A 115,343-nucleotide genomic window follows, 5' to 3' on the forward strand; every position below is an offset into this window, starting at 1 on the left:
TTGTATCTCATCCAGCACACTTCGCACCCCTTCGACCTGCCCTTTGAAGGCCGTCCCTCTTACCTTGTTCCGATGAACCGGAGAACGCCCAAATCCGGCAAGATCGACAAGCCATATCGGGTTTCCCGTCATACTCCATACCGCATCTCCCAGCGGGATCATATCGTCAGCACTGCTCATCAAACCATGAACAATCACCCAAGGCTCCCCCTTGCCCTCATGGACCAGCACCGCAAGACTTCCCTTACGTGTTCGAGTCCAACCCTGAGGTAAATCCTCCTGTGCAGGATAGCTGAAACGATAATCCAAATCAGCTGTTACGTAAGGTAATAACTCACTAACTTCAGGCAATTTTAGTCCCATTCGCTGAAACAACCCTTCCGTTTGCTGCACTTCAAACTCCTGTTTGGTAATAAACGCGATTGATTCGGGCGGTATTCCGCTAATCTTTGTGCCACCAGCCTTCATCGCTGCATGGATCATGGGCAGGGGTACTGACCATCGAGGTGCAGATACATCCAACTCCGCCGCTAGTAACCGAATCATTTCCTTCATATCCGGACTGTCCGCTTTTCTGGACAACAGGGGATATGTGCCGCCGGATGGATTGCTGTCCTGAGTCAGGAAAACAAGGGTCTGTGCAACCACGTCATTGGATACGAGGGGCAACCAGTGCTGTAGACCACCGGGAATCACCGGCATTCTACGCCTTCTCATCGCCTGTATCATCATGCCAATTCCGCCCGTTTGTTCGGTTGCTCCAGTGGGATATGGACCCACGATTGTACTCGGGTTTACAACAGATAAGACATACGAATATTGTTCTGCATGCTGTCGAATATAACGATCGGCTTCGAATTTCATATGTTCATAAGCACTTTCCGAATGGAAGGCTTTGCTAATCAATGACTTCTGCCCGCTCGACTTATCCCCAACATCTTCATTCGTTGAAGATATGGGCGGAGAATCCTTCCTTCCATAGGGACTCATAAAACCAACCACGTGGATAAAGTGCCTCAATCCGTGTGTACGCTGGATTTCTTCGGCCAGTTCGGCCATGCCTCTTGCTCCATTCATAAAAATCTGTTCTGCCACCTTCGGTGGCAATGTGACATCCATCGTCCCACCTGCATGAATTATGATATTGGCCTGATGAGCACGCTCACGATCAGCTTCGGTCAGACCGAGGCCTGGAGCTGACAAATCCCCCTGAATATACGTTATTCGGCTGAAATCCGTTACTCCATATGCATTCAGAACCATCCTCGCTTTGGATTCAGAGCGTACAAGCAGTAATAACTGCGCTTCACTGTCTCCAAGTTGTTTCACTGCCTCCTTGCCTATAAATCCGGTACTGCCCGTCATCAAAATAGTCGTTGATTCAGTCGCCATGTTGTTCATAGCTGGATTGAGGTCAGTCTTACGTTCTGCATTTGATAATGATGAATTATGTATACTCATTTCTAATCTCTCTCCCTTTTACCCCTATTTATTTTAGTACTATATAGTACTAGTTGTATTCAAAAAAAGAGCTTCGTTTACCGAAGCATCTGACAAAATGTACGTGCTGATTGTTCAATAATCCCTATATCACGCGCAGTCTCCGCGAGTACAAGTGAACCCTCGAATGCAGCGATAAATAATGCAGCCGCGGGTCCCGGCTCAATCCCTTTACGAAATTCGCCACGATCCACCCCTTGCTGCAACAGCTTTTCCATCATCGGCTGCAGCTCACGGAAGAAACGGGCTATGCTTTCTTTCACTTCGGGTGCGCTGGCTGGTGTCTGCATATACAATGTAATAAACGGACAACTTCCTTTATAATCGCGCCCTTCCATGCCTGCGGACAGTAACGCCATGAACGAATAGATCCGTTCTGTAACCTCTCGTTCACGCTGACTGAGCAGCAGGTAGAGCTCCGATTCATACTGGGCAATCCAGTACTGCACCACGGCCTGGAGCAATTCCTCCTTGTTTTTGAAATGGTAATAGATATTCGATTTGGATACCCCGCTTGCCCGCACGACCTCATCCATGCTGACATAGCTGTATCCCTGACGCAAAAATAACTGAGCAGCCACTTCGACTGCCTTGGTCCGATTAACCGGATTGGAACTTTTGGATTTCACAGAACCTGAGATCGATTTTTGATTTGTCATAAATAGAACTATATAGTACTAATTAAACAAACGCAAGTTATGTAGTTAACAAAAGTGATCTTTGCCCCAATTTTCTCATACTTGTCCACATTTAGAACATTTTACACACAGGATATCCACATATAGTATTAACTCTGTGTTAAATAGGTTATTGGGCCACTACATATGATGGAGTTATCCACATTTCAGGGGCAGTATCTCATGCTATTCTTCCGATCTGCGCTAGCGGAGTCCAAAAACTAAAAAATAGGTCAACCAGAATATAATTCTGGTTGACCTATTTAAGTTGACTACTTATTCATATCATTTGCGAATGGCTCCAATAGCCTGTGGATATTAGTATGTGGATAACCATTCAAGGATGAGACAGCACTATTTTACTTATACGGATTGCTAATCCGAGTGATTATTTTTTCAGACTATCCCAGTTTTGCTGCAATGCATCAAGCAGGGCTTTTTTGTCCGATTTACCTGCTACATAAGCCTGAATCGTACTACCGAATTCTTGTGGAACGCCTTCAGGGAAACGGTTAAAGTTCCAGCTTAATGTTTTGTTTTCCTGGCTGTACTTCATGATATCGGTTGCGAGATCACCCAGATCCTCTTCAGATGCCTGAATGGAACTGAACGCCGGGATAAACTTGAATTCTTTGGTCATATACTGTTTCCCGATGTCAGATGTCACGAGCCATTCCAGAAACTCTTTCGCTTCCGGTTTCACTTGCGAATTCTTGTTCACAACCCAGTAGTTCGGTACGCCAACAAACAATTTGTCGTTCGGTTCATTCGTAATTGGCATCGGCAGAATGCCGAGATTCAGATTAGGATCGATGCCATCAATTTGTACCTGTGTCCAGTTCCCTTGCTGCATCATCGCTGCTTCTCCAGTGGCAAAAAGGGTTACCTGTGTGTTGTAGTCGGTTGTAAGCGGGTTTTTGTTGCTGTATTTCAGCGTCAAGTCGAGCAAGTTCATCCAGTCCGTGAACACCTGATTGCCAGGGATTTTCTCCGTACCTTCGTTAAGACCTTGAATAAATTTCACCGGATCTGCCTGATTCGCAAATGCCACGTTTACGTTATGATTGCCGAGTACCCACCATTCCTGATATCCATTGGAGAACGGGGTAATGCCTGCGGCTTGAAGTTTCTGTGCAGCCTGATCCAATTGTTCCAGTGTCGTTGGAATTTCAGTGATGCCTGCTTTTTGGAAGAGATCTTTGTTATAAATGAAGCCATAGCCTTCCAATGCCAGCGGCTGTCCATACAGTTTGCCGTCTTTGGTCATTGGCTCTTTGGCAACATCAAGCACATCTTTTACCCATGCTTCACCTGACAGATCTTCCAGGTATTCGAGCCATGTGTCCAGTTCACGATAACCACCAACGTTGAAGATGTCCGGTTGTTCGCCAGCAGCGAACTTGGCTTTCAATGCAGCGCCGTAGTCACTGCCGCCACCCACGGTCTGAATGTCCAACTTGATGCCTGGATGAGAGGATTCATACTCCGCTTTGAGACGGTTAAGCGCTTCCGCAATTTCGACTTTGAATTGAAAGATTTTAATGGTTTTGTCTCCTGCAGCAGCCTCTCCGCCACCTTGGCCGTCTGTTTTGACAGGACTTCCACTCTTATCTCCGTTGCCACAACCCGCAAGCATTACAGAAAAAGCAATCAGCATAAGCAACGTCAACTTGGTCATTCTTTTCATACATACACTCTCCCTATAGTAGTTTCAGTATAACAGCTTCGTTGCATTTTTTATTCAGGATACCGGGGAGCAACAGCGACCGTAAGCGCACATGATCACGGAGCGGTCCGCCCTCGCACTTACCCTTTAACGGATCCAGCAGTAATCCCCTGAATGATGTATTTCTGCATCAGCAGGAAGAAGATGATAATTGGCATGATACCAAGCACCAGTGCAGGCAGGGCAAGATCCCATTGCTTCGTATATTGTCCGAAGAGCGCAAAGGTCGCAATAGGAATTGTACGCAAATTGGAGCTTTGCAGAATCAGGGATGGCAGCAGATAGTCATTCCAGATCCAGAGTGTATTCAGGATGATGACAGTTACATACATCGGCTTCATCAGCGGGAATACAATCCGGAAGAACACGCCGTAGGCGGAGCTTCCATCCACCCGAGCTGCCTCTTCAATTTCGAGCGGAACCGATTTGACGAATCCGTGGAACAGGAAGATGGACATCGGTGCGCCAAAACCGAGATAACAGATGATGAGTCCGAAGAGGCTGTCGATCAGTCCAAGATTACTGGTTACGGTAACGAGTGGAATCATGATAGACTGAAACGGAATCACCATGGCGGCAATGAACATGCCGAACAAAATCCGGTTGAAGCGTGTATCGCTGCGTACCATTCGGTAGGCCGCCATGGAGCTGATCAACACCAGCAGCAGATTGCTGACTACAGTGACGATGAGCGAGTTCATCAGCGCTGATGGGAACTTGATTTTCTCCCAGGCGTTCGCATAGTTGCCCCATTGGAATACCTCTGGCCATGCTGCCGAATTGGTAAGCAGGTCACCGAATGTTTTGACCGAATTGACAAACAGGAAGTAAAACGGAACCAGGAACAATAATCCAATGAGCACCATAACAATCTCGGTTACAATGGTACTGAAGCGGTAATTTTTTGACGTTTCCATCTATGCCTCCACCTCCTTGCTCTTCGTCACACGCACCTGAATCATCGTGATAATGGCAACGATTACGAAGAACACAAGTGCTTTGGCTGTACCGATGCCGTACCGATTATTCACAAAAGCCTCATTGTAAATATTCAGTGCTACCGATTCTGTTGATCCAAACGGTCCGCCTTTGGTCAGCGACAGATTGAGATCGAACATTTTGAATGACCAGGAGATGGCAAGGAAAAGACAGATTGTGACTCCCGGCATAATGAGCGGGAAAATAATGCTGCGCAGTACCTGCCAGCGGCTGGCACCATCAATTTCGGCAGCTTCCAGCAGATCAGGTGATACGTTGGTCAAGGACGAGATGTAGATGACCATCAGATACCCTGCGGTCTGCCAAACAAATACAATGACGATACCCCAGAAGGCCGTTGGCTCGTCTCCTAACCAAGGGAGGTTGAAGAAGGACCAACCTGTTACGTCGCCTACTGCTGAAAACCCTTTCACAAATATGAACTGCCAGATAAAGCCGAGCAACAATCCACCGATCACGTTAGGCATAAAAAAGATCGTGCGCAGAAAGTTTCTCGTCTTGAGCGGCTTGGTCAGGAAATACGCCAGGAAAAAACCGATAACATTGGTCAAAATTACACCAACCACGGTGAAGCGCACCGTAAACCAAAACGCAGATAGAAACTTGGGATCATTCGCAAAAATTTGCTTGAAATTATCGAATCCTACCCAATGAATGTTCGCCGACACCCCGTTCCAGTCGGTAAAGGAATATACCATACCAAGCAGGAAAGGGACCACGATAATGAGAATAAAAAAGACGATGGAGGGACCCACGAACACAAGCTGCTGTAACAGCTGTGAAGATTTGCGATGCTTCATATCGTTCTCCCCTTCTATAGATGGATGAAATTGGTCTCTTGTTCTATTAAACCCCATTCTCGCACAGGGAAACACCGACCCTGGTGAACAGTTGGGTGTAAAATATTGTCCTCTCTTAACCTGCAACCAGAAGGGGTGTCACGATGTCAAAATACTACAGCATTCGCACCAAGCTAATCGCTTTTATGCTCATCGCCACGACGATCCCGCTGCTGGCATCCATCAGCATGACGTTTATCCAGACTAAGACCGCCCTGCGTGAGCAGGCCGTCGCAGAGAACAAACGCCTAATCTTTCAGGCGTCCACCAATCTCAACAATTACGTGGATAACGTGGCAAGAGCTTCGCTTGCTGTGTACAACGATCCGAATTTTCTGCGAAATCTGGCGAAAATCCCCGGCGACTATCGCGCAGTTGCCGAGGTATACACCACTCTGCAGACGATACGTTCGGCTGTGCCCGATGTATTCCAGCTGTATCTGCACTCTTTTGCTGCCAATCAATCGACATTAATTGCCAATCCTTTCCCGAAGCGGGAAGAACGCAAACAGGCCTACTCCGACTCGCTTCATGGAAAATCGAACGATAAAAGCCCGGATATCTGGGTCGAATCGGCTCACCTTAGTCATTCTTACGGCTTCAAGGCAGCGTCAGCGGATGATCCTCCAAGAACAGTGATTACCCTTCACCGTGTGATCAAGGATGTACCTTCGACAGAACGATTGGGTGTGCTTGCCATCGATTTGAACATGGATACCATTGCCGAAATCTGCAGCAGACTGTATGATCCGACAAAGGAACAGATCTATGTCATCGACAATAAGAACCAGATCATTTTCGAAGGAAAGTCGGAAGTCAGCGGAACGGATGCATTACGGCAGGAAGCAGCGACTGAGCTGAATTCAGCACGTTCCGGTGAAGGGACAGTACAGACCGCTTCAGGGCATTTTGAACAAGATCATTCAATGTATGTGTATCAGCAATTAGGAAGCCAATTTGCAGACTGGACCATTGTAAAACAGATTCCGAATGAAACGCTGTACGCGAGTGCCACCACTCTAACGTGGAATAATGCCATGATCGCTATTGCTGCGCTGTTATTGGTCATTGTGGCAACCTTGTTCATCTCGATCCGGATCACCGGACCGCTCAAGCAATTAATGCGTTATATGAACCAGATTCAGGCAGGACGCCTGCATGTGGATATCCGTTTAACGAGTCGGGACGAGATCGGTGTGCTGGCCCGTCATTTCCGGGATATGATGGATACTGTGAACAATTTGATTTTGCGGGAATATCGCCTTGAAATTGCGAATAAAACGAATCAGCTTAAAGCGCTGCAAGCCCAGATTCATCCCCATTTTCTGTATAATACGTTGCAATCCATCGGTACACTTGCGCTTCAACATCAAGGACAACGGGTGTATGTGCTGCTATCTTCCCTATCCAAAATGCTGCGCTACAGCATGCGTGACCAGACCCGGGTCACTTTGAACGAAGAAGCCGAGCATGCACGACTCTATCTGGAACTGCAAAAAGAGCGGTTCGGTGACCGCCTGGAGGTTGAACTGGATTTTGCCGAAGATACCCTGCGGGCCGAAATGCCGAGGATGACCTTGCAGCCTTTAATTGAGAATTACTTCAAGCATGGAGCGGATGTTCAGCCTGGCAAAGGCAGGATACGCATATCCAGTCAGCGAACGCCTGACGATTGGATTCGGATTCGGCTGGAAAATAACGGACCCCGCATTCCGGAAGACAAGTTGTCCGAAATTCAGCGTTGGTTGCATCCGGCATCTATATCTTCCGATTCCTCACAGGAACCGGAAGAAACCGAGTCAATTGGACTGCGTAATGTGATGCGCAGACTCCAACTGAACTCACCTCCGGGATACAATGCAACGCTTACGATTAGCAATCTGGAACCGAATGGCGTGCAGATCATAGTCAAAATATACGCGGGAGAGTGAACAACATGAAAGCCTTGATTGTCGATGATGAAAAACACGTCCGCGATGCGATTAAGCTGCTTGGTCAATGGGAAGCCGCAGGAATTGATACCTTATATGAAGCGGCAGATGGTCACGAAGCGGTCGCTGCCATTACGGCTCATCAACCGCAAATTGTACTCAGCGATATGCGAATGCCTGGCAAGGATGGTATGGCTCTGCTCGAATGGATATCTGTTCATGCCCCGCACAGTAAGGTACTGGTCATCAGCGGATATGATGATTTTGAACTGGTCAGGCATGCAATTCGCTATGGAGGTACGGACTACCTGCTCAAACCAGTCGAAGCAGACGAACTGAATTCATCCTTATTTAGAGCAGTCGACGCCTGGAAAGAAGACGATGCTGTTCGTGTGCAGTCCACAAGACAATCCATGGTGGTCAATCAGATGCGTCCGCATTATCATGACAGACTGCTCACAGAGCTTGTCGTTGGACGCGGAAGCAATAACACCCAATTCCAGCGGCTGCGGGATGAATTAAATCTGCCCAAGCAGATCGACAGTTGCAGTGTGGCAGTCACCAGCCTTTCCCATCTCGATGCTCAATGCTTGGCAAAATATCGTAGTCAGCCTGATTTGCTCGTATTCTCCGTGCTGAATATCTGTGCGGAGATGTTATCCCCGCCTGCTGAAGGTGTCGTGTTCCGCCAGCTTGATCAGCCGGATGAAGTCGTTCTCCTATACTGGGGTCAATGCTCGACACTTCAAACCATTCTCGAAAAAGTGAACGATGGTCTGGAGCAGACCATTCAACGCCGTCTTCATTTTGGTATATCCAGCTGTGAGTTTTATCCTACGGGGACCTCGGGAGCCTATCAGGAAGCTAGTTTGCGGTTGTGGCGACGCAATGCCTTGCAAACGAAGCAGTGTATTCACGATGCAATGGAGTCCTCCAACGGAAACAAAGGGCTGCGGTTATCTACCTTTGAGGAGTCCTTACGGCTGGCATCTATGAGCGGGCGCGCTTCCAGCGTGTCCAATGCCGTTGCAGAATGGATTGATCCCATTACCCGGCTCGATGTCGTAACAGCGGAGCAGGTACAGCAATGGATGGATGAAATGGAATGGATGATTGGCCGTTGGCTCGACGATGCCGCAGGCGCCCCACCGAAGGAGGAAGATGAAGCGATAGAGGAACAATCCATTCCATTCGCCGAATTGCCTTTGGACCGTGACGGACTGTTATCGCTGCCCTTGCTCCGCTCCCTGCTGGAACAGCGGTTGCTCGCAGCCGGAAAAGCCCTCACTGCACATCATCATGCAACACCGGACCCAATGAGTGAGATTGCACGTTATATGGATGCTCATTATCAAGAGGACCTGTCTCTGCAGCAGATTGCTGCACGGTTCTACCTGAGTCGCGAATATATATCTCGCAAATTCAAACAGCAGTTCGGATTGAATTGGTCGGAGTATTTGGGCAAACTGCGAATCAATAACGCCAAGCTGCTGTTACAGAACCCTTCACTACGAATTGCAAAAATCTCGGAGATGGTCGGCTATCAGGACGAGAAGTATTTCAGTAAAGTGTTCAAAAAAATGGAGGGCATCACACCGGGGGAATACCGTAAAACGTTATCTGGCGGAAATGCTTAATTGAGCCGCCGAATCTGTGGAAATTCGTCTACTAGAACGTGCTCGATTCGTTAAACGATAAAAGGGGCATCCCGTCATGTTCATGACTCAGGGAATTGCCCCTTTCCTTTTTACATATATGGATGCATCTTAATGGATACACCCTGATCTTCTTTTCTAAAGGAATCAGCGATCCCGTAGTATGACAGCAGGAACAATACGAATATAGATTAACTCTCCCGCAAGCTCGACGATCGTCTGGGTTACTATCACTGCGGCAGCAATTGTGGCCCACTCTTGCGGCAATGCAAGTGCCAATGGCAGAACGACAAGTGAATTTCGGGTCCCTGCACTGAAAATAACGGCCCTGCCTTCGCCTGTATTCAATCGAAATAGAGCCACTACGATTCGTGATATGAAGGGCATAGCAACTAGAAAAATAATATAAATGGGCAGAACATCCACAATTACAGCAAAATCATTGTAGACCTTCCCGACCTGCGATGCGACAACCACAATCAAGGCCAGAGCCATCATGGGTACAGGCAGCCAAGCGGTTGCGTTTATCACCCGTTCTCCTCCGGCTTTGCCTTTGGTCACGACTTGCGTAAGAATAGCCAACAGCAACGGAATAACGATCAGGAACAGAAAAGCCTCCACGAAAGGCCCCACCTGCATGACCTGTGCCGCTTCCTTCCCTATGAACAGCCACAAATATACTGGTAATAAGACCATTTGTATAACAAACAGGATTGGCGTTGCAGCAAGCATCAATTTCTCATTGCCCCGACCCAACTGTGTAAAAACAATGACGTAATCAATGCAGGGCGTTAACAGTACCAGATAAACGCCAATGAGCACGGCAGGAGGTTGCGGAAACGCCAGGGTTAACAACCACACGACCACAGGCACTACGATAAAATTAGCCACCAGCAAAGCTCCAATAAATCGCAGGTTGGATAATGATTCTTTAAGCAGTAAAAAAGGAATCTGTGCAAACATGCTATATAGCAAAATCGCAAGCACAGGTGAAACCGTATAATGCAGCGCTGACCCCCATTCAGGGGTGCCCAGCCCAATCGCTGCTCCCACGAATAGGGCAACGACATAAAACCACGTTTGTTGCTTCTCCATCGTTTCTCTCGTAAACAACCTTCTTCCTCTCCCTCTGAGAATTAGCATTTTATCACAATATCAAAATGATAATTGTACGTTTGTAGTGAGTTGTAGTGAATTGAAGTATATGTTATTGTCATATTAGAAAGCAGTTCTGGGTAATATGAAAATATCCGCAATGCGCTAACATTGCGGATATCCAGACAAAAGACCGATGGGTGACCACGGCGCGAATTTCAAATGCATGAAAAACCACCGAATTAAGGGGCCAACCTATCGTCGGTGGTTTTTCTTGTTCTTACGTGTCTTCTTAACGCTGAATAAAGTTCTTAGGCCAGTACAAATACTGACGATCTTTAATAAAGCGTCCAGAATCTTCACGATCAAATCAAGAGACACGGCTCCACCTCCTTTCGGAGCAGCTTCGCCGTGTCTTCCCACCGATTACATTTGTCCTAAATTTGAGTATAGCAGAACGTTGTGAACGAATATAGATAAACTTACCAGCCAAATGAATAAGAAAGAAGTCCATGCCATTAACATATTTCTGCTTCAACCAGCGTACATTGAGACGTAGCACAGCGAATAAGAGCGCGGCAAACCGCAGGGTATCCAGACAACGATCCTGTGAATTTTTTGCGGCTTCTTATTAGAATGCGAAAGAACTGGGTATATTCATTGTAGACTGACCCGTGGTTCATTCATTTTTGTAAAACCAAGGAGGAAACACAATGTCACGTAACAATCCGTACAAGTGGTTAAACGCGATTGGATTCATCGCTGTTATCGTAGTAAATTATCTTTCCAACGCGCTGCCTATCGGAGGTAGAACCAACAAGGAAGTATCGGATATGTACCCTGTATTGCTCACCCCTTCGGGCTATGCTTTCTCTATATGGGGGCTGATCTATCTGCTGCTCGCTGGCTTTGTCATCTATCAGTTCGTTCCCTCTTCTTGGAAAAGAAACTCCATTACCCGCCTCGGTTACTGGTTTCTAGCAAGCTGTGCCTTTAATGTAGCATGGATCTTTGCTTTTCAAAATCTCAAAATCGGTCTCGCCTTAGTCGTCATCGTTCTGCTTCTGTTGTCCCTGATCATGCTATATGTAAAAACGCGTGCAATCACCCTCCCCACAACGGCCGAAATCTGGCTCGTGAAGCTGCCGTTCAGTATATATCTTGGATGGGTTAGCGTGGCAACCATTATCAATGCGGCTGTATTATTATATAAAATCGGCTGGGATGGCTTCGGACTCAGTGAACCTACCTGGACCATCATCATGTTAATTGTAGGCCTTGTGCTGGCTGTACTGGTTAGCTTCCCTTACCGGGATAGCGTATACCCACTTGTCTTTACTTGGGCATATATTGCCATCGCACTCAAACAAAAAGACGTTACCTCCGTATATTATACGGCAATTATCATTGCGATCGTACTAGCCATTTATGCGGTATGGCTATTCTTCGCCCGTAACCAGGATCGGGATTAATCCGGATCTGTTCATATAAATTCAAAAAGCCGATTTCGGTCATCTGACCAGAAATCGGCTTTTTATGTAACTTTCCTTGCTTGGCAAATATCAGTCTCCCCTATTTGAGGGCAATGACTTCAATCTCCACAAGAGCATCCTTCGGCAGACGAGCAACTTCAACTGCGCTGCGTGCCGGATAAGGCTGTTCGAAGAACGTGCTGTACACTTCGTTTACCGGAACAAAATCATTCATGTCTTTCAGGAAAACAGTCGTTTTCACAACTTTGTCCATACTTGTGCCTGCTGCTTCAAGAATGGCCTTCACGTTGCTCAGGGACAAACGAGTCTGCTCCTGTACATCGGCTCCGAATTCTCCTGTTTGCGGGTTCAGGCCAAGCTGACCGGAAGTATAGATGAAACCGCCTGCTTCAACGGCCTGGCTGTATGGACCAATGGCACCTGGCGCCTGATCGGTAGAGATTGGTTTTTTCATGGATGAGTTCTCCTTCATGTTCGCTGTCCTGCCACCGCGAGGAGACAAGCCTCGAACTCATTTTTGAAGCTTATTATACCACGATCCTACCCAGGCAAGAAACGTCTACCCTTAGCTCTCATTCCATTATCGGATAACCATGAATATCTCAGGACTCATCCAAACCAAGCACATGAATAACATCATTGGAATACACGTGGTTTCCATTGGTTTGAACAAGTGCAATGTTCATCATGGCCCGAGCTATGGTTGAAGCCTGGATTGCCCGATATTTATCCACTCTGCCTTTCATCCAGCGATCCAGAAACGTCATGGCATGAGCTGCCAACTGCTCACCCAACCGTTTTTCTTTGCGATCTCCAAGAATTAACGACGGACGGAATATATGCAGTGAACGGAAACCGATATCCGTTAATGCCTCTTCCATCTCTCCCTTGGTCCGACTATAAAACACACGTGACCCGGCATCGGCTCCCATGGAAGAGATGACGAGCATCTGGGATAATCCATGTTCCTTGGCCAGTTTGGCGGCTTTTACGGGGTAGTGAAAATCCACTTGGCGGAAGTTTTCCTGACTGCCGGCTTTTTTAATCGTTGTACCCAAGCAACAGTACAAGTCATCAACATCGCGAAATAGATCTTTCTGCTCTTCAAGTTGTTCCCAATCCACGACATGCTGCTCCAGCTTTGGATGTTCCATTTCAAGCGGTCGTCTGACCAATACACGAATCCGGCCATAAGCCGGATTCTGAAGCAAGCTGCGTACCAGTAGTCCACCCACAAGCCCGGTGGCTCCAATCACAAGAGCTTGCCGTTCGTGATTTTCCAAGTACATCCCTCCACATATCTCTATTTCAGAAGCACACGACGTCCAAGCGTAAACGTAAGAACCAGCATCGCTGCACCAACACCCACTTGGAAGCCATAGGTGGAAACCCAATTCATCGCGTCCGGCCAGGTTTCCATTCTCTCATACAACCAGCCACCAATCAGCGGTCCAAGAAACGAGGTCACTCCAGTCATAGCCGAATACACGGCGACAAACATTGGTCTTTCGCTTTTGGGTGTATCTCCGATTGTGAAGTTGAAAGCAAGCTGGTTGAATCCACCCACACCAATACCGAGAAAAATATGAGATAAAAAAAGCGCTATCAAAACAGGCATAAACGACATCAATCCCCATGACAGACAGGAGAGTGCGATGATCGGTAATGTCCAAAATAATAAGGTTTTATTGCTGAATCTTGCGTTCAGATTGCCCCAGATATAGAATCCGGCCATCATAACGAGCGTCTGCACCACGGTGATTATAGATACCGTCTGATAATTAATGTTAAGCAGGTCAAGCATCACGTAGGAAAATAGCGGAACGATCAACGTCTGGATCAGTAACCAGGCCGCGAGGAACATTGCAGCCCTCAAAAAGGAAGGATCCTGAAACGGCTTCTTGAACATCCCCCAAAAAACCTTTTCAGTTGAACGTTCAAACGGCACATCTGGATAAAAGCAATAAATAACTGTATTGGCTATGGCGCAAATCCACACCGGAATGAACAGGATTAAGAAACCCATTTCCCCGGGGAAACGATCCAAAACGATGCCTCCAGCAAATAAGCATACGCTTCCAAGTGCGTTCAGAATCGTGTTTCGAATTCCGAAATAACGCCCTCTCACCTTGGCAGGAACGATATCTCCAATCAATGAGGTCCAGATCATACCGCCAATCGTATTGGCTATAAATGCAACCGTATACACACCAATATAAATGCCTACCCACCACTCCTTGGGAAACAGGAACGGGATGAGGCCCGTCGAACTCCACAGGATGCGATGCACCCCTACAAACAATATAAGCATGCGTTTGCGGCTGCGAATGCGCTGCATCCAGTAAGCCGCTCCAATCTGGGCGATATTGACAAACGTCGTAATGGCGAGCACAAAGCCAATATGTCTTGACCCGGCCCCAAGGTACAGCAGAAATCCGGTTAAAAATGGGCCTCCCAGCAACGTCTGCAAAATAATTGCCGGTACACCCTCCCATGTTGCAATGGATAAATTCGTGCGTTGTGTCGAACCCTTGCGCCGTGGTTTGCCTGCAAACGGAGGAGGGTTAACGTTGACCGTCTTCTGTATGGGGATACACTCCTTAGACCGGGTTTCAAGAGCCGGTCGATGCTAGTTGTCACCCCAAATTCTACTCACAGCGTGATGGTTGTCAACTCATTTTTTCACGGTTCAACGGGAGATAGAGATAGAAGGTACTTCCCTTGCCCTCAGCGCTTTTAAGTTCGATCGATCCGTCCAGTAATCTTGCCAAATCCCGACTGATTGACAGGCCAAGTCCTGTTCCCCCAAATTTGCGGCTAATAGACCCGTCAGCCTGTTGAAATGCTTCAAAAATGGATTGATGTTTGTCTTCAGCAATGCCAATTCCCGTATCTTGTACCGAGAAAACAATCCATTGACTTAGAATGCCTGACTTCTTCATTTGCTTGGTGCTCACGGTCAATGTGACCTTCCCCTGATGCGTAAACTTGATGGCGTTGGACATGAGATTACGCAAAATCTGCTGGACTCGTTGGGGATCAGACCAGAGGGTTTCTGGTAGTCCTGGCTTCTTGTCCAGTTGCAGCTGGACTCCCTTTTTCTCGGCAACCAACTGGAAGTGATTCATGGCATCTTCCGTGAGTTGGGCAACACTGATATCCTCCAAGACGATATCCAGTCTGCCCGCTTCCACTTTGGACAGATCGAGAATGTCATTGATTAACGTTAGCAACTCCTGACCAGAATGCTCAATCATTGTGGCAAAACGTACGACATCCTCCTGCTCCAGCGTATCACCGTTCTCGCTGATCATCTGGGCAAAGTTAATGACACTGTTCAACGGTGTTCGCAGTTCATGCGACATATTCGCCAAAAATTCCGATTTGTACTGCGAAGTAATCATCAACTGCTTGGCACGGTCTTCCAGCACGATCTGAGCTTTCTGCAATTCTTCCTTTTGCACAGACAATAAACGATTGGTGCTCTGGATGAGCAAAATCCGATTCTGTTCATTCTGGAAATCTCGTAAAATAAAAGCAAAAATAAGACTAAGTAAAATACCAACAGGAAGGGTATACGGCATAATATGTGAGAAAAAATATGTAGCCGGGATAACGCCGACGATAGCTATGTTCACACTATTGACCACATTTACAATCAATATGACGATGACACCTTTAACAATTAGCCTGTACTCACTGCGTCTCATCCATATATTCAACCCTGCACACAGCACACCCAAGATTGACATGTTGATCAGTGCAGCCACCGTAGCATCATTGATACCGAAAGTTAACCGGGTCAGTCCAATCCCAACACCCACGATAATCACGCTATAGGGTTGTCTATACGTCAAAACGGCAACAATTAAAGGAACAAAACGAAGATCGAAGACAACTTCATCATTAAGCTGAAATCCAAATACCGTGCTGATCCAGCCTGCAAAAATAAGTACAAACAACGAACATATCTGTTTTACTCGTGATGAAGCTCTTATTACGACGTATTTATAGAACACACTAGCAAGGTAAGCAATGGTAATGAGCATCCCCATGTTTAATACGAACATTTTTGAAAATTGCATTCACTCACTCCTGTTGTCGTGTATTCATTGACAGAAAACCTTTAGTCCGTATACATCTCTATCATATCATGCCCATTCAACCTTCGACATTCCTTCGTCGTCAAAAAAATGCACAAAAATACACAAATCAGGATTCAATTTGTGCGCTGAACGTAGTAGAATATATTGTTGTTCGATTTTATTTGCTGTGATCCAGTTCCTTGCGAACCTGGATGAAAGGAGAAACGGTGTTGTGCACGTATTAAAAAGCAAATCCTACTGGCTGTCGTTAAGCTTGATGCTTTCCTTGGCTGTCATGGGGATGTTCTATGATATTCTCAATAGTCCGGAGCGCGGGTTCTCTGTTCTTAATTCCCCGTTGGACCGGATCATCCCTTATGTACCTTCCATGTCCATACCCTATCTGGGTTGGTATCCGTTTGTCTTCGGCGTGTTGGCTTATTTATGTGCAAAAGATCGGCTCACTTATTATCGCGTCCTGTTATCCATGAACATCTGTGTCTGGATCTGTTACCTGATCTATTTTAATTTTCAGACTATGGTGCCGCGTCCCGAGTTAACAGGTACAGGTCTAGGCGCATCTCTCCTTGGATGGCTCTACGGCCAGGACCGTCCATATAATTGTTTTCCAAGTATTCATGCCCTTCATTCTTATCTGGTTATGCGTGCTGTTCTCTCCGTTCAGAGTATTCGCAAACATGTTAAGGTGTTAGTTGCTGCTGGTGCAGCACTGATTATATTGTCCACCTTAATGATTAAACAACATGTAATCTATGACGCCCTGGGTGCGGTCGTACTCGGCGAATGCGTTTTTACAATTATCACTGGGCTCTCGCTGCTCCGTCGTCGCAGAAAAGAATCGAAGTGGACTGAGGGGATCAGCTGACCCCTCGCTCCGACGATTTCTGGAGATGCTGTTGCCGCCTCCACTCATCAATAAACAAACTTGCAAAATAGGGATCCCACTGGGTCCCTTTTCCTTCTTCCAAAATAGATAGCGCTTTCTCATGGCTCATCCCATTCCGATATGGACGATCAGACGTCATGGCATCAAAAGCATCAGCCACGGCAATGATACGGCCAAACAGCGGAATCTCTTGGCCTGCTATGCCATCAGGATATCCTTTGCCATCATATCTTTCATGATGAGACCTTACACCCGGCAGGAAATCTGCCATGGCATCAATCGGTTCAATCTGTAACAAAATGCCCTCTCCAAGAACGGGATGTGTGCGAATGATGGCGAATTCGTCATCAGTGAGTTTCCCATCTTTCAATAACACTTCGTCGGGTATGCCGATTTTCCCAATATCATGCAACAATGCTGATTTGTATAATAGATCTGCTTGTTCCTCATTCATGCCACTCAGCTTGCCAATCATAATGGAGTACTCTGCCACCCGCATGGAATGACCTGCCGTATATTTGTCCCGTGCGTCCAATGCAGCCGCCAAGGTGGAAAAATAACTTTGCAGCAACTGCCGATTACGTTCTTGTCTCATCTCAAGCCGATTAATCATCATATTGAATCCGGAGATGAGCGCAGAAAATTCATCCGCGTACAGATCAGGGGTTCTTCTGCCCAGGTCTCCCTCTTGAATTCGGTTCATCTCCTCCGTTAGCTCTGCAACCGGACCACGAACATCCCGAATCAGCAGCCAGCTTCCCACAAGGGCGAAGCCCCCGCCCAGCACAACGATAAGAACTGCCCACAGAATATACTCTTTCGCAAACTCGCTATCCATATACTGAAGACGGATCGATGTAGCCAGGAAGAACAGAAATAATGGAAATAAACCGATCAGCGCCGTACTCAGCTGAAATTTACGCTGAATGGACACCAGAACACGTCCTCCGAGAGATGGCTCCATGCCATGCTGTTCTTTGCCTCTGCGGCGAACTTCCAGCAGCAGCGGTCTCACGGTCCGAACCGTCAGAAAATATTCAATTAAGGCATGCATCACGGCGATCAATAAGGCACACGCAGCTGCAACTGCGACATATTCATACGGAAATTCCAGCCATCCTGTAGAAATCATCCATATCGTCAATGCGGCAGCAGGCAGGGAAAATCCAAGCATATGCGGACCCAAAATACGATAGATCGTTTGTCCCGGAAAACGGTGAATGCTCTCATACATTTTTGTCAATTCGGCCTTTTCATGATGCTCAGCGGCAAAAAACTGCCGGATGGGGCCAAGTTGTGCCCATAACGTAATCAGTTCTGCAACAAGCATGAACAATAGTGATATCAACACAATGATAATAAGTCGTACAAATTGAATGTTTGGTATTTGTAAGGTAGACACCATAACGACTGTACCTACCACAAAAACTGCTCCCATTGAACCGATAATATAATTTCGCATCAGACGAAAGATAAATGAACGGTATACTTCCACCCTAACCCCTCACTCTCTAGGTGTAAACCCGTTCTCCCCATTGATGATGACAGAGGGGAATTAAGGGTACAGCCTCCTATTTGTTATCGGTTGCTCGGACTGAAAAAATTAATTCATTTCACGGACGGGAAACCTCCATCCTGGAATTAACTATGAATCGCTCATTTAACTTATATGTACGCGTACAACCATACAAAAAAGACTGTTCCCCGTAGGAAACAGCCTGTTATGGCAAGACATTTCTTATCCTTTAATCTTGGCAGCGAGAATCATTGTACCACGCGGCTCATCACCCATCGCATCCGGTTCAAGTGTGATCGCGACCGTGTCGTAGTCGTTGGCAGAGTCTAACGTATAATATACCGCTCCCGTTCCATTATGGCTCAGGAAGGTCCCCGCATTCTGAGGTGTATCGCCCTTGATCAGCCAAACCTGGAACGCCTCATTTCCTTCCAGAGTAGGCAAGTTCTCCGCCTGTACGACCAGGTGAGTACCTTTGTTGTCAATAACGATGGTAGCCAGTCCTTGGGCCACAATGTCCTGTGTCGCAGGACTAAGCTTGACGGCTTCGCCTGTCTGCATTCCCTGTGCAGGTTGCAGGGATGAAGCAAGCTGCTCTTGCAGCTGCGCATTCTGTGCCTGCGCCTGAGCAAGCTGCTCTTGCACCGTCGATGAGCCCGCAGCTTGCTGCTTCAGTGAATCGACCTGGCCTTGCAGCTGCCCGGCGTAGATGCCGAGCACGAGCGCCGCTGCCGCGAGGGCTACGCTCGCTATGCGCCAGGCGCGGCTGCTGCGCGCACGCGCGCGCCCTTGAGGCTGCCATGGCTGTGCCTGTGCAGCCTCTTCAGCCCGGGCTGCAGGCACCGCCGTCTCCGGCGGCAAGCCTTGCCCGGGCTGCGCCGCTTCATGCTGCGGCGCAAGATCCGCCTGAAGCACCGCGGGTGCTTCAGGCTTCGCAGGAGCAGCCGCCGGCTTCGTTCCGGCGCTCTCCTGCGCGTGTCCTAGCACGTTGCTCAGCACACGTGCTCGCATGCCAGGCGGCGGTGCAACAGGTTCCGCCGCGAGTGGCAGGAAGCCTGTTACTTCCTGCAATTCCCTCACCTCCTGGCGACAAGACTCACATTGGGCCAAATGTGCTTCAAATGCTGCCACTTCCTCCGCTTCGAGTCCTCCCAGCACATACACCGGTGCCAGATCAGACCATTCCTCATGTCGTTCTATCATGGATGTATGCCCTCCCTTCCCGCGTCCGGATGCAATTCAGCATCGGCGAGCAGCTTCTGAAGCTGCCGCATCGCAAGCCTGACACGGCTCTTTACCGTACCCAGCGGAATCCCGAATCTGCTGGATACCTCCTGTTGCGTTAAGCCTGCATAATAGATCGATTCAATGACCTGTTGCTGGTCACCATTCAACTGGGACAGCGCCTCCTTGATTCGGACACCTTCCCATTTGCGCTCTATTTCTTCTTCTGTATTTGTATGTTCATCGGCATATGCCGCCAGTGTTTCGTTCTCCACTGAGGTCGTAGCTGCGCTTTGGGATTTTCGCCTCAGCATGTCCACTGCAATGTTGCGCGTAATGGCGAACATCCACGTGGTCAGCTTCCCCTGTGAGGCCTCATATCGTTCAGCATTGTTCCAAACCCGCAGGAATAATTCCTGGACAGTCTCTTCTGCTGTCATTGGATCACCAACAATCCGATAAGCAAAAGAATACACCGCCCGCTCGTAGCGGTCATATAAAAGCTCCAGTGCGGAAGCATCTCGTTCCGCAATCTGCCGCATTAACCTGCTGTCCTCTATTGATTCAGTCATGCGAGGGCCCCTTTCCGTGTCATCCCTCTTATTATAACCTACGCAGAATCATTTGAAGAGGATTACCTTATTGAAGAAAAAATTTGAAATATTTTCGCAATTGTTTTCAAAAAAAGATTCAACCTTCCTTTTTATTGCAAAAAATTACAGCCTGTGGTATACTCTAAGAGTTGGTATTTAAACAACCTCATATGATTTTCTGTCTTCTTTAAACCCCGGAATATTTTCTTCATGCTGCGACCGCAGCGAACATGCACATTAACCTATGAAGATTGAAGAACCTGAATCACATTAACCCGGTAGTACAGAGTTTCACAAGATGTTCCCATTCACACTGGCGCGGTCATCGGAGCCGCAAGGACAAAAGAGAGGTAGGGCTTTTGTTGTTTTGGATGTCACTTATTCTTGAGAAGATTGAAAACATACACAAAGCACCCGGAATTGGGTTCCGGGTGTTTTTCTATGTCCACTTTTAAGAAAAAAATGTCCAGACAGCTAAAAGGCGCCGATACAATCTCGGCGCCTTTCATCGGAGTTGTATGGATCAACCCCCTGATACAGTTGCTGTTGTAAGATCTAGATAAACATCGTTTTGGAGATGATGACCAACAGGATGAACAGTACAAGAATCGTACCCATGGATCCCCAGCTTCCTCCGCTATGTCCATAGGAAGTTCCACAACCATGGTGATACCCATGAAGCACTGGAGCCTGATTGGGATGATGAGCGTAGCCGTAGCCATAGCCCGCTGGCATAGTTCCACAACCATATCCGTACCCATGCATTTCATGACCTGTGTATCCATGCATGTGCTCATACCCTCCCACGTATCCGTATACGTGTCCCTGTCCGTTCGGTGAATTCGGTTTTACTTCGCTCATTGTTCATTCCTCCTTAACATTTGCCTACACCCCTAAGCTATGTATTATGCCTACCTCTGGACCGGGCTATGGCCCTACTTTGACAAAATAGGCGTTTTCACTATTCCTGTAGGCTTGCCCTCAAACCAAAAAAAACCCCACCGGTTAACCGGCGGAGTTCAACATATTATACCCAGAAAGATTTAGTGATGATAACGAGAAGAATGAACAGAACCAAGATGGCACCAGTTGATGTCCAGCCGCCGTATCCTGCGCCTCCAAGTACTTCGCTCATGGAGATTCCTCCTTTACCAATGGTTTAGGTGTTAAGGGTCTATTAGATGAGGAATGCTTTGGAAATGATAACCAACAATATGAAGAGAACCAAAATGGCACCAGTCGATGTCCATGCGCCGCCGTATCCACCTACAACTCCACTCATGCAAAACCCTCCTTTTATTTGAGGTACAGTTCACTATATGCAAAAATCACACACTAGATCGGGCTCTGATTAAATTTGGGCAGGCATTACCTACGAAGCAACCATATTCTCTTTCTCTTTGAACCCATGAAATGCAAAAAACCGCAAGCCCCAAAAAGAGACTTGCAGTACATTGTATAAGACCATCTTCCTTATGCTGCTGACTTCCGTCAGTTCGGCCGTGCCTGACGGGATGAAAGTTTCTCTTGAACAGATTGCAGCTTCTGTACACTGGAGGCATCCGGTTTGTCACGACGATCGTCGATCTTGACGGATGTGGAGACACGCTGAGCTCCCGATAGAAACGGAGCTTCATGCAGAGCCGCAATTGCTGTAAATACTTCATTGAGCGGGCCTTCGATAATGGTACTCATGGAGGTCAACTGATATGTAATGCCCCGCTGGTTTTCCAATACTTTCTGCATATCCGCCACATAACTGCTCAAGCTGGTCGTCCCGGTGCCAATTGGAATTACGGTCACTTCTGCTATTGCCATTTCGCTCCGCCTCCCTTGGGCCCCGAAAGATACCGGTGCCGCTCATTTTTAGTCGATTTTTGCCTGTTTTTATTCTACCAGTTGAAGGAGCTATAATTCAAACTGACGTGATGACGTCATCTGATTTGATCAAAAATTTTTTTTGATAAATCTTCAAATCTTCCAGTCCTTTTCCTTTGCGGAATCCTGGCTTAAATGGTATACTCGGAATTACGTTTTACTGTGTTGACCCTGTTTACAAACACTATATGTTGGGTTACAGTAAGAGGACAGCAACAAAATGTAGTAAAATTAAATCACCCCACTTCTATTAGTCATCTTCTGAAATCTCGCGAAAAACAGGATGAAATCACCTCTAAAGGCACGTCCCTGTAGGTGTAAATCGCTTTCTCGAAACAGACTTGACTCGGAGGTTAACGGGGCTATTTGGACTGCACCGGTATCCTCTAATTCACAGGCGTGTCTGCTATAGACAAAAGATTACATAAGCACCTTTTCTGTCTTTTTTTGATTCTTCAAAGACGGTAAGGAACTCAGGGCATTCATGGGCATTTTCAGCCGCGAGGCAAGGGGAATGCTTTTTATGTGACCATGTTCTGCGTGCGCTCCTATGTGCAAGATGAGGCAAGACTCGCAATCACCGCCGTTCAGTCCGCAATATGCAGCTTATATCTTTATCTCACCGTAAGAAGACACTCAATTCTTTATATAAAGAATTTCTCCAATTTATCTCTTAAACATGCGAAAGCGAGGAATATTCATGCCACAAGTTGTGACCAAGCCGAACAACCGCCAGCTTGCCTTTGATGATATGCGCATCTCGGTATATGCAGATCGTATTCTGGAAGGACTGGACATGCTGGACAAGGAACGTCTGATACGCGGGGTAAACAGCAAGCTCCGTCGTGACGAAGTTACCGGAGACGAGATCAGCAGCGCTTTTATGATGAGCGCTCTGGAACTGGTAACGAAGGAAGAGCCTAACTGGAAATTTGCAGCGGCACGCTCCCTGCTTACTTCCCTTTACAAGAAAGCGGCAACCAACCGCAGATACAAATCTTACCCGGAAGAGCCGTACGGCGCTTTCCACCCGCTTCTAGTGGATCTTGTGAAGAAAGGCATCTACCGCGAAGAACTGCTGGAATGTTACACCAAAGAGCAGATCGACGAACTTGCTGAATGCATCGATTACCGCAACGATCTGTTGTTCGACTATATCGGCTTGCTCACACTGGCAGAACGTTACCTTGCACACGATTTTGACGGAAAAGTCATGGAATTGCCTCAAGAGCGTTACATGGTTATCGCGATGTACCTGATGCATCAGGAGCCTGCTGAGAGACGTATGGATCTCGTTAAGGAAGCTTACTGGGCAATGAGCAACATGTACATGACGGCAGCTACACCTACGATGTCCAATGCGGGTAAAAAAGTGGCTGGACAACTCTCCAGCTGTTTCATTGATACCGTGGATGATTCCCTTGAGGGTATCTTTGACTCCAACACAGATGTAGCACGTCTCAGCAAAATGGGCGGCGGCATCGGCGTTTACCTCGGTAAAGTCAGAGCTCGCGGTTCGGACATCCGGGGTCACAAAAATACAAGTTCTGGCGTAATCCCTTGGATTCGCCAACTAAATAATACTGCGGTCAGCGTAGACCAACTCGGAACACGTAAAGGTGCAATCGCTGTTTATCTGGACGTTTTCCATAAAGACATTCTGGCCTTCCTCGACCTGAAGCTGAACAATGGTGACGAGCGGATGCGTGCGCATGACGTATTCCACGGCATCTGCCTGCCTGACCTGTTCATGGAGCGAGTGGCCAGCCGCGGCGAATGGAACCTGTTCTGCCCGCATGAAACGAAAAAAGTGATGGGCTGGAAAGATGAGAACGGTCGTCCACTCGGACTGGAAGATTTCTATGATGAGTCCGTAGGCGAAGGCGCGTTCCGTGAGAAATATGAGGAAGCGGTCAACCACCCGCTGTTGTCCCGGATTACGGTTCAGGCGATTGACATCATGAAACGTGTTATGAAATCCCAACTCGAAACCGGTACACCTTACATGTTCTACCGGGATACTGTTAACCGTTCGAACCCGAACAGTGCACACGGCATGGTCTACTCTTCCAACCTTTGTACCGAAATCATGCAGAACCAATCTGCAACTGTAGTTGAAAAAGAAGAGCTCGTAACCAAAGATGGACAAACCCGCATCGTGATTTCCAAAGTACCGGGCGATTTCGTAGTCTGCAACCTGAACTCCATTCACTTGGCACGTGCTGTACCTCATGATGTATTGGAGCGTCTGGTACCGATTCAGGTTCGTATGCTGGACAACGTTATCGACATCAACAACATTGAAGTGCTGCAAGCCCAATACACCAACAGTCAATACCGTGCGGTTGGTCTGGGAACATTCGGACTTCATCACCTGCTTGCTCTCGAAGGTATTCGTTGGGAATCGGAAGAAGCAGTCACATATAACGATAATCTGTACGAAAAAATTAACTATCTGCTCGTGAAAGCCAGCATGGAACTGTCCAAGGAAAAAGGACATTATCCGAAGTTCCAAGGTTCCGATTGGCAAACAGGTAAATACTTCGACCAACGGGATTACACGACAGGTGAGCGCGTAGGCGAATTCGTTACAACTGAACAATGGAAAGAACTGCAGGCCCAAGTACAACAAAACGGTGTACGTAACGCCTGGTTGTTCGCTATTGCACCAAATGGTTCAACGTCCATCATTGCCGGTTCAACAGCCAGCATTGATCCGCTTTACGAACTGTTGTCCTATGAAGAGAAAACGACATACAAGATTGCCAACCCGGCACCTGACCTGTCCGAAAAAACGATCTGGTATTACAAAACAGCGTTCATGGTGGATCAACATGCTTCCATCAATATGGCCGCTGCCCGTCAACGCCACGTCGATCAGGGACAAAGTTTCAACTTGTATGTTCGTCCAGATATCAAAGCAACGGAGTTCCTGGAACTGCATCTGCACGCCTGGAGAGCCGGCATTAAATCAACTTATTATGTCCGCAGCCGGGCATTGACTATTGAAGAATGCGATTCTTGCGCAAGCTAAGTTTTATCGTGATGCTGAAAGCTCACTAGATCTACGATGACTACCAGGGCATCCTGTTTTGAATGCAAAATGGCGTTGCCCTGGTACTTTTTTGCCCAAAACACGATCACAACATCATGAGATGTTGATATAGATGCCACATTACATTATACAACCCTAATATATAAAAGAATTAATGATTACACGATAACGAAGAGGACAGAACAAAGCTGAAGAAGCGGAGCGCTCGCCTTTATCACCGGACTTTCCCTTATAAAAGAGGGAATCAAAAAAATCAGGGGATAACAGCGATCGGAAGGTTGTTCTGTCATCGTAGTTATACAGTGTAAATTCATTCAAGGAGTGAACGGATTATGCAATTGCAGAAAATTTTCAATACCGAAGCGCCTAACCAGTCTACCCGTATCATTGAAGGGGAATGCTCAGGCATTCTGAACTGGAACGATATTCGTATGCCTCATATGTACAAACTGTACAAAGTACTGCTGCTCAACCACTGGATCGCGGATGAAATTCCAATGTCCAAGGATGCTTCCCAATTTGCCCAATTGGATCCGGAAGAACAGCGTACATTTAAAGTCAACATCTCCCTGCTCGCTGTATTGGACTCCATGCAAACGATGTTTGTAGGTGACGTGAAACGTTATTTCACGGATTCCTCACTGGAAGCGATCTCGGCAATCATTGGACAACAGGAAGTTGTACACAACCAATCGTACTCTTACGTTCTGTCCTCCATCGTGTCCGATCGGGAGCAAAAGGAAATCTTTGAATACTGGAAACATGATCCGGTGCTGCTTGACCGTAACCGGTTCATCGCCGACATCTACCAAACCTTCCGGGATAACCCGTCTCCACAGACGTTCTTCCAGGCCATGGTAGCCGATCTGGTACTTGAAGGTATCTTCTTCTATAGTACATTTGCCTTCTTCTACAACCTGGCCCGTGACCAGAAGATGATGGCAACCAGCCAAATGATCTCTTATATTCAGCGCGACGAGAACCAACACTGCTACTTCTTCGCTGAAGTGTACAAACAGCTGCTGGTAGACTTCCCTGAACTGAACACACCTGAGAACATGGACTATGTGTACAAAACGATCAACCGTGCCGTTGAACTCGAAACCAACTGGGCACACTACACTCTCAGCAACGTACGCGGGATTGACCTGAACGAGTTGGAAGACTACATCAAGTACATCGCCAACAAACGTTTGCGCCTGATGGGTATGGAAAAAGCATATGAAGGCGTGGATGTAAACTGCATGCCTTGGATCAAACCTTTCTCCGACGAAGCACTGAATGCTACGAAAACAGACTTCTTCGAAGCCAAATCCCGTAACTACGGCAAAGTCGGCGACGATAACGGATTTGACGATCTGTAAGTTGATTGATACAGTGAGCGTAATTTAATGAACGCAATCTAATAAAAATGCACAACACTCCCCTTGTTGAAATGTCTTGATGGCTTTCTGCTTGTGGGAGTGTTTTTTATATGCGACTGGATAGGATACTGTACCCATCCATCCTGCCAGCTTGTAAGATATAATGGAAAAAGGTTCACATTCCCCTATTGAAATGAGGCATAGTGATGGAAAGAGAACTGCTGGAGCAACTAAACAAATGGCATGAACAGGACCAGTTCAGTCTTATTATTGAACGTATTCAACAAATCCCCGAACCGGAGCGGGATTATGAGCTGATTGGACAACTTTCCAGAGCGTATAACAATGAAGGTCGTTACCGTGAGGCTGTCCAACAGTTACTATTTATCCATGGGCAGGGAGCGAGTGACCCACTATGGCAGTACCCGTTGGGTTACGCTTATTATCATATGGCCATGTACGAGCAGGCACTCAAAGCTTTTGAGATGGCAAACGAGCTCTTGCCCCATGACGAATCGACTATCGAATTTCTCGAATGGACAAGGCCCAAAGCTGAAAAAATGCAACAGGATCGACAGCGCCATCAAGAGATATTGTTGGAATTGGAGCACAGTGGCAGGCTGAACAATCTTAGAGCTGCTTCCGTGTCCTACGATCCGACTTCATTCTGGGAACACAGCGAATATGCGTTGGAAAGTTATGTATCTTCACCTTTTGACGAGGAGATGATCCAAACCATTGAACAGGAGCTAGGCTACAAATTACCTGCCTCCTATATCCAGTTAATGAACACACAGAACGGCGGAATCCCTGCACACACCGTTTTCCCAACCAAAGAAGCTACTTCATGGGCTGAAGACCATATCGCCATTACGGGGATTATGGGCATTGCATGGGACAAGTCCAATACACTGGGCGGAGAATTTGGAAGCCGTTTCATGATTGAAGATTGGGGATACCCTGATCTTGGTGTTGTGATCTGTGATTGTCCGTCTGCCGGACATGATGTAGTGATGCTGGATTATCGATTCTGTGGCCCTGAAGGCGAACCTGCTGTGGTTCATGTGGATCAGGAAGACGATTATGAGATTACATATCTGGCGCCTAATTTTGAAACTTTTATTCGCGGATTGGTTGATGCCGATACGTTTGATCTGTCTGACGAAGAGGATGAAGACTGAGATCGCAGGAGGGGCTTATGACAACCCGTATTTATTTTGGCTCCAATAAACTTGGTGAGATTGAGCAAGCATCCTTGCAAAAGGCGCTTCATGATTGCAATCTGGGAGCGCTTATAGATTATAAGCGAACCGATGAGGGTGTGATGGGTCAGACACTTTTTATTCGCTCTTCAGAGGGAGAATATATTCTGAAAGGCAACCCGTTATATGCAGGACAACTTCAGGAAGAGCAGTTCTTTGTAGAACAGCTGAGAACCCACACCAACATTCCTGTACCTGATCCATATTTATTACATGAAGATACCGACATATTGGGCTGGAGCTATGCCATCATGCCCCGATTACCTGGAATGCACCTGCATGATCCGTCATTACAGGCTTCACTTTCACAGGAGGATCAGGAGAAGATCGCTACGATGCTTGCCCACTCCTTAGCAGAACTACACCGTTGGAAGGTCCCTGATGCGGGAGAGTATGATCCTGTAGCAAAGCAGATCGTTCCCTTTGCGGGCAAATATCTGGACTGGCTGTATGGGACAATCCATCACTGGCTGCAGGATGCTGCAAAGTACTCCGTGATAACAGACGAAGATACACAGTGGGTGGACGAGCAATTAAAAAACGCTGAATCTGCATTTCACTCCATGCCTGTTCCCGGATTTGTGATGGGTGATTTTAAGGTCGAGAACTTTGTGATTCAGAGGAATGGTGATAGCCTTGCTTCGGACTGGCAGATTAGTGGTCTGTTTGATTTTACAACGGCCTATTTTGGAGACGGAACAGCTGACTTAACCAAAATGACAGCCATGTATGTACGAGAAGGTCAACCCGAACTTGCCAAACGATTCCTTCACGGTTACCGGGAGGTTGTCTGCGCAGCAGATACGGAGCGATACCAGCACTTTGCTACCCGTCTTAGGGTGCATCTGCTCTATCAGCGTATTTTGTTATGGGGTGAATGCAAAGCAACAGGCCGAGTAACCTGGGCATCGGATATGCCTTTTGCACATTGGGCGGAGCAGTACATGGATTCGGTAATTGCTTTACTGGATTAACACAACAAAAAACCGCCAGAAGGATGAGATGCACTCACTCCTGGCGGTTTTCTCAAACCATCATATATTTAAATCGGTAATATGCATATATGAATTACGGTTGTGCAACCGGCACTTCCTGATGTTTCTGCAAAAACTCCAGCATCCGCCGATACACGAGAATCTCATTCGTTTTTCTGGAGAAGCCATGGCCTTCATCATCCAGAACGATGTATTCCACGTCTACCCCTTTCCCCTGCAACGCGGCCACGATCTGATCCGATTCCGCCTTCACGACCCTTGGATCATTGGCCCCTTGAATGACCAGCATCGGGTTGACCATCTGGTCCAGATACGTAATCGGTGAATCCTTCGTTAAGCGTTCGCGGTCACGGACCGGATCACCCAGCCAGTTGTCCATCATCGGTTTCCAGTCTTCCGGCACAGATTCCAGGAATGTGAACAGGTTACTTGGCCCAAAAATATCAACCGCAGCGCGGAATAATTCCGGGTGACGCCCTGCCAGCAGCAAGGTCATATACCCGCCGTAACTACCCCCTACCACGAACAGGCGATCCGGTGATGAGATACCCTCGTCAAACAGCCAGTTTATACCGGCAACACAGTCTAACCTTGGGCCCTCGCCCCAATCTCTCTCGACCATTTTGCCAAACTCGGCGCCATATCCAGTGCTTCCCCGGAAGTTCGGAGCAAAAATATGATAACCCTGAGCCAGCATCATTTGGAACATCGGACGGAAGAATTTTGCTTCCGATGCCTGTGGCCCGCCATGCGGCCAAAATACCGTGTAACCATTAGCCTGTTCCGGCTTCGCTTTGAAAAAAAGCGCTTCGATCTCCAGTCCGTCGTAGGAGTTATATCGAATGACATCCGGGTAGACGAGATCGCTCGGATCAAGCCCTGTTACCCGATTGTCAGTCAGTGGTTCCCAGGACTCACTACCTGCCATCAACCGATAGATATTATGCGGCTGGATCGCTCCACGCCCCGAAATATATACGTTGCCAGCCTTGGTAACCGTCACATGTTCTACGGTGTCCAGTGGCATGGCCACACGCCGAGGCTGCTCTGAACCTTTGTCCATCGCGTACATCCGATTCTCGGGACCCGTAAACGTCCAGAAGTATAACGTCTCTGAATCCTTATGCCAGCGGATGATATCCACGTCTTCTCCCTCCACTTTGCACAGAGGACGAAACTCATGAGTATCCAGCCGGTATTCGGCCACATAGGTGTACGGTTCGTTATCATTTGTAATCATCAGAAGCCGATTATTGTCTGCAAATAGGACATACGAAACCTGACTCTGCCGCTCGGAGACCGGAATAATGGATTCCGACTCACCGTTCCGGTATACATATGCTGTCTGGTAGGTATTGGAGTATACATTCAAGATTACATAGGCTTGTTCATCCGAACTCACAGCAATCAGATTGCTTGTGACCTCTTCCCCTTGATGCAAGAGCTCATCCTCTCCCGTTTCCAGGTTCATCCGGCGTGAGTTGAGATAGTTCGGGTTATCCTTACTTGTCATATAATAAAGACGCTGTCCATCCTCGGACAGATGAGAGAAATAACAACGATCATTGGGCTCTGCCGGAACAACAGGAAATGGGACTCCGCCTTCCGGTTTAAGTGCATACAGATGATAATTCTCATCCCCGTCCCGATCAAACGCCGTGAGAATATGACGTCCTTCTGGGTCTGGTTGGATAAACTGGCTGCTCTGATTCAAATACGTCAAAGGATACGGGTAGCCACCCGGCAGATCCATCGCCCAGATATTGGGCTGGCCGTTCAGATTGCTGTCAAAAAACAAACGTTTCTCGTCGGCCGATACGGCAAAATGGAAAATGCGATACGTCTGGAAATACTGTTCTACATCCGGTTTGGGAAACTGAATCATGACAAACCTCCTTGAGTATGAACGAAGTATCAAACAGTGGTAAATTAAGGGTATATTTGTCCATATTATATGCACATCCATTGTTTGCACAATATATATGTCATATTTTTTTCCATTTCAGCTTATTCGATTACGTATAAAAGGTCATATGGGGTTTATCCTCACGGTAATAGTCAAGTCTCTGCTTCATATTTCCGGTATGTAGCTCGAACAAATGACCATCGGGATCGGTAAAATAAATGGATAATGCATCCTTCGGATCGCGTGGTCTTCCGGGAAGAATGTCAGCCCCGGCTGCTCGCAGCTGCTGCACAGACTCGTCGAATTCCTCTTCTTTTACGGTAAATGCAATATGTGTATACGTTCGTTCCGTATAGTTGCGAATGACGTCTTCCTGATTCAAAGCGATCCAAAGTCCGGCAAGTTCGAAATATGCCAGCTTCCGGCCTTTCACCTGAATACGGGCACCGAGAGCCTGCTCATAAAAGGTAATGGACCGTTCCAGATTGGATACGGAAAAGCACAGATGATTAATCCCCTGAATATTCATTTGGCTCCTGACACCTCCACATTTTAATGAACTGTTGCAATTGCTACATCCTTATTATGGTATATTTTGCCCCAAAAACAAATGCCCTTCTTCCTCCTGTCGCACCTTCTTCTGGGCGAATGCATAGTTTAGGCGTATGAACGAACGTGCGAGGGGGATGTAAACCGAATGAATCCTGTCTATCCTTTTTACGGTGAGAAAACGGTGTGCAAGCCACAAAAGCTGGCTTTCCCACCCCAGCATCAGGACCAGCAGCCAGGTCTGGAAACTCTGATGGTGCCTGAACCGATCAGCGAAGATCCTGCTTATATTGGCAGCTGCAAGCTGAAAGGCAAGGTTGCAATTATTACCGGTGGTGACAGTGGAATCGGCAGAGCGGCAGCTATTGCTTTTGCCAAGGAAGGTGCAGATATCACCATCGCTTATCTATATGAACGGACCGACGCCGAAAGGACACGTGAACGCATTGAAGAGCTGGGACAACGGTGTCTATTAATCGAGATTGATCTGCGGTTGAAGAAAAACTGTGAGGCTGTCATCCGAACGACCATGGAAACCTTCGGAAAGATCGACGTCCTGGTCAACAATCATGGCGTGCAGTACGTACAGCCAAGCATTGTCGATATTACGGAAGAACAGCTGTACCATACGTTCCAGACGAATGTGTTTGCCTACTTTTTTCTGATTCAGGCGGCTCTCCCACATCTGTGCAAAGGAGCATCCATCATCAATACGGCTTCCATTACGGCCTATAAAGGTGAAGTGCAACTGATCGATTACTCTTCCAGCAAAGGGGCTGTGGTCTCTCTGACTCGTGTACTCGCCAAATCACTCGCTGCTCAGGGCATTCGGGTCAACTGCGTCGCGCCCGGACCGATCTGGACCCCACTCATTCCATCCAGCTTCTCCGCTGAAGACGTGCAGGTATTTGGAACCGAGACGCCGATGGGCCGGGCAGGCCAACCTTATGAACTTGCGGCTGCCTACGTCTATCTCGCTTCCCGCGACTCCTCCTATGTCACTGGTGAGTGCATTCATGTCAATGGCGGCGATATGGTAACGACCTAGTCATCTGGAGAACACCTCATATCTTGGAAAAAATACATTGGCACTGATATGAATACAACTGTATCATCTCTATTCACGGGCTATGTCAGATTGGATTTCGCATTGGCAGCAGGAGATCATGCCACCTGTTCCGAAGAGGGTTAGGAGTAATTGATCCGGCGAGCCGGAACCTGACATCTTGCGACAAGGAGCTGAACAACCTGATGAACTACGATCCACTCTACCAACCGTATCCGTCTTATCGTGTGCCCGTTTATGCCAAAAAAGGCATGGTCGCCACTTCACAACCTTTGGCTGCACAAGCGGGTCTGGACGTGTTAAAAAAGGGCGGCAACGCCATTGATGCCGCTATCGCCACCGCTGCTGCACTCACCGTGCTGGAGCCAACGTCCAATGGCATTGGGGGCGATGCCTTTGCCCTCGTCTGGACCGAGGGCAAACTGCATGGCCTGAATGCCAGCGGGCCTGCGCCTCAGAGTATATCGATTGAGGCGCTCAAAGCGGCAGGCCATTCGGAGATGCCGAAGCTGGGGGTCATCCCGGTGACGGTGCCTGGCGCACCGGCGGGTTGGGCTGAGCTGAGCCGCCGATTCGGGCGGCTTACGCTGGCGGAAGCGCTGGAACCGGCTGTCCGCTACGCGGAAGAAGGTTACCCGCTTGCGCCGGGGCTGGCTCGCCATTGGGCAAGGGCAGCCGACATCTATGCGCGCCAAGGCGATGCGGAAGCCGGCCGTGCGTGGTTTGAGACGTTTGCCCCAGGCGGGCGTGTTCCAGCCGTGGGCGAGATGTGGCGCTCGCCGGATCATGCGGCAACACTGCGCCGGATTGGCGAGAGCGGTGCGCGAGACTTCTATGAAGGCGAACTCGCGGAGCGTATTCATTCTTTTATGGCAGAACACGGAGGTTACCTGACCAAAGAAGATCTGGCTGCATTCCAACCTGAGTGGGTTGATCCGATCTCGGTCTCCTATCGCGGATATGACGTATGGGAGATCCCACCGAACGGTCAGGGGCTGATTGCTCTGGCAGCACTCAATCTGTTAAAGGGATTTGATTTTGAAGAAAAGGAATCCGTCCTGGCATATCACAGGCAGCTGGAAGCCATGAAGCTGGCGTTTGCCGATGGGGAGAAATACATTACCGAGGAACGCAAGATGGGCGTATCGGTGCAGGAATTATTATCCGAAGCGTATGCAGATGAACGGCGCAAGCTCATTGTTGATATGGCGCTTCCGCCTGAAGCGGGCGACCCAAGGGCAAGTGGAACGGTGTATCTTGCAACGGCAGATGGTGAGGGCAACATGGTTTCCTTCATTCAGAGCAATTATATGGGCTTCGGCTCCGGGCTGGTTGTGCCAGGCACAGGCATTGCCCTGCAAAACCGTGGACATAATTTCTCGCTTGATCCCGATCACGCCAACGCACTGGAGCCAGGCAAACGGACATTTCATACGATCATTCCGGGTTTCCTCACACGCGGTGATGAAGCAGTCGGACCATTCGGGGTCATGGGCGGTTTCATGCAGCCCCAGGGTCATGTGCAGGTCGTCATGAATACGTTGGACTTCCACCTCAATCCACAGGCTGCGCTCGATTCTCCGCGCTGGCAGTGGACCAAAGGCAAAACGATTCTGGTTGAGCCTGGATTCCCTCAACATATTGCACAGGCACTTGCCCGCAAAGGGCATGATATACAGGTCGCCCTCGATCCGTCGATGTTTGGACGCGGCCAGATCATCTGGCGCAACCCGGGCAACGGCGTATTGTGCGGCGGCACGGAAAGCCGGGCAGATGGCTCGGTAGCAGCGTGGTAATACGTTGCAAGTGCAGCTGAATGAGAGCGGGAACGTAATGCTCAGGAATATTGCATATGCTGCGGGAACCGGGAAAACCGTTCATATATATGAATTTTTTGATTCATGATATGTAGTCATTCATCATTCGTTTGGTTTCAAGGAAAGGGTAAAGAAGAGATCTAATCGGTCTCTTCTTTACCCTTTTTTTGTCTTTCTTTTTCCCGTTGACCAGCAAGACGTAGTACAGGTTCAGTATAGAATTCATGCCTCTTCAGATGTAAATTCTATGTATAATTTATGGATTTCATTGGAATTTCATTGAGTTTTCGTAAATTTTCATCCTTACCCATTATAGAGACTCTGCTCTCGTCCGATATACATATAGAGGAATTGCTCACCTCACACGTCATCTCCATCTTATAGAAAAGAGGGCATATGCACATGAAAACACAATGGAAAATCAAATTCGGGTTCACCATGATGATGGTTCTAGTTGTTCTGATGCTGGGAGCATGTTCGGCAACCGATAAGGTGTCCCCCGCAGATCAGCGAACCAAAGTCGGAATCGTTCTTACGGATGTCGGCTTGGGTGATCATTCTTTCAGTGATGCATCTTTTGAGGGATTGGTACAGGCAAGAAACGAGAACAGTATTGTTTTTGATTACAAGGAACCTGGAAAGGATTTGACATCCGAGGCAGCCTTTGAGCAATTTGCGAAGGATAAAGTTGATCTGATTATTGGTCTAAGCGACACGATAAAAACCGATCTGGAGAAGGTTGCTCAGAAGTATCCCGATCAGCACTTTCTCATCATTGACGGGCATTCCGATCTCCCCAATGTGACCTCCATGTCCTTCAAAGCAGAAGAAGGCAGCTATCTTGCAGGTATCATTGCTGGCTTTGCAACAACCGAAGACCATGTAGGCTTCTTAGGTGGAATGGATATTCCGGTGCTTCACGATTTCCAGCAAGGTTTTGAGCAAGGTGTAAAGGCGGCTAATCCGGATGCCACAGTCCATGTCGTGTACGCCGGGGATTTCGGCAACCCTGATCTTGGAGGAAAGCTCGCGGCGCAGATGATTCAGGAACAGCGTGTTGATGTCATTTACGTTGCTGCCGGACTTACCGGCATAGGCTCAATTTCAGAGATTCAGAGATTGGGTAAATACGCCATTGGCGTGGACCAGGATCAGTTCTTTTTAGCAGAAAAAGCAGTACTCACTTCCATGCTCAAAAATGTAGATGTCTCTCTTCATAACGCCATTAATACGTTCATTCAGAACCAACATTCATTTCCCGAAAAAGAAATGTTCTATGGTCTGGCAGAAAACGGCGTAGGTTTAACCGCCCTACATAACATCACACTCACGGACGAACAACAGCAAACGTTCGAAGATTTGAAAGCACAGATCGCTTCCGGCAAAACCAAAATTACCCTAGATCAATAAACCAATTGCTAATATGGAGGCACGCTTATGAAATTGCAGGGAAAGCTGATAATGAATGCCGTAGTATCGTTACTGTTATGCCTTTTGCTTGTAGCCTATATCATTATTCAATTGCTGAGCATGAATGCCAAAAATCAAAATCTGGTGCCTGCCATGCTGAAGGTCACGGAGCTGAACGCTAACCAGATACAGACCGAGCAGGCGCTCGATGTGTACTCGTTCTCCATGACAGCTGGCAATCAGGATAATGTTGCACGCTTGCTGAATGAAGGTAAAACCATGGTAAAGCAGCTCACAGAAGGCTTGCTGGAGACGGATGAACAGCTTCGCCTGATTCAATCGATCCAAACCAAATTAACGGCTCTGGACACGGGCGCCACCGAAGCCATCACAGCCATGAACAGTTCGGACGCCAAACGTTTCAGCTCACGGGTCAAAGGCATACAAAATGATATTTATATGCTGGATGAGGTGACCCGGGATCGATATGACCAATATACAGTAGATCTTGAACAAGATATTCAGCGGACCTGGCAGATTGCTCTCGCCGGAGCCATCATCCTGCTTGTCGCTGTTCTGCTGTTCAATATGTACACTTCACGCAAATTGGCGAGACGCATCCGTACCTTAAAGGAAGCCGCAGGACAAATTGCGAACGGCGATCTTACGCAGCAGCTTCCGGAGACACGAGGCAAGGATGAACTGGATGACTTAAACCGCTCCTTCCGTCTTATGACGGGGAATATTCGCAGTATCATTCAATCTATCGGTGCGGCAGGAAACCGTGTTGATGGGATGGCACAGGACATTGACCGCGGTAATGATACTGTGCAAGCCATTGTGCAGCAAGTATCCAGAACAACCGAAGAGCTATCGATTGGCAGTCAGAAAATTGCTGAGGATCTAAGTGACACGGTCATGGTCGTGGACAAGATGCAGCATATGTTTGAAAGCAATCTTCAGGCGACTTCACAATCGGCCATCTATGGTAACGAAGTTTTGACTTCCGTGCAGGAGGGACACATTGCCGTACAGGAACAGCTTCGACTGGCTGAAGTAAACCGGATTGCCATGTCTGAGGTAGAAAAGACTGTCCAGGAATTGGAGGAGAGCGCCTCCCGGATCGCAACCATGACTGCTTATGTATCAAGCATTGCTACGCAGACAACCCTTCTGTCTCTGAACGCCTCCATCGAAGCGGCACGTGCAGGTGAAGCCGGACGCGGCTTTGCTGTCGTCGCGGGGGAAGTGAAGAAACTGGCCGAGCAATCCGAGCAATCGGTACAGCATATCTTTGGGGCTGTCGGTGAAATCACAGCGGCTATGGGCAAAGTGAAAAACTCTGTGACACAGAGCATTCAGCTCTTTGCAGAACAGGAGCAGGCCACCGGAAAAACCGGCGAATCCTTCTCTGGCATTCGTCACAGTGTAGAGCGAATCAGCACAAGCATTAACCAGCTTACGGAAGACATGCAGCAGTCCAGTGAACTTAGCGCACAGGTTCAGCAGGCGATTGAAAATATCAGTGCCATTACGGAACAATCGGCTGCAAGCAGTGAGGAAATTACAGCTTCTACGGCCGAGCAACAACGTTCGTTCGCCGAAGCAAGCACTAAGGTGAAAACCCTGCGGGATATCAGTGCAGAGATGCATCAGGAGCTTTTACGGTTCCGGTTGTAGTGGAGTCATGATAAAAGAATAAAGAGAAGCGGCTGTACCGGAGGTTGAAAGGAACTTCCTTTCTCGGGTCGAAGCGCTAATCCATTCTAACGAATCGACCACACCTTAATTGGAGGATTTGGGTCGAATGCACAGATAAACGAACTTCAGTCACGTTATTCTCGTTATAATGGTACAAACTTGGGCCAGAACCTGCCGATCAGTGAAATCACGTCGCTGGGATGCTAGCGCAGATTAATGGAAAATGCTGCTCATAGCGTGTTTGATTCGTTAAAAGTTAATACCACTAAAAAGGGATGTCCTCGTCATGTTTATGACTATGGGACATCCCTTTCTTTATGTTATGAGTAGTTTATATCTTTGTGCTGTGTGCAGAGGCATGCAGCACATGAAGGACATGTACTCTCTAACTGCACCTATCACACGAGCTCAAAGCAGTGTAAATGCAGCTTATGAAGTAACGATTTACCAAGAGTGCTGCACCAATCATGCCAGGGATTTATAGGGCATCCATGATATCCCCGGCGAGCAGGGATGCCGGATCACCGCGCAGCAGCGCGGTTCTCTCCCCTGCCTGGCCGTGGAGGAACACGCCAAAGGCTGCAGCCTGCTCCGCGCTGAGCCCTTGGGCGAGCAGACCGGCGATAATGCCGGTCAACACGTCTCCTGCACCGCCGGTTGCCATGCCAGCGTGCCCCGTGGTGTTGATATACGCCTCGCCGGATGGCGTTGCGATGACCGTTCGTGCTCCCTTGAGCACCAGGATCACGCCCTGCTCGCGGGCGTACCGTACAGCGTGTCCAATTCGGTCACGCTGTACTTCGGGGGTCGACATGCCCAGCAGTCGGCCCATCTCTCCAGGGTGCGGCGTCAGGATGGTCGCCGCACTTCGTTTGCCCCAGTCGCGAGGCCCGGTTGGGCCAGCGTCTGCAAGCATGTTGAGGGCGTCCGCGTCGATGACGAGCGGGCGATCCGAATGTTGCCACAGACGGCGCAGCCAGTCTGTGTCGCCCTTGAAGCGGCCGAGGCCCGGGCCGGTCGCGAGCACGTCACGGCTTTCCGCGAGACGCAGCACGGCGTCCGCGGAAGCCGCGTTCCACTCGCCGCTGTCGCCATCTGCGGCGGCAGCGAGCATGAGCTCGGGCACGGTGCCGATGACATGCGGCAGCAGTGCCGCGGGCACCGCCCATGTGGCGAGCCCGCAGCCAGCGCGCAGCGCGGCTTTGGCCGAGAGCAGGCCTGCGCCGCTCATCGGCAGACTGCCTGCGGCCAGCAGCACGTGGCCGTAAGTGCCCTTGTGGCCGTCCGGTGCCCGGAGTCGGCCCGGGTCCACGCGCAGCGCACTGCGCAGCACCTCTTCCGTCAGCAGACGGACCGAGGGGCCATGCTCCGGCGCAAGCCGCGCCGGAATGCCGATGGAGCGCACCACGATGCGCCCCGCGGCAGATGCACCCGGGTACTGCACCAGCCCGCGCTTAAGTAGCGCGAGACATACGGTCACCCGGGCCTGAATGCAGGGCTCATATACCTCCCCGGTGTCGGCATTCAGCCCACTTGGCACATCGGCGGACACGACCGGCTTGCCGCTGTCGTTCACCGCCTCAATCAGCGCCGCGTATGCTCCGCGCGGCGCCCCCCTCGAGCCGGTGCCCAGCAGCGCATCCACGATGCCTGTGCACTTGCTGAAGTCCACGGCTTCGCGCCCGTGGACCAGAGCAGGGATGCCGAGCTGCGCGGCGGCATTCTGCTGCACTGCGGCTTCGCCCCGCAACGCATCAGGCGCATCGGCGTAAACCAAAGTCACGCCGAGCCCCGCTTCAACCAAATGGCGCGCCGCAACCAGCCCGTCGCCGCCATTATTACCCTTGCCGATCAGCATGTACCACTGCTGATCACCGGGTTGCTCCATCACGAGCGCCGGATCGGCGATGATGTCGCCACCTTGAGCAGGCCGATCCCCGGGCCCGGTGTGCGCCCGCTTCCCGTTTTTGTTCCAGCAACCATACTGCTTCGAACGGTGGTCAACATCGTCTTCCCGGCACAGCCGGATAACTTCCTCAGCGATGGCTCTGCCTGCGTTCTCCATCAGACTGGCAGCAGGAATGCCAAGCTGCTGAATCGTATGCTCATCCACAGCTCTCATCTGTTCAGCGGTTACGATAAACAACGTTCATCCCTCCCCGGTGGCCTCTTCGGAAATTTACAGAAAGATTGCTAGCTTACCTAAAACTTTTAATAACCTACTGTAAACCGGGATTGAATAAATTGCGGATCATCCAGCTCATCCACCAAAGCCGCTGCGAAATCGCCAACGGAAATCGAACTCTCACCAAGATCATCTGTAATCACACGATTCATTCCAACCCGGAACAGGCCTGTCCGTCTTCCTGTTGTGATCGTAGCCGCAGGACTCATGTAGGTCCAGTTAATATCCGATGCTTCAATCAGGTTATACGCATCGACATGAGCCTTCGCCAATGGTTTAACTTCCTCAGGGAATCCTGGTGTGTCCATCAGCATTTCTCCAGAATCCGTAAGCAAGCTTCCTGCTCCACCCACGACAACCAAACGTCCTGCTTTTCCACGACGAACACCCTCAACTAGTGAACGTGTAACTTCCAACATCTCTTCCTCCGCACCAAACTTCGGTCCATAGGCACTCACAACGGCTTCCTGTCCTGCTGTAAAATCAGCAACCTGGTCCGGGTTAAGCAAATCCCCTTCTACCACACGCAAACGCTCATGCTCCATCTCCACCTTCGAAGGATCACGAACAATCGCCGTTACCTCATGTCCGCGGTCCATTAACTCCCACAGTATCGTCTTCCCAATCGCTCCGGTTGCTCCAAAAATGGCAACTTTCATATCAAATCCCTCTTTTCAGTAGATATCATCTTGTCAACTTACCGTTATTTTAATACTTAATCCCATTGTTATATACCTTAAACGGCTCACGCCATCTTAAACCGTCTTTACCCACTTGTAAACCATGAGTCTAGCTCATCTCCTCATTCCCATGTACATTCCTTATTAAAACAAGTAAGCCCAGAACCATTCTGAATAAACTTCATGATCTAAATCTTTAATGATATGAGTTCCAGCTACTCGCAAACAGTTATGCAAGACAAGCTTCATAGCTGCCTCCATACAGGGCCGCTTCCAAAAAGGACGATGATCTGCTCATAGGCTAAACGGATGCCGTTTGCTGTCTGGAGCGTTGCCCCTGTTCCTCTCGGAAAGGCCGGACAAACATGCTCCCCAGTCCCATGACAATAACAAATGCGCCGATTCCCATGTACACCCAGGATGGATTATACGTTTCAATGAGCCAGCCTCCGAGCAATAAACCCAGCGGATTGCTGATGCCACTCATTAAGACCCCCATACTGTTCATGACACGTCCCCTCTTTTCTTCCGGTGTGGATAGAAGAATTGAGGTCACCAGAGGTACATTTACGAGGGCAAGCCCCAGCATTAACAAGAATGAACAGGCGATGGCGATATACAGATTAGGAAACATAGGCATGAGTAGCAAACTTGCACCTGAGATGAGATAACTGATTAGGAACCATCGAGCAAGCGAAAGCCGTTTGGCATATTTCCCGCTGAGCAAAGAGCCTGCAATACTACCAGCGGCAAAGGCAGATTGGAGAAGACCGTAGCCTTGTGGTCCGGCATGAAGAACCATGTCAGCAAAAATCGGAGTGAAGATGTGCAGAGGCGCGCCAGCAAAGTTGATAATGGCACCAAAAATGATGCAGCTGGCCAGAATTTTACGCGAAAACAAGAAGGTAATCCCTTGCAAACTATCCTTAATGAAGCCAGAAATCCCTTTTTGTTTGACCACTTTGGTCATCGGAATATGAATAAAGACAATGGAGAGAGCAGATAGCAGAAAGGTAAGTGCATAGATGAAAAGGATGGACTGGACTGAGATGAACGCTACCAATATGCCTCCTACAGCATATCCAAGCAATTCAATTGTTTTGGAAGATGAGTTTAGAAGTGCATTGGCTGGTGCTAACTGTTTCGACGGGTCGGGCAGAATTGCGGGGATGACGGTCTGGGTTGCCGGATTGAACAAAAATCCAAGAATCGCAATGAGCAAATTGGCAGCATAGATATGCCACGGCACCATCTGACCACTCATGAATAAAAGCGCCAATATACAGGCCACGCATGCTCTAAGTACATCTGTCCAGATCAAGAGCTGCTTTTTGGGCAGCCGATCACTGATTGTAGCCAGTGGTATACCCAAAAAAGCATAGATAAAGTATGGCAACATAGGAATCAGTGCTGCTGCGAGTGCTGACTCGGTTAGTTGAAGAATATACCACATCGTAGCCATGGAAAATAAAATTTGACCCGCACCGGATATCAGCCTGCCTGCAAGAAGTACACAAAAAGATGGAAGACGCAGAACAGATCCGTAACTGTCGTTATGGATTTCATTTTTCGTCTGTTTCATTCACTCTCTCTCCTTTCCCTTCGATCTCACTTCCAGTTTCACTTTGCAGACGTGTCAACAAACCTGAATTGCGAATGGACTGTTGTATTTTGGCCTTTACCCGCTCAAGCTCTGCCGTATACTCCTGAATCTCGTTCAATAACGATTGATGAGTCCGAATCCCTTCCCTGATTAACATCGCCGTTGCATCAGATCGGTTCTTGGCCAGTTCAAGAAATACAAGCTGATCAATAATATCAATCTCTTCCTGACTTAATCTTACGGAGACAACCCCCTTGGTTCCCGATAGGTTTCTGCTGGCTTGCTCCATGGACCGTTCCACCATTCGATTAAATTGAGTCCGCTGGTCTTTATCCAATTTTGTCTCCTCCATTCTGCATTTATTATGATTATCGTATTTTGTAAATCGTAAGTTGTATTTAAATTACATTATACTTGTAAATAAATGGATGTAAAGCAAAAAAACCTATGGATAACCAAAGGTTTAATTAGTTGGATACACGAATGAGGTATTGATAGGCTATTTCCCATATATAAGGCTAATTTTATTTAAACAGGCTTAACTCAGCTTATTTCCGCTCTATTCCCCTTGTCTCCACCACATGCCTTCCGATTTCGGACTGGTGTAGGTGAAGCCGAATTGAGCGTACAGACGATCGGCAGGAACGTCAGCCAATAGGCTAACCAAGCCACGAGCAGGCACATGTTCACGCAAATAATTCATGATTTCGCTCATGATCAATTTGCCATATCCTCTTCCCTGCTGGTCCGGGCGCACGGCGATATCCACCACCTGAAAGAAGCAACCACCGTCCCCGATGACCCGGCCCATGCCTACAATTTCATTTTCTTCACGCAGACATACGGCAAAAAGACTATTGGGCAGCCCAATCTCCGCCCCCTCCTTGCTCATCGCACTAAGACCTGCGCTTTTCCGTAACGCTAGGTATTCTGCTGCTGAGGGCGGTGTATGTTCAATGTGGATCTGGTCCATAGATCATGCTCCTTTCTTATTAAATCTATAATTATGTGTAGAATTAAAAAATTCATGGAAATTACATCTTCTTTGCATGGGTGCCGTGGTCCTTCTTATGACAGTAAATTCCTACTGTTCCTGCTTGAATTCACGCAATTCCTGTGTAATAGTGAGAGAAAGCTTATGTGAACCGTGTTTCATGCTACACTACAGTTTTTGCAAAGGAGGAACCATTGTGCTTCAACGCTGGATGCTTGCTCTATTCTCATATCCGGGCTTCGTGGCGGTACTACTCGGAATGATCGCTGTGCTGCTTGGACTCTACGTATGGTCAGCCACTGAGGTCAGACGAAGCCGGGACAGGCGAATGCACGCGATACGAGATACATTATACATAAGTACAACCCTACTGGGACAACTCACAGCCAAAGAACAACGGAAAGTTGCTATAACGGAACATGAGCATCATGAATTATTAACGGCCATGCTGTCCTGCAGAGCCGCAGTGCATCTGTCTCCACAGCTTCAGGATCAGATCCGCAGCTGTATTATCGATGTTGATCCCGCTCGACTGGCATTGATGCACAGGGCTCTGGAACGAGAGAGCGCAGCATTGTCCGATGAATTGAATCGATACGCACATCCTGACCAGTGGGGAAGAGCGATCTGGAATGTCATTCGTCCAGCTGCCGAGCCCACCGCTGTAGTAGCTGTACTGTACCTAATCGCTGATTTTGTGTTTCGTCAACAAGGTCTGTTGTATCCTTTCTGGCATTCATGGTTCAATGCTTTGCCATGGATACGCTTCGTTTCCTTGATCATCACGGTGTTCTATGGTTATCTGCTCTGGTCCAGCCCAAGACAGGGTTCATCGGGCACAGTAACCAAAGCACTTGTTACTCTAATTGCCATGTGCTCGCTGCTTCATCTGATCGGACTTGCTGCTGCTCCCTACGCATTGGGATTGCAACTCATCCTGTTCATCTCTGGCTTCAGCCTGACAGGAACGCCTTCTCGCAGTGATCGCCCCTATGCGGGACACACCGATTCGGATAAGGAATTGAATAGCATTGCAGAAGCACATGAGGATGAGAACTTGGATATAGAGCTAAACCTCTATAAACCACGCACATCCGGAGCCATTTCCGAAAAATAAACCTTCTTTTAACTTGGTTTGCCTGCATCATCAGACTCAGTTCATTCAACACCAAAAAGAGAAGCCCGCAAAATCGGCGGCTTCTCTTTTTAGTTTCTACTATTTTTTGCATTATGCCTAATTCAATCCTGGATTACATGAAGCCTATCCCTTCGCGCTTGCATTCGATGAGCGCAATGAACGGGGTGAGCTGCTTCGTGCAGTGCTGCCGGATTTGGAGGCGCTGCCGGAGGGCGTATTTTCAAAACGCTTGCGTTCGGTGCGCTCCATCTGCACAATCTGGCCTTCGTGTACAACGATGTGTAATGAGCCAAACTCCATGTCATTCAGTTGTCCGGCAATTCGATCCATCCATACCTCATCCACTTTTAACGGCTTAGCCATAGAGCCGCCTCCTCTTCTCGGGCTACTGCCCGCTATATTCCTCAAGTGCGCTGTCATCCAACCCGACTTATAATTCATTCTTATCCAACCTATATACTTGGTTTATACATTAGCAGGGCTTCCAGTAGCTGTCAATCCGAATTTTCATGAAGTTTAAACAAAATCCATTTTCATTCGGAACCCTCTTCAAAACCAAGATGATCGGCATGGATACAGGAGTGTTACATCACTTTTCGGGAATCGTTTTATGACCCAACCAGCTCTTGAGCAGCAACGTTGCCAGAGCCAAAATCAGCAACAAGGAGGCGACGGCAAACGAAGCGGAGAATTGATATTCGTTATACAGGATCTCGACATGCAGCGGCAAGGTGTTAGTCTCCCCGCGAATATGTCCCGATACAACAGACACGGCCCCAAACTCGCCCATCGCCCGCGCATTACACAGAATAATGCCATACAGCAGTCCCCACTTGATGTTGGGAAGTGTCACATTCCAGAAAATCCGCCACCCCGAGGCCCCAAGCGTAACCGCCGCTTCTTCTTCCCTCGTGCCCTGATCTTCCATTAGCGGAATCAGTTCTCTGGCAACGAAGGGAAACGTAATGAACAACGTTGCGATGACAATGCCGGGCAGGGCAAAAATAATTTTGATATCATGCTCGGCCAGCCAAGGTCCAAACCATCCATTCGACCCAAAGACGAGGACAAAGATCAACCCGCCTACCACAGGCGAAATCGAAAAAGGAAGATCGATCAGGGTGATCATGAGTCCTTTGCCCCTGAATTGGAACTTAGTAATGACCCACGCAGCCGCCACACCAAATATCGTATTGAGCGGTACGGTGATTCCGGCAACCAGCAGCGTAAGTTTCAATGCCGACATCGCGTCCGGCTCGGTAAGCGCGGCGATGTAGACACCCCAGCCTTGCTTTAACGCCTCCATCAGCACGATCACCAGCGGCAAGATGAGCAGCCAGAGCAGCACCAGACTTGCCAACCCGATCAACAACCATTTAACCCACGGTGCTTCCGTCGTTGCTCGGTTTGGCCCCGGCCCGGTTCTTACACGGGAAGCAGGCGTTAATGGAACGGAACCCGCCATATTCTGTACCTCCTTTTGGTTTAGGTTGGTTCACTGCTTACTAAGCTCTGCCTGCCTTGCGGCTCCAGCGTTGAAGTGAATTAATGATCAAGAGCAGGACAAAAGAGACCAGCAGCAGCAGCAAGGCTACCGCCGTAGCTCCCGCATAATCGAACTGCTCCAGCTTCGCCATGATCAGCAGGGGCGCAATCTCCGTTTTCATCGGCATATTGCCTGAGATAAACACCACTGAACCATATTCGCCAATACCTCGGGCAAAGGCTAACGCAAAACCGGTCAGCAGCGGCGGGATCAGATCCGGAAGCAGGATCTTTCGGAATATCCGCCATCTTCCCGCTCCGAGCGTAGCCGCAGCTTCCTCCACCTCGGTCTCCAATTCCTGCAATACCGGCTGCACCGTACGCACCACAAACGGAATCCCAATAAACATCAGCGCGAGCGTAATGCCCGCCTGTGAATAGGCCAGCTTGATGCCCAGAGGTTCCACAAACTGCCCAATCCAGCCATTCCCGGCATACAGCGCCGTTAAGGCAACCCCCGCCACTGCTGTCGGCAAGGCAAAAGGCAGATCAATAACGGCATCAAACAGCCGCTTTCCAGGGAACTCATACCGGACAAGTACCCAAGCCAGGAGCAACCCGAGAACCAGATCGATCAGGGCCGCTGCACCTGCAGTCAGAAAACTCACCTGGAAAGAAGCCAGTACCCGGGGATTGGTCGCCACCTCAATCAGTGTGGACCAGGTCAGCCCCGTGGAGTTAAACAAGAGCGCTGCGAGTGGAATAAGTACAACCAGGCTCAGGTAAAGCACACTGTAACCCATCGTTAATCCGAATCCCGGCAGTGTGCGACTCCGGGCCACCATCACCTTGCTCATGCACGTTCATCCTCTCTGCCTTCAGTCGGTCGGACTGGTTGGCCGCTTACATGGTCACGCAACATCATCGACGTCAGATGCATTAGCTGCCCGGAACATAGATCTGGTCAAAGATACCGCCATCATTAAAGTGCTTGGCCTGGGTATCGCGCCATGTACCAAATACATCGTCCAATGTGAACAGCTCAAGCTGCGGGAATTGATCCTTGAACTTTTCCTTCACGCTGTCCAGGGTTGGACGGTAATAGTTCTCGGCAGCAATGGTCTGCCCCTCTTCGCTGTACAAATATTTCAGATAGGCGTCCGCCACTTCGCGGCTGCCCTTTTTGTCTGCATTTTTATCTACAATCGCTACAGGTGGTTCAGCCAAAATACTGACCGAAGGCACCACAATATCGAATTTGTCCGGACCCAGCTCTTTAACTGACAAGAAAGCCTCATTCTCCCATGCAAGCAGTACATCACCAATACCGCGCTCTACAAACGTAGTCGTCGCTCCACGTGCTCCAGAGTCAAGGACAGGTGCATGTTTGAACAGCTCTGCAACAAATGCTTTGGCCTTCTCTTCATCATTGTTGTTATGTTTGAGCGCATATCCCCATGCCGCCAGATAGTTCCAACGTGCCCCGCCGGACGTTTTTGGATTCGGGGTAATGACTTGGGTATCTCCCTTGATGAGATCATCCCAGTCCTTGATGCCTTTTGGATTGCCTTTGCGTACCAAAAACACGATCGTTGACGTATACGGGGAGCTGTTGTGCTCGTATTTGTCCTGCCACCCCGCATTGATCAGACCTTTATCTTCAATAGCATCGATATCGTATCCCAATGCCAGAGTAACCACATCTGCGTCCAGCCCATCAATAACAGAACGACTTTGTTTACCTGAACCGCCATGAGACTGCTTAACCGTTACTTCCTGACCTTTCTCTTTCAGCCAGTACGCCGCAAACGCCTTGTTATATTGCTCATAGAGTTCACGTGTCGGATCATAGGATACATTCAGCAGCTCGATCGCTTTTGCCCCTTCTTTGCCACCTTCCGTTCCCCCCGATGTTGCTGCCGCATTCGTGCCACCGCTATCCGATCCGCATGCCGCCAGTACCCCTGTTAACACCAATGCCAGACCAACCAGAATACCCTTATGAATTCTCTTTTTCATAGATAACACTCCCCCCGAATGGATCTGCAAGATTACCTCAACAGGCTGAACAGCAAGGAACGCACCGAAAAAAACAAAAAACGGAGGAACCCCCGCGCACTTCTCCCTCATAAAGTCATGCCGGCCCAAAGGCCGTGTATGCTTCATCCAGAAATGATGCGCTGCGGTGTTCCTCCGTCTATACGGTGAGAACGTTATTCTGTTCACGTTACGATCGCTCATGTGACTGTAAATGACTGCTTCCGCAAATAGAGCATAGTCATTTTTATTATTCCTACCTGTTTAGTGAGTTATATACGTATCATAAGGGCAGTACATATGACTGTCAAACGTTTTTTTTCCGATTTCTACCGAATATCTGTGTAAATGGCAGAAAAAGAAGAACAACGGACCAAAGTCCGTTGTTCCCTTGTCAGCGGTAAGTTTAATTCGCTGTAACATCATCTCTGGGGTTGGCATGAGTTCATGCCCTTTCCCCCTTATTTGCCAGCGTACCGGATATTCGGTACGGGAGGTGTGCTCATGCTATCTCCCAAATAAAAGCCCGTGTGTGGCGGTTGGTTATAGGCTACATTTTGCCAAGCTACGCCAAGACGGTATACCGGATCATGCATCAGGGTGTAGATCCGTTTGTCCGTAACGGCTGTTGTCGTGTAGATGCGTAGTGCAGAGCTGTCATTGGTCCGCCATACCACTTCTTCTCTCCAGTCGCCGAACAGGTCAGCCTGCAGATTCGGTGTGGACTTCGTTCCATTATTGGAAGAAACACCGGATGCCGTCAACAGATTAACCGTTTTGCTATTGGCGTAGTCCCATTTATCAATCCGGTTGCTGTCCAGCAATTCACGGAGCAGATCACCGTCCCACCAGATGCCAAAATTCGTGGAGGAAGGCAGGGTTGTCCCTATTTTCTGTCCTTTGGCTGTATACAAGCCACCATCCGCCCACACTTCTGCCCCCTTATAACGTGGATCGATATCGGCTGCCATGCCACGTCCAATATCTTTGGTCGTAGGGATGCCCCAGATCAACTGACCTGTACGCGCATCACGGAATTCCACTCCGGCATTGGACGGTGTCTCATGCACCTGGAATACTTCAAGTCCTGCACGATCCGGGTCCAGATCACTGAGATGCATCGCATCCCCATGATGGAGTCCTGTCGTGTAGAGTCCTTTGCCGTTATCATCTACCGCCATCGCGCCATATACGATCTCATCTTTGCCATCGCCGTCCACGTCTGCCACGCTCAGATTATGATTACCTTGCCCAGCATAACCGGAATTACCTGATGTATTGGAATCAAAAGTCCATTGTTTCGTCAATTGTCCATCCCGCCAGTTGTACGCCACCAGCACGGTTCGGGTGTAGTATCCACGCGCCATGACCAGACTGGGCCGCTCCCCATCCAAATACGCAATCGCAGCAAGGAATCGATCGACCCGGTTGCCATAGTTGTCTCCCCAATCGGACACATTACCGCGCGCTGGTTCGTAGTTCACCGTGGAAAGTGCTTTGCCGGTCTGTCCATTGAAGATCGTAAGGAACTCCGGTCCGGACAGAACGTATCCGCTGGAGTTACGATAATCCTTGCTGGCATCCCCGATGACTATGCCCGTACCATCCTTCGTACCATCAGCCGTTTTCATCGCCACTTCGGCCTTGCCATCTCCGTCCAGATCGTACACCATGAACTGGGTGTAATGGGCACCCGCACGGATATTTTTACCCAGACTGATACGCCATAAGCGTGTTCCATTCAATTTGTAGGCATCGATAAATACTTCACCCGTGTAGCCGCTTTGGGAATTATCCTTGGAGTTGGACGGGTCCCACTTTACAATCAGTTCATACTCGCCGTCCCCGTCCACATCGCCTGCACTCGCATCATTGGCACTGTACGTGTAGGCTACACCATCCGGTGTTGTGCCTCCTGCGGGTACACTGAGAGGTACAGACAAATAATTATTTCCCCATACGCTCGCTGCCGTCGAAGCAGCCTGTTCGGTTCCACTGACTACGGCTCGAACCGTATATTTGGAACTACTTGTCCCGCTTGCATCCTGGAGGTTGGTGCTGTTCGTTATGGGCGATGCATTTACCTTAGTTCCATCCCGATAGACATTAAACGATACATTCGACCCTTCCGTACCCAGAAGCCGCCAACTGACAAACACACCTGTGCCTGTCTTCACTGCAACTACACCTCGGTCCAGAAACTCCATCTGACGGGCACCAGCAGCATGAGTGACTGGTATGTTTCCAAGACCGAGCGAAGTAACCAGTAACGCAGAACTCAGCAGGGATACCCCTGCGGTCCGCAATGTACGCTTCCATAACGATCGTTTTCCCATAAAGCCATTGCCTCCCCAATCGAATTGGTAAGCCCGATGCCCTTGGTAGCGCCATCTCACATCCATGTAAGCGCTTTAATATGTTCATTTTAAATTAAACATATAATTCCATCTATAGGTCTAACTTAGTAATTTTATGTATGAAAAAAAGGAAAAAAGCCGAAAGATGAATCTTTCGACTTGGATGCTTCTTTCTCACAAGCTCGATCGGAATTTGAACGTAACAAAGAATGTTGTGTCATCCCACCTTATACTACCGGAGCAATACACACTGGGCGGGGTATCTCCAGCTTGAATCCGTTGTGTGTTAGGCGTCCATCTTCACCATTGATCTGAAAAGCAACCAGGTTGTTGCTGTCCTGATTGGCCACCAGCAGAATACCACCGGGAAGTAGGTTGAAGTTACGCGGAGTCTGACCGATAGTGGAAGTCCACTCTATAGCCTCCAGCTCACCGGATTCCTGGTCAATGTGATACAGCACAATGCTGTCGTCCCCACGATTGGAAGCATACAGGAAACGGCCACATGGGGACACACGGATATCCGCTCCCGTACCTTCACCAGAATGTCCTTCAGGCAGTGTGGTGATATGCTGCAACGTAGTGAACTCACCTCTGCGTTGATCATACATGAATGCCGTAACGGTGTTACTCAATTCATTAATCACATAGGCCCATTTCGAGCTTGGGTGGAAGACGAGATGTCTCGGTCCAGAGCCTGGAGGCTGATTCATCTCACGATGCGTTACCAGGCGACCTTCTTCCTGACGATACACAATAATCTGATCCAGACCCAGATCACAGACAACGGCATACTGACCTGAGGGGTCTGGTTGGATCGAGTGGGCGTGCGGCCCTTCCTGACGGTCATCATTTTGTCCTCTTCCGGTATGCTCAATCAACGCACTCATCTCTTCCAGCGTGCCTTGATCTCCTACCGGAAATACGTTCACACTGCCGCTGCTGTAGTTTGAAGTCAGCACCCACTCGCCATCCTCCGTGACAGATACATAACAAGGCGATGCGCCCTTCGTCAATTTGCGATCCATCAAGTGCAGCTCACCCGTTGCGGCATCCCTGCGATAGACCAGCACCTCTCCCTCATCTGTCTCACTTACCACGTACAGACCATTCCCATCCGGAGATAAAGCCAGATAGGATGGATTATCCACCCCATCCATATGATTTACAATCCGCAACTCGCCTGTTTCCTTGTTTAACGCACATAGAAAAATCCCCGACTGTTCTGCTGATGCATAAGTACCTGTATAGAAAAAAGCTTCATTCGTTGCTGTCGGTTCCATCGTCTCATTCTCTCCTTATTGATTCAAATGATTAACCTTACACTCTAATTACATGCAATTATAAGAAGTTGTAACCCGAATAGTTGATTCCACTGTTATGTACTTACCCAAATCACAGACCTTTGCTTCAGTGGTTATCTTTCCTCACCATAATACAAAGCATAAGGCCTTACAATAGTCCATTCACTTTGCACATATTCCAACAGAATTTCTTGTAGAAAAACAATGGAAAATTACAGCAACCTTTTGAGGAATAGGGTCGTCTATAGGGACAAATAACTTTTATACAAAGGGATACTCCCTGGAAAAGTGAGGCGAATCTGATATGAAAAAAAATATATTGGCTACATTAACAGCCGGAGCTTTACTTACCCTTTCTCTGAGCGCTGGTCCGATTCACGCCGCTCAAGCGGAATTCACTGATATTCAAGGTATTGTGGGGGCAGACAAGATTGAATCCCTACATCAGGATGGTTTAATCAAAGGCGTGAGTGATAGCTTGTTCAAACCGGAACAGGAACTAAACACAGCTCAGGGTATCCAGCTCATTGCAGATGGCCTCCATCTGAATTTGGACACGATTCGTTTTATCAAACAACCCCTGCCAAGTGACTACTTCTCCAACGTAAAAGATGGCGTATGGTACAGTGATGCTTTTGTCCGTGCCCAATTCAATGGCATTAAGATGTCCAACGATATCGATCCTTCCAAGGCGTTGACCCGTGAACAGTATACCCTTTTCTTGATGCAGGGCATTGAAGCCAAAGGCGGCCTGCCGATGATTAACATCAAACCTGTAGACATCACGGATGAAAAAGAGCTGACTCCAGAATTTCAAGGTGCTGTTCAACGTTCCCTTGTCTTGAAGATTAATACACTCGATGCAGAAGGCAACTTCAATCCGAAGGAAACGATTACCCGCGCCGAAGCTGCGGTTATGATGTATAACGCAATTGAGTATCTGGAAGATTTCAATGCACCGAAAATCCCGGAAACACCAGAGAAATAATGCCCTTCTTCATCATTTAAATACCAAATAGCCGCATGTTCCCTCTAAAGGGGACATGCGGCTATTTACGTTATATATATTACTCTCTATAGCGATAACTGATCCAAAATCAGTCTTAGAAAGAACCTTTAACAACAACTTCGGACAGCGGGAAACGACCTGCCGGACGAGCTGGTACTGCAGCTTTACCTACAGTGATCAACAACGTTGGTAAATAACGCGCAGGGATGTTGAATGTTTCGATCAATTGTTGCGGGTTGTAACCACCCATTGGGCAAGTATCATATCCCAGGGAACGTGCAGCAAGCATAATGTTCTGTGAAGCAAAAGATGCATTGCGGATTGCTTCGTCACGGGCGATTTGCGGATTTTGGTAAGCACCGTTGATCTGTCCAACCAATGCGTCACGAACTTCAGCCGGGATCGCACCTGCTTCAACAGCCTGATCATAAATCACGGCGTTGCGGTTTGCTTCCAAATCTCCGAGTACAGCGATCGTAACGGAGCTGTCTGTGATTTGACTTTGGCCGTAAGCGATTGGCAGCAACTTGGCTTTGTCTGCTTCGGATTCGATCACGAGGAATTTCCAGTGTTGCAGGTTCCATGAAGACGGTGCTTCGGAAGCGGCAGTCAGGATAGCGTTCAGATCTGCTTCAGGCATAACAAAACCACTTTCGTACTTTTTGACAGCGTGACGTTCGTTAATCACGCGAAGTGTTTCATTGTTTTCAATGCTGGACATGCGTTCCACTCCCCAAATTCTTTTTTTATTTTTTTACGTTCGCAAGGTCAAACTCTACCGAGTACTCACCTTCCGAAAATAACATCAGCGCAGACGATCGCTTCCATCTGTGTTCACGTTATGCCCGGAATCGCCTGAAACATCAACGGATCTTACAACCGGAGCAAACGCCCTTATATAGCTTGTCCACCATGCCTGATAGCAGCAGTCCAAGGCCAGGTCATGAAGAGCTGTTAACGATCAGTTCTGTCACGACCTATCCTTCATGGCCAAGGGTTCCATAGACAAAGAACATTCTTCCCCATTACCGATACGATGCTTCACATCCTCAATGGATATACGGTCAAAATAAGCGCTTAATGCTTCTTCGCCTCCATCGTAGATACTTCCCATCACATCCTGCATATTGGAAGAAACAACGCACGTTGAACCGGATTCTCCCGAACACCAGCTGGGACCAAGTGATCCACCTGCTACCAGTCTGTACAGTTCTCCAAGCTTGATTTCTTCACTCGGACGGCTGAGCAGATATCCACCGTGGGCACCTTCCTTGGTGGTCAGGTATCCATGCTTCCGCAGCACACTAAGCACCTTGCGTACTCTGGCTGGATGCGTACCAACACTTTGAGACAAGTCTTCACTATTGGCCATACACTCATCCTTCATGGACAGAAAGACCAGACAGTGCACAGCAATGGTAAATTCACTGTTCATTACTTACTCCCTTCCCGGCATATCGTTCACCGCTGAAAATTCAATCCAAGGTAAGTATAACTGTTATTATAGGAATAACAGTTATGTTTGTCAACATTCTCAACTTAGGGGTTAGAAAACCTGATTCCCCCTGTCATACCAGTATATACAGGCCCTTCATAGGCTTAGTAAAAAGGTTGAGTTCCTCCGTGTTTTGAGGGAACAGAACAAAAAAAGTGAGCCTATCGCTTCGCGAAAGGCTCCAATAAGATAGACATATGAAAGGGCTTACGAGATTATTATAATCGGTTATTCCTATTTTGAAAACGCTTTTTTTGTAAAGTGTTTTGGGATTTTAAAATATGCTATTTTTTAAGTAAATCTACATAGGGTATTGCAAAAACTAATGACATTAGTTATATTACTAACAACATTAGTTTTAAGGAGGATTCAATGATGCGAATTACACGTGAGCATGATGTTGTCCAAGTTTCATTCCTTCCACGCCTCTTCCCTGTGAACGTATATCTTGTTGAAGAAAAAGAGGGGTTTACCCTTATTGATGCCGGAATGCCATTCAGTCTCAAGGGGATTTTGGCTACTGCACAATCCTTGGGCAAACCGATTATCAGAATTATTCTGACTCACGCCCATGGTGACCATGTTGGTGCACTGGATGGTCTTAAGGAGGCGCTGCCTGAAGCCGAGGTCTGCATCTCAAGAAGAGATGCCCCACTGCTTGGCGGAGACGCCTCCCTGCTTCCCGGCGAGCCACAGACTCCGGTACGCGGCAGTGTTCCCAAAGCGATCCGCACCCGGCCGGATCGCTTGCTCGATGACGGCGACCGGATCGGATCCCTGGTCGCCATTGCTACCCCAGGCCATACGCCGGGCCATATGGCCTTCATGGATACGCGCAGCCGCGTGCTCATCGCTGGCGACGCGTATCAGCTGCACGGCGGCCTCGCCGTATCCGGCCGCCTGCGCCCGCTCTTTCCGTTCCCCGCGCTGGCGACGTGGAACCGTGAACTTGCTCTTGCCAGCGCCAAGCGCCTGGCTGAGCTGGAGCCGTCCGTGCTCGCTGTAGGGCACGGACGAATGCTGCGTCAGCCCGCCGCGGCCATGCGCGCAGCTACGGCAGACGCGGAGCAGCGGCTGCGCCCTGCCGGGAGGCAACTTTGAGCCCCCGCCAAGGGCTGGATCGCGGCGCTCTGTTAAGCGCCGCCACCCAGCTTGCCGACAGCGACGGATTCCATTCGCTAACACTGGCCGCTCTGGCCCAGCGGCTGGATGTGCGCTCCCCGTCGCTTTACAACCACATCAACGGTCTTCCCGGGCTTCGCCAGGAATTGGCGTTGATGTCCGCACAGCAGCTCAGGCTTGCATTAACTGAGGCTTCTGTCGGCCGTTCGGGTGACGAAGCCATTCAGGAGGTCGCTGCCGCATATATAGGCTTCGTCCGCAAGCATCCAGGGCTATACGAAGCCTTCTTCCACGCCCCGGACCGTCAGGAAGCGCAGCTCGTTGTGGAAAGTACGGCTGCCCTAGATCTGCTGCTCCGCCTGTTGCAGCCCTATACGCTAAGTGAAGCGGAAACGCTCCATGCCGTTCGCGGTTTACGCAGTCTTTGCCACGGCTTCGCCTCCATGGGTGAAAAAGGTGGCTTCGGTATGAACTTTGACCCGGATGAGAGCCTGCAACTGTCCGTGGCCGCTTTCCTGAATGGGCTGCAACATCTTCATTCATAAAACCTGATATATCTTGATGGAAAATGGAGGAGGGCTGCAGATGATCTGCAGCCCTCCTTATGTATCCTACCGTCCCGCTACCAAAGGAACGGCTTTTCTATTGCCAGGGTGCTTGCCCTGTCTGGACTTCCTGCAAAATCTTCTTCATCACGGGTACATATACTTTCCAGTAAAACCGATCCGGGACGCCCTTTTGATCTGGTGTGAGCTTCGTTTTTACCACATCCCATCCCTTGATACGGCGCCAGAACGAATAATGCTCCAGCTCTCCGAATGATCCTGCCATATAATACGTCCGATTATAGCCCTCATACCGGATAAGAGCAGCGAATTCCGCCGGAATACCTGCGTCCATCAGTTTCAGCTGACCACTCTCCGTTAGATCCGTCTTATACCAAGCCAGTACAGTAGTCTGTTGTTCAGGCACAATGATGTCAAACCATTCGCTGTAATAGATATCCCGGGTAATTCCACTCCATTTCCCACCTTCCTGTGTAAAGGAGAGCTTTATGTCACCGGTCTTTACATCACGGCCTTGCTTCAGTACAATCACACGTCCATCCTCATGAATCAGTACAATACCTGCTCCATGATAGGGCCACTCTTTTTTCTCCCTAAGCTCATAGTTCATTCGTACCTTCTGTGGCACTTCATCCAAGCTCTGCAGATCCGATACCGATCTCCCCTGCCATCCGCTGCTTTTCATGCCCAGAATCGGATACAATTGCTCTCTTGTCATGTTCGAAACAGCATTCGACAAGGCGCTAAACTCAGCGACAATCGTTACGCCTTTGGTTGCAGCTTCACGAATTTTGTGCGCATCATATATCGTAAGACCTTCATAAGCTTTGCCTTGTATACGTTCATTCGTATCTGTAGATGAAATATGATGATTCGCCGTCAGATAGATCAGGTCCGTGTCGGTCACCTCATCCGGCAATTTCCGTTCAAACCGGGAGATCCCGTTCTGTATATCATATCCGTAGTAGTCTTCTTCATACGTATAATGTTCCCCTGTCTGTTGGACAATCTTCTGCTGATTCAGAATCCAGACTAGTCCCTTATGCCCCACATAGGACAAGTCCGGTTTACTTTTGTCGACAATCATGATGTTAAGCTGTGTCGGTGCCTGTGATTGCCACAAAATCCAGGGGATAACCAGAACCACTGATACCACGGTCAGGCAAGCCAAAGTCCATACCGTGAGTGGCCTGTGATTTCTATTCATGAAGCGTATTCCTCCTTGCTCTGTTCCAAGGTATTCCTATGATCGGCATATTACTCCTTTCCGTTCTTACTGTCCTTCCTCCTGTAGCCCATCCACCCATAGATCGGATCGGGAATGTATATAATACGTCCACGCTCTTTCATCTGTTTCATATGTTTGTGCACTCGCATGACAAGCTCTATATGACCCACTTGGTTATCTGTCTTGTAATCACCGATTTTTATGACCCTAAATGTTCGTTCATTTCCTGAATTCCCCTTATTCGAATAAACCGCCTCACAGTGGGTACAATAATACAAATTTTTCAAATGAATCCTGCATATACAATCCGGGTAAATGATACACTAAGCATTCTATCGGCTTTCTTCGTTTGTGATATAATAGAAACAGAAAATTCCGGTAATTCGCATCATGTTCCGGATGTCCGGATAACATATTATTCCAGAAAGAGGGAGTTTTACGTGGCTCAAATCAGTCCGTCTTACCTTCAGATCGGTGCAACTCTGGGTATGCTCGTCATGGCCCTGCTTGCCATTTTTATTCGAATGAAAGCCAGCCATCGTCCGGTAACCATTCGCAAAATACTTATTCCCCCGCTGGGAATGAGCACGGGTTTTCTCATGTTTGTTGTACCCCAGACACATGTCCCGCTTCTATGGGCAATTATCGCGCTGTTGGTGGGCTGGTTTATATTCTCGTACCCCCTCATTCGCAGTACTCGCTTTGAAAGAGTTAATGAAGAAATTTTCGCCACACGTTCACGAAGCTTCGCGTTCATTCTGCTTGGATTGCTGGCAATACGTCTAATCCTGCACGAAGTCATTCAGCGTTATGTGAGCATTCCTCAAACGGGTGGGTTGTTCTTCCTTCTGGCCTTCGGTATGATCGTACGCTGGCGGGTATATATGTACAAGCACTATAAGGAAGTTGTTGCTGCCGAATCTTAGCATCATCGCAACTCCCTAACAACTAAAAAGACACGTTCTGTGCACTTCACCGTGCGGAACGTGTCTTTTCCTGTTCTGGCATATATTCAAGGGATTCTATATCTATTCAGGGTCCGCAACCTTGACAAGCTGTTTGCCCAGGTTATCTCCAGAGAAGAGGCCCATAAATGCTTCCGGTGTCTGGTCAAAACCTTCCACAATGTTTTCTTCAAACTGTAAGTGGCCTTCCTTGATCCATTTTGCTAGTTTGGCACGGCCTTCCTTAAAGGACTTGGCATAATCACCCACCAGGAAACCTTTCATCAACGCTGTATTCGTTAATAGTAACGTCTGCGGGCGCATGCCGATATCCGGCTTCTCCAAATTATATGACGAAATCTGTCCACAGAGTGGAATACGTGCATTCCGATTAATATGGCTTAGTACCGCATCGGAGATTTCACCGCCAACATTGTCGAAATAAACGTCTACGCCAGCCGGGCAAGCCCGTTCAATGGCAGCAGACATATCCTCTTCTTGCTTATAGTTCAACACCACATCGAATCCCAGTTTTTCTTTCAGGTAAGCACATTTCTCGTCAGAACCTGCAATCCCGACTACACGCGCACCTACAATCTTGGCGATCTGGCCCGCAATCATACCTACCGCTCCGGCTGCTCCCGATACGACCACCGTTTCGCCGTCCTTCGGCTTACCAATATCTTCCATGCCAAAATAAGCGGTCAAACCGGTCATGCCCAGCGCACCCAGGTAAGCCGTAATTGGAGCTTCTTCTGTATCAATCAAGGAAATATCTCCCGTATTTACGGCTGCATACTGCTGCCAGCCCCACATGCCGGATACCAAATCCCCTTTGCGCAGATTGGGTTCCGAAGACTCCACCACCTGCCCAATCGTTCCGCCCTTGATCACTTCATTCAACGCATAGGGGGGAGCATAGGATTTTGTATCTTTCATGCGGCCCCGCATGTATGGATCTACAGACAAATATAGCGTACGTACCAGGACTTGTCCTGCTTCCGGTTCAGGAAGGGGTGCATCAATGAATTTAAAGTCTTCTCTGGATGGGGCACCTTCGGGACGAGACGCAAGTACGATCTGTTTATTTTCAGACACCAAAATGACCTCCTTCTTGCCAGTGGACAGGGGATAACCCTCTGTCAGCTGATATCATTCAACACCGGCTCTATGTGTATCGCCTCTAAATAGTTTAAACCGAAACAGGCGGATCACAAACGTGGGCCGCCTTGAAATATGCAAATATCATCACATTGGAGACATTGAGCGTAATTATTGAGCAGTCAGAATGACAGGACCATCTGCTGTAATGGCAATCGTATGCTCATATTGGGCAGACAGACTTCCATCCTGAGTACGTGCTGTCCAACCATCCGAGTCCAGCTTGCTACGGTACGTACCAATGTTCAGCATCGGCTCAATGGTAATAACCATGCCTTCCTTGAGACGTGGACCACGGTGTGGTGGGCCGTAGTGAGGCACCTGTGGTTCCTCATGCATTTTCTCGCCGATCCCATGACCGATAAATTCACGGACAACCGATAGACCTTCACCTTCTGCATACGTCTGAATCGCATTGGAGATATCACCGATCCGGTTGCCGATCACAGCCAGTTCAATCCCTTTGTAGAGAGATGTTTTGGTAACGTCCAACAAATGTTGTGCTTCTGGAGTCACCTGACCCACCGCATACGACCAAGCGGAATCGGCCAGCCAGCCGTTCAGATTCACGACCATATCAATCGTAACGATGTCTCCATCCTGCAGTACATATTTTCCCGGGAATCCATGACAGATCACATCATTAACCGACGCACATGTCGCATATTGGTACCCGTTGTATCCCTTTTGTTCCGGCGTAGCGCCATTTTTCTTCATAAAAGCTTCTGCAAACTGATCAATTTCCTGTGTCGTGATCCCTGGACGGATCATTCCAGCAATTTCTCTATGGCATGCGGCAAGAATTTCTCCAGCCTTCTTCATAAGTTCGATTTGTTCTTTGGTCTTCAACGTAATCATTACAACTACTCCTGTCCGTTAAAATCTCATCCTGTCTTCTATTGTAACGCGAAATGCTCAAAATAAAAAATTCCGTGTAATCCTCAACATTCTATTATAAGGCTAGCCCCTGTCCAATGAATATAATCCCCCTTAAAAAATCCGAAACCCACTCCAACAGAGCCCCGTATATGCTTAAAACGGTTGAAGACGAAAGGATGAACTTTCATGTTCAAAAAGATTATCGGCAAACTCCTCGATTCTAAATCTTCATCTCATCGTAGGCGTAACAGCTCATCGGATAGACGCTCATATAAACGTCACAGCAGTTCCTCAGGCAAGCGTGCCTATCAACGCTATTCATCTTCGGATGCGAAGCGTCGGGATAGCCGCCACGGCTCCGGTTATTATAAAAGCAGGAAATACAGCTCCAGCTAGACTGGCGCTAAATCATCGTATATGTATTAAAAGGGTTGTTCTGCCAGCCGTCTTCACGGTTAGCAAAACAACCCTTATTTATTTCTTCATCGCAACTTTATCAGCACACGGTCAATATCCGCCTGTAATTCCAGCGCTCCACCTTCATAGCCTGGACGAAGTCCAAGCAGTCGTTCCAGCATATCGTGAACTTCCGGCGTAAGCTTGAGTTCTTCCTGCCAACTAGCCGGTTTGCGGCCCTTCTCTGGCTCGTAAGCGGAATACAGCATGAACAAAAGAAAATGACCGAGATCCTGCAAATCCTGATCCGGCGCAGCCAGTTCATCTTCAGGCTCGGGCAATTCACGCATCCGGCGTTTTAGCTCAGGCAACAACGGCTCCCCCATGCGCCGCGCCAGGCCAAAATCAATCAAATGCACCTGCCCGTCACGTAAAATGACATTTGGAATACGGACATCCCCATGAATATATCCCTGCTCATGAACATGCACAATGGGAGCCAGTAGTTGCTTTACCAGCTCCAGACAATCCTGTTCCGTATATTTGCGGCCTTGCTCGAATATGCACTGTTCCAGTGTCTCCCCAAGGATATACTCGGTGACAATGTAACTGCGCGCCCGGTATGTGAACACATCCAGCAACTTAGGGATGGCCGAATGATCCATCCGATTCATCACATCCGCCTCCCTGTCCAGCAACCGTACAGCGAGTCTACCCTTGCTGGGTTTGGATTCTTTTAACGCTGCATCCTTGCCAGTCTGTTCATCGGTACATAGGTATGTCAGTCCATAACTTCCCATACCAAGCAAGTCATGTATCGTATAACGCCCGGCGATCTTCGTACCTTTCCTCCGGGGACGATCAGTCCATAGGCCGAGTAGTCTTTGCCAGCTTCGTCGCAGCTCCACAGGTCCTCCCACGCCAGCCATCTGATCTCCTGTTTTCCGTTTAAGCAGAGCAGATCAGCAGCCAGTCTTGTTGTTGTATGGGCTCATTATACCAAGCTAGCTGTGTAAAATCACGACGAGCATGGACAGGGTTCTCAGGCTTCTTTGTGCTTTTTGGGCAGCAGCCCGAACAACATTCGAAGCGATGTTCCTTTGGGTTTGCGTTTTCTTCCCTGGAAGCTGCGCAGATTGGTGACCAGTTCACGGTCTCGCTCCTCTTCCAGCTTCTCATTCATCCATAGGCGCTGCTTCTCCATCTGCTCCTGGAGAGCAAGATGGGTATCCGCCAGATGCTGCAGCGTTAACTCTAGTTCGTCCACCCGATGCTGCAGCAGCTGGACCTGATCATCCTGCTGTCCGACAGCACCGTAAGTCACTTCACTCACCAGTTGTCCCAGACCTTCATAAGATCTCAATGCTCCAGTTAGTTCAGGTTCCTCAGGAAATATTGCAGGCATCACTGTTGCCGCACATTCTGCCACTGAGGCCTCCTCCATTACCATCACAGGCACGTCTGGAGTCAGTACGGTCACCACAGCATCTGCAAGTGGCAGGTTATGTTCCCTAAGTTCTGTCATCAGGCGTTCGATGCACTCGATATCGTCCGACTTGAACAATCTGGATTTGTTGGCGGAACGCTCGAATCGATACCCTTGTTCCTCAAGCGCTGCCGCATATTTACGAAGAGTACTGGCACCAATGCCCAGGCTCTTGGCCGTTTCCGTCGTTGCTCCTACTTCTTCAATCATTATTATTCCCTCCCGGAATGAAGTCTTTTTGAATATAAGGTAGTGGCTTCAGCGTTCCCTTTTGGAACTGTCATCGGATCGGGTCAACCTGTCTCATGGATCAAGTACGCATATTTCATTTGCTTGTCCGTATGTATTCGTCAGTCTCTTTGCAGATCCCTTTGACGCTTTTCTTCTGTTTCTGCGGATTCATAAGAGCTTTTGTCAGTTGCCTCATTCGTAAAAATAACCCTTCATCCGACAATGAGCATGAATGCTGTCATGTCGAAATTCGTTGGTGCAAACGCCGTCACTTTTTATGAGGATGAATTATTCATGTCAATTTTGTTAACTCCGTCACTCCAATACGCTCCCGCGACAGAGGAAATCATTGCTGCACAGCTTTTCCATGTGTTATCTTATGTAACGTAGAAGCAGCTATTAGCATAAAATAAAGGACTATACTTAACATATGTATTATTACGAACGGATAAATCAAATGTAAATGGGGGCTGAACACCAGTGTTAGGCAAATCAGGTAAAGTAGCGGTGATCGGGGCGGGACTTGTCGGTTCAAGTTGTGCATATTCCATGATTAATCAATCGATATGCAGAGAAATTATGATGGTTGACCGGACGTATGACCGTGCGGTTGCACAGGCGCTGGATTTTTCCCATTGCATGGACTTCACACATAACCGCACGAAGGTATACGCTGGCACTTATGCAGATTGCGGCAGCATGGACGTCATAGTCCTGACTGCCGGAGCGAATCCGAAGCCAGGGCAGACTCGTCTGGATATTCTGGAGGAAGCGGAGTCCATTGCCAAAGATATCGTTGTTCCTATCATGAATAGCGGATTCCGGGGGATTTTTGTCGTCGCGGCCAATCCGGTTGACATAGTAACTTATATGGTATGGAAGCTGTCCGGTCTTCCGCGTGAACGAGTCATCGGTACAGGTACGTCTATTGATTCCTCCCGGCTCAAAACGCTGTTGTCAGAGGTCTTCTCCATCGATCCACGCAGCGTGCATGGATATGCTCTCGGGGAACATGGGGAATCCCAGTTCGTGGCATGGTCCCATGTCACTATCGGAGGCAAACCGATTATGCACATTATGGAACAGCACAAGGAACGCTTCAAACATCTGGACCTGGAAGATATCGCCCGCAAAACGAAAGACGCCGGTTGGGAAATTTTCACTCGTAAAGGTTCTACGCAATTCGGAATCGGTAACGCACTCGCACATATTACCCGTTCGATTCTCAACGATGAACACAAGATCATTGCTGTCTCCGCAATCCTTGATGGAGAGTACGGACAGAGCAACGTCTGTGCAGGTGTTCCGGCCATTATTGGCGGGGATGGGATTCAGGAGATTATCGAATTGAATTTGGATGCATCTGAACGTGAGAAATTCGAGCGTTCATGCGAAGTTTTGTCAGGTAATATCAATCGTCTTACCCTGGTTTGACCAGTTCAGCCATTTAAGGATGGTCCATAACAAAATAAACAGAAACACAAAAACGCCAATAACCTCCTGATACAGAAGCGTCATTGGCGTTTTTGTGTTGTTTGTTTTTATCCACCTTGGGAGTACGAGTCTTCAGCTTGGTGCAAGCTGCGGTTCATCTGTTGGCCCCCATTGCTGCAATACCCTTTTTAATTCACTCAGCATGATTGGTTTGCTGATGAAGTCACGCATCCCAATCTCCAAACAAGCTTCCTTGTCTTCACGTTTGGCATTTCCGGTTACCGCTATAATAGCTGGAATACGCTCCTGCGGAATTAATCGGTGTACAAGGTCTGTTGCTTTGAGTCCATCCATAACAGGCATCTGAAGATCCATCAGGACAATATCATAGGCATTTTGCGAAATGGCTTCAATCGCTTCAACGCCATTGGTGCATACATCTGCTTGGTATCCAAGCTTCTCTAGATACTCCGATAAAATCTTTCGGTTTACCGGGTGATCCTCGGCAACAAGAATACGTATTGCTACCTTATCCCCCTGGCGTGTCCGATCATGGCTGAATTGACGTGCAGATTGCTCTGCCTCTGCAGTCGCATCTACACTTGTGGCAGGCACAGCGAACCGGAAGGTTGATCCCTTTCCTTCTTCACTCTCCACACTGATACTGCCCCCCATAATCTCCACGAGTCGCTTCGAGATGACTAATCCAAGACCTGTCCCGCCATATTTGCGGTTAATGACAGGATGCAGTTGAGAGAACGACTGGAACAACTGATCCAGCTTATCTTCTGGAATACCGATCCCCGTATCCTTCACCGCAAAGTCCAGCACACTCGCTTCCGGTCGATTGCCACGAATAATATCTACCGTGACATCAATGCCCCCCTGATCCGTAAACTTCAAGGCATTGCTCACCAGATTGACGAGAATTTGCCGAATACGCATCGCATCGCCCACCATAAACTCAGGAATGTCGGGATTGAGACGATATCGGATCTTCAACTGCTTCTCTTCCGCTTTAGACGAGAAAAGTTCCGCAACCTGTTCCAACATGATGCGCAGCGAGAACGGTTCGTAGGCCAAAGCCATTTTCCCAGATTCCAATTTGCTGAAATCAAGGATGTCATTCAGGATATTTAACAGTGCATCACCGCTCTCACGGATGATCTCGGCGTATTCTCGCTGTTCCTCCGACAAATCCGTGCTGATTAGCAATTCAGTCATCCCCACGATTCCATTCATTGGTGTACGAATTTCATGACTGACCATGGACAGGAATTCCGACTTGGCCTGTGCCGCGAGTTCAGCGGTTTCCTTGGCGCGCACAATTTCGCGATCACCCGTCACATCATTGAACACGATAACGGCGCCACGAATCTGACCCTCATCGATAATTGGCGTAACCTGGTATTCCACCAGAAAGCTGGTTCCGTCTTTGCGCCAGAACACATCCTCCTTCACAGTGCGACGCTGCCCGTCCATCACCGTCATATGAATAGGGCATTCACTTTTTGGAAAATAGCTGCCGTCTGCACGTGAATGATGAATGATAGGATGCGAGCTTTTGCCGACAAACTCTTCCGCTTCGTAGCCGAACATGGAAGCAGCAGCCGGATTCATAAACCTGGTGATGCCATCTGCGTCCAGTCCATAGATGCCCTCTGTAACCGAGTTAAGAATCAGAGCATGCTGTTTGCTAAGCTCCTGGATCTGCTCTGTATAATCCTTACGCTCCGTAATATCAGACAAGATCCCATATACACCCACGAGTTCCTGGTCCACAATGATGGGAACATTAATGATAGATACATCAACCTTCCGGCCACTGGAATTCACGATCCGCGTTTCATAGTGTTGGGGTTTCCCCTGCTTCACCAGTTCGAAGTATGCCTGCCCGCCGTGCACTTCACATTTATCCAAATGCGAAAGAAAGGACTGCCCAATCAATTTGCTCCGAGGTACATCCAGCATTTTGACCAGATTGCGGTTCACTGCCGTATATTTGCCTTCGAGATTCAGCGAGTATACCGCTGCTGGATTATGTTCGAAGAGAGATTTGTAACGTTGACGACTCTCTCTAAGACGTCTTTCTGCATTTTTATGCTGGGTAATATCCCGGCTGACGCTGACGATCTGAGTATTCTTGCCCTCTTCTCCGGCCACCGGCTTTGCCAGTGTTTCCATCCAGATGTAGTGCCCCTTCTTATGAAGCACTCGCATCTTGCAGCCATTCCCACTCGACGACATCTCTAGAAGTTCAGGGTAATCCTCAGGATAACAGTAATCCTTCAGGAACTTTCCTGTTACCTCTTCCGGACGATATCCCAGCAACGAATAGACGGAAGGAGAGACATAAAGCAGCTTGCCGTCCATCGAACTCGTGGTAATGAGGTCCTGAGCATGGTCCGCCAACATCTGATATTTCTCCTGCGTTTCATGCAATTTACGTTCCACTTCCACGATCTCGGTTACATCCCTGGCAATACCGTATATCCCCACAATCTCTTCTTTCTCCGTTATGGGCACATAGGTAATCTTGGCCTGTTTCAGGGAACCGTCTCTATGATAAAACGTGATCGGCTTACTGACTGAATGGCCAGCCAGTACCTCACTAATGTATTCTCCTCGTAACTCCTCACTCTCAGGAGGGCAAATCCTATCTCGATTTAAGTTACGGAGTTCTTCAAATGTATACCCTGAAATCCTCTCAATCGAGGGATTGGCATCAATATAATTTCCATGGATGTCCATCACATATATGGCATCTGGGTGATTAAAAAACAAGGATTGGTAAGAACTTCCCTCAGAAATAATGCGCTTCAGGGTTTCCGTTTTATTAATATCCAAGGCTTACCCCTCTTTTCTTAGCCTATATCTTCATCTAACAACCAAAAAATATAATTTTCGGCGAAATGGGCCTACCCTCGAATAACCATGTAAGCCCTCCTAGAAACAGCTTTTTTTATTTTACCAGATTCCAGTTCGAATTTGCTTACAATCTCTTCACCAAAACCATGTAAAAGCGACAAAAAAATCCCCTTTAAGCGACATAGTCCGTCAATAACTGAGGTCTATGTTTGCTTAAAAGGAATTTATTACACAACTAATGAATAAATTCTACGATTAAATTTCTTTTTTTCTAAAATATAAAACTCCAATTAAAATGAAGAGAACTGCACTGCCCCCGACTACTGCAAGCATGGTCCAAAGCGGAACATTATAAGCTCCGAATCCCCCACCTTCAAACGGTGTCATTAGAATCATCGGCTGCGCCCAAGGGTAATACGGGCCAAATGTAGCCGAGTTCACGATCAGAATGTTCGGTACGGTCAACGCAAAATTCAATGCCAGCGGTGCGGCAAAGCTGCTCCATACCAAGGAAACGAACATTTGGAGAGCAGCGAGCGGCACACAAGCGAATAGCCCCAGCAGCAGCTTACCTGTAAGCAATCCCCATGGGATGGGATCCGTCATGCCCTGGATCGTACCTGTCAGCAGGATGGCCCCCAGCAACAGTAATTGTGTGCCCGCCAGAAGCAAAATCACAATGGTCAGTTTGCCTGCATATACGCCCGTACGAGTAAGCGGCAGCACCAGCATTTGCTTCCAGCCTCCCCCCGCATGCTCGAATCGACAGACGAAAGAGGTAAATACGCCGGTCAGGATGGGCAGCAATAACAAACCGTGCAGAAAGACCATTGAACCCATAAGCACATTCCATTGACCTGATGGTGTGGACAGCAGCCCAATAAGCAGTGCGATTAACGGACTCAGCAGAATCAGAAGCCAGATAGGTGATTTACCCATTTTGAGTCGCTCAGAGGACAGGATTCGGAAATAGGTTGTTGCAAAACTCATCTTAGGCCACATCCTTCCGGCTAAAGTGCATCATACCCAGCAACATGATTAGGAGCCCCGTCCCTACACCCAAACCGATATACACAAATGGTTTCGGGCTGATCCAAGCCATCTGTGCCCAAGCAAGCGGAAAGTACGGTGAGATACTGAGTGCGAACATCCCCATTACCGCGAGTACAATGCCGAGAGTGACCGGAAGAGCCTGATTTTTGTTTACCATCGTCAGCCATAGCTCCAGCGATAACACCGGAAGCGCGCCAGCCAGTGGCAATAAACCCAGCTTGATTGCATGTGTCCAGGGAATCTCACCAGCGTCGAACCCAAGCAGCAGTCCCAGACCAATAATTCCCGCTGATAATAACAAGCAGGATATGATGAGCAGCATACAAGCGAGCAGGAATTTGGCCAAATACACCGCAGGTCTTGTGATTGGCATCGCCAGCAATTGCTTCCATGATCCCTGCTCATGTTCAACATTTGCGATCATCGAACTGAGAATCGTCGCCCCCAGCATCAAGGCAAGCGGTACAAAAACAACCACATTATCCAGCAAACTCTCCCACAGATGACCCCCATACTGTTCTTTCAGATAGTCCAAACGAAGCCCAAAATTCAAAGCTTGCATCGCCGTCAGTCCAATGGGGGCCAAGAAAACGAGGAACCAGATACCTTTGCCACGAATTTTGAGCCAGTCGGACGATAACGCACGGCCCGTCATACCGTTGCCCCCTCACCGATGACCCGCATGAACAAGTCTTCTAGGGATTGACGGTGCTCTTCCACACGATAAACCGCATGGTCCTGCTCGACCAATCGACGGACCAGCAATGCAATCGCGCTATTATCCATATACGGGAACGTGAGCGCCGCTCCTTCACGTTGACCGAATTGTCCCTGCTCTCGTGCCAGCTTCATCGCCTCTTCCGGCTCGGAAACGGTCAGTCGAATGGAGCTGCCCGTCTGGCTATGCAGATTGGCGATCGTATCTTGAAGGACCATTTTCCCCTCACGGATAATGCCAACCCGGCTCGCCATCTGTTCCACTTCACTCAGCAAATGGCTGGACACCAGTACGGTGATGCCGTGTTCCAGCGGCATGCGTTTGATTAATTCCCGGATCTCCTGGATGCCCGCTGGATCAAGACCGTTCGTCGGCTCGTCCAAAATCAGCAGCTCCGGCTGACCCAACAAGGCACATGCAATCCCCAGACGCTGTTTCATCCCAAGCGAGTAACCTTTTACGGAACGTTTGGCATCCCGGGTCAGATCCACGATAGAGAGCACTTCGGCAATCCTCGATTTGGGTACATCCAATATCCGGCGCAAGGTTTCCAGATTCTCCACCGCGTTCAGATGTCCATAGTAAGACGGATATTCAACCAACGAACCGACACGTCGCAGAATGTCCATACGATCCTTGCGGATATCCTTGTCGAATACACGGATGACACCTTTGGTTGGCTTGATTAAGCCAAGAAGCATACGAATAGTTGTTGTTTTGCCAGCGCCGTTGGGACCAAGGAAGCCATAAATGTCTCCCTTTTTAATATGCAGATCAAGTTCACGGACCGCCGCACGGTCCCGGTATGTTTTCCATAAGTTAGCGGTTTGAATAATGTTATCAGTCACTGTTTAATCACCTCGGATATCATCGTAACCTTCCAAGGTTAAAGCTGAAGTCGGTTGAAGTTTAAGTTTTGTTTAAAAAAAGGTACGGCCTTGATTTCCCAGCTCCTCCGCCGCTATAGAGGCACACCCGCAATCCATTCTCAGAGCTGTCTACCCTCTTCCGCAGCCCCATCTCACGAATCAGCAGATCCACGATGGATAACCCCAGACCTGTTCCCTTGGTATCCGAATCTTCCTGCAATCCTGGGCCCCTATCCTGAATAACAAGAGCCTTTTCCCCATGGATCTGTTCTGTCGATATGCCAATATATTTTCCACTCGCTGCATGACGGATGACATTCTGAAACAGGTTATCGAGAACACGACGTAATCCCTGCTCATCCACCTGCCAGAACAACGGTTCTTCCGGCAGATCGATATCAATCTCAAACTGCTCTTTCTCCCAAACGGGATACCAGGCCGCTGCCGTTTCTCTGACGATTCGCAGGACGTCCTTCTGTTCCAGCTTCAATGTATATTTTCCGCTGGTGAGCAGGTTGTACGATAACATGTTATCGATCAATCCGCTCAAATCATCCATCTTGGCTTCCATACGACGCAATGAAGTATCCGCAGCCGTGCTTAGTGGTTCTTTGTGAAGGGAATGCATATGTCCACGGATGACGGTCAGCGGTGTACGCAGATCATGCGACAATCCCGCGACAAGACGTTTGCGAAGCTGCTCTTCCTCCCGCTCCCGGTGACGGCTGTCTGTCAACTGATGCACCATTTCGTTGAACGATTCCTCCAGATGTCCAATCTCGTCCGATCTGCGAATCTCCACAGGAAGGGGAATGCCTTCCTTGCCCGGAGTGATCATCGCCGTCTGGAGCCGGATGAGCCGCTTGCGAATTCGTGCAAAGAACAGGATCGACATGATGATAAATAACAGGAAGATGATCATCATCAATCCACCCAAATACAAAAGTTCCATAGGCCAGTTGTTCTGTGGCTTTTGCAAAAGATACCTTGGAACCTCAATCACCATAAACCCTTGTCCCTTGTCTTCACTATCTCCACCCACAAAAGAAACAACCGTTAGCGGATCACGATAGGAGGCTTCCTTCATAAATTCCAGGGAGCTGTTTGCATTCCATATCGAAGGAATCCGGGTCTCTGTATTCGGATGATCCAACGTCCATTTCAATATCGTCATTGTTGTTCCATCCACGGTGGACTCCGATACATCAACGTCCTCTCCAGCGAGAATAAATGCCGTTTCACCGTTTTGGTCCACACGGTACATCGAAGATTTGGGATATTTCCGGTGCAGCTGTTCCATACGTTGATTGATTTTTTCAGATGTCGCCCCATCCAGCTTCTCGGATTCCCGGGTCCACAGGTTGCTAATTTTCGTGCTATCGCCGTAAGGTGCCGTATTGTCTTTATTTGTATTGTTCACCACCACCACATAGATAATGGATGTAATGGGGAGAACGACCGGCACAAACAAAACCGCTGCCAAGATCAGGAGAATATATCGGGACATCAAGGTCCGTCCAAAACGCATTTTCCGTTTGCCTGGAAGGCTACGTTTCACTCCCTTATTCCTATCGGATGGATCGCGCATCGTCGCTTTTCTTCTCATGGCTTCTTCACACGATAACCAACACCACGAACGGTTTGAATGATGGTTGGGTTCGCCGGATCACGCTCCAGCTTCTCGCGCAGATGCCGGATATGTACCATTAATGTCTTGTCCCCGTCCAGATAAGGCTCGTTCCAAACGGCTTCGTAGATCTGTTCCTTGGTTCGAATCATGCCCATATGCCTGAGCAGGTAGGCGAAGATATGAAACTGTTTGCCCGATAAAATAATTTCTTCCTCTGTCTCCTCATTCACGATCCGGTGATCCTTCTCGTAGATGGACAAGTGGTCCAGTTTTACCACGGTATCGGCCGAGATCGCTGTCCCTGCCTTCCGAAGCTGGACTTCAATCCGTGCGGCAAGTTCATCGGGATGGAATGGCTTGGTTACATAATCATCGGCAAAATCAAGCCCGTGCAGCTTATCGTCAATGGACGTTCTAGCCGAGAGCATGACAATGGGCACTTCAGGATGTTCCTTTTTGAGTCGCTGTCCTACCGTAAATCCATCCAGTCCCGGCAGCATGACATCCAGAATAACCAACGAGCAGCCCCCGGCAGCTTCAGCCGCACCTTCACCACTTCCGAGCCATACCACCTCATATCCACGCTCCTCCAAGTCGGCCCTAACCCATGTAGCAATTTCCGTATCGTCTTCAATGTATAACAGTTTCGTTTTCATGCGCGTATTCGTTTCCTTTCTGTACCCTTTGGGTTAATTATATATTTGAAACATAATGAAGTATTTTGTTTATATAAAATGTACGAATGATGATCACACGACCATGGATATCCTTTTATTTTAAATTATACCTTAATCATCCGCTTCGCATAATTCATGCAGAGATTGAGAGGTTGATTCAACAACATAAGCATGTGGCATTCATCCCGAGATTGATTTGCATCGAATGCAGCTACTTGCTCACATACTACGTGTGTATACGACGGGAGGAGATTCAACATGCTGCTGGAAGCCATCTATCATCAACCAAAACGGAACTGGGCCTATGCCTACGATAAGGATACCATTCGTCTGCGTCTGCGTGCCAAAAAGAATGATCTCACCGAGGTACATGCCCTGACTGGGGACAAATACGCTTGGGATCGCACCAAAGAGCTGGTTCCTTTAACCAAATATACATCCGATTCCATGTTCGATTATTATGAGGGACAAGTAAAGCCTCCATATCATCGACTGAAGTATTCCTTCCTGCTGAAAAGTGGCACAGAACAGATCTGGATGACCGAAACGGATTTCCAAACGCATGAACCCGACGATCCTGGTCACATGTTCCAGTTTCCGTACATCCATCCCGGAGCTGTATTTACACCGCCTGCATGGGTGAAGGATGCGATCTTCTATCAGATCTTCCCTGAACGATTCGCAAATGGCAACCCCGACCTTGATCCAGAAAAAGTGGAACCCTGGGGGGGTGAGCCGACCCCGTTTAACTTCTTCGGCGGTGATCTCCAGGGCGTCATCGACCATCTGGATTACCTTGAAGAGTTGGGCATTAACGCCATTTATTTCACACCAATCTTCGAGGCGACGACCAATCACAAATACGATACCGAAGATTATTTGCGAGTAGATCGGCATTTTGGTGATGCAGATACAGCCAAACGGCTTGTTGAGCTGTGCCATGCACGCGGAATCCGGGTGCTATTGGATGCGGTGTTCAATCATTCTGGGAAGACGTTTGCGCCGTTTGTGGATGTGCAGAAGAACGGGGAGAAGTCCAAATATAAGGACTGGTTCCATGTGCATGAATTCCCGCTGGACGTGAAGGATGGCATTCCTACGTATGAAACATTCGGATTCGAAGCCCACATGCCGAAGCTTAACACGGAAAATCCCGAGGTGAAGGCGTATTTGCTGGAGGTCGCCGAATACTGGATCAAGGAAGTGGGCACCGACGGCTGGCGGCTGGATGTCGCGGATGAAGTGGATAATGCGTTCTGGCGCGACTTCCGCCGTGTAGTGAAGGCTGCGAATCCGGATGCCTATATCCTGGGTGAGGTATGGAATGAGTCCTCCTCCTGGCTGCAAGGTGATCAGTTCGATGCCTCTATGAACTATCCATTTACGGAAGCCGTAAATCGTTTTTTTGTAAAAGATGCCATGCACGCCGAACAGTTCGCGAACTCGATCGGTCGACAACTGTCCCGCTATGCGCTGCAAGCCAGCGAAGTGGCGTTCAATCTGCTTGATAGCCACGATACACCACGGCTGCTCACCTTATGTGAGGGTGACCAGCGGAAGATGAAACTGGCCGCGTTGTTCCAATTCAGCTATATGGGTGCCCCGTGCATCTATTACGGGGATGAGATTGGGCTGGACGGCGATCATGATCCCGGCTGTCGGAAATGTATGGAGTGGGATGAGACGAAGCAGGATCGCGAGCTGTTCACCTTTTATCAGAAGCTAATCGCACTTCGCCATGCCCATCCTGCCCTGCGTGCAGAAGGCAGCATTCGATTCCTGCAGGCCCGTGAAGGCGGAAGCCAGCTTGTGATGGAACGACAGGATGAGGAGGAGCGCATTCTGATCCTTTTCAATCGTTCGGAAGAAACAGCTATCGTGGAGCTCGAAGCGGGTGCCGGGGAATGGACGGAGTTATTTGGCGAGAATTATCGTACAGCCAAGGAAGAGGGAATTCTGGCCGTTGAGCTGCCAGCATATGGATATGCTGTACTAAGTACAGATATCGCGTAACTTCTTCATATTGTTGTATCCTTGCAATTCCAACGCAGTGAAAGCAACGCCGGATAAGCGCTCACAGACCTGTTACTGATCTGTAGAGCGCTTTCTGCGTTATGGATGGATCGTCAATTGATTTAGTGACACGGATACTATAGAAAGCTACTGAGGCGCGGTCAGCTGTTCCTTGAGCAATCGGATGGTAGCCTCATATTGCACAAGCCCCACTTGCATACACAAACGCTGTGCAGGTGAGATCTGTTCGCCAAATTGCTTCATCTGGCGCTGCAGCTCGGCATACAGCAACTCTTTACGATTCAGCTCCGACCGGACCCACCCTGCGACAGTATCTTCATCCGCCAGCTCTCCGAAATACAGACGCATCAGAAAATCAGAACGGAACACCTCTGCTTCCAGTGGACTCATCAAATAGGTATTGAACTCCGCAGACCCTTCCGGTGTTAAGGTATACACATTTTTGTCAGGTTTCCCTTCTTGTCTAACGGATTCTTTGGTTAACAACCCTGACTTTTCCATCTTCGCAAGTGTGGGATAAATGGTGCCAAAGCTGGCATCGAAGAAAAATGAAAAATATTGTTCAAAGTATTGCTTGATCTCATATCCGGAACATGGCTGATTGTGCAGTATTCCGAGGATGACATGCTGCGTGTTCATCGGTGTACCGCTCCTTTCCAATTGCTCTTAACGTATCACATCCTCCCTTATACGTTCAACATCATCAGACGTTCACGGATTGGCTTATCCGGCAAAAGGGGGCTTATCGTTATCCATGTTATCCACGATCAGGTGAAGGCAGGTTTCCAGTCAGAGCGACAGGTGTCGCAGCAGTCTTGGACTCCAAAGGTATGCCGGATTGTGCAGGACCTGAGCGTTTAATCCATGTGCACACCGCTCCCAAAACCAACGTCGCCGCTCCAATCACTACCAGAAGCAGAACATCATGACTAATCCCATCTCCGCCAAGTACCAGATTCATCATACCCTCCACCGCGTAGGTTGCCGGCAGATAATGACCTATCTGTTGATAGAAGTCAGGCATGACATCGCGCGGAATGGTTGCGCCTGATGACAACATCAGCAGAGGCAACAAGGCACTGTTTAACCATGCTCCAGCATTTCCAAGCAGCAGCAAGCTCAATTGCGCCACGAATACAAAAGATAAAGTAATCAACAACTGAAATAGCCATAACATCCACCATCCATCTGCTGATGATACTCCCATAACATGCATCATCCCCGCTCCAACAAGCGATACGATAAATGCAGCACCAACATTGATGATATTGCGCGCCCAGAAACGTTCCCATTTCCCTGCCCTGCTACTGAGTTCACCAGAAACCTTTTGCAGATTCATGCCAAGCAGCATTGCACCTGTAAACGTAGCTGTCACAATCAACATTGGTACCATAGAAAAAGCAAAGTTATGAACTGGATTCAGTCGTTCCACTTCTGCCTCCACCCGGGAAGATAACCCCGCCGCCATCGTATTCGCCTGATCGGCAGCCATACCTGATTGATTCAGCACTCCCCGAATGCTGTTTTGCTGTACTTCACGGTTCAACGTCGCTGTAACTTGTGCGGACACGGTCTGCATCACACTTTTTACGGTAGCCACGTTGGATTCATTCATTACATACTTCACTGCCACCGGGCCCGACAAGTCTCCCGCCTGCTGCATGAAACCGGATGGAATCTCGATAATCATGTATACGTCCCGGTCCGTTAACATCTGTCTGGCTTCTTCCATAGTTGCCGAAGGTTTAATCGCGAAATGAAGCCCCTCTGCAAGAGACTTTGCCACAGGCTCAGCCGCAGCCCCATCTTCATTTACGATGGTCACAGCAAGCTGATTCATCCGTGCATTTACCTGATCATATCCACTAAGCCAAATGGTATTAAAAAAAACCTGGAACAGTACGGCTGTAATTAACCCGACTACTGTAGCTCCATTTTTCAAAAACAGAAGACTCGTTTGAAAAACACTTTTCATGTTATCCATCTCCTTAATTTGTATAACTTATTCTCGATCTTATATATCGTGTTGATATATGACAATAAATAATATATCTAAACGATATATAAACGTCAATACCTTTTTATTTTTCTTTGTTGGAACAACAAAAAAGCCGATACGCTTCTTCACCAGGAAGAATTCGTATCGGCTTTTTTATCAAGATGGGAGCAGATCATTACCGTTAATGATCAAGCTCCACGAATTAAATTCAGTTCATGTACGTTCATGCATGTTACGCCTTGGCTTCTGGTTCATTTTCAGCAGGAGACTCAGCTTCAATCTCAGGCTCCGCACGCTTCGCCTTCGGTTTAGCAAGCTTCTCCATCATTTTCCGTCCTGTCGGTGTTTGGGCAAGCCCACCTTGGGCCGTTTCACGGTGCCTGCTCGGCATCGCACTGCCCACTTCCAGCATGACATCAATGACTTCGTCAGAAGGAATGGCACTTCGTACCCCGGCCAGCGCCATGTCGGCCGCAGCCAACGCAGTTACGGCACCCAGTCCGTTACGCACGATGCACGGAATTTCCACGAGGCCTGCGACGGGATCGCAGATAAGGCCTAATGTATTTTTTAACGCGAGGCCAACCGCATGAACCACTTGCTCCGGCGTCCCTCCACGCAGCTCCACCATGGCTCCAGCGGCCATACCGATGGCAGAACCCACTTCAGCCTGACAGCCACCCTCGGCACCGGAGATAAATGAATTGTTGGCAATGACATAACCAATCGCTCCCGCACAGAACAGACCGTTCACCAGATGCTCGTCACTCCAGCCAAAACGCTCTTGGGAGCTTATAAACACACCCGGAATGATGCCGCAAGAACCGGCTGTTGGTGTGGCAACGATCCGGCCCATGGAGGCATTCACTTCCGATACACAAAGGGCATACGCCATGGCCAGTGCAGAAGCATCTCCAGAACAAGTCTCACCTTTACGAATGTACTCAGCCATTTTTTTGCCGTCTCCGCCAGTCAAACCGCTGCGTGATGTCGTATCTTCTGTCAGCCCTTTGTGTACAGCTTCCTTCATCACCTGATAGTAATCCGACATCTGCCGTACAACATCCGCTTCCGGGATATTCGTCTCCTGAACCTGCTCTTCGATCATCAGCTCGGCGATGGTTTTGGATTCTGCTGTACAGATGGTATTCAGTTCATGTAGATGTTTAAACCGCATCAGGCTCGACCCCTCTCTTCAAATCAATCACGCGAATGTCCAGCATATGATCCAGTGACCGCAGACGGTTCAACATCTCAGGATTCGGCACACCATCCATCTCCATCGCTGTTAATGCTTCACCATCCCGGGCTTTCCGATCCACTTGCATGTACCCGATGTTCACCCCGGACGAACTGATGGTGGAGGTTACGGAAGCGAGCACTCCTGCTTTGTCCGAATGGCGCAGTACAAGTGTGGGAAACTCTCCGCTGATCTGTACACGAAAATCATTCAATGCATGCACCGATACACTACCTCCGCCAATGGAAGCACCAATTAGTGAGCATTGACGGTCTCCATGCCACAGTTCAATCTTGACCGTATTCGGATGAGGAGCAGGCAGGCCGCTTGTAAAAAACTCTACCTCCATACCCACTTCCTCTGCATATTGTTCTGCATCCGGTATACGTGGATCATCAGTCACATAATCAAGCAGGCCACCGATTAACGCAAGATCCGTACCATGCCCCTGATACGTATCGGCGAACGAGCCATACAGTGTTAATCGAGCGCGTTCAGGCGTGCACCCCAGCCACTGACGGGCAATTCGCCCCAATCTTGCCGCTCCAGCCGTATGTGAACTTGATGGACCTGTCATGGACGGACCAATAATTGAAAAAACGTCTTTAAAACGCATCGCAAACCCTCCATTTATAATCGTCATTTTCATCCAGACGTACACCCATAATGTTCCTTTATTACTGAATGATGACATCAAAAAAGGACAGAAGAAGGCCCTAGGCCCTCTCTCTGTCCTCGATACCTGAGAGTTTCATGATAAGCAGCGCGGCGGATCGATGCAATCCCTGTATTCACAGGTGATGTCACCCTGCACACCGTGCTGTTTGACCATATACCCCTTGGGTGGCGCAGTTTCGCGCACTCTCCAGAGTTGCGTCCAACGATGGTACATTTACCTGAGAGATTAACCACTGCGCCGGGTGCGTAGCAGCTTGCTCCTTCGGTGCCCGACAGCTGCCATTTTACTCGACATGCCCAGGTCTCTCCCGCTCGCTATCATTCGCTGTATGGAACCATTCTGATCTTGTAACAGAACGATAATTGAAGTTTTTAATACTTTCTCATTAAGATTAATCGACCGGAAGATCAGTGTCAACAAACTTAACGATTTCTTTGTGAATATTTGCTTTTTTCCATTTTATACACTAAATAAATTAACGAACTGTAAACTTTCATCACATGAATGTGTTAATGCGTTTCATCTCGAAAGCGTATACATTGTTCATTTTCTATTAGTGACTATCAGTGTTTAATACTATTTATGTTATGTTCCACAGAACGGTTCGGGTATTCAGGTAACCTTTATTCTGTACTAGAATTGCCGTATTTCTGCCTGTCACCCCACCATCGCCTTGGGCTTCGATGGTTCATCGTAATACCTGCTTCGGGAAGGAAGCATACTCGTCACCCACAATCCCAACGCAGCCAGCAGCATAACCCCGGATACAACTGTATATACCATACGAAGTGACAACTGCTCGGCCACTACGCCTGCAATCAAAATGGAAGCCACCTGTAGCATACTTAACACTAGTCCAAGTACACTGCTCATTCGCCCCATCAGATCGACAGGGATATTATTTTGATAAAAGGTAACCAGGCCCGTATTCGCCAGTGCGGAGCACAGACCGAGCAGAATAAAGGCAACCGCCGCCAGCTCAAACGAGAATGAACGGGAGAACAGAAAATAACCCAGCGCGACCAGAAGTACACCGCCACCCATCATGTAACGGATCGGCAAATGTTTGGCGAACATCCAAACCAGCATGGAACCTGCCAAATAACCGATTCCGGTGATACTCATTAATGCTCCGTACTGTGATTCAGGCAGGTTCATCACCTGACGGATAAACACCACTTCCTGAGCATCCAGCGACATGCCGACCACCAGAATAATCTGGAACAGGGCATATATACCGACCACGTAGCCCGACTTTCGGCTGAAGCTCAGTACAGCTCTCCAATCCTGGGCAATCATCCGAGGTGTGAGTCTGCTTCCCGTCCCTATATTCTGTTCTCCAATGCCCAGTTTGGGAAGAAACATTAGAATCAACGCAGAAGCAGCAAAAGAAACCGCATTGGCATAAATGGCTGCCGCCGGAGATAAATAAATTAGCATCACTCCTGCAACTGCTGGGCCGGTAATAAATGCCCCTGAGCTGATCAGGGCTTGTAGGGAATTGAAGCGCTTGCGCCGTTCAGCAGGTACCAACCGGGTAATGTATACCTGAGAGGAAGGGACAAATATAGATGAAGACATGCTGATCAGAAACATCACTGCGTACATCATCCATAGGCTGGACATCAGTGGGAGCGCCGCCACCAACAATGCCCGTAGCATATCAGCACCAATCATCAGCTGTCGCTGATCATAACGATCAATCAGGCTGCCTGACCAAAACTTAGTGCACACCGAAGCAATCGGCGAGATAATCCACAACCCTGCGACTGCCGCTGGAGACTGTGTCATATTCAATACCATCAGGTTGATCGCCACAATATATATGAAATCACCCAGATTGGATATGCCCACTCCGCTAAGTAGCAATCCGGCATGCTTCCAGCCACCAGACTGCCCCTTCGATGCAACTCTCTTTGCACGAATGTTCTTCATAGCGCTACCCACCCACTAGAAATCACAAATTATAACTCATAGAAAATACTCTCGTTCTGCAGATATGGTCTACAAAATTTGCTGCATATAAGAGGCATCCGCTCTTTCATCCATTCGTACCTGGACTCATTCTCCATCTGAAATGCAAAATAGCCGAACGTAAAGATCAGCATGAATCCTTCCATTAACCGAATATCACGCTTCGTCAGTGGTCCTGTCTGCTCCGTATATCCCGATAGGAAGACATCCCGTTCCTCCCGATTGAAAATCGTAGCCGCACCTCCGGCATCAAAGAGATAGTAGCCATAACCGTATAAACAAAAATCAATCATAGATATACCCTGATCCGTCACTAGCAGATTGCCGCGGGTAATATCTCCGTGAATTACTCCCCATGTCTCGGCATTGTGCGGATACGTTTCGAGTTGCCCGTTAATGTTCTCAAACGTCTCACGAATCAGATCGAAATCTTCAGGAGTAAAGATACCACGTCTAACGCCTTCCTCCAATTGCTCCAACATGACCAGATTCTCTTTGATCGAGCCATAGGCTGGTCTTACTCCCATTTGCTCTAAGGCAGGGCTATCGTTATATATATCTGAGATGATCGCCTTATCAGCGTGCTGTTCACGGTCATTCGTCTGCTGCCCGCTTTCAGACTTCAGTGAACCCACCTGAGGCTCAGGAGCTCCCGTTGGTCGTCGTCCATATTGGTGCAACGTCTGCAACTGTACGCCCAAATCATGAATCTGCGCTGTTGTCAGACGTTCTCCCTGCTTAATATCCCTGCCCTCAATCCATTCCAGAACAGTACAACAGATCTCTTCTCCTGCTTCGTCCAACCAGACGGTGACCCACTCATCCGATGTATTGCGTACAGGAGTCTGCACCCGCAATGGTCTGGTAGCCCGTAATGTATAAAGTAGATTCATCTCTGCTTCAAGTGCAGGTCGTGTATGCTGGATGCCCGTCATGCTTGCAAAAGCGGCTTTATGTATACGCAATAGGTACTTCTCTCCGGTTGATTCATCAACCACCTGATACGTTAGATTTTCATTATGTCGGATAAAGGAAATTGCAGGCTTTTCTATGGAATAATGCGAGATAATTTCAGTTGCCATGGTGTCATGGGCAATCTTATGGGTAGTTATGATCCACATCTCCTTCTCTTATCAAATTAAAGGTGGTGCTCACAAATATCGTAGCATGATTGTTTTTATTTTGGCAAACTATTCCATATGTAGAATGATGTAAAAAAGCATAACCCCCGAACGACCTCGCCCGAGTGTTATGCTTCCTTCTATCTCTATAAATCTATCTCGATCTCATACTCCATCCAATTTAACAGTTAACCGAAACGTCCCATAATATATTCTTGAGTCAGACGATTGTCCGGGTTGGTGAAAATATGTTCCGTATCCCCGTGCTCAATCATGCTTCCCAGATAAAAATAAGCTGTATAATCCGAGATGCGTGCCGCCTGCTGCATATTATGGGTAACAATTACGATCCGCAGCTCCTTCTTGAGCTCCGAGATCAACTCCTCCACCTTACCCGTTGATACCGGGTCAAGCGCAGATGCCGGCTCATCGAGCAGCAAAATCTGCGGATCAACCGACAACGCGCGGGCGATACAGAGCCGCTGCTGTTGCCCACCCGAAAGGGCCAGGGCAGATTCATTCAGTCTGTCCTTCACTTCGTCCCAGAGCGCAGCGCGACGCAAGCTTTTTTCCACAATTTCATCCAGTGCCTTCTTGTTCTTAATACCGCGGTAGCGGGGGCCAAACGCGATATTGTTGTAGATAGACTTGTGGAAAGGGTTCGGCTTCTGCCACACCATGCCGATCTTCTGACGGAGTTTGATTACATCTGTGCCCGGCTCATTCAGATCATTGCCATCCATCCAGATATGTCCCTCGGTGCGGGAACCGGCAATCTCGTCGTTCATTCGGTTGAGCGACCGCAGGAACGTGGATTTACCACAGCCGGATGGTCCAATGAGTGCCGTTACACTGGCTTCGGGAAAAGTCAGGCTGATCTGCTTAACTGCCTGAAAATGCCCATAATATATGCTTAACTGTTCCGTACCAAAAGGTATGGCCATGTTGGTTCCTCCTTATTTCGAAGCTGTCATGCGGCGGTAAACCACCCGACCGATCCAGCGTGCACTGAGATTGAACGCCAGTACGAGAAGTACAAGCACGGCTGAAGCGCCAGCTGCTACTTCTTTGGAATCCGGGCCAATGCCTTCACTGTTTACTTTCCAGATGTGCACAGCTAACGTCTCTGCCGGACGCAATGGATTGATCGGCGATCTTGGACTCGTTGGATTCCAGTCCGTGAAGTCCAGCGGTGGACTACTCATACCTGCTGTGAACATCAGGGCTGCTGCTTCACCGAAGATCCGGCCCGATGCCAGGATCGTACCCGTGATTAAGCTTGGCAATGCCACAGGCAGCAGAATGGAGGTGATAATTTTCCATTTGGACAATCCGAGTGCAAGACCCGCTTCCTTCTGCTCTTTCGGAACGGCCCGGAACGCTTGCTCCGTTGTCCGCACCATGAGTGGAAGATTGAATATAGCCAAGGCCATGGCACCCGATAATAAGGAGAATCCAAGACCAAATGTATTAACAATTAACAAGAGTCCGAACAAACCAATAACGATAGATGGGAACGAGGATAACACTTCGACAACGAGTCGAATAAAACTTGTGATCCGGCCCGGCTTGGCGTACTCAGCCATATAAATACCGCCGCCCCATCCGAGCGGAATCGTAATAATCAAGGTCAGAACAAGCAGGAATATTGAGTTGAATAATTGCGGTCCAATCCCGCCTCCACCTTTGAGCAGCTGTGGTGCACTGGTCAGGAAGTGCCAGTTAATCTGCCCAATCCCACGTACCAGAATGAAGCCAAGCAAACCGAGCAAGAGAACAACAATGAACAGCGCCAGAACAACGATAACGGATGTGGCAACTTTATCTACCGTTTTAGCCTTCATTTTCATACCCGGTTCCTCCTTTCAAGCAGGCGAACCAGAATGACGAAGACAAAGGTCATCACCAGCAGGACAAGCGCCATACTCCACAGTGCATTATTATGAACAGATCCCATCGTGGTGTTACCCATACTCAGGGTGATTACACTCGTTAACGTTGAAGCCGATTCGAGCAGTGATGTCGGTACATGTGGTGCATTCCCGATGACCATCTGTACGGCAAGAGCTTCACCAAATGCGCGTGCCATACCAAGTACAATCCCTGTCAGCAAAGCTGGAAGAACCGTCGGGATAATGACACGGTAGATCGTTTGCCAGCGTGTTGCCCCCAGTGCGTAGGACGATTCACGCAGACCTTTCGGCAGTGCAGACAGTGCATCTGCCATAATACTTGTTACGGTAGGCAAAATCATAACAGACAGAACCAAACATCCGGCTGCAATCCCGACGCCGGCTCCGCCAAACATGCTGCGCAATAAAGGAACGATAACACTGAGACCGATAAACCCGTACACAACGGAAGGAATACCGGACAGCAGCTCAATCGCAGGTTGCAATATCTTTTTACCTTTACCTGGTACAATCTCGGTCATGAAGAGCGCTGCACACAAGCTAAGTGGACTTGCAATCAGAGCTGCAAGTAATGTTGTTATGAATGAACCGGTAATGAACGGCAACGCTCCATAGGCAGCAGGTTCTCCCGTTGGATTCCACGTTTTTCCGGTTAAAAATTCGCGCATACTCACGCCATCCTGGAAAAAGGTCGACAAGCCTTTGGACGCTACAAAATAAACGATGGAAAACATGACAACGATCAGGAAAACGACACAAATCGACGTATAGATCCGTCCCGTCCACTCTTCCCAATAATGCTTCTCTCTCAAGGGCCGGCGCGGTTTCAACTTGTTGTTCATTACCGTTCCCCCTTCGGTCTGTTCCATAACAACCATCCTTCTATAGTAGAATTCATGCAAAATATGGGATTAATCCAGAGCAAACCGCGCAAAGAGGCAGGACCTGGGTCCGCCTCTCTCGCTGTATGCGCAAGTTCAAAGATTATTGAGTCACAGTGCCTGCTGCGTCACGTTTTACTTTCATGCCGGATACCGGGATGTAACCAAGCTCCGTCACGTCGTTTTGTTGAATTTCGTCACTCAGGATGTAGTCGAGGAATGCTTTTGTTGCTGCATCCGGGTCACCTTTGGTGTACATGTGCTCGTAAGCCCATACCGGATAAGTTCCTGCTTCTACGTTTTCAACCGTTGCTTCTACACCTTCGTATTTCAAAACTTGCAGGCTGTCATCCAGGTAGGACAGAGCCAAGTAACCAATTGCGCCCGGCGTTTCAGCTACGAGCTTTTTAACTGTACCAGAGGAATCTTCCTGAATAGAACCTTGGATATCTTCCACTTTTGTTCCCAGTGCAAAGTTCTCGAATGTTGCACGAGTACCGGAGCTGCTAGGACGGTTTACGATAACGATGGCTTGATCTTTACCGCCAACATCTTTCCAGTTTGTGATTTTACCAGAGAAAATGTCGATCAGTTGTTGCTTCGTCAAATCTTGTACACCTGCATCTTTGTTGCTTACTGGAGCGATGGCTACAACAGCCACTTGGTGATCTTTCAGTTCGCTTACTTTTGCTGCGTCATCGATTTTCTCTTCTGCAAATACGTCAGAGTTACCGATTGTAGCTTGTCCTTCGGATACTTGTGTCAAACCAGTACCACTACCGCCGCCTTGCACTTGTACCATCACGTTCTTATATTCATCAACTGCCATAAATTTTTGTCCAGCTTGCTCTACCAGAGGTTGCAGTGCTGTTGATCCAACAGCGAGAATGTTACCACTAAGTTCAGTAGCAGTTTCTCCTGTGGAATTATTGCTTCCCTCTGTACCAGCGTCATTTTTCGATCCGCATGCTGCGAGTACCAGTACGAACGTTAAGGTCATCAAAATGAACGGCAACTTTTTAAACATGTTTTGTTTTCCTCCCCCAAATTAGTGACGGCGATTTGCTTTTATTTTTGTTCACCATCAACTCTTTATTCATTGTAGTTGCGTTATGTCATCTCAAAATCAATGTTTTGTAAACGCAATGTTAAAAATGTTTACTGTGGATTGAAATACATCTGTGACAAATTGCGCTGAAGTGGCCGCTCCGGGAACGGACGTTGTTTCAATCGCTGTTATCCCCGGATTTATATGATTTACTTTTCTCAAGGAATACATCCGGGGATAAAGGCGAACGCTTCGCTTTTACACAATCGTTCCGTTCCCTGCGCTGTGTCAGCGCTGGTTGTGTCTCAGGCATTTTAATCCTCAGACTGGGGATGGCAAAAAAGAAGGCCAGCACTGTAGAAGGCTGGCCATTGTGTACATAGAGAATTTGTTTCTTCTATAGAAGAATCAAAAAAACTGCTTCATAGCTGGTTGGTAGCACCAGCGCATGAGAGCAGCTTTTTACAATAAGTTGGATCATATGATGATTGCTAAAGTAAAATGCGATTTTACTAACTCAGAATCCATAACCATAATGCCAATCCGGCCAAGGTGATTAATAGTGTGGGAATGGTTAAGATTATGCCTGCCTTGAAATAATATCCCCATGTAATCTTTACACCTTTGCGGGACAGCACATGCAGCCACAGTAATGTGGCAAGTGAACCGATTGGCGTCATTTTGGGACCCAAGTCGGAACCGATCACATTGGCATAGATCAGCGCCTCACGCACAATACCTTCGGTGTGTGCACCCTGAATCGCCAATGCGTTAATTAACACGGTGGGCAGATTGTTCATTACGGATGACAATATCGCTGCGATCATGCCCATCCCCACTGAGGCAGCTAACAGACCATGGTCTGCGATGGCATCTAGCCAACGGCTCAAGTGATCGGTTAAACCGGCATTACGTAACCCATACACCACGATATACATGCCCACCGAGAACACGACAATGGACCATGGTGCTTCTTTAATCACGCGTTTCAGGTCCACAGCTTCGCTCTTTCTTGCCAATATGGCGAACAAAAGAGCTACGGCGCCGACGATAACCGATACGGGAATCGGCAAAAACTCACTGGAGGCATAGGCCACGAGCAGCAGCACCAGCATGAACCAGGCGATGCGGAACATCCGCGGATCACGAATAGCTTCCCGTGGATCACGTGCTGCAGAAATATCGTAGCGAAGCGGGATGCTTTTGCGATAAAACAAGAACAGCATCCCGGTACTCGCCACGATGGAAAAGAGATTAGGCACAATCATCCGCACCGCATATTCCACAAATGTAATACCGAAATAATCCGCAGATACGATATTCACCAGGTTGCTGACGACCAGCGGCAACGACGTTGTATCCGCGATAAATCCACTAGCCATAACAAAGGCAAGTACCATGCGCTCATCGAACTTCAATGCACGTACCATCGCGAGCACAATCGGGGTGAGGATTAGCGCTGCACCATCATTGGCGAAGAGCGCCGACACCGCCGCGCCGAGCAAAATGGAATAGATAAAGAGCCTACGTCCATTTCCTCCTGCCAACCTTGCCATATGAAGAGCGGCCCATTCGAAGAAACCTGTCTCATCGAGTATTAATGAAATCATGATAATGCCGACAAAAGCGAGCGTTGCATTCCATACAATGGATGCCACATCAGATGCATCGTTCAGACTGACGACACCACACATCAATGCTAGCAGAGCCCCACCCATGGCGGACCAACCAATACCTAATCCGCGTGGTTGCCAGATAACCAATGTGATGGTCAGGACAAAAATCAGAATTGCTACAAATGTCATAAAGCCTCCTGCGCCGCTGTATTCATCATGTTTTGGAGCATGATATGAGAATGGCCTGCCAGATATGATTACACTGCAATTATTGCGGATAAACCAGACGCTATAGTTATACAGGGCTGCAGGAGAAATGTCTATCTTTATTTCCTTCTAATTTCTATAGAAACTGAGATAAAAGATATCGCCTAATGGTCAGGACTTGTCCCCATCCTTCGGCGTGTCCTCCACCATTTTGAACATACCCAACAATCCTTGTAGTTGCTCCGCCATACTGTTCAGATGTGCTGAAGACGAAGCGATCTCCTCCACAGATGCCAGCTGTTCCTGTGAAGATGCCGAGACGGATTCCGTATTCGCAGCAGATTCTTGGGTCACAATCGAAATATCGTTCATTGCTTTGGCAACGTGGGAAGCACCATTCTCCAATTGCTTCGTTGTTTCGGACAAATCATCCAACGTATGAACAGCATCCTCTACAGCTTCCCGAATCTGTGCAAAGGATTGTCCGGACGTATTCACGGCCTGAATTCCGTCTCCAACCCGAGTCTGAGCTGCATTCATAGCGTTCAGGGCAGCATCCATATCCTGACGGATATTATGAACGAGTTGACCAATCTGCGCAGCCGAGCTTTCCGATTCCTCTGCGAGCTTCCGTACCTCTCCCGCTACAACTGCGAAGCCACGGCCAGCATCTCCCGCTCTTGCCGCTTCAATGGAAGCATTCAGAGCCAGCAGATTGGTCTGTTTCGAAATTGTGGCAATCACATCTACCATACTGCCGATCTCAACAGAGCGTACATTCAGTGACTGAACCACCGTCGCCAGCTGTTCCACCGTTTCTTGAATGCTATTCATCTGCTCTACTGCCTGACCTGCAGCCTCATTACCTGAATAAGCCGCTCCAGATGTATGCCGCATATTCGTTGTAATGGATTGCACTCGCTCAGACATCATGCGAACATCTTCCGCCATTTGGCTCATTTGTCCCGATCCATCCGTTACACTCTTCACTTGCTGCTCGGCACCCTCGGCAAGTTCCTGAATTGCCATCGTTGAATGCTCAATAGCTTTGGTTGTTTGATCCGCACTAGCGGACAATTCCTGTGAGGAGGCAGATACCTGCTCTGCTGTTTCCTGTACACCCAGAATCATCATGCGCAGATTGTCGACCATCCGTTCAAAGTACTTCGCCAGATCGCCTACCTCATCTTTGCGTCCTGTGTCCAATTTTACCGTCAGGTCGCCTTTACTTACGGATCTGGCGGATTCCTGCAGACGTTTAATCGGACGCAGCATCGAACGTGTAAACCAGATAATAAAGATCAGAGTAAGTAATGTGGCAGCCAGGATAACGATGAGTGTAGCCATCCGAATGTCTTTACTTGCATTGGATACTTCACTTTTGAACATTGTACCGCCAATTTTCCACCCGGTTTCCTCATTCGTAGAGAAAATCATGGTTTTGGGATCATCATTATAGATATAGCTGAACTCACCTTCCTTGCTCTCGAACATTGGATCCAGCGTTGTTGTTTGTTCTTGTGTACCAGCTTCCACGACTGGGGATACGATATAATTTTTGTCTGCATCCAAGATGACGACATACCCTTCCTTGCCAACCTTAATGGATGCCTGTTTTTGAAGCTCTGTTAGATCCATGGACAAACCAATAACACCCGATTGATCATCAAGCGTTTTGGAGACAAAAACAACTGCAATGCCATCCGTGTTCTTGGATACAGGTGAAACTACTGGAGTACCTGGCTTCTCCATTGCAAGTTTGTACCATTCTCGTTCCCGGGGATCATAAGGTGACCCTTGTGAACTTCCCGCAGATTCCTTACCACGGACCATGACTCCCTCTTTGGTCCCCACAAAGATATTTAAAGCATCCGGATGCAGTCCAAGATACTGTTTCAATTTCAGCTCAAGCTCAGGGCTTTCATTTTGTCCTTTAATCATGTCAGTTACAATCAAACTAGCAAAATAATTGATATCATGAACCTTCGCATCCACATGTGTCCCAATGATTGAATTCGTTGTGTCTACACTTTGTTTGGCACTGTCCATCAGTTGGTCTTCCACCGTATGATCAGCGATAATCAGCGTAACGATCCCAATGGTTAGACTCGGCAAGAGCAGAACCGCCAGGAAGGATACCAATAATTTGTTCCTTATGCTCCAGACGAAGCCTTTTTTCTTTTTGTTTTTCTTTTTCGGTTTATTATCTTTTGGCTTGGCTGGCTTGGTTGCTGCCTTAACTTGCTCATTCCCCCGAATGTTCCCCATTTTGCTTCTCCCCCTCCAAATAAAAATCTGCCCTTTTTCTTTTTTATGTAGGACCTCTCCAACCTAATTAAATAAGGTGTCACATAGACGCCCATCTAATCTAAAGGCCTATCCTATATATCGGTTGGATGAGCGTATTTATAAATTTACATAGCATGACAAACAAGCCACTCCGATCATGCGAAGTGACTTGTTGGTACATCCGTATTTTATTGTTTATGCAGATGTTTTTCCGTAGGGACCTTGTGGCGGATATGCGGTTGGCTTACCAAAATAATACCCTTGTGCCAAATCAATACCCACAGATCGACAGAAATCAAATTCCTCGATTCGTTCAATGCCTTCGGCAAGTACCCGCCCCTCAAATCGACGCGACATCTCAACAATATTGATAATTTGCTGCTGTTTGTTCAAATCATGATCACAATGATCAATGAGGCTCCGATCTATTTTGACAAAATCCGGCTTCAGCCGATTCATTACTTCGATCGTCGAGAATCCGGCCCCCACGTCATCCAAGGCAACCGACATTCCATGAGAACGATACACCTCAAAAATATGCTGCAAGATGGACATATGCTGAATCTGTTCCGTTTCCACCACTTCAAACACAAAATCCTTAGGGTCTAGCGAAAGGCGTTCAATCGTCTCAAATGTGTGCGTCAAGCAGTATTCGGGGTTATAGATGGAGGAAGGCAGGAAATTCACAAAACGTTTGACACCATGCGGTAAAAGAACGGCACTCGTCTCGATGGCAGCAACACGGGCTGTCCGATCCAGAAAAGAATGCAATCCGGTATCCCTTGCAACTTCAAATAATTCATATGCACTGAAGGGTCTACCCTGTTCAGCAGGACGAAGTAAAAATTCAAATCCGATAATCTGCTCCGATGCATCTACGATTGGCTGCATATGACTGCTGAATTGATGTTCCAGAATAACAGAAACCAGATCAGCATGTTTGAGGCGAGCTTCCTGCATGGATAGACTAATCCAGCTATCAGCATCGGCCTGGCCATACAGTGGAGTGACCTGAACCGTTAACATATCTGGCAGGGTCGCTTCAATCTTGAGAATATCCTCAATACAACGTTGTACAGATTCAAGATTCAAAAAATGCATCCAGATGAGTTCATCCGAATGTTCGATATGTCTTCCCTGCTTTTGCAGTGCTTCCAGCAAAGCGGGGGAGATGGGACGCATATACAGGGTACCTTGATCCTCTATAGGATGAATTGGACTGCAGCCACTGCAATTCATGTAGAACCCCCTTGCCAGTTTGTGATTCTATCTCATTAATGTTTACTGGTATATACCCAAAGTTTGTAAATATTATAGCATGGGTCTTGAAATTTATCTCTACTGTTTTGATGACTTCAACTATGACGGTTACTGATGAGTTAACGAATCAGCATAGCATGAAAAAGACCGACAGTCTGATGACTGTCGGTCTTCATTTACCGCTAATTAATCTTAAGAAGCGGGAATTACAATTTTCTGTCCAACTTTAAGATTGTGCACATTTGTAATTTTATTTACGGAAACCAGCTTGCGCCAGTCCACACCATATTTCAAGCCGATGCGGTAGAGGTTATCTCCTTTTTTCACCACATGAACCACTTTGCCGCCTGCTGGTTTCTCAGGTTGTGGCTTGGTTGTAGGTTTAGTTGGAGTTGGGTCTGGCTTCGTAGGCGTTGGAGCAGGTTCCACACCTGTTTCTGGAGTCGTTGTTGCTTCTCCTGTCAATTTCAAGCCATACTCAGCAAAACCGTCTTTGTTTGTCCCAATGAAGGACATCGCCGGGTTCGCTTCAACCAATGCTTTGGCATCTGGGGAAGACGCGAACACCACTTCAAGATCGTTAAGTGCAGCTGCTGTTACACCTGCAGAAGGCTTAATTGGTGCAAGCGACCAGTTGCCATCTGCTGCCGGGTTAATCGTTTTGTTCTCACGGATGTAATCAATGATCACTTGACGGTTCTCATCCGGTGCAGCCAAGACGATACGTTTACCGTCTGGGTTAGCCAGTTTGGACGAAGAAGCACGATAGTTATTCGTTGCCACGATGAATTTTTGTGCTGGATCAACCGGTTTACCATTGAAGCTCAGGTCTTTAATCCGGTTAGCTGATGCATTTACAATCGTTGCTTTGCCATCGTATTTCGCTGGTTGAGTTACATCAATTTGGTACGTAACACCATCGATAACGTCAAAGTTATACGTTGGGAAGTCCATATTGACCAATTGTTGCTGTCCACCTTTTGCCGGATCGATCTGGTTAAATTGACCAGCAGACCATTCCAACCATTCTTTCAGCTCAGCGCCATTCACCAATACGGCATGTACCGTATTTGGATACACGTACAAGTCAGCTACGTTTTTAATCGCAATGGTGCCTTTAGGGATATTCGTGTAATACGAAGCACCTGAACGTCCGCCTGCTTTGAACGGAGCGCCTGCAGACAATACAGGAATATCTTCGTATTCTGTTCCTTGCATATGTTTTTCAACATACCATTTCTGTGCATTGGTAACGATCTGAATGGATGGATCATCCTGAACCAGTGCAAAGAAGCTGTTGATTGGAGCTGTCGTTTCGCCGACTGGGCCACGCACATACTCAAGCGTACCTTCATGTTCGTCATGAACAGCATCAACGATCTCTTGATCAGCATCTACCAGAGCCTTTTTGTTGGCTGTGTCATAGATTGGGCGTGCCTCCACTTTGGAGTCTGCCACTTTCCATTTGCCGTCTACCAGTTCCAGATCCAGATCGATAATTCCAAGGTGGTCACCCCAGAAGCCTGGCTCTACAGCAGGAACGCCATTGATTGTACCTTTTTCAAGGTCTACACCTTTTTTACCGGCAAAATCAGCGCTCGGGAATACTTTGTGGGCATGTCCGAACAGAATGGCATTAATGCCTTCAACCTGGCTCAGATACAATACTGAGTTTTCCATCAGATCCGTTTGCGGAATATCTTCAAAACCGGAGTGAGGAATAGCTACAATAATGTCGGCACCTTCAGCCTTCATTTTAGGAATGAATTTTTTCGCAGTAGCGATAATGTCTTTGGCAATGACTTTGCCTTCCAGATTAGCGCTGTCCCACTGCATGACTTGTGGTGGTACAAATCCGATGACACCCACCTTGATGGTGTGCTCTTTGCCACTCTCATCGGTAACTTTTTTGTCTAAAATTTTATACGGGGTAAAATAGTTCTTGTCATTCGTCTCATCGTCGTCACCGTCATCTACATATACGTTGGCATTGATGTAAGGGAAGTTCGCACCTTCCAGCGTCATGTCAAGGAAATCCAAACCATAGTTAAACTCATGGTTACCGATGTTTCCTGCATCATAATCGAGCAGGTTCATCGCTTTATATACAGGGTGAGTCTCACCCTTTTTGAGTGGATCAATCTTCGCTACATAATCCCCGAGCGGGTTACCCTGGATCAGGTCACCGTTGTCGAACAGCAAGCTGTTCTTCGCTTCGTCACGGGCTTTTTTGATCAGCGTAGCTGTCTTCGCCAGACCATACTGGTCTGTCTCTTTGTCGGAATAGTAGTCATAGTTAATCAGGTTGTCGTGAATGTCCGTTGTTTCCATGATCCGCAATTTAACCTTGGTAGCGTCCGCAGCCGATACAGGTACCGGAAATACCGCAAGCACGTTTAATGCAACCAAAGCGGCAGTCAGGCTTGATAATACTTTTTTACTCTTTCTCAAAATAACCCCTCCCGGTTATGTACATTGAATCATGCATTAGTGAGCAAACGAATAAGCGCAGAAATGCGAAAGATCTCATGGGTTGTGCGTACTGATTTTCTGATCGTATGGTTCAGAATTCCAGGTTAGTTTATCTCACATGAACATCTATTCATATCTGTGCGTACCGTTTACATTCCAAATCATAACGCAATGTTCAGTCATTGAAAAGCATTATTTTTTACGTTATCCGCACATACCTACCCCAGTTTACAATAACATGCGTGATTTCGACATTTTTTGCATGTTTTTGGATGAAAATAGTTTACTCACGCTGTTAAAAACGTATATTACATGTGGCTTACATCTATATCCATATTAGCTGAATCGACCCGTATCAAAAAACCGTGAAGCCTTCTGGCGTTCACGGTTTGCTATGTCTTTTCCAAATAGTCGGCACGGCCTTCCACTTAGAAAAGGTGATTTTCAATATCTAAAATTATTGCTCCCACACCTGATGCTCATGATCTTTGCCGATGTATTCAATCCGTTTTGGGGTAATGTCCAGAATGACATAATTGGGATCGTTCGGGCCGTCAAACCAAGCTTTTAGTTCATCATTCCATACCTGTTCGCGTAAACCTTCATTTTTCGTCACTTCGCATGTTCCTTCAATCTCAACCACTTCCTTGGAGCCGCCCGCTTCATATCCTAGCAAAAGGCTGACGTTTGGATTATTCTCCAGCTCCTCTACCTTGTGCGTACGGCGGTTTGTCGCCAGATGAATGTTCATTCCATCGTTGAAAAGCGCCATATAGCGGGATTTCGGTTTACCGTTCTCCACCGTGGAGAAACTGCAAAAAGGGTTGTTTTCCAATGCTTTTACAATGTTTTGTTCCAATTCAGTCTGGTTCATGGGACATGCTCCTTTCGATTTGGGGGAATATTTGAAGAACGTTGTAGGCGACCGTTACGGGTACGGATCGTTCTTTCGATCGCTGTTGTCTCGCAGACGATTTACACTGACACTACGAAGACAGAACAACCTTCCAATCGCTGTTATCCCCAGATTTTTTGACTCCCTTTTCTCAAGGGAAAATCCGGTGATAAAGGCGAACGCTTCGCTTCTACAGAATCGATTCCGTCTCCTTCACTACGTCTACTGTTCTTTCAAATTGAGGAGTGGGTAAGCTAAAGTTCAAATCAAAACCTGTCGACGCCTCAACTTTGCAGGTTTTGTTTCCTTAGGTTTTTTATCCACTCCGCTGCCGTGTATAAGTACAGTCAGCTTACGTTAGGTGTAATAAGCCTGTACTTATAGTGTACCCACCTCATCTATGGTGAATCCATGAACCGGTTCGTAAACGTGACAGTTTTGGAAAAGTTATTTATAAAAATGTGTACATAAAGGAAGCATTTCGTGACCATATGGATTAATTTTTAATTCAAATCCCCAAGATAAATACGTGAAGACGCCTGATCCAGTAACAACTCACCAATTGTTTTCGGATATAGGCGAACCTTGGACAGCTCTTCAAGCGGAATCCATTCTACGGCTACCTGATGGTCGTCTGGGCTGGAGCCTTCAAAGATTGTAGCTTTCGCATCAATCAATCTGCATTCAAAATAAAATTCAACCTGGTGGACATCGGCATCCCACTCGGCAAATTCATGGTTTTTTCCGATATACTCCCGGATATGCAGCAATTCTCCCACGTCCACCGCCTGTCCAATCTCCTCCAGACATTCACGAGCAACGGCATCCTTGAGTTCTTCGCCTTTCTCCTGTCCTCCGCCGGGGAAAACATAAGCGTCACCATATTGATCCTCCAACCGGATCACCAGCAAACGTCCATCCTGTACAATGACAGCCTTTGCCGAATTACGTATCGGTTTCATGCTCTAATCTCACTCCTTACAAACTCGTATAGTTCGACCTCTGGCCCTCGGTTACCTTAGCAATCATCTAGTAACTCCAGGTGCAGAAAGGTTAATTCCATCAGATTCAAGCAACGTACGTATCTCTTGAGCAAATGCAAGGGCATGAGCTCCGTCGCCGTGGATGCAAATTGTCTCTGCCTTTATGGATACAGGTGTACCTTCCGTCGACACAACGATTCCCTCTTTCACCATGCGCAGCACTTGAACAAGAGCTTGTTCGGTCTGCTGAATGACAGCCCCGGGCTGACTGCGTGGGGTTAGAGTCCCATCCGGTCCGTAGGTTCGATCCGCAAAAACTTCACTGACACTGCGCAGTCCAATGCGATCCGCTGCCTGTATCAGCGCACTTCCGGCCAGGCCATAGAGGTACAGTTCCGGTTGCACCTTATAAAGCGCCTCGGCGATTCCCTCAGCGAGTTGATTATCTTCAGCAGCCATGTTATACAAGGCTCCATGAGGCTTCACATGATGCATACGCCCCCCGTATGAACGGACAAAAGCATCCAGCGCACCAATCTGATACACAACCATGTCATAGGCTTCCCGTGGTGTAATATCCATACGTCTTCTGCCAAAACCCTGCAAATCCGGCAGACCGGGATGGGCGCCGATGGCAACCTGATGCTCTAATGCTTGCTGTACGGTTTGCCGCATCGTTGCCGGGTCACCCGCATGAAATCCACAAGCGATGTTGGCTGAAGTGATTAGCGGCAGAATCGACTCATCCGACGCCATCCGGTACACCCCGTAACTTTCGCCAAGGTCACAGTTGATATCCACCGTGTTCATTGATGGTCCCCCATTTCTGCCAATCTCCTGCGAATCAGCTGATCGGTTAGTCGCCACTCCAACTCCTGTTCCAGGAATAGCTGCCGTGCTTCTTCATATGTAATCCGTTCAAAAGTAACCCGATCCCCTGGCTTTGCCTGTGCCAGTATCGGCAAATCTACTCGTGCCACCTGTGCGATCACAGGATAGCCCCCGATCGTCTGATGATCGGCCATCAATATGATGGGCTGACCATCTGCTGGCACCTGAACTGTACCATAGGTGACGGCTTCGGACAGCCGATCCATCGGTTGAACGAGTTCTAGCTTTGCACCCTCCAATCGATAACCCATCCGATCCGATTGAGGAGAGATCACATATCGTTCTTTATGGAATCGTTCCAGACTATCTTCATTAAACTCTGCGCTGTCTTTGCCCGGCATGACACGAATAACAGGTTCAGCATGGTAGGCGGGCCATTCCCTGCTGGACAAATACCAGGCAGGTGCATGCATCCGCCAGTTATTCTTTTCAGCTTCTACTATCAATCCATGCAACGCCGCTTGCGCTTCCCGAGAGGCTTCTCCCGCAGACAACCTGTCTCCCACCTTCAAGGCACGGCCTTCAAACCCACCAAAACCTGTCTTGAGATCCGTGCTTCTACTGCCCATGATCTCAGGTACAGCGATTCCACCAGCAATCGCCATATAAGACCGCAAACCGGAACGGCATCGTCCAAATCTCAGCACACTTCCAGCAAGCAACACGACCGGACGCCATAGTGGAACAGGCAGATCATCCACAGTTGCTGTCAGATCCGCACCACATAAAGAGATCAGCCGATTTTCATGGAAACGAAGCTCCGGTCCCGTAATCGTCATCTCCAGCACAGCAGCATCACGGGAATTCCCAACCAGTGCATTGGCTGCTCTGGCCGCAAAGGTATCCATAACCCCGCCCGGATGAATTCCATACCGGCGAAATCCCATTCTTCCTTCGTCCTGAACGGTGGATAACAAACCTGGGCGAATGACTTCAATACTCATCGCTCGCCCTCCTTTTGTTCCAGATACTCCTGAAGAGATATCGATGCAAAACGAACCCGATCCCCTGCTGCCAGCAGGCTTGGTAGATTTTCCATCGGACGAAATAGCGCCAGCGGTGTGCGGCCGATACATTGCCATCCGCCGGGAGTCGTCACCGGATAAACTCCCGTTTGTTTGCCACCAATGCCCACCGTTCCCGCCTCAACTCGAAGCCGAGGTGTAGGTCGTCTGGGCGTAGCGATCTTCTCCGATAATCCGCCCAAATAAGGAAAACCCGGCGCGAATCCGATCATGTGAACCAGGTAATCTCCGGATGTATGAATAGCTATGACCTCATCTGGCGTAAGCCCATGTTCAGTAGCGACATATTCCAGATCAGGACCCAATTCACCACCATAACATACGGGAATAATGATCGTTCTGGGTTCAGCCAGCGTTGCCTCTTGCATCTTGTTCAACTCATGAAGCAGCCTTCCGCATACCTCGTGGTACGGGGAAATCAACGGATCATAGAATAGCGTTACCGATGCAAACGAAGGTAACCACTCCAAGATGCCCGGTAGTTGGCTCTTTTCCAGCAAAGTACATACCGACATCACCCTCCGGTGCACCGCTTCGGATATCGCGTCCCCACAACGGATCATAACCCCTGTTTCGCCCAAAGTAGACAGCACATCCTCAGTCCATGAATACGACAGTTCAGTCATGCTATCACCCTCCTTCTCCACAAGTTTATAGTCCCTTGATCATTTTTTCTCCAAAGCCTGCAAAATAAGCGAACGAACAGCGGGAAAGGGCTCTGCTTCTTCTGTCCGCATGGCAAGATAGAGCGTCTGCAGAAAAACGCGCACATTCAAGCTCATCTGGCTGATCTCCAGAAGCGATTCCCCCTCCTTCTTATCGTTTGGATTCAGTGAATCGATCCAAGACGAAATATCGTTTTGCTCCAGCAGATTGCGACCAAGGATGGTGACCACTGCATGAGCAATCCGTTGATCCTCATCATGGATATAGACTACACTTGATTCGGTAATTTTCACAGTGAGCGCATGCAAAAGCTCCCGCAAGGCGGCCCGCTCCATATAAGGCGACTGTGCAAGATCTTCAACCGCATCTGCCGCGTGTGCCGGTGCGTGCGCCCAGCCCTTATCATCGGTATAGCCACGAACATCTTTTTCACGCTCCAGATACGTGGTCAACCGATGATGAATAACCTCTATATCTTCCTTTTTCAGAAAAGGCCACTGACGATCTACACTCAGAATTGGAGGCAGGAGCAGCACAGAGAAGGTTCGGGTAAACACACTGTCCGTGCCTTGTTCTCCAATACCATGAAAAAGATGCTGATCATCCAGCGCCATATGTAACAGCTGACTGAGCTGTTCTTCCGAAAATACACCCTGTCCAATCCAGGTCGCAAACGTAACATAGATCAATTCATCCCGCAGAACCGGGTCTGGACTGCCAATATGCTGCATCATATGCAGAGCCAGTTCGTAAGGATGTTCCACTTCATGTGCGTATAGGTTAGCCGACTGAATCTGCCGCAATTTCTGTTTTAATGCCAGAGCATCCATCGATCACAACTCCTTGGAGGAATTCAGATGCACGCTGCAATTGTATAGCTCGCATTGCCAAGAATTCGTTTCCCAAGAAATCCGGGTAATCGACGTGTTGGACAGCTTTGCGCTCACATCAAGTTCAGGCACCAGACCTCGCAGTGTATTACGGAGAATAGCGCCATGGCTGACAACGATCACTCTTCCATTGGGATGCTGTCGTACAATATCTTCTATCGCGGCACTGCCCCGAATCGTACCTGCATCCGCAAGTTCCCGGCCTAAATCCAGAGTGTTCCAATCCGCTCCCCATTGGGCAACTCGTTCAGCTTCGGTCGTACCCTCCACCTGCCCACCGCCCATTTCACGCAACCTCGGGTCCAAATGAATCTCCTGTATTCCTAAACGGTCGCCAATGATGCGAGCCGTCTCACTTGCACGCTCCAGGTCACTCGCATAGATGGCATCCCACGTTTCCTCACTCAGTCTCACAGCAAGCAATAGTGCCTGTTCTCTTCCTTCCTGATCCAGTGGATTATCCGTTTGTCCCTGTGAACGTTTTTCCTTATTCCATGCCGTGCTTCCATGGCGAATCAATGCGATCTTTGTCATTGCTGTTCCTCACCTTTACCTTTTTCTATGCGCAATTCATCATCTGTAAAATGTTTTCGTGCCTTCGGCTTGGCAAATTTGCCACCAATATATTGGCTAGAACCGTTTCTCGGAATGGAAAGACTGTTCCATTCGGTTTCTTTGAGCATTTTGGCTGCATAAATAATCTGTCCCACATGATAGGGGTAATGCGCCAATTGCCGGATAATTGCTTCCATGACGGTATGTCCTTCATTGCGAATATATATAATATGAGACAGTTGCTCCGGTGTAAAAGAACGAATGGCTCCAAGTAGACAGTTCCAGCCTTCCTCCCATTTGGCGAGCAGCTCTTCCCGAGTCGAAATATCATTCACAAATTCCGCATCACGTTCACGCCATGGCTTTTCTCCATCGGTTGTCAGTACATCCGTCCAACGGGACAGCATATTGCCCCATAGATGCTTCACAATAACTGCAATACTGTTGGCATCTTCATTCCAGGATTGAAATAGTTGCTCAGATTCCAGTTGCTCCATGGCCTTTTCACCAAGCTGTTTGTAATACAAAAATTGCTTCTCGGCTGTATCCAGAAATACCTGATTCATATCCACACGTTCACAACCCTTCGCAAAATGTCTTTATTCAGGAAAAGAAAACGTCCCGTCCTCATTCGGTTCAAAGGAAATGACTTTCCGTACAGCATCCAAATTAAGTTCACCATAAATATGTGGAAATAGTTCATTCAACTCATACAGGTCCTCATACACCAGTTCCGGCTTCAAGGCCCTCTCATCAATACCAATCAATAACAAATCCGTACGTCCTTGATAAAATTGAGCCGCTACCCATGGAATCTGTTCTTTAGTGGAACAATGAATGAAACCGTCCGTCTCCAGGCTATCCGGTGCATACACGCTCTGCTTGGATACCTGCTCCCATACCGCTTGGGAAATAATACTGTAGATCATTGTTCCGCCTCCTTCAATTTCTTCTATGTATCCTGTACGTCATTGGAAGTATTATAGATCATCCCGGATACGGGAGTACAATTTTTGATCTATAAACACACCTTTGATCTTCAACTGTTTACGCAGCAAACCTTCATACGACATGCCCACCTTCTCCATCACTCGTGCAGAGCCGATGTTGCCTGCATTGCATGTCCCCTCCAGCCGATTGCAGTCCAATTCCTGAAAACAATATTCAACAATCGGCTGCATCGCTTCTGCTGCGAGGCCTTTGCCCCAACAACTGCTGGCAATCGCGTACCCCAGTTCAGCACTTTGCATGGATTCATTCAGATGAAAAATGCCACCTCGCCCGATCAGCTTCCCCGTTTCCTTCAGAATAAAGGCCCATATATAGACCGTTTTCTTCTCATAATTATCTAACACTCTTTGAATATATTGAACGGAGTCATCCAACGTCTCATGACAGTTCCACAAACTTTGCTGACTCACTTTCGGATCGGAGGCAAACATAAAATAATCATCGAGGTCGTTGAGCGTAAGACGTCTCAGTACCAACCGATCTGTCTCAAATTCGGGTGATTCCGTAAAAAGCTTCTCTACATTCACTTAAGTCCCTCCCCATTATCAAGCCTTCTTATTTCTCAGGAAATAACGATCCATCCCATACACACACAGAATGCCAACAGCATACCTCAGCAGATCCATTACCAGAAATCCACGTCCCAAAATAAGCGCACCCAGCACCGTGGAACGCACTTCGTTCAACCAAGATATCTGAATCATTTGCGAACATTCAACGGCCCAGCTAAAAATCAGGCTCACGATCAGCGCCAACTCTTTGCTGCGATTAATCCAAATCATGCGTACCCCAAAATAGATCATCGCTGCCCACAAGGCATCACCGAAATGCTCATGCACAAAATCCGGTAAAAGTTCACCATAGTGTCTGGATGCCAACCCTGCCGCCATGGTTATGATCACTGCGATGAAATAAATCAGCCTCTCTTTGAAAAATGCCTTCATCATCGATCAAATGCCTTCATCAAGCACTTGTAAAATAAATTCCGTTTTGGCAGCGGTATACGCTTCTCTGTCATCCTTATTCTCATCAGCAAGTTTAGCTTTCAAAGCTGCGTAAACCTCTACCAGATCCGGACGCTGTCTCAGCACATCCCGGAACTGGATTTGACGATCCCAACGTTCCTGGCCTGGGCGCATCAGATGAAGATGTACAGCCCTCTTGCCATCCTTCACTCTGACCCAGAAACGTCTATATTCCCGACCATCCAGTTCAGGTGGAACGTAGTTCCAGCCTACCGGATTCAGCTGATCGGCAATCATGTCCATGTCCTCCCATGACTGCACCTCTCCCATCAAATCAATAATGGGCTTGGCGGGCAATCCTGGAATCGACGTGCTTCCGATATGTTCAAATCGATGAATATTGAGTTGCTGTAATAGTTCTCTGAGCTGGCGAATCTCTTCCTGAGCCTGTAGGCTCCACATAGGATTGGCCTCAACAATCTCTACCGATTCTGTCGCCCATGCAGGCCAATTTTCCGGTTGCAGTTGATCTGTCATTCGGATGCTTCCTCCTTTGCAGGATTGAATTTCAATCGGTATTGTTCCAGGTACTTGAGATGGGCTCGTTTCTTCGTGTCCTCCACTGTGGTAATCATCCCAAGTGTCAGTATCGAAAGTAGGGTCAGAAGAAGATACTTCATGTAAGCCAATCCACTGAGATTGGTATCTGAGCTTATAATTGAAGAATTCAGTTTTCATCACATCCAATTTTTTATACTTAAAAGGGGCGTATGTCTACGCCCCATCTGTTTCTGTTCACGATGATGAATTTATTTCATTTGATATACTTCATTCGTTGAAACTTTATTTTACCGTCACCGGTATAGTAACTTTTTTATTGCCCCACTTGGCGGTGATGGATGTTTTGCCTTTACCTACGGCCACAATCTTGCCGCCCGTTACTGTGGCTACACTTGGTTTGGTGCTGCTCCATACGGCACTGCTCGTTACAATCGTGGTTTTGCCTGTATCATACTGCGCCATCACACTCAGTGTTGTACTTGCCTGTGACGATAAAATGAGTGTTTTCTGGCCTGTGATCAGTTTTTTGAGCAAAGGAACAACGGTAACCTCTGCCTTTATTGTCTGATTTTGATAAGTTCCTGTCAAGGTGGCTTGTCCTTCCGTCAGTGTTTTGACTGTACCATTCTTGACGATGGCTACATTATTGTTGGAAGAGGTCCACGTTACCTGTTTCGAAAGATTAATTGTTTTCCCATTGGCATATGTACCGATTACCTTCAACGCTTTCGATTTCTTAATATTCAGCTGCATGACAGCAGGAGTTACTTCGACTTTGGTAATCTCGTCCGTGATCGCTACGGGAACTTTAACCGTCTCTGAGCCATATTTGCCTTGTAACAGAACTCTGCCAGGCGTGATTCCTTTGATTTCACCACTCTCCAGCACAGCGGAAGCACTCGATACCGTCCATACAATCTCAGATGTGACGTCTTCTTCCTTACCGTTTGCACGCACAATGCTTACTTTGGGCAGCGTACTTTCACTACCTTTGACAAAATTATAGGAACTTGGCGAAGCTTTGATGCTTTTAATTTTATCCTGAACCTTAACAAGCAATTGCGCTTTGGCGCCATCTACCTGTGCGTATATCGTCGCTTCTCCCGCTGCCACAGCCTTCACTTTGCCTTTAATAATGGTGGCAACAGCTTCGTTACTCGTGGACCATGTGACGCCTCCAGTAACATCCTGCTTATTATCAAACCCTTCAATAACCGCCATTACCTGAAGCGTAGTTGTCTGGGATACACTCATCTGTTGCGGACTACTGTTGGTAATCTCGATAGATGTCACGTCACCTGTGGCTGCTAGGGCAAACGAAGGAGCCAGTAATACCAATACTAAAATAAAGGCCAAACTGCCTCGTATTGCTAATTTCATTCCATTCATTGCAATCTTCATCTCCTGTAATCCAATATTTTACTTCTATTATATTATATCGGAAACTCATTACATAAAAGTGAATATCCCAAATAAGTAGAGGCATTCTGCATGTCATTAGGAAGTGACTGAAGAATGCCTCTTTATTCAGAAGAAGAACGGGATTGTAACAGGTTGCAATCCTATATAAATTAAACTATTCATTTACACAGAAACGGAGAGGACAGAAAAAACCTGGAAAAGCGAAGCGTTCGCCTTTATCACCGGATTTTCCCCTTGAGAAAAGGAAATTTTAAATATCTGGGGATAACAGCGATTGGAAGGTTATTCTGTCATCGGAGTGTTCAGTGTAAAATCTTTAGTTCTACTTATATAGTTTAATACAATAAACGTTTTGAGATAATCAGGATCGATACGATGAGCAAAAAGAACATGACCAGCAGCAGTTCGGGAAATCTTTTACTCATGTTCAGCTCTTTCTACCGAAGAAACCGTTGTATGAATAAGCTGCAGAACCTTGTCAACGGCGTTGTCCGTTCCACTCGCCCTCATATGACCCACCATATGATCTCTCTCCTTATATACAAGGTCAATATCTCGCAGGAATGTCTGAGAAGACAGCTCTTCTTCCTGGAGAACTCTTGCATAACCTCGCTCCTGAAAATACTTCGCGTTCAGCGTCTGTCCAACAAGAGATCCGCCGTTGGCATGGGGAATCAGGAGCATTGGCTTGCGCAGCAACAGCCACTCATGTATCGCATTAGAGCCAGCACGTGACACAACTATATCCGCCATAGCCATTAGATCCGCAAGTTCTTCATGCACGTATTCAAATGCCTTGTAGCCTGCAAAATGCGGGAAGGATGAGTTCAATTTACCTGTACCACATATATGAATGATTTGATACCGCTTGAGCAGCTCTGGCAGTGTTTCAAGTACCATTTGATTAAGCTTTTCCGAACCCTGACTGCCACCCATAATTAACAGAATAGGTCTGTCGGAGACAAATCGGCAAAAATGAATCCCCCGTGCTCGGCTGCCAAGCTTCAACTCCTCCCTGATTACAGGTCCCACGTACATCGTCTTGTCTGACGCCTTAGAGGAAGCGAATGTCGCTGTATCCATAAACGTAGTACACATCATTTGAGCGTATCGCCGTGACAGCCTGTTGGCCAGTCCCGGATGAAGATCCGGCTCCAGAATCAGCACCGGAACCCGATTCCACCCGGCACCCACTACAGCAGGAACAGCCACGAATCCCCCTAACGAAAAGCATACATGTGGTTTAATTCGTAAAATGAGCAGATAAGCCTGCAGCACTCCAAGTATAATTTTGAACACATCGGAAATATTCGCCCACGCCCAATATCTTCTCAGCTTGCCTGTTGCAACCGCATGATAATGAACAGCCGGGATTTTGCCGATTAATTGGCGCTCGATGCCATGCTTGGAACCGATATAATGAATTTCCCATTGCTCCTGAAGCAATCTGGAGATCAGAATAAGGTTAGCTGTTACATGACCGGCGGAGCCGCCTCCTGTAAATATGATCCTCCGCTTGAACACAGAAATCCCCCTCTCCACAGCATGTCGCGAACCTCTGCCTTGGTCATGATGACATCTTCCGAATGGTATCCTCTGCCAGGAAGAACAGATGTCTCACAACCCTCTTTATCCGTTAATTTGGTTGAAGATGAGGCGGTGACAACAAAGTACGACTTCTCCTCTTCCACTTCCTTAACGTTTTCCCAATCTGAAATCAGCGTTTCATAAAGCCGTTCTCCCGGACGGGCACCGATGAAATGTATCGGAACATGCTTTTGCCCAGCATCCTCTGCCAAAACCTGTGCGATATCCGTTATTTTGCAGGATGGCATTCGGGGTACAATAATCTCGCCGCCCTCGCATTGCTCCATGGCCGACAGGAGAATTTCCACGGCGTCTCCAAGGGGAAGAAAAAAACGTGTCATTCTGGAATCGGTAACGCTGAGTGGCTGCTTCAACTCAAGCTGGCGTTTGAATAACGGTACTACGCTGCCTGTGGATCCAAGAACATTCCCGCTTCGTACACAAGCAAAGCTTGTAGCGGAACGACTGTCAGCTAATAAGATCAATTTTTCCCCGATGGCTTTTGTCATCCCGTACATGCTGGAAGGATTCGCTGCTTTGTCCGTAGAGACGTATACCACCTTCCGCACGCCATTCTCGATTGCAGCATCAATGACGTTCTGCGTTCCGGTTATATTGGTTTTGACCGCACAATCCGGTTGGTCCTCACAGACCGGAACATGTTTAAGCGCCGCAAGATGAAAGACATAATCTACATCCTTACAGGCACCTGCCAGCTCCCATCGGTCTCTGATATCCCCCAGTACAAACTTCACTCTCGGGTCAGAGATGGTTTGTCTCATTTGAGCCTGAAGCGATTCATTTCGTGAGAAAATACGAACCTCTTTCGGCTCCTGAACGAGCAATTGTTTGACCAACTCTTCTCCCCATGAGCCTGTGCCTCCCGTTATTAAAAAGGTTTTATTGAACATCGGATATCCCTCCATGAATTAAGTTCTGATTTGGTGATAGGCCTATCCTAAGGCAATTGTGTTACATCAGTATGACAGGGGAACAATTGGCTTTCCCCAACATGAAAAAGGCTCTAATTCAGGTTGCTTCTCACACAAAAAAACCACCATTTGCATGGCGGCTCCTTCATTAACGTTGTATTAAAGGTAAAGAAAAATAAAACATAACTTCTCCATCGGCTACGCTAAGGCCATAGTCGGCATGGTGATTCTCCAGAATCGTCCGGGCAATAGACAAGCCCAGACCCGTCCCGCTAAACTTTTTGCTGCGCGAACTATCCATTACATAGAAAGGCTCCCAAACCTGATCCCACTGTTCATGCTCTTCCTTATCCGTTTCATTGGCGATACCGAAATGTGCCGCTTCCCCTTTCAGTTCAAGGGTAATGGTTATTCGGTCACCGCTTGTATATTTCACCGCGTTGGTCATCCAATTGTGGAGAACAGACTCCAGCTTCCGTCGATCAGCCAGCACCCATGTCTCGGCAGTCCATCGATCCTCCACCTCCACATGCAAGCCATGCTGCTGAAATACGGTTTCATAGGTATGAAGGGTCTCCTTGAGCAGTTGGCGAAGATCAACAGGTTCAAAATCATATACTTCGGCCTGCAGACGGGATAGCTCCAACAGACGGTCAATTAAACCAGCCAGCTCTTCGCTCTGTTGCTGAATTACTCCAGCATAGGTTCCGTCATCTAAGCCATCCTGAATACCAGAGGCATAAACTCGAATCAGGGAAAGCGGTGTTTTCAATTCATGCGAGATATCCGAGATGAACGTTCGCAGATTGGCGTTTCTTATTTCCAAAGAATGTTGCGCCTGCTGCAATTTGTCGCTCATCACATTGATGCTGCGTCCTAAAGACTCAATCTCATCACCTGTCTTTATATCAACTTTCGTAAACGATAAATTGGAAATGGCCTCAGCTGTTTCGCTTAGCTTCGCGAGCGGTTTAACAATCCGGGCAGTATACAACACGGAAAGCAGGATAAGCAACAGCAGCATGCCGAGCCATATATACGCGTTGAACTGATTAATAATTCGAATCGTCTCCGATGAATGGGAGATGGATTCGCCGACAGCAAACACGGAATCCCCCACCTTCACAAAGTTCACGAGAAAGCTTGATTTCAGCTTGGTCTGATCATAGAATTTATTAACCCTGGCACCCTCACGCAGCGTAGAGATACTCTCTTCTGTCAGCCAAAATTTACTAAGAGCAATTCCCTTGCGGTTATATTGAAATAACAATTGATCGTTAATATCATTCACACTATCCTTCAACGATGCATAAGCGATAGCGACCTCGTATTGCGTTTCAAGACTCTCAATCCGTGATAGCTGATCGCCATGTTCTGAAGCAGAGATTTCAGTCGTTAACTCGGCCAACTTCTGCTTTTTCTGATACAAAAAATAGCTAGGCAGGAAAAACGTATTGACGATAAAGGATAGGAAGAAGACAACACACAATGCACTGATTATGCGCACGAGCAGTTTACGGGTCAGTTTACTCATCTTGATCCTCTAGGCAATAGCCCATTCCCCGGTACGTTTTGATTGAATCTTCTCCAATTTTCTCACGCAGTCTGCGGATATGAGTGTCTACCGTACGCTCCTCGCCGAAGTAATCGAAACCCCACACCTGATCCAGCAATATTTTACGGGTTACGATCTGCCCCTTATTCATTCCCAGAACCTTCATTAATTCGAATTCCTTATGGGTAGCCCCTACATCCACTCCACGACGGTAAACCTTCTGGCCTTCCAGATCGACAGTCAGTTCTCCCACAATGATTTTGGAGGAAAGTTGCAGCAGCTTCTTTACACGCAATAGCAGGATACGCGAATCAAACGGCTTGCGCAGATAATCATCCGCCCCGGCCTTCAAGGCAAGAAATTCATCATCCGATTCCCCTTTGGCTGTCAGCAGCAGTACCTTCGCACGACTCGTACGCTTGATTTCCCGGCACACCTCAACACCGCTGCGTCCTGGCATCATCCAATCCAAAACCGCCAAATCGATTTGATTATTATAAAAGAGATTCAGGGCTGCTTCCCCATCCTCGGCTAAAAACACCTGAAAGCCCTCTTTAACGAAATAGGCTTTTAATATTTGCAGCATCAACGGCTCATCATCCGCGAGTAGCAGGTTCATATCTGCCCCTCCTTTCCAAACTGCATTCTACTATACAATCTGTACGTTACAGCTGTGTGACATACCCATCTGGTTTGGCCATTCCCCCCATTCCTGTACTGCGGTAACCGTACCATAAAAGCGCTGAACACTCTCCACTGGTCCCAACATCACAGGTAAAACAAAAAGGAACCCTCACAAGGGTTCCCTTTTTACTTCTCCACACAGCTTGTAATCCTTTTAAACCTCTTCATCCTGGTGCGGCAAAATCAAATATTCGGCACCGCCCATATAAGGCTGAAGTGCGGCTGGAATACGAATGCTCCCATCCGCCTGCTGATGATTCTCCAGCAATGGAATCAGAATGCGTGGTGAAGCCACAGCCGTATTGTTCAACGTATGGCAGTAGGCAAGCTTACCTTGGGCATCGCGACAACGAATATTCGAACGCCGAGCCTGGAAATCATGCAGATTCGACGACGAATGTGTCTCCCCGTACGCATTGCGGCTTGGCATCCAGGTTTCAATATCGTACTGTTTGTACGTTTTCTGCGACATATCCCCTGTACACACAGCCACAACACGATAAGGCAGTTCCAGCAATTGCAGTAACTCCTCGGCGTGTCCTGTAATTTCCTGCAGCATTCGCTCCGATTCTTCCGCATCCGGTGCACAGATAATGACTTGTTCCACTTTGGCAAATTGATGCACCCGGTACAATCCGCGTACATCCCGCCCGCCTGAGCCAACCTCACTGCGGAAACATGTCGATGTGGCTGCCAGCTTGATTGGCTCCTGCACATCCACAATCTCATCCGCATAATACGAAACCAGCGGCACTTCCGATGTTCCCACCAGCCACTTGTTCTCGCCTACTAATTCATAGACCTGATCCCGTCCTGTGGGGAAGAACCCCGTGTTCAAGAGTGTATTCTCCCTCACCATCAGAGGAACTTCCATTGGCGTAAATCCATGCTTCAGCAGCAGATCAAGCGCAAGTTGCTGTACAGCCCGGTGCAGGAGAAGCCCTGCTCCTTTGAGCACATAGCTTCGTGTTCCGCCGATTTTCACCCCACGGGGGATGTCGATTAGATCATGCCGTTCACCGAGTTCCACGTGATCCTTGGCCTCATAATCGAATACCGGCAGCTCACCCACACGTCTCAGCTCCACATTATCCTCATCCGATGCACCCACTGGCGTGTCTGGCGATACAACATTGGGTACCAACCATTGCAGCCTTGTCACTTCCTCTTGCATAACGGCAAGCTTGGCTTCAACTTGCTCTAACTGACCATTCAGCTGTTTCACCTGTTCCCTTAAACCCTCGGCCTGTTCACGCTCACCAGCTTGCATCAGTCTGCCGATATCTGCAGATAACGAATTACGAACTCTACGCCCTTCTTCCGTCTCCAGTAAAAGTGCTCTGCGCTCTTCGTCCCGTTCCAACAATTCACGAATACTGATATCCATTCTCTTGCCAACTGCCGCAGCTTGCACCTCTTCTGCATGCTCCCGAATCCACTTCATTTCCAACATGGTCACCGTCTCCTTTGGCTGTAAAAATACAAAGAGCGCCCTCATCCCTTGGGACGAGGAGCGCTCTGCTCGCGGTGCCACCCAACTTGCCAAACCAGAATATTCTGGTTCAGCCTCTTGGTCCGCGATAACGGGCGGTTCCGGTTAACTTGGGGAATAACGCTCCCCTGGCGAAAACGCCTCCGAGTTGGATGCTCTTCAACGGCATGGTCCGATCTGTAATTGTTGTTTTTCAGTATATACGAACTTTAGCCTCCATTGCAAGTTATCCGTGCACACCCTTACATGTCCTGTTATGATAGAGATTGTTTGTTTTTAGGAAATACTCCTGAATGGCAGACTTACTACATAACATAATATCTAGAAGGAGTTTTTCTTCATGAAAAAATTGCTTTGGATTGGATGCTTGTCCTATTTCCTCATCGGACTTGCCCACGTCGTTCTCGGCTCCATCCTGCCCGTTGCCCTTGAACATTATGGCAAGGATTATAGTCAGGGAGGCACACTGATATTTGCCCAATTTGCCGGGTTCCTGGGTGGTGTACTTTTATCTCCGTGGTTGAATAAACGCTTTGGTAAACGAGGTGGCATATTAATTGCTACAGCTCTGCTCTGCATTGCAGAGTTATCCTATATGCTGCTGCCTCCTTGGGGCTGGATGTTCGTTATTGCACCTGCAGCTGGATTCGGATTCGGTATGATCGAGGCTGTCATCGGTACAATCATCATTGCTGCAATTAAAGATAATACGGCGGTTGCCATGAGCCGACTCGAAGTGTTATTTGGTATCGGCGCTATGGTCATGCCGCTCATTGCCAGCGGTCTGATTTCTGCCGGCTACTGGCGCATGTCGTTCCTCGTGGTTGCCGTCTGTGCAGCGATGACTTTTATCTTCTGGGCCAAAAGTTCATTCGGTGAGCTGGACAACGAGCTGAGTCGACGCAGCTCAGACCAGACTCCTGGACACACTCACGCTGCTGAATCGCCAAATGGAACGAATCCTTCAGACATTAAACCAACTCGTTCAACCTATCGCGGCCGTAATTTGGCTCTTCTGTCTTTATTTGTTGTATTTTTCTTTCTCTATGTCGGCACCGAAATGAGCCTTGCCAACTTCATGCCAGCCATTCTGATTGAGAAAATGAACATGAAGGAAGCAGGTGCTGCGCTTAGTGTTACCTGCTTCTGGATCGCCATGTCTGTTGGACGACTGTTTGCCGGATATATTGCGGAGAAATTCCAATATCGCGTCTACGTTCTGTACAGTTGTCTTGCAGCAGTTGTACTGCTGATGATCTTTCCTTTTACCAACCAGATCTGGTCGGCATTTCTGATCATCCTGTTGCTCGGGCTCGCACTATCGGGCGTGTTCTCCATTGCCCTCGTCTTCGCCAGCAAAATGCTGCCTGGAACAGAAGAATCAACGCCCAGCATCCTGATTGCATCAGGTGGTGTTGGTGGTGCCATTCTACCTTTGGTTACAGGCTGGAGTTTGGACCATCTGGAAGTTAACCAGTCGGCGTGGATGCTTGCCATTTTTGCAGTTGGTCTGCTGATTATCAGCGTGATCGCGTATCAATGGCAGCGCAGGCATACTGTGAGTTCAGCATCGTAATATCTACCGAACAGAAGATAAATTAAATTCAATGAATCATAGCTGGTAAAAAGATAGGCTTCGTAGCGTGAATGCTACGAGGTCTTTTTTGATTTGAAAATAACAATTACTTCTTTATCTTAGTTCAGTGGACGATTGCCCAGGAAATACTTTCAGATGCTCTAAATCGGAACTAACGTTATTTAGGTTGTGGGGACTACACTCCCTTTATCCTTAATGAATTTACCGAATACATATCGAACGAGTGGTCCCAGAATAATAATTTGGTAAGGAAGCGCCAGGCTAAAATTACGAGCAATCGTATGAAGATACGTACTTAGTACGGATGCTCCATTTAACTGATTCGCAAGATAAGCGGAAATCATTCCGTACAAGGACATAATCAGAACCATTCCAATGACCATGAAAAATGACATAGCGAGCACGCCTAGGATTTTGTTGGACTTGTCAAAAGGTAAGGAAAATGCAATTTTTCGCGCTACAGGTCCGACAATAAAGGACTCCACCAGAAATGCAATGACAAAGCACAATATGAACTGAAGCAATATTTCAAGCGCGGACATCTTGCTCAATAACCCATTGTGCCATAAATTGAAGGCCATCATGACGATGACCATTCCTGTGCACATCATCATTCCAAAAATAATCTGTTCTTTCTTCGTTGTTGGCAATTCTCTCATCCTCTCTGTTTACCTTCGTAATTATAGAGATGACGAACCCCTCCTCATAAGTGAACATTCTGTGAACAATTATAATTTTTCCAAATTAAAATCCTATTTGACAACCTCGTAGTACAGCCCTATGATATCCCTTAAAATGGTAGAAAAGATTCAATGCATATAAGGAGGATTTGGATTATGAGTTTTCAAAAGCGCATTGACCACGTCGGCATTGCCGTTCGTGATCTAGAGACCACGCTGCGTTTCTATACGGAGATTGTTGGTCTTGAATTGAAAGATCGGGTAACCCACACCAACGGTGTCATTCAGCTCGCCTTTCTCGGCTTCAACGGAAGCGATGAGACTGAGATTGAGTTGATTCAGGGATACAGCGACAAGCTGCCTTCCGAAGGTACGGTGCATCATTTTGCTATCCATGTCGATGACCTTGAGTCTGAGTACAACCGCATTAAGGCAACTGAGGCCGAGTTTATTGATGGAGAGATGATTACACTGCCTAACGGTTACCGTTATTTCTTCATCTATGGACCCGAGAAGGAATGGATTGAGTTCTTCCAGCGCTAAGAATTGGAGCTGATTTAATGAACATTTTAATTACCGGCGCAGCCGGAAAAATTGGACGTGACTTGTCCCAACACTTGTCAGAAGCATTTCACCTGCGACTAACGGATTTGAATATCGACAGACTGCATACGTATCAAGGGACAAGCCATGAGATCATGACACTTGATGTGACAGATCCCGAAGCCTGTCAGCACGCTTGCGAAGGCATGGATGTGGTTGTACATCTGGCGGGAGATCCTTCCCCGCATGCCGGATTCTATGAATCGTTGTTGGACATCAATATCAAAGGTACATTTAATGTATTCCGTGCAGCTAAGGACCAAGGTGTGCGGAGAGTCATTCTGGCAAGCAGTGCACAGACGATCGAGGGGTATCCCATTGATGCTCAAGTCTATCCGGACATGCCGACACGCCCACGGAATTTGTACGGAGTTAGCAAATGTTTTGGTGAATCGCTCGCTTCCTATTTTGCATATACCGAAGGTTTACAAAGTGTAGCAATACGTATAGGTGCATATGATGATTTCCAACCGGATGGACCCGCGCTGGAGGCAAGGGATATGAGCGCGTATATTAGTCCGGCTGACTTGTGTGATTTGATGTTCAAAGCAATTACAACTACAGATCTGGAGCCCTTCACCATACTGCATGGGATCTCGAATAATCGGTTTAAACGATTGAATCTGGAAACCACTCAGAAACAGGTAGGCTATGACCCGAAATCCGATGCTTTTGCACTCAGTCAGATTTCCTTATATGATTCGCCACGATAATTGTTGAAAATCACACATCTAGAGAGGTCGTTATACGCATGTATAATGGCCTCTTTGATTCATTCATACGTGCCCCTATCCAGTTCCTGACTGGACATGCGTGGGCCTCTGGCCTATAATTACACCTAGTAATGCCCGTAACTTCATAGTTTCCCAGGGGAGTCGGAATAGGCCGGCTGAGAGTGTATCCCACCAAGATACTGACCCTTAGACCTGATCTGGATCATGCCAGCGTAGGAATCGGAGTATATCGAATTGGCCCAGCCTCTTTGCTGAGTGCCACATCTCTAACGCCTGCACGCGTCCCGGATTAACGGGGCGCTTTTTTAATGTTCTTTTATATAGCCAGAGAGCTAAAAAAAGTGACGTCATCCGGATCATAGCTGGTATAAATCTGTCGATTTATGCAAGAAGCTTGGATATGAAGCCAAGGAGTACCCCGCGCCACTGGCCGGACAACATGAAGGAGAGAAATGAAGATGAGATGGCGTAAAATGATGGGCCTAATGCTCTTGTGCGTACTACTTGTGGCTGTGGCCGCATGTGGCGGCAAAGAAGCTGCACCTTCAGGAGAAAATGGCAGCAGCAACACCGAAAACAGCAATGAAGGTGACAACGCAGCCCTCAAGGATATTAAAGTGGTGCTGGACTGGACACCAAATACGAATCATACCGGCCTGTATGCGGCTGTAGATCAAGGTTTTTACAAAGCCGAAGGCTTAAATGTCGAGATTGTACAGCCAGGTGCCGGAGGCGCGGATACGATGGTAGCTTCGAACGAAGTGCCTTTTGGCGTAAGTTATCAGGAGAGTGTAACCCAGGCCCGCACACAGGGCGTACCGCTCGTGTCCATCGCTGCAGTCATTCAGCATAACACGTCCGGATTTGCCGCTCCGGTGGACCGGAACATCAAATCCCCCAAAGATTTTGAAGGTAAAACCTATGGTGGCTGGGGCTCCCCGGTGGAAGAAGCTGTGATGCAATCCATTATGGAAGGCGAAGGCGCCGATGTATCCAAAGTAAAAAATATTAGCATGGGCGATGCAGACTTCTTCACCGCTGTGAAACGCGATATCGACTTTGCCTGGATTTTCTACGCATGGACGGGTATCGAAGCCGAACTGCGCGGGGAACCGATCGACATGCTGTATGTGAAGGATTATTCCGATTCACTGGACTACTACACACCTGTACTCGTTACCAATGAAAAGACGATTCAGAACGATCCCGAGCTGGTTAAAGCGTTCTTGAAAGCGACTTCCGAAGGATATCAATATGCAATCGATCATCCTGAAGAAGCTTCCAACATTCTGATCAAGGCCGTACCGGATCTGGATAAGGATCTTGTACTCGCAAGCCAGAAGTGGCTGAGTCCAAAATATCAGGATGACGCACCACGCTGGGGTGAGCAAAAGCAGGAAGTATGGCAGAACTACACGGATTGGATGTTTAGCAAAAAACTGCTCGATGAGCAGGTAGATGTATCCAAAGCATATACAAACGAGTTCTTACCCCAATAAAATTATCCATATAAAACGAACTTAGTATTTACACGATGACGAAGAGGACAGAAATAACGTGAAAAAGCGAAGCGTTCGCCTTTATCACCGGATTTTCCCTTTGGAGAAGGGAATCAAAAAAATCTGGGGATAACAGCGATTGGAAGGTTATTCTGTCATCGAAGTGGCAAGTGTAACAGTCATTAGTTCATTTTATATATTTCGAAAGGAAAAGTGATCTCTCATGGCAAGCACACTACTTAGCATTCAAGTCATTCCCAAAACGCCAAATGGCGAAAATTCCTATCCTTACGTTGATCGTGCCATTGAAGTTATTCAGCAGTCCGGCTTGAAATATCAGGTTAATCCACTCGATACCACGATGGAGGGAGAACTAGAGGAACTGCTGGAGGTTGTCCGCAAAATGCACGAAGTTCTCGTGGAAGCTGGCAGCCCAAGCATCATCTCACAGATCAAAATCGCCCATAGCCCAAGTGGCTTCAGCATGGACACCCTGACGGAGAAATATCGCTAATGCATGCCTATTGGAAAAGCGTATGGCCGCCCTTTGTGGCGGTTATTCTCTTTATAGCGATATGGCAGGGAGCCGTCTCCCTGTTCCATATTGAGAAATGGATGCTGCCTGCGCCTTCGGACATCGCCCATGAAGCAGCCTCCCAGGCCGAGCGACTTGGCATGCATGCATCGGCAACAATCCAGCTGACATTAATAGGATTTGCAGCAGGTACGCTCGTGGGATTACTGATTGCGATGGTGCTGCATCTGATTCCATTTTTGAAATCTGCACTCTATCCATTACTTATTCTTAGTCAAAATATACCGACCATTGCGCTTGCTCCGCTCTTGCTGATCTGGTTCGGATTTGGGCTGCTGCCCAAACTGATTACCATCATCCTGGTCTGCTTCTTCCCGGTGGCTGTAGCTGCCATGGATGGGTTGACCCGCACCGATGCGGCGATGATGAACTATATGCGCATGGCTGGTGCAAAACGCGGCCAAATTTTCTGGAAGCTCGAACTTCCACATGCATTGCCCTCGGTGTTCTCGGGGATTAAAATTGCCGCTACGTACAGCGTCATGGGTGCGATTATCGCCGAATGGATCGGTGCAGATAAGGGCATCGGCTATTATATGATGCTGCAAAAATCAGCCTATCGGACGGATCGTCTTTTCGTGGCAATCATGATTATTGTGGCATTGAGTCTGCTGCTCTTCCTGCTCATTGCGCTACTGGAGAAGCTGCTCGTACGCTGGCGTCCACAAAAGCGATAACTTTGAAATATGCACCATATAAAGGTTAGGAAGTGATGACAAGATGACACCCGAACACAACGAGCGGGTAGCTGCGCCGGATGAAGGTAAAACCACTCCAACGAGTAGCGGAAGTCCTGAGTATGGAACCGTGGCCTTACCTGCACATCATTCATCACCAGCGTTGGAAGTATTAAACGTGAATGCTTCGTTCCGAGAGCGACGCAGCACATTGCCCGTTCTGGATGGTCTGTCCCTGACCGTGGAACAAGGAGAATTCGTAGCCATCGTGGGCCCTTCCGGCTGTGGCAAAAGCACCCTGTTTCACATCATCGGCGGTCTGCTGAAACCTCAGGAGGGCCAAATCCTGATGAATGGTCAGGATGTCACCGGACAACGCGGCAAGATTAGCTATATGCCGCAGCAGCCTGCCCTCTTCCCATGGCGTACCATTGAGGACAATGTGCTGCTTGCAGGTGAAGTGTCTGCGGATGCACCACCCCGAGCAGAGGCGCTTGCAGATGCCCGGAAGTGGCTGAGCAGTGTCGGACTGGCTGGGTTCGAACAAGCCTATCCGCATATGTTATCGGGCGGCATGCAGCAGCGGGTTGCCTTTCTGCGCGCCCTGCTCAGTCCGCAGGAGCTGATGCTGCTAGACGAGCCTTTTAGTGCGCTGGATGCACTGACCCGTAGCGACATGCAGCGCTGGCTGCTCGATATCTGGGAACAGAACCGCCGCTCGGTGCTGTTCATTACGCATAATATCGAGGAAGCATTATTGCTTGCGGACCGTATCTATGTTTTATCGAATCGGCCTGCGGCTGTACTTCACGAGGTCGATGTTCCCTTTGATCGTCCACGTCGCGAAGCGATCACGGAGGAATCTGCTTTTCTTGAACGGAAACGGCAGATTTCCCAGTGGATGAGAGAAGAACAGCAGAAAACCCGCCTATCTAAATAGTGCGGGTTTTTGAGTTATTTTTTCCCTAAAATGGGTGATCCAAGACAAACTACCCTGCGTATCATTGGTAAAAGACAAAAAGGAGGGGTCCATCCATGCAATCAACCGCTTTTGCACCCTTGATCGATGCACATCTTCACCTGGACAAATATACACCTGAAGAACAACGTGAGATGCTGCATTCCTTCCCATCCCAGCAGGTTGAGTCTGTCATCGCCGTTTCCATGAATCTGGCTTCTGCCCAGAGTAACCTAGAACTAGCTTCCCAATACCCTCGTACCGTATATCCGGCCTTTGGGTTCCATCCCGAGCAGCCCCTGCCGTCCCTGGCAGAGCAGGATCTATTTATCAAATGGATCGAAAAGCATATGGGACAAGC

At 48.1% G+C, this 115,343-nt stretch carries 103 protein-coding genes and 2 riboswitches (2 of these 105 running past the window's edge); of the genes, 27 read left to right on the forward strand and 76 right to left on the reverse strand.

Annotation, left to right across the window (positions count from 1 at the left end; all coding sequences use genetic code 11):
• The 5 genes from BUA17_RS21130 to BUA17_RS21150 all read right to left on the reverse strand — a co-directional run.
• Window positions 1-1,461 carry the 5' portion of an alpha/beta fold hydrolase gene (locus BUA17_RS21130; RefSeq protein ID WP_083584806.1) on the reverse strand. 546 nt of this gene lie to the left of the window's left edge, so the window shows 1,461 of its 2,007 coding nt (coding positions 1-1,461); the start codon lies at window positions 1,459-1,461; the stop codon falls past the left edge of the window.
• A 77-nt stretch (window positions 1,462-1,538) separates the two neighbouring features.
• Window positions 1,539-2,159 (reverse strand): TetR/AcrR family transcriptional regulator, encoded by a 621-nt coding sequence (locus BUA17_RS21135; RefSeq protein ID WP_072734898.1) that lies wholly within the window; start codon window positions 2,157-2,159, stop codon window positions 1,539-1,541.
• Between the two features lie 406 nt (window positions 2,160-2,565).
• Window positions 2,566-3,864 carry an ABC transporter substrate-binding protein gene (locus BUA17_RS21140; protein WP_063567993.1) on the reverse strand — a complete coding sequence of 433 codons (1,299 nt, stop codon included), beginning with the start codon at window positions 3,862-3,864 and terminating at the stop codon, window positions 2,566-2,568.
• A gap of 119 nt (window positions 3,865-3,983) precedes the next feature.
• Window positions 3,984-4,820: a carbohydrate ABC transporter permease gene (locus BUA17_RS21145; protein ID WP_053779743.1), complete on the reverse strand. Its 837-nt coding sequence runs from the start codon at window positions 4,818-4,820 to the stop codon at window positions 3,984-3,986.
• Window positions 4,821-5,702, reverse strand: coding sequence for a carbohydrate ABC transporter permease (locus BUA17_RS21150; protein ID WP_063567994.1), 882 nt, complete (start codon window positions 5,700-5,702; stop codon window positions 4,821-4,823).
• A 143-nt stretch (window positions 5,703-5,845) separates the two neighbouring features.
• Between BUA17_RS21150 and BUA17_RS21155 the strand changes: the two genes are divergently transcribed.
• Together BUA17_RS21155 and BUA17_RS21160 are read left to right on the forward strand one after the other, a co-directional pair.
• Window positions 5,846-7,672, forward strand: a complete 1,827-nt coding sequence (locus BUA17_RS21155) for a cache domain-containing sensor histidine kinase (RefSeq protein ID WP_072734899.1) — start codon at window positions 5,846-5,848, stop codon at window positions 7,670-7,672.
• A gap of 5 nt (window positions 7,673-7,677) precedes the next feature.
• Window positions 7,678-9,309: a response regulator transcription factor gene (locus BUA17_RS21160; protein WP_072734900.1), complete on the forward strand. Its 1,632-nt coding sequence runs from the start codon at window positions 7,678-7,680 to the stop codon at window positions 9,307-9,309.
• Between the two features lie 165 nt (window positions 9,310-9,474).
• Here BUA17_RS21160 and BUA17_RS21165 read toward each other — a convergent pair whose 3' ends face one another.
• A complete protein-coding gene (locus BUA17_RS21165) occupies window positions 9,475-10,470 on the reverse strand; it encodes an arsenic resistance protein (RefSeq protein ID WP_072734901.1) in 996 nt (331 codons plus the stop codon).
• 665 nt (window positions 10,471-11,135) lie between these two features.
• Here BUA17_RS21165 and BUA17_RS21170 point away from each other — a divergent pair.
• Window positions 11,136-11,894: a tryptophan-rich sensory protein gene (locus tag BUA17_RS21170; protein WP_072734902.1), complete on the forward strand. Its 759-nt coding sequence runs from the start codon at window positions 11,136-11,138 to the stop codon at window positions 11,892-11,894.
• A 100-nt stretch (window positions 11,895-11,994) separates the two neighbouring features.
• Here BUA17_RS21170 and BUA17_RS21175 read toward each other — a convergent pair whose 3' ends face one another.
• From BUA17_RS21175 to BUA17_RS21190, 4 genes are all read right to left on the reverse strand, one after another.
• Window positions 11,995-12,369: a RidA family protein gene (locus BUA17_RS21175; RefSeq protein ID WP_063567999.1), complete on the reverse strand. Its 375-nt coding sequence runs from the start codon at window positions 12,367-12,369 to the stop codon at window positions 11,995-11,997.
• A 148-nt stretch (window positions 12,370-12,517) separates the two neighbouring features.
• Window positions 12,518-13,198, reverse strand: coding sequence for an oxidoreductase (locus tag BUA17_RS21180; RefSeq protein ID WP_244552200.1), 681 nt, complete (start codon window positions 13,196-13,198; stop codon window positions 12,518-12,520).
• 20 nt (window positions 13,199-13,218) lie between these two features.
• A complete protein-coding gene (locus BUA17_RS21185) occupies window positions 13,219-14,376 on the reverse strand; it encodes an MFS transporter (protein WP_244552209.1) in 1,158 nt (385 codons plus the stop codon).
• Window positions 14,377-14,584: 208 nt separating this feature from the next.
• A complete protein-coding gene (locus BUA17_RS21190) occupies window positions 14,585-16,000 on the reverse strand; it encodes a sensor histidine kinase (RefSeq protein ID WP_072734905.1) in 1,416 nt (471 codons plus the stop codon).
• 232 nt (window positions 16,001-16,232) lie between these two features.
• On the opposite strand from BUA17_RS21190, the gene BUA17_RS21195 reads away from it, so the two are divergent.
• A complete protein-coding gene (locus BUA17_RS21195; protein ID WP_079695791.1) occupies window positions 16,233-16,886 on the forward strand; it encodes a phosphatase PAP2 family protein in 654 nt (217 codons plus the stop codon).
• On the opposite strand, the gene BUA17_RS21200 is transcribed toward BUA17_RS21195, so the two are convergent.
• From BUA17_RS21200 to BUA17_RS21220, 7 genes are all read right to left on the reverse strand, one after another.
• Window positions 16,879-18,402: an HD domain-containing phosphohydrolase gene (locus BUA17_RS21200; RefSeq protein ID WP_072734906.1), complete on the reverse strand. Its 1,524-nt coding sequence runs from the start codon at window positions 18,400-18,402 to the stop codon at window positions 16,879-16,881. The two genes, BUA17_RS21195 and BUA17_RS21200, sit on opposite strands and share 8 nt — an antisense overlap.
• Window positions 18,403-18,645: 243 nt before the next feature.
• Window positions 18,646-19,626 (reverse strand): anti-sigma factor domain-containing protein, encoded by a 981-nt coding sequence (locus BUA17_RS21205; RefSeq protein ID WP_072734907.1) that lies wholly within the window; start codon window positions 19,624-19,626, stop codon window positions 18,646-18,648.
• Window positions 19,623-20,219, reverse strand: coding sequence for an RNA polymerase sigma factor (locus tag BUA17_RS21210; RefSeq protein ID WP_072734908.1), 597 nt, complete (start codon window positions 20,217-20,219; stop codon window positions 19,623-19,625). Before BUA17_RS21210 ends, BUA17_RS21205 begins: the two co-directional genes overlap by 4 nt.
• Before the next feature lie 576 nt (window positions 20,220-20,795).
• Window positions 20,796-21,101, reverse strand: a complete 306-nt coding sequence (locus BUA17_RS31750; protein ID WP_063568262.1) for a hypothetical protein — start codon at window positions 21,099-21,101, stop codon at window positions 20,796-20,798.
• Window positions 21,102-21,267: 166 nt separating this feature from the next.
• Window positions 21,268-21,375: a sporulation protein YjcZ gene (locus BUA17_RS31470; RefSeq protein WP_197521564.1), complete on the reverse strand. Its 108-nt coding sequence runs from the start codon at window positions 21,373-21,375 to the stop codon at window positions 21,268-21,270.
• A 42-nt stretch (window positions 21,376-21,417) separates the two neighbouring features.
• A complete protein-coding gene (locus tag BUA17_RS31475) occupies window positions 21,418-21,522 on the reverse strand; it encodes a hypothetical protein (protein ID WP_017690880.1) in 105 nt (34 codons plus the stop codon).
• A gap of 209 nt (window positions 21,523-21,731) precedes the next feature.
• Window positions 21,732-22,058 carry an MTH1187 family thiamine-binding protein gene (locus tag BUA17_RS21220; protein WP_063568261.1) on the reverse strand — a complete coding sequence of 109 codons (327 nt, stop codon included), beginning with the start codon at window positions 22,056-22,058 and terminating at the stop codon, window positions 21,732-21,734.
• Between the two features lie 760 nt (window positions 22,059-22,818).
• Between BUA17_RS21220 and BUA17_RS21225 the strand changes: the two genes are divergently transcribed.
• The 4 genes from BUA17_RS21225 to BUA17_RS21240 all read left to right on the forward strand — a co-directional run bounded on the left by BUA17_RS21225 (window position 22,819) and on the right by BUA17_RS21240 (window position 28,773).
• Complete coding sequence (locus BUA17_RS21225) at window positions 22,819-25,152, forward strand: ribonucleoside-diphosphate reductase subunit alpha (protein WP_063568260.1); 2,334 nt, start codon at window positions 22,819-22,821, stop codon at window positions 25,150-25,152.
• Between the two features lie 353 nt (window positions 25,153-25,505).
• Window positions 25,506-26,537 carry a ribonucleotide-diphosphate reductase subunit beta gene (locus tag BUA17_RS21230; RefSeq protein ID WP_024632189.1) on the forward strand — a complete coding sequence of 344 codons (1,032 nt, stop codon included), beginning with the start codon at window positions 25,506-25,508 and terminating at the stop codon, window positions 26,535-26,537.
• 206 nt (window positions 26,538-26,743) lie between these two features.
• Window positions 26,744-27,718 (forward strand): SMI1/KNR4 family protein, encoded by a 975-nt coding sequence (locus BUA17_RS21235; protein WP_072734909.1) that lies wholly within the window; start codon window positions 26,744-26,746, stop codon window positions 27,716-27,718.
• Window positions 27,719-27,735: 17 nt separating this feature from the next.
• Window positions 27,736-28,773 carry a phosphotransferase family protein gene (locus tag BUA17_RS21240; protein ID WP_072734910.1) on the forward strand — a complete coding sequence of 346 codons (1,038 nt, stop codon included), beginning with the start codon at window positions 27,736-27,738 and terminating at the stop codon, window positions 28,771-28,773.
• Window positions 28,774-28,867: 94 nt separating this feature from the next.
• Here the strand turns inward: BUA17_RS21240 and BUA17_RS21245 are convergent, their stop codons facing one another.
• Window positions 28,868-30,679, reverse strand: coding sequence for a S9 family peptidase (locus BUA17_RS21245; protein ID WP_072734911.1), 1,812 nt, complete (start codon window positions 30,677-30,679; stop codon window positions 28,868-28,870).
• Between the two features lie 130 nt (window positions 30,680-30,809).
• A complete protein-coding gene (gene fosB, locus BUA17_RS21250; protein WP_072734912.1) occupies window positions 30,810-31,229 on the reverse strand; it encodes a metallothiol transferase FosB in 420 nt (139 codons plus the stop codon).
• 168 nt (window positions 31,230-31,397) lie between these two features.
• On the opposite strand from fosB, the gene BUA17_RS21255 reads away from it, so the two are divergent.
• From BUA17_RS21255 to BUA17_RS21270, 4 genes are all read left to right on the forward strand, one after another.
• Window positions 31,398-32,297 (forward strand): glucose 1-dehydrogenase, encoded by a 900-nt coding sequence (locus BUA17_RS21255; protein ID WP_072734913.1) that lies wholly within the window; start codon window positions 31,398-31,400, stop codon window positions 32,295-32,297.
• A gap of 203 nt (window positions 32,298-32,500) precedes the next feature.
• The gene (locus BUA17_RS21260) at window positions 32,501-34,111 is read left to right on the forward strand and encodes a gamma-glutamyltransferase family protein (protein ID WP_072734914.1); all 1,611 of its coding nucleotides are present in this window, start codon (window positions 32,501-32,503) and stop codon (window positions 34,109-34,111) included.
• 423 nt (window positions 34,112-34,534) lie between these two features.
• Window positions 34,535-35,542 carry a BMP family lipoprotein gene (locus BUA17_RS21265; protein WP_244552201.1) on the forward strand — a complete coding sequence of 336 codons (1,008 nt, stop codon included), beginning with the start codon at window positions 34,535-34,537 and terminating at the stop codon, window positions 35,540-35,542.
• A gap of 27 nt (window positions 35,543-35,569) precedes the next feature.
• Entirely contained in the window at window positions 35,570-37,222 is a 1,653-nt protein-coding gene (locus tag BUA17_RS21270; RefSeq protein WP_072734915.1) for a methyl-accepting chemotaxis protein, read from the forward strand.
• 499 nt (window positions 37,223-37,721) lie between these two features.
• Here the strand turns inward: BUA17_RS21270 and BUA17_RS21275 are convergent, their stop codons facing one another.
• From BUA17_RS21275 to BUA17_RS21295, 5 genes are all read right to left on the reverse strand, one after another.
• Window positions 37,722-39,389, reverse strand: coding sequence for a bifunctional ADP-dependent NAD(P)H-hydrate dehydratase/NAD(P)H-hydrate epimerase (locus BUA17_RS21275; RefSeq protein ID WP_072734916.1), 1,668 nt, complete (start codon window positions 39,387-39,389; stop codon window positions 37,722-37,724).
• 65 nt (window positions 39,390-39,454) lie between these two features.
• Window positions 39,455-40,087, reverse strand: a complete 633-nt coding sequence (locus BUA17_RS21280; RefSeq protein ID WP_072734917.1) for an NAD(P)-dependent oxidoreductase — start codon at window positions 40,085-40,087, stop codon at window positions 39,455-39,457.
• A gap of 322 nt (window positions 40,088-40,409) precedes the next feature.
• Window positions 40,410-41,690 (reverse strand): MFS transporter, encoded by a 1,281-nt coding sequence (locus BUA17_RS21285; protein ID WP_072734918.1) that lies wholly within the window; start codon window positions 41,688-41,690, stop codon window positions 40,410-40,412.
• Window positions 41,671-42,048, reverse strand: a complete 378-nt coding sequence (locus tag BUA17_RS21290; protein ID WP_063566187.1) for a ribbon-helix-helix domain-containing protein — start codon at window positions 42,046-42,048, stop codon at window positions 41,671-41,673. The genes BUA17_RS21285 and BUA17_RS21290 overlap by 20 nt, the downstream gene beginning before the upstream one ends.
• Window positions 42,049-42,270: 222 nt before the next feature.
• Window positions 42,271-42,684 (reverse strand): GNAT family N-acetyltransferase, encoded by a 414-nt coding sequence (locus BUA17_RS21295; protein ID WP_063566188.1) that lies wholly within the window; start codon window positions 42,682-42,684, stop codon window positions 42,271-42,273.
• A gap of 217 nt (window positions 42,685-42,901) precedes the next feature.
• On the opposite strand from BUA17_RS21295, the gene BUA17_RS21300 reads away from it, so the two are divergent.
• Window positions 42,902-43,822: a hypothetical protein gene (locus BUA17_RS21300; RefSeq protein ID WP_063566189.1), complete on the forward strand. Its 921-nt coding sequence runs from the start codon at window positions 42,902-42,904 to the stop codon at window positions 43,820-43,822.
• A 144-nt stretch (window positions 43,823-43,966) separates the two neighbouring features.
• Here the strand turns inward: BUA17_RS21300 and BUA17_RS21305 are convergent, their stop codons facing one another.
• From BUA17_RS21305 to BUA17_RS21330, 6 genes are all read right to left on the reverse strand, one after another.
• The gene (locus BUA17_RS21305) at window positions 43,967-44,206 is read right to left on the reverse strand and encodes a YezD family protein (protein ID WP_062322628.1); all 240 of its coding nucleotides are present in this window, start codon (window positions 44,204-44,206) and stop codon (window positions 43,967-43,969) included.
• A 226-nt stretch (window positions 44,207-44,432) separates the two neighbouring features.
• Complete coding sequence (gene cysW, locus BUA17_RS21310) at window positions 44,433-45,308, reverse strand: sulfate ABC transporter permease subunit CysW (protein ID WP_063566190.1); 876 nt, start codon at window positions 45,306-45,308, stop codon at window positions 44,433-44,435.
• 40 nt (window positions 45,309-45,348) lie between these two features.
• Entirely contained in the window at window positions 45,349-46,185 is an 837-nt protein-coding gene (gene cysT / locus BUA17_RS21315) for a sulfate ABC transporter permease subunit CysT (RefSeq protein ID WP_063566191.1), read from the reverse strand.
• A gap of 82 nt (window positions 46,186-46,267) precedes the next feature.
• A complete protein-coding gene (locus BUA17_RS21320; protein WP_063566192.1) occupies window positions 46,268-47,347 on the reverse strand; it encodes a sulfate ABC transporter substrate-binding protein in 1,080 nt (359 codons plus the stop codon).
• Between the two features lie 479 nt (window positions 47,348-47,826).
• Complete coding sequence (locus tag BUA17_RS21325; protein WP_244552210.1) at window positions 47,827-49,572, reverse strand: rhamnogalacturonan lyase; 1,746 nt, start codon at window positions 49,570-49,572, stop codon at window positions 47,827-47,829.
• Between the two features lie 377 nt (window positions 49,573-49,949).
• The gene (locus tag BUA17_RS21330) at window positions 49,950-51,005 is read right to left on the reverse strand and encodes a lactonase family protein (RefSeq protein ID WP_072734920.1); all 1,056 of its coding nucleotides are present in this window, start codon (window positions 51,003-51,005) and stop codon (window positions 49,950-49,952) included.
• A gap of 325 nt (window positions 51,006-51,330) precedes the next feature.
• Between BUA17_RS21330 and BUA17_RS21335 the strand changes: the two genes are divergently transcribed.
• Window positions 51,331-52,014 carry an S-layer homology domain-containing protein gene (locus BUA17_RS21335; RefSeq protein ID WP_063566194.1) on the forward strand — a complete coding sequence of 228 codons (684 nt, stop codon included), beginning with the start codon at window positions 51,331-51,333 and terminating at the stop codon, window positions 52,012-52,014.
• 115 nt (window positions 52,015-52,129) lie between these two features.
• Here BUA17_RS21335 and BUA17_RS21340 read toward each other — a convergent pair whose 3' ends face one another.
• A complete protein-coding gene (locus BUA17_RS21340) occupies window positions 52,130-52,756 on the reverse strand; it encodes a nitroreductase family protein (RefSeq protein ID WP_063566195.1) in 627 nt (208 codons plus the stop codon).
• Between the two features lie 249 nt (window positions 52,757-53,005).
• A complete protein-coding gene (locus BUA17_RS21345; RefSeq protein ID WP_063566196.1) occupies window positions 53,006-53,470 on the reverse strand; it encodes an Rrf2 family transcriptional regulator in 465 nt (154 codons plus the stop codon).
• Between the two features lie 435 nt (window positions 53,471-53,905).
• Between BUA17_RS21345 and BUA17_RS21350 the strand changes: the two genes are divergently transcribed.
• Together BUA17_RS21350 and BUA17_RS21355 are read left to right on the forward strand one after the other, a co-directional pair.
• On the forward strand, window positions 53,906-54,631 hold the full coding sequence (locus BUA17_RS21350; protein ID WP_170867905.1) for an MBL fold metallo-hydrolase: 726 nt from the start codon (window positions 53,906-53,908) through the stop codon (window positions 54,629-54,631).
• Complete coding sequence (locus BUA17_RS21355) at window positions 54,628-55,197, forward strand: TetR/AcrR family transcriptional regulator (protein WP_072734922.1); 570 nt, start codon at window positions 54,628-54,630, stop codon at window positions 55,195-55,197. The genes BUA17_RS21350 and BUA17_RS21355 overlap by 4 nt, the downstream gene beginning before the upstream one ends.
• 97 nt (window positions 55,198-55,294) lie before the next feature.
• Here BUA17_RS21355 and BUA17_RS21360 read toward each other — a convergent pair whose 3' ends face one another.
• Entirely contained in the window at window positions 55,295-56,425 is a 1,131-nt protein-coding gene (locus tag BUA17_RS21360) for a hypothetical protein (RefSeq protein ID WP_072734923.1), read from the reverse strand.
• Window positions 56,426-56,886: 461 nt separating this feature from the next.
• On the opposite strand from BUA17_RS21360, the gene BUA17_RS21370 reads away from it, so the two are divergent.
• Window positions 56,887-57,372 carry a CcdC family protein gene (locus BUA17_RS21370; RefSeq protein WP_170867906.1) on the forward strand — a complete coding sequence of 162 codons (486 nt, stop codon included), beginning with the start codon at window positions 56,887-56,889 and terminating at the stop codon, window positions 57,370-57,372.
• Between the two features lie 102 nt (window positions 57,373-57,474).
• Here the strand turns inward: BUA17_RS21370 and BUA17_RS21375 are convergent, their stop codons facing one another.
• From BUA17_RS21375 to BUA17_RS21395, 4 genes are all read right to left on the reverse strand, one after another.
• Window positions 57,475-58,488, reverse strand: coding sequence for an NADP-dependent oxidoreductase (locus BUA17_RS21375; protein WP_072734925.1), 1,014 nt, complete (start codon window positions 58,486-58,488; stop codon window positions 57,475-57,477).
• 174 nt (window positions 58,489-58,662) lie between these two features.
• Window positions 58,663-59,409, reverse strand: a complete 747-nt coding sequence (map, locus tag BUA17_RS21380; RefSeq protein WP_063566201.1) for a type I methionyl aminopeptidase — start codon at window positions 59,407-59,409, stop codon at window positions 58,663-58,665.
• Window positions 59,410-59,912: 503 nt separating this feature from the next.
• On the reverse strand, window positions 59,913-60,755 hold the full coding sequence (locus BUA17_RS21390) for a serine/threonine protein kinase (RefSeq protein WP_072734927.1): 843 nt from the start codon (window positions 60,753-60,755) through the stop codon (window positions 59,913-59,915).
• A gap of 113 nt (window positions 60,756-60,868) precedes the next feature.
• Window positions 60,869-61,522 carry a MerR family transcriptional regulator gene (locus BUA17_RS21395; protein ID WP_079695818.1) on the reverse strand — a complete coding sequence of 218 codons (654 nt, stop codon included), beginning with the start codon at window positions 61,520-61,522 and terminating at the stop codon, window positions 60,869-60,871.
• A gap of 501 nt (window positions 61,523-62,023) precedes the next feature.
• Here BUA17_RS21395 and BUA17_RS21400 point away from each other — a divergent pair.
• Window positions 62,024-62,977 (forward strand): L-lactate dehydrogenase, encoded by a 954-nt coding sequence (locus BUA17_RS21400; protein ID WP_064642616.1) that lies wholly within the window; start codon window positions 62,024-62,026, stop codon window positions 62,975-62,977.
• A 132-nt stretch (window positions 62,978-63,109) separates the two neighbouring features.
• Here BUA17_RS21400 and BUA17_RS21405 read toward each other — a convergent pair whose 3' ends face one another.
• From BUA17_RS21405 to BUA17_RS21430, 6 genes are all read right to left on the reverse strand, one after another.
• Entirely contained in the window at window positions 63,110-65,824 is a 2,715-nt protein-coding gene (locus BUA17_RS21405) for a PAS domain-containing hybrid sensor histidine kinase/response regulator (RefSeq protein WP_072734928.1), read from the reverse strand.
• A gap of 276 nt (window positions 65,825-66,100) precedes the next feature.
• The gene (locus BUA17_RS21410) at window positions 66,101-66,835 is read right to left on the reverse strand and encodes an ABC transporter permease (RefSeq protein ID WP_064642620.1); all 735 of its coding nucleotides are present in this window, start codon (window positions 66,833-66,835) and stop codon (window positions 66,101-66,103) included.
• Window position 66,836: 1 nt separating this feature from the next.
• Window positions 66,837-67,553: an ABC transporter permease gene (locus BUA17_RS21415; RefSeq protein ID WP_063566206.1), complete on the reverse strand. Its 717-nt coding sequence runs from the start codon at window positions 67,551-67,553 to the stop codon at window positions 66,837-66,839.
• A complete protein-coding gene (locus tag BUA17_RS21420) occupies window positions 67,550-68,464 on the reverse strand; it encodes an ABC transporter ATP-binding protein (protein WP_063566207.1) in 915 nt (304 codons plus the stop codon). The genes BUA17_RS21415 and BUA17_RS21420 overlap by 4 nt, the downstream gene beginning before the upstream one ends.
• Before the next feature lie 61 nt (window positions 68,465-68,525).
• Window positions 68,526-70,091 carry a HAMP domain-containing sensor histidine kinase gene (locus BUA17_RS21425; RefSeq protein WP_170867907.1) on the reverse strand — a complete coding sequence of 522 codons (1,566 nt, stop codon included), beginning with the start codon at window positions 70,089-70,091 and terminating at the stop codon, window positions 68,526-68,528.
• Window positions 70,088-70,771: a response regulator transcription factor gene (locus tag BUA17_RS21430; RefSeq protein ID WP_063566209.1), complete on the reverse strand. Its 684-nt coding sequence runs from the start codon at window positions 70,769-70,771 to the stop codon at window positions 70,088-70,090. Before BUA17_RS21430 ends, BUA17_RS21425 begins: the two co-directional genes overlap by 4 nt.
• 279 nt (window positions 70,772-71,050) lie before the next feature.
• On the opposite strand from BUA17_RS21430, the gene BUA17_RS21435 reads away from it, so the two are divergent.
• Entirely contained in the window at window positions 71,051-72,805 is a 1,755-nt protein-coding gene (locus BUA17_RS21435) for an alpha-glycosidase (protein WP_063566210.1), read from the forward strand.
• 147 nt (window positions 72,806-72,952) lie between these two features.
• On the opposite strand, the gene BUA17_RS21440 is transcribed toward BUA17_RS21435, so the two are convergent.
• From BUA17_RS21440 to serS, 32 genes are all read right to left on the reverse strand, one after another.
• Complete coding sequence (locus BUA17_RS21440) at window positions 72,953-73,465, reverse strand: PadR family transcriptional regulator (RefSeq protein ID WP_063566211.1); 513 nt, start codon at window positions 73,463-73,465, stop codon at window positions 72,953-72,955.
• Window positions 73,466-73,583: 118 nt separating this feature from the next.
• Window positions 73,584-74,801 (reverse strand): YhgE/Pip domain-containing protein, encoded by a 1,218-nt coding sequence (locus BUA17_RS21445; protein WP_072734930.1) that lies wholly within the window; start codon window positions 74,799-74,801, stop codon window positions 73,584-73,586.
• Between the two features lie 256 nt (window positions 74,802-75,057).
• Entirely contained in the window at window positions 75,058-76,002 is a 945-nt protein-coding gene (gene sdaAA, locus BUA17_RS21450; protein WP_064642635.1) for an L-serine ammonia-lyase, iron-sulfur-dependent, subunit alpha, read from the reverse strand.
• A complete protein-coding gene (sdaAB, locus tag BUA17_RS21455) occupies window positions 75,992-76,681 on the reverse strand; it encodes an L-serine ammonia-lyase, iron-sulfur-dependent subunit beta (RefSeq protein ID WP_064642637.1) in 690 nt (229 codons plus the stop codon). The genes sdaAA and sdaAB overlap by 11 nt, the downstream gene beginning before the upstream one ends.
• 259 nt (window positions 76,682-76,940) lie before the next feature.
• Window positions 76,941-77,064: riboswitch (glycine riboswitch) on the reverse strand.
• Between the two features lie 337 nt (window positions 77,065-77,401).
• A complete protein-coding gene (locus BUA17_RS21460; RefSeq protein ID WP_072734931.1) occupies window positions 77,402-78,679 on the reverse strand; it encodes an MFS transporter in 1,278 nt (425 codons plus the stop codon).
• A 29-nt stretch (window positions 78,680-78,708) separates the two neighbouring features.
• Window positions 78,709-79,839, reverse strand: a complete 1,131-nt coding sequence (locus tag BUA17_RS21465; protein ID WP_072734932.1) for a phosphotransferase enzyme family protein — start codon at window positions 79,837-79,839, stop codon at window positions 78,709-78,711.
• A 188-nt stretch (window positions 79,840-80,027) separates the two neighbouring features.
• Window positions 80,028-80,783 (reverse strand): phosphate ABC transporter ATP-binding protein PstB, encoded by a 756-nt coding sequence (gene pstB / locus BUA17_RS21470; protein ID WP_063566217.1) that lies wholly within the window; start codon window positions 80,781-80,783, stop codon window positions 80,028-80,030.
• Window positions 80,784-80,795: 12 nt separating this feature from the next.
• Window positions 80,796-81,683: a phosphate ABC transporter permease PstA gene (gene pstA, locus BUA17_RS21475; RefSeq protein WP_063566305.1), complete on the reverse strand. Its 888-nt coding sequence runs from the start codon at window positions 81,681-81,683 to the stop codon at window positions 80,796-80,798.
• 2 nt (window positions 81,684-81,685) lie between these two features.
• On the reverse strand, window positions 81,686-82,594 hold the full coding sequence (gene pstC / locus BUA17_RS21480) for a phosphate ABC transporter permease subunit PstC (protein WP_090810399.1): 909 nt from the start codon (window positions 82,592-82,594) through the stop codon (window positions 81,686-81,688).
• Between the two features lie 142 nt (window positions 82,595-82,736).
• Window positions 82,737-83,660, reverse strand: a complete 924-nt coding sequence (locus tag BUA17_RS21485) for a phosphate ABC transporter substrate-binding protein (protein WP_063566219.1) — start codon at window positions 83,658-83,660, stop codon at window positions 82,737-82,739.
• Window positions 83,661-84,193: 533 nt separating this feature from the next.
• Window positions 84,194-85,486, reverse strand: a complete 1,293-nt coding sequence (locus tag BUA17_RS21490) for an arsenic transporter (RefSeq protein ID WP_072734933.1) — start codon at window positions 85,484-85,486, stop codon at window positions 84,194-84,196.
• Window positions 85,487-85,675: 189 nt separating this feature from the next.
• On the reverse strand, window positions 85,676-87,772 hold the full coding sequence (locus BUA17_RS21495; protein WP_083584808.1) for a methyl-accepting chemotaxis protein: 2,097 nt from the start codon (window positions 87,770-87,772) through the stop codon (window positions 85,676-85,678).
• Between the two features lie 216 nt (window positions 87,773-87,988).
• The gene (locus BUA17_RS21500; protein ID WP_063566221.1) at window positions 87,989-89,032 is read right to left on the reverse strand and encodes an EAL domain-containing protein; all 1,044 of its coding nucleotides are present in this window, start codon (window positions 89,030-89,032) and stop codon (window positions 87,989-87,991) included.
• A 213-nt stretch (window positions 89,033-89,245) separates the two neighbouring features.
• Window positions 89,246-91,447 (reverse strand): bifunctional 2',3'-cyclic-nucleotide 2'-phosphodiesterase/3'-nucleotidase, encoded by a 2,202-nt coding sequence (locus tag BUA17_RS21505; protein WP_240321496.1) that lies wholly within the window; start codon window positions 91,445-91,447, stop codon window positions 89,246-89,248.
• A 535-nt stretch (window positions 91,448-91,982) separates the two neighbouring features.
• Window positions 91,983-92,399: a pyridoxamine 5'-phosphate oxidase family protein gene (locus tag BUA17_RS21510; protein WP_063566223.1), complete on the reverse strand. Its 417-nt coding sequence runs from the start codon at window positions 92,397-92,399 to the stop codon at window positions 91,983-91,985.
• A gap of 524 nt (window positions 92,400-92,923) precedes the next feature.
• Window positions 92,924-93,382 carry an NUDIX domain-containing protein gene (locus BUA17_RS21515; protein ID WP_072734934.1) on the reverse strand — a complete coding sequence of 153 codons (459 nt, stop codon included), beginning with the start codon at window positions 93,380-93,382 and terminating at the stop codon, window positions 92,924-92,926.
• A 63-nt stretch (window positions 93,383-93,445) separates the two neighbouring features.
• Window positions 93,446-94,213 carry a LamB/YcsF family protein gene (locus BUA17_RS21520; protein WP_072734935.1) on the reverse strand — a complete coding sequence of 256 codons (768 nt, stop codon included), beginning with the start codon at window positions 94,211-94,213 and terminating at the stop codon, window positions 93,446-93,448.
• A complete protein-coding gene (locus tag BUA17_RS21525) occupies window positions 94,210-95,238 on the reverse strand; it encodes a 5-oxoprolinase subunit C family protein (RefSeq protein WP_064642656.1) in 1,029 nt (342 codons plus the stop codon). The genes BUA17_RS21520 and BUA17_RS21525 overlap by 4 nt, the downstream gene beginning before the upstream one ends.
• Window positions 95,235-95,945, reverse strand: a complete 711-nt coding sequence (pxpB, locus tag BUA17_RS21530) for a 5-oxoprolinase subunit PxpB (protein WP_072734936.1) — start codon at window positions 95,943-95,945, stop codon at window positions 95,235-95,237. The genes BUA17_RS21525 and pxpB overlap by 4 nt, the downstream gene beginning before the upstream one ends.
• Before the next feature lie 39 nt (window positions 95,946-95,984).
• Window positions 95,985-96,815, reverse strand: a complete 831-nt coding sequence (locus BUA17_RS21535) for a DUF2785 domain-containing protein (protein ID WP_083584809.1) — start codon at window positions 96,813-96,815, stop codon at window positions 95,985-95,987.
• A gap of 3 nt (window positions 96,816-96,818) precedes the next feature.
• Window positions 96,819-97,409 (reverse strand): histidine phosphatase family protein, encoded by a 591-nt coding sequence (locus BUA17_RS21540; protein WP_072734937.1) that lies wholly within the window; start codon window positions 97,407-97,409, stop codon window positions 96,819-96,821.
• Window positions 97,406-97,996: a DUF1572 family protein gene (locus BUA17_RS21545; RefSeq protein ID WP_072735012.1), complete on the reverse strand. Its 591-nt coding sequence runs from the start codon at window positions 97,994-97,996 to the stop codon at window positions 97,406-97,408. Before BUA17_RS21545 ends, BUA17_RS21540 begins: the two co-directional genes overlap by 4 nt.
• Before the next feature lie 33 nt (window positions 97,997-98,029).
• Complete coding sequence (locus tag BUA17_RS21550; protein ID WP_063566229.1) at window positions 98,030-98,359, reverse strand: DUF952 domain-containing protein; 330 nt, start codon at window positions 98,357-98,359, stop codon at window positions 98,030-98,032.
• A 51-nt stretch (window positions 98,360-98,410) separates the two neighbouring features.
• A complete protein-coding gene (locus BUA17_RS21555) occupies window positions 98,411-98,968 on the reverse strand; it encodes a GNAT family N-acetyltransferase (RefSeq protein WP_072734938.1) in 558 nt (185 codons plus the stop codon).
• An 18-nt stretch (window positions 98,969-98,986) separates the two neighbouring features.
• Window positions 98,987-99,388 (reverse strand): ribosomal maturation YjgA family protein, encoded by a 402-nt coding sequence (locus tag BUA17_RS21560; RefSeq protein WP_072734939.1) that lies wholly within the window; start codon window positions 99,386-99,388, stop codon window positions 98,987-98,989.
• A gap of 3 nt (window positions 99,389-99,391) precedes the next feature.
• Entirely contained in the window at window positions 99,392-99,943 is a 552-nt protein-coding gene (locus tag BUA17_RS21565; RefSeq protein ID WP_072734940.1) for a GrpB family protein, read from the reverse strand.
• 306 nt (window positions 99,944-100,249) lie between these two features.
• Window positions 100,250-101,356 (reverse strand): Ig-like domain-containing protein, encoded by a 1,107-nt coding sequence (locus BUA17_RS21570; protein WP_072734941.1) that lies wholly within the window; start codon window positions 101,354-101,356, stop codon window positions 100,250-100,252.
• A gap of 450 nt (window positions 101,357-101,806) precedes the next feature.
• Complete coding sequence (locus BUA17_RS21575; RefSeq protein ID WP_072734942.1) at window positions 101,807-102,913, reverse strand: undecaprenyldiphospho-muramoylpentapeptide beta-N-acetylglucosaminyltransferase; 1,107 nt, start codon at window positions 102,911-102,913, stop codon at window positions 101,807-101,809.
• A complete protein-coding gene (locus tag BUA17_RS21580; protein WP_063566235.1) occupies window positions 102,862-103,887 on the reverse strand; it encodes a polysaccharide biosynthesis protein in 1,026 nt (341 codons plus the stop codon). The genes BUA17_RS21575 and BUA17_RS21580 overlap by 52 nt, the downstream gene beginning before the upstream one ends.
• 169 nt (window positions 103,888-104,056) lie before the next feature.
• Entirely contained in the window at window positions 104,057-105,442 is a 1,386-nt protein-coding gene (locus BUA17_RS21585; protein ID WP_083584810.1) for a sensor histidine kinase, read from the reverse strand.
• Window positions 105,435-106,082 carry a response regulator transcription factor gene (locus BUA17_RS21590; RefSeq protein WP_063566237.1) on the reverse strand — a complete coding sequence of 216 codons (648 nt, stop codon included), beginning with the start codon at window positions 106,080-106,082 and terminating at the stop codon, window positions 105,435-105,437. The genes BUA17_RS21585 and BUA17_RS21590 overlap by 8 nt, the downstream gene beginning before the upstream one ends.
• A 219-nt stretch (window positions 106,083-106,301) precedes the next feature.
• Window positions 106,302-107,600 (reverse strand): serine--tRNA ligase, encoded by a 1,299-nt coding sequence (serS, locus tag BUA17_RS21595; RefSeq protein ID WP_072734944.1) that lies wholly within the window; start codon window positions 107,598-107,600, stop codon window positions 106,302-106,304.
• Window positions 107,601-107,979: 379 nt separating this feature from the next.
• Here serS and BUA17_RS21600 point away from each other — a divergent pair, with 379 nt between their 5' ends.
• On the forward strand, window positions 107,980-109,215 hold the full coding sequence (locus BUA17_RS21600; protein WP_072734945.1) for an MFS transporter: 1,236 nt from the start codon (window positions 107,980-107,982) through the stop codon (window positions 109,213-109,215).
• Between the two features lie 182 nt (window positions 109,216-109,397).
• Here BUA17_RS21600 and BUA17_RS21605 read toward each other — a convergent pair whose 3' ends face one another.
• Window positions 109,398-109,886, reverse strand: coding sequence for a DUF2798 domain-containing protein (locus BUA17_RS21605; protein WP_063566240.1), 489 nt, complete (start codon window positions 109,884-109,886; stop codon window positions 109,398-109,400).
• 186 nt (window positions 109,887-110,072) lie between these two features.
• On the opposite strand from BUA17_RS21605, the gene BUA17_RS21610 reads away from it, so the two are divergent.
• From BUA17_RS21610 to BUA17_RS21640, 7 genes are all read left to right on the forward strand, one after another.
• Window positions 110,073-110,459 (forward strand): VOC family protein, encoded by a 387-nt coding sequence (locus tag BUA17_RS21610; protein ID WP_064642680.1) that lies wholly within the window; start codon window positions 110,073-110,075, stop codon window positions 110,457-110,459.
• 17 nt (window positions 110,460-110,476) lie between these two features.
• On the forward strand, window positions 110,477-111,232 hold the full coding sequence (locus tag BUA17_RS21615; protein WP_072734946.1) for an NAD-dependent epimerase/dehydratase family protein: 756 nt from the start codon (window positions 110,477-110,479) through the stop codon (window positions 111,230-111,232).
• Window positions 111,233-111,377: 145 nt separating this feature from the next.
• Window positions 111,378-111,490, forward strand: a riboswitch (TPP riboswitch).
• A 221-nt stretch (window positions 111,491-111,711) separates the two neighbouring features.
• Entirely contained in the window at window positions 111,712-112,752 is a 1,041-nt protein-coding gene (locus BUA17_RS21620) for an ABC transporter substrate-binding protein (RefSeq protein WP_139295710.1), read from the forward strand.
• A 223-nt stretch (window positions 112,753-112,975) separates the two neighbouring features.
• On the forward strand, window positions 112,976-113,266 hold the full coding sequence (locus tag BUA17_RS21625) for a thiamine-binding protein (RefSeq protein WP_024632265.1): 291 nt from the start codon (window positions 112,976-112,978) through the stop codon (window positions 113,264-113,266).
• A complete protein-coding gene (locus BUA17_RS21630) occupies window positions 113,266-114,024 on the forward strand; it encodes an ABC transporter permease (protein ID WP_072734948.1) in 759 nt (252 codons plus the stop codon). Before BUA17_RS21625 ends, BUA17_RS21630 begins: the two co-directional genes overlap by 1 nt.
• A 43-nt stretch (window positions 114,025-114,067) precedes the next feature.
• Window positions 114,068-114,964: an ABC transporter ATP-binding protein gene (locus tag BUA17_RS21635; RefSeq protein ID WP_244552202.1), complete on the forward strand. Its 897-nt coding sequence runs from the start codon at window positions 114,068-114,070 to the stop codon at window positions 114,962-114,964.
• Between the two features lie 95 nt (window positions 114,965-115,059).
• A protein-coding gene (locus BUA17_RS21640) for a TatD family hydrolase (protein WP_072734949.1) crosses the window boundary here: on the forward strand, window positions 115,060-115,343 show its beginning. It continues 523 nt past the right edge of the window; the window shows 284 of its 807 coding nt (coding positions 1-284); the start codon lies at window positions 115,060-115,062; its stop codon lies off the right edge, out of view.

The sequence above is a fragment of the Paenibacillus sp. ov031 genome (assembly GCF_900143165.1).
Taxonomy (GTDB): domain Bacteria; phylum Bacillota; class Bacilli; order Paenibacillales; family Paenibacillaceae; genus Paenibacillus; species Paenibacillus marchantiae.

Excerpts from the sequence above, each read along its gene's own strand:
- BUA17_RS21240 (WP_072734910.1), top strand. The coding sequence starts at position 27,736 with ATGACAACCCGTATTTATTTTGGCTCCAATAAACTTGGTGAGATTGAG.
- BUA17_RS21285 (WP_072734918.1), bottom strand. The coding sequence starts at position 41,690 with ATGAAACAGACGAAAAATGAAATCCATAACGACAGTTACGGATCTGTT.
- BUA17_RS21485 (WP_063566219.1), bottom strand. The coding sequence starts at position 83,660 with ATGTTTAAAAAGTTGCCGTTCATTTTGATGACCTTAACGTTCGTACTG.
- BUA17_RS21305 (WP_062322628.1), bottom strand. The coding sequence starts at position 44,206 with ATGGCTAAGCCGTTAAAAGTGGATGAGGTATGGATGGATCGAATTGCC.
- pstB (WP_063566217.1), bottom strand. The coding sequence starts at position 80,783 with ATGGCCATACCTTTTGGTACGGAACAGTTAAGCATATATTATGGGCAT.
- BUA17_RS21570 (WP_072734941.1), bottom strand. The coding sequence starts at position 101,356 with ATGAATGGAATGAAATTAGCAATACGAGGCAGTTTGGCCTTTATTTTA.
- BUA17_RS21590 (WP_063566237.1), bottom strand. The coding sequence starts at position 106,082 with ATGAACCTGCTACTCGCGGATGATGAGCCGTTGATGCTGCAAATATTA.
- BUA17_RS21515 (WP_072734934.1), bottom strand. The coding sequence starts at position 93,382 with ATGAAACCGATACGTAATTCGGCAAAGGCTGTCATTGTACAGGATGGA.
- BUA17_RS21160 (WP_072734900.1), top strand. The coding sequence starts at position 7,678 with ATGAAAGCCTTGATTGTCGATGATGAAAAACACGTCCGCGATGCGATT.
- BUA17_RS21535 (WP_083584809.1), bottom strand. The coding sequence starts at position 96,815 with ATGGATGCTCTGGCATTAAAACAGAAATTGCGGCAGATTCAGTCGGCT.
- pstA (WP_063566305.1), bottom strand. The coding sequence starts at position 81,683 with ATGAAGGCTAAAACGGTAGATAAAGTTGCCACATCCGTTATCGTTGTT.
- BUA17_RS21210 (WP_072734908.1), bottom strand. The coding sequence starts at position 20,219 with ATGACTGAATCAATAGAGGACAGCAGGTTAATGCGGCAGATTGCGGAA.
- BUA17_RS31475 (WP_017690880.1), bottom strand. The coding sequence starts at position 21,522 with ATGAGTGGAGTTGTAGGTGGATACGGCGGCGCATGGACATCGACTGGT.
- BUA17_RS21560 (WP_072734939.1), bottom strand. The coding sequence starts at position 99,388 with ATGATGAAGGCATTTTTCAAAGAGAGGCTGATTTATTTCATCGCAGTG.
- BUA17_RS21435 (WP_063566210.1), top strand. The coding sequence starts at position 71,051 with ATGCTGCTGGAAGCCATCTATCATCAACCAAAACGGAACTGGGCCTAT.
- sdaAA (WP_064642635.1), bottom strand. The coding sequence starts at position 76,002 with ATGCGGTTTAAACATCTACATGAACTGAATACCATCTGTACAGCAGAA.
- sdaAB (WP_064642637.1), bottom strand. The coding sequence starts at position 76,681 with ATGCGTTTTAAAGACGTTTTTTCAATTATTGGTCCGTCCATGACAGGT.
- BUA17_RS21615 (WP_072734946.1), top strand. The coding sequence starts at position 110,477 with ATGAACATTTTAATTACCGGCGCAGCCGGAAAAATTGGACGTGACTTG.
- BUA17_RS21320 (WP_063566192.1), bottom strand. The coding sequence starts at position 47,347 with ATGAAAAAGAGAATTCATAAGGGTATTCTGGTTGGTCTGGCATTGGTG.
- BUA17_RS21585 (WP_083584810.1), bottom strand. The coding sequence starts at position 105,442 with ATGAGTAAACTGACCCGTAAACTGCTCGTGCGCATAATCAGTGCATTG.
- BUA17_RS21620 (WP_139295710.1), top strand. The coding sequence starts at position 111,712 with ATGAGATGGCGTAAAATGATGGGCCTAATGCTCTTGTGCGTACTACTT.
- map (WP_063566201.1), bottom strand. The coding sequence starts at position 59,409 with ATGATTACGTTGAAGACCAAAGAACAAATCGAACTTATGAAGAAGGCT.
- serS (WP_072734944.1), bottom strand. The coding sequence starts at position 107,600 with ATGTTGGAAATGAAGTGGATTCGGGAGCATGCAGAAGAGGTGCAAGCT.
- BUA17_RS21490 (WP_072734933.1), bottom strand. The coding sequence starts at position 85,486 with ATGACATTTGTAGCAATTCTGATTTTTGTCCTGACCATCACATTGGTT.
- BUA17_RS21205 (WP_072734907.1), bottom strand. The coding sequence starts at position 19,626 with ATGATAGAACGACATGAGGAATGGTCTGATCTGGCACCGGTGTATGTG.
- BUA17_RS21600 (WP_072734945.1), top strand. The coding sequence starts at position 107,980 with ATGAAAAAATTGCTTTGGATTGGATGCTTGTCCTATTTCCTCATCGGA.
- BUA17_RS21340 (WP_063566195.1), bottom strand. The coding sequence starts at position 52,756 with ATGTCCAGCATTGAAAACAATGAAACACTTCGCGTGATTAACGAACGT.
- BUA17_RS21460 (WP_072734931.1), bottom strand. The coding sequence starts at position 78,679 with ATGAAGAACATTCGTGCAAAGAGAGTTGCATCGAAGGGGCAGTCTGGT.
- BUA17_RS21430 (WP_063566209.1), bottom strand. The coding sequence starts at position 70,771 with ATGAAAACGAAACTGTTATACATTGAAGACGATACGGAAATTGCTACA.
- BUA17_RS21295 (WP_063566188.1), bottom strand. The coding sequence starts at position 42,684 with ATGGACCAGATCCACATTGAACATACACCGCCCTCAGCAGCAGAATAC.
- BUA17_RS21135 (WP_072734898.1), bottom strand. The coding sequence starts at position 2,159 with ATGACAAATCAAAAATCGATCTCAGGTTCTGTGAAATCCAAAAGTTCC.
- BUA17_RS21220 (WP_063568261.1), bottom strand. The coding sequence starts at position 22,058 with ATGGCAATAGCAGAAGTGACCGTAATTCCAATTGGCACCGGGACGACC.
- BUA17_RS21155 (WP_072734899.1), top strand. The coding sequence starts at position 5,846 with ATGTCAAAATACTACAGCATTCGCACCAAGCTAATCGCTTTTATGCTC.
- BUA17_RS21565 (WP_072734940.1), bottom strand. The coding sequence starts at position 99,943 with ATGACAGATCAACTGCAACCGGAAAATTGGCCTGCATGGGCGACAGAA.
- BUA17_RS31470 (WP_197521564.1), bottom strand. The coding sequence starts at position 21,375 with ATGAGCGAAGTACTTGGAGGCGCAGGATACGGCGGCTGGACATCAACT.
- BUA17_RS31750 (WP_063568262.1), bottom strand. The coding sequence starts at position 21,101 with ATGAGCGAAGTAAAACCGAATTCACCGAACGGACAGGGACACGTATAC.
- BUA17_RS21360 (WP_072734923.1), bottom strand. The coding sequence starts at position 56,425 with ATGAATAGAAATCACAGGCCACTCACGGTATGGACTTTGGCTTGCCTG.
- BUA17_RS21395 (WP_079695818.1), bottom strand. The coding sequence starts at position 61,522 with ATGATTGAAGAAGTAGGAGCAACGACGGAAACGGCCAAGAGCCTGGGC.
- BUA17_RS21630 (WP_072734948.1), top strand. The coding sequence starts at position 113,266 with ATGCATGCCTATTGGAAAAGCGTATGGCCGCCCTTTGTGGCGGTTATT.
- BUA17_RS21425 (WP_170867907.1), bottom strand. The coding sequence starts at position 70,091 with ATGAGAAGAAAAGCGACGATGCGCGATCCATCCGATAGGAATAAGGGA.
- BUA17_RS21525 (WP_064642656.1), bottom strand. The coding sequence starts at position 95,238 with ATGAGTATTGAAGTCATTCGCCCAGGTTTGTTATCCACCGTTCAGGAC.
- BUA17_RS21325 (WP_244552210.1), bottom strand. The coding sequence starts at position 49,572 with ATGGAGTTTCTGGACCGAGGTGTAGTTGCAGTGAAGACAGGCACAGGT.
- BUA17_RS21415 (WP_063566206.1), bottom strand. The coding sequence starts at position 67,553 with ATGACGGGCCGTGCGTTATCGTCCGACTGGCTCAAAATTCGTGGCAAA.
- BUA17_RS21540 (WP_072734937.1), bottom strand. The coding sequence starts at position 97,409 with ATGACAAAGATCGCATTGATTCGCCATGGAAGCACGGCATGGAATAAG.
- BUA17_RS21545 (WP_072735012.1), bottom strand. The coding sequence starts at position 97,996 with ATGAATCAGGTATTTCTGGATACAGCCGAGAAGCAATTTTTGTATTAC.
- cysT (WP_063566191.1), bottom strand. The coding sequence starts at position 46,185 with ATGAGCAAGGTGATGGTGGCCCGGAGTCGCACACTGCCGGGATTCGGA.
- BUA17_RS21175 (WP_063567999.1), bottom strand. The coding sequence starts at position 12,369 with ATGAAAAAACCAATCTCTACCGATCAGGCGCCAGGTGCCATTGGTCCA.
- BUA17_RS21330 (WP_072734920.1), bottom strand. The coding sequence starts at position 51,005 with ATGGAACCGACAGCAACGAATGAAGCTTTTTTCTATACAGGTACTTAT.
- fosB (WP_072734912.1), bottom strand. The coding sequence starts at position 31,229 with ATGAATATTCAGGGGATTAATCATCTGTGCTTTTCCGTATCCAATCTG.
- BUA17_RS21350 (WP_170867905.1), top strand. The coding sequence starts at position 53,906 with ATGCGAATTACACGTGAGCATGATGTTGTCCAAGTTTCATTCCTTCCA.
- BUA17_RS21265 (WP_244552201.1), top strand. The coding sequence starts at position 34,535 with ATGAAAACACAATGGAAAATCAAATTCGGGTTCACCATGATGATGGTT.
- BUA17_RS21610 (WP_064642680.1), top strand. The coding sequence starts at position 110,073 with ATGAGTTTTCAAAAGCGCATTGACCACGTCGGCATTGCCGTTCGTGAT.
- BUA17_RS21235 (WP_072734909.1), top strand. The coding sequence starts at position 26,744 with ATGGAAAGAGAACTGCTGGAGCAACTAAACAAATGGCATGAACAGGAC.
- BUA17_RS21145 (WP_053779743.1), bottom strand. The coding sequence starts at position 4,820 with ATGGAAACGTCAAAAAATTACCGCTTCAGTACCATTGTAACCGAGATT.
- cysW (WP_063566190.1), bottom strand. The coding sequence starts at position 45,308 with ATGGCGGGTTCCGTTCCATTAACGCCTGCTTCCCGTGTAAGAACCGGG.
- BUA17_RS21510 (WP_063566223.1), bottom strand. The coding sequence starts at position 92,399 with ATGAACCAGACTGAATTGGAACAAAACATTGTAAAAGCATTGGAAAAC.
- BUA17_RS21170 (WP_072734902.1), top strand. The coding sequence starts at position 11,136 with ATGTCACGTAACAATCCGTACAAGTGGTTAAACGCGATTGGATTCATC.
- BUA17_RS21270 (WP_072734915.1), top strand. The coding sequence starts at position 35,570 with ATGAAATTGCAGGGAAAGCTGATAATGAATGCCGTAGTATCGTTACTG.
- BUA17_RS21625 (WP_024632265.1), top strand. The coding sequence starts at position 112,976 with ATGGCAAGCACACTACTTAGCATTCAAGTCATTCCCAAAACGCCAAAT.
- BUA17_RS21260 (WP_072734914.1), top strand. The coding sequence starts at position 32,501 with ATGAACTACGATCCACTCTACCAACCGTATCCGTCTTATCGTGTGCCC.
- pstC (WP_090810399.1), bottom strand. The coding sequence starts at position 82,594 with ATGAACAACAAGTTGAAACCGCGCCGGCCCTTGAGAGAGAAGCATTAT.
- BUA17_RS21580 (WP_063566235.1), bottom strand. The coding sequence starts at position 103,887 with ATGTTCAATAAAACCTTTTTAATAACGGGAGGCACAGGCTCATGGGGA.
- BUA17_RS21280 (WP_072734917.1), bottom strand. The coding sequence starts at position 40,087 with ATGAAAGTTGCCATTTTTGGAGCAACCGGAGCGATTGGGAAGACGATA.
- BUA17_RS21410 (WP_064642620.1), bottom strand. The coding sequence starts at position 66,835 with ATGAGTTTTGCAACAACCTATTTCCGAATCCTGTCCTCTGAGCGACTC.
- BUA17_RS21190 (WP_072734905.1), bottom strand. The coding sequence starts at position 16,000 with ATGCAATTTTCAAAAATGTTCGTATTAAACATGGGGATGCTCATTACC.
- BUA17_RS21255 (WP_072734913.1), top strand. The coding sequence starts at position 31,398 with ATGAATCCTGTCTATCCTTTTTACGGTGAGAAAACGGTGTGCAAGCCA.
- BUA17_RS21230 (WP_024632189.1), top strand. The coding sequence starts at position 25,506 with ATGCAATTGCAGAAAATTTTCAATACCGAAGCGCCTAACCAGTCTACC.
- BUA17_RS21445 (WP_072734930.1), bottom strand. The coding sequence starts at position 74,801 with ATGAAAAGTGTTTTTCAAACGAGTCTTCTGTTTTTGAAAAATGGAGCT.
- BUA17_RS21140 (WP_063567993.1), bottom strand. The coding sequence starts at position 3,864 with ATGAAAAGAATGACCAAGTTGACGTTGCTTATGCTGATTGCTTTTTCT.
- BUA17_RS21345 (WP_063566196.1), bottom strand. The coding sequence starts at position 53,470 with ATGAACAGTGAATTTACCATTGCTGTGCACTGTCTGGTCTTTCTGTCC.
- BUA17_RS21390 (WP_072734927.1), bottom strand. The coding sequence starts at position 60,755 with ATGGCTGGCGTGGGAGGACCTGTGGAGCTGCGACGAAGCTGGCAAAGA.
- BUA17_RS21495 (WP_083584808.1), bottom strand. The coding sequence starts at position 87,772 with ATGGGGAACATTCGGGGGAATGAGCAAGTTAAGGCAGCAACCAAGCCA.
- pxpB (WP_072734936.1), bottom strand. The coding sequence starts at position 95,945 with ATGACTGAACTGTCGTATTCATGGACTGAGGATGTGCTGTCTACTTTG.
- BUA17_RS21500 (WP_063566221.1), bottom strand. The coding sequence starts at position 89,032 with ATGAATTGCAGTGGCTGCAGTCCAATTCATCCTATAGAGGATCAAGGT.
- BUA17_RS21245 (WP_072734911.1), bottom strand. The coding sequence starts at position 30,679 with ATGATTCAGTTTCCCAAACCGGATGTAGAACAGTATTTCCAGACGTAT.
- BUA17_RS21165 (WP_072734901.1), bottom strand. The coding sequence starts at position 10,470 with ATGCTAATTCTCAGAGGGAGAGGAAGAAGGTTGTTTACGAGAGAAACG.
- BUA17_RS21150 (WP_063567994.1), bottom strand. The coding sequence starts at position 5,702 with ATGAAGCATCGCAAATCTTCACAGCTGTTACAGCAGCTTGTGTTCGTG.
- BUA17_RS21465 (WP_072734932.1), bottom strand. The coding sequence starts at position 79,839 with ATGTGGATCATAACTACCCATAAGATTGCCCATGACACCATGGCAACT.
- BUA17_RS21335 (WP_063566194.1), top strand. The coding sequence starts at position 51,331 with ATGAAAAAAAATATATTGGCTACATTAACAGCCGGAGCTTTACTTACC.
- BUA17_RS21550 (WP_063566229.1), bottom strand. The coding sequence starts at position 98,359 with ATGATCTACAGTATTATTTCCCAAGCGGTATGGGAGCAGGTATCCAAG.
- BUA17_RS21520 (WP_072734935.1), bottom strand. The coding sequence starts at position 94,213 with ATGAACACGGTGGATATCAACTGTGACCTTGGCGAAAGTTACGGGGTG.
- BUA17_RS21440 (WP_063566211.1), bottom strand. The coding sequence starts at position 73,465 with ATGAACACGCAGCATGTCATCCTCGGAATACTGCACAATCAGCCATGT.
- BUA17_RS21635 (WP_244552202.1), top strand. The coding sequence starts at position 114,068 with ATGACACCCGAACACAACGAGCGGGTAGCTGCGCCGGATGAAGGTAAA.
- BUA17_RS21225 (WP_063568260.1), top strand. The coding sequence starts at position 22,819 with ATGCCACAAGTTGTGACCAAGCCGAACAACCGCCAGCTTGCCTTTGAT.